At 71.9% G+C, this 110,965-nt stretch carries 102 protein-coding genes, 1 tRNA gene and 1 pseudogene (2 of these 104 cut by a window edge); 58 read left to right on the plus strand and 46 right to left on the minus strand.

The features are described from left to right. Window positions 1-695, minus strand: the 5' portion of a protein-coding gene (locus AB0J87_RS10305; protein ID WP_363963989.1) for a GAF and ANTAR domain-containing protein. It extends 7 nt beyond the left edge of the window; the window shows 695 of its 702 coding nt (coding positions 1-695); the start codon lies at window positions 693-695; its stop codon lies beyond the left edge, outside the window. Between the two features lie 79 nt (window positions 696-774). Between AB0J87_RS10305 and AB0J87_RS10310 the strand changes: the two genes are divergently transcribed. Together AB0J87_RS10310 and AB0J87_RS10315 are read left to right on the plus strand one after the other, a co-directional pair. Beyond that, window positions 775-2,601: a SpoIIE family protein phosphatase gene (locus AB0J87_RS10310; RefSeq protein ID WP_363965038.1), complete on the plus strand. Its 1,827-nt coding sequence runs from the start codon at window positions 775-777 to the stop codon at window positions 2,599-2,601. A 126-nt stretch (window positions 2,602-2,727) separates the two neighbouring features. Then, window positions 2,728-3,831 (plus strand): glycosyltransferase, encoded by a 1,104-nt coding sequence (locus tag AB0J87_RS10315; protein ID WP_363963991.1) that lies wholly within the window; start codon window positions 2,728-2,730, stop codon window positions 3,829-3,831. Between the two features lie 105 nt (window positions 3,832-3,936). Here the strand turns inward: AB0J87_RS10315 and AB0J87_RS10320 are convergent, their stop codons facing one another. Beyond that, window positions 3,937-4,989, minus strand: coding sequence for a helix-turn-helix domain-containing protein (locus AB0J87_RS10320; RefSeq protein WP_355192025.1), 1,053 nt, complete (start codon window positions 4,987-4,989; stop codon window positions 3,937-3,939). 75 nt (window positions 4,990-5,064) lie between these two features. Between AB0J87_RS10320 and AB0J87_RS10325 the strand changes: the two genes are divergently transcribed. The 4 genes from AB0J87_RS10325 to AB0J87_RS10340 all read left to right on the plus strand — a co-directional run bounded on the left by AB0J87_RS10325 (window position 5,065) and on the right by AB0J87_RS10340 (window position 9,311). Further along, window positions 5,065-5,982, plus strand: coding sequence for a proline dehydrogenase family protein (locus AB0J87_RS10325; RefSeq protein ID WP_350726527.1), 918 nt, complete (start codon window positions 5,065-5,067; stop codon window positions 5,980-5,982). Beyond that, a complete protein-coding gene (gene pruA / locus AB0J87_RS10330; protein ID WP_363963993.1) occupies window positions 5,982-7,607 on the plus strand; it encodes an L-glutamate gamma-semialdehyde dehydrogenase in 1,626 nt (541 codons plus the stop codon). The genes AB0J87_RS10325 and pruA overlap by 1 nt, the downstream gene beginning before the upstream one ends. 114 nt (window positions 7,608-7,721) lie before the next feature. Continuing rightward, the gene (locus AB0J87_RS10335) at window positions 7,722-8,684 is read left to right on the plus strand and encodes a GlxA family transcriptional regulator (protein ID WP_363963995.1); all 963 of its coding nucleotides are present in this window, start codon (window positions 7,722-7,724) and stop codon (window positions 8,682-8,684) included. 3 nt (window positions 8,685-8,687) lie between these two features. Then, on the plus strand, window positions 8,688-9,311 hold the full coding sequence (locus AB0J87_RS10340) for a DJ-1/PfpI family protein (protein ID WP_363963997.1): 624 nt from the start codon (window positions 8,688-8,690) through the stop codon (window positions 9,309-9,311). 4 nt (window positions 9,312-9,315) lie between these two features. On the opposite strand, the gene AB0J87_RS10345 is transcribed toward AB0J87_RS10340, so the two are convergent. Beyond that, window positions 9,316-9,549: a hypothetical protein gene (locus AB0J87_RS10345; RefSeq protein WP_363963999.1), complete on the minus strand. Its 234-nt coding sequence runs from the start codon at window positions 9,547-9,549 to the stop codon at window positions 9,316-9,318. Between the two features lie 23 nt (window positions 9,550-9,572). After that, window positions 9,573-10,220, minus strand: a complete 648-nt coding sequence (locus tag AB0J87_RS10350) for a helix-turn-helix domain-containing protein (protein ID WP_363964001.1) — start codon at window positions 10,218-10,220, stop codon at window positions 9,573-9,575. Window positions 10,221-10,311: 91 nt separating this feature from the next. On the opposite strand from AB0J87_RS10350, the gene AB0J87_RS10355 reads away from it, so the two are divergent. Together AB0J87_RS10355 and AB0J87_RS10360 are read left to right on the plus strand one after the other, a co-directional pair. Then, entirely contained in the window at window positions 10,312-11,532 is a 1,221-nt protein-coding gene (locus AB0J87_RS10355; RefSeq protein WP_363964003.1) for an MFS transporter, read from the plus strand. A gap of 56 nt (window positions 11,533-11,588) precedes the next feature. After that, window positions 11,589-12,395: a serine/threonine-protein kinase gene (locus AB0J87_RS10360; protein WP_350726540.1), complete on the plus strand. Its 807-nt coding sequence runs from the start codon at window positions 11,589-11,591 to the stop codon at window positions 12,393-12,395. On the opposite strand, the gene AB0J87_RS10365 is transcribed toward AB0J87_RS10360, so the two are convergent. Next, window positions 12,396-13,277: a hypothetical protein gene (locus tag AB0J87_RS10365; protein ID WP_363964005.1), complete on the minus strand. Its 882-nt coding sequence runs from the start codon at window positions 13,275-13,277 to the stop codon at window positions 12,396-12,398. A 518-nt stretch (window positions 13,278-13,795) separates the two neighbouring features. Here AB0J87_RS10365 and AB0J87_RS10370 point away from each other — a divergent pair. The 3 genes from AB0J87_RS10370 (at window position 13,796) to AB0J87_RS10380 (ending at window position 15,472) form a co-directional block, all read left to right on the plus strand. Further along, window positions 13,796-13,872, plus strand: a tRNA-Pro gene (locus AB0J87_RS10370). Between the two features lie 840 nt (window positions 13,873-14,712). Continuing rightward, a complete protein-coding gene (locus AB0J87_RS10375; protein ID WP_363964007.1) occupies window positions 14,713-14,925 on the plus strand; it encodes a hypothetical protein in 213 nt (70 codons plus the stop codon). 49 nt (window positions 14,926-14,974) lie between these two features. After that, window positions 14,975-15,472: a peptidase inhibitor family I36 protein gene (locus AB0J87_RS10380; RefSeq protein WP_363964009.1), complete on the plus strand. Its 498-nt coding sequence runs from the start codon at window positions 14,975-14,977 to the stop codon at window positions 15,470-15,472. 260 nt (window positions 15,473-15,732) lie between these two features. On the opposite strand, the gene AB0J87_RS10385 is transcribed toward AB0J87_RS10380, so the two are convergent. Together AB0J87_RS10385 and AB0J87_RS10390 are read right to left on the minus strand one after the other, a co-directional pair. Beyond that, window positions 15,733-16,422, minus strand: a complete 690-nt coding sequence (locus tag AB0J87_RS10385) for a response regulator transcription factor (protein WP_363964011.1) — start codon at window positions 16,420-16,422, stop codon at window positions 15,733-15,735. Then, window positions 16,419-17,618 carry a sensor histidine kinase gene (locus tag AB0J87_RS10390; protein WP_363964013.1) on the minus strand — a complete coding sequence of 400 codons (1,200 nt, stop codon included), beginning with the start codon at window positions 17,616-17,618 and terminating at the stop codon, window positions 16,419-16,421. Before AB0J87_RS10390 ends, AB0J87_RS10385 begins: the two co-directional genes overlap by 4 nt. Before the next feature lie 198 nt (window positions 17,619-17,816). On the opposite strand from AB0J87_RS10390, the gene AB0J87_RS10395 reads away from it, so the two are divergent. Then, entirely contained in the window at window positions 17,817-18,620 is an 804-nt protein-coding gene (locus AB0J87_RS10395) for a hypothetical protein (RefSeq protein ID WP_363964015.1), read from the plus strand. Window positions 18,621-18,816: 196 nt separating this feature from the next. Here AB0J87_RS10395 and AB0J87_RS10400 read toward each other — a convergent pair whose 3' ends face one another. After that, complete coding sequence (locus tag AB0J87_RS10400) at window positions 18,817-19,668, minus strand: DUF72 domain-containing protein (protein ID WP_363964017.1); 852 nt, start codon at window positions 19,666-19,668, stop codon at window positions 18,817-18,819. Window positions 19,669-19,738: 70 nt separating this feature from the next. Here AB0J87_RS10400 and AB0J87_RS10405 point away from each other — a divergent pair, with 70 nt between their 5' ends. The 4 genes from AB0J87_RS10405 to AB0J87_RS10420 all read left to right on the plus strand — a co-directional run bounded on the left by AB0J87_RS10405 (window position 19,739) and on the right by AB0J87_RS10420 (window position 23,711). After that, window positions 19,739-20,491, plus strand: coding sequence for an endonuclease/exonuclease/phosphatase family protein (locus AB0J87_RS10405; protein WP_363964019.1), 753 nt, complete (start codon window positions 19,739-19,741; stop codon window positions 20,489-20,491). A 73-nt stretch (window positions 20,492-20,564) separates the two neighbouring features. After that, entirely contained in the window at window positions 20,565-21,692 is a 1,128-nt protein-coding gene (locus tag AB0J87_RS10410; RefSeq protein WP_363965040.1) for a mandelate racemase/muconate lactonizing enzyme family protein, read from the plus strand. A gap of 5 nt (window positions 21,693-21,697) precedes the next feature. Further along, window positions 21,698-22,984 (plus strand): mandelate racemase/muconate lactonizing enzyme family protein, encoded by a 1,287-nt coding sequence (locus AB0J87_RS10415; RefSeq protein WP_363964021.1) that lies wholly within the window; start codon window positions 21,698-21,700, stop codon window positions 22,982-22,984. A 10-nt stretch (window positions 22,985-22,994) separates the two neighbouring features. Beyond that, on the plus strand, window positions 22,995-23,711 hold the full coding sequence (locus AB0J87_RS10420) for a FadR/GntR family transcriptional regulator (RefSeq protein ID WP_192792423.1): 717 nt from the start codon (window positions 22,995-22,997) through the stop codon (window positions 23,709-23,711). Window positions 23,712-23,888: 177 nt separating this feature from the next. Here the strand turns inward: AB0J87_RS10420 and AB0J87_RS10425 are convergent, their stop codons facing one another. Genes AB0J87_RS10425 through AB0J87_RS10445 form a run of 5 tightly spaced genes read right to left on the minus strand, consistent with a single transcriptional unit; the run spans window position 23,889 to window position 28,615 of the window. Further along, the gene (locus AB0J87_RS10425; protein ID WP_363964023.1) at window positions 23,889-25,160 is read right to left on the minus strand and encodes a glucarate dehydratase family protein; all 1,272 of its coding nucleotides are present in this window, start codon (window positions 25,158-25,160) and stop codon (window positions 23,889-23,891) included. Next, window positions 25,157-25,552: a universal stress protein gene (locus AB0J87_RS10430; RefSeq protein WP_350726569.1), complete on the minus strand. Its 396-nt coding sequence runs from the start codon at window positions 25,550-25,552 to the stop codon at window positions 25,157-25,159. Before AB0J87_RS10430 ends, AB0J87_RS10425 begins: the two co-directional genes overlap by 4 nt. Next, on the minus strand, window positions 25,549-27,069 hold the full coding sequence (locus AB0J87_RS10435; RefSeq protein WP_350726571.1) for a tripartite tricarboxylate transporter permease: 1,521 nt from the start codon (window positions 27,067-27,069) through the stop codon (window positions 25,549-25,551). The genes AB0J87_RS10430 and AB0J87_RS10435 overlap by 4 nt, the downstream gene beginning before the upstream one ends. 9 nt (window positions 27,070-27,078) lie before the next feature. Further along, on the minus strand, window positions 27,079-27,585 hold the full coding sequence (locus AB0J87_RS10440; protein WP_350726573.1) for a tripartite tricarboxylate transporter TctB family protein: 507 nt from the start codon (window positions 27,583-27,585) through the stop codon (window positions 27,079-27,081). 22 nt (window positions 27,586-27,607) lie between these two features. Next, complete coding sequence (locus AB0J87_RS10445) at window positions 27,608-28,615, minus strand: tripartite tricarboxylate transporter substrate binding protein (RefSeq protein WP_355192061.1); 1,008 nt, start codon at window positions 28,613-28,615, stop codon at window positions 27,608-27,610. Window positions 28,616-28,750: 135 nt separating this feature from the next. Here AB0J87_RS10445 and AB0J87_RS10450 point away from each other — a divergent pair, with 135 nt between their 5' ends. The 4 genes from AB0J87_RS10450 to AB0J87_RS10465 all read left to right on the plus strand — a co-directional run bounded on the left by AB0J87_RS10450 (window position 28,751) and on the right by AB0J87_RS10465 (window position 32,970). Then, a complete protein-coding gene (locus tag AB0J87_RS10450) occupies window positions 28,751-29,749 on the plus strand; it encodes a LysR family transcriptional regulator (protein WP_363964026.1) in 999 nt (332 codons plus the stop codon). A gap of 63 nt (window positions 29,750-29,812) precedes the next feature. Beyond that, window positions 29,813-30,727 carry a 5-dehydro-4-deoxyglucarate dehydratase gene (gene kdgD, locus AB0J87_RS10455; protein WP_355192065.1) on the plus strand — a complete coding sequence of 305 codons (915 nt, stop codon included), beginning with the start codon at window positions 29,813-29,815 and terminating at the stop codon, window positions 30,725-30,727. 6 nt (window positions 30,728-30,733) lie between these two features. Next, window positions 30,734-32,056 (plus strand): enolase C-terminal domain-like protein, encoded by a 1,323-nt coding sequence (locus tag AB0J87_RS10460; protein ID WP_363964028.1) that lies wholly within the window; start codon window positions 30,734-30,736, stop codon window positions 32,054-32,056. Between the two features lie 56 nt (window positions 32,057-32,112). Continuing rightward, window positions 32,113-32,970 (plus strand): NAD(+)/NADH kinase, encoded by an 858-nt coding sequence (locus AB0J87_RS10465; protein ID WP_363964030.1) that lies wholly within the window; start codon window positions 32,113-32,115, stop codon window positions 32,968-32,970. A gap of 13 nt (window positions 32,971-32,983) precedes the next feature. Here AB0J87_RS10465 and AB0J87_RS10470 read toward each other — a convergent pair whose 3' ends face one another. Beyond that, window positions 32,984-34,267 (minus strand): YibE/F family protein, encoded by a 1,284-nt coding sequence (locus AB0J87_RS10470; protein WP_363964032.1) that lies wholly within the window; start codon window positions 34,265-34,267, stop codon window positions 32,984-32,986. A gap of 47 nt (window positions 34,268-34,314) precedes the next feature. On the opposite strand from AB0J87_RS10470, the gene AB0J87_RS10475 reads away from it, so the two are divergent. Beyond that, window positions 34,315-35,022 (plus strand): DUF72 domain-containing protein, encoded by a 708-nt coding sequence (locus AB0J87_RS10475; protein WP_363964034.1) that lies wholly within the window; start codon window positions 34,315-34,317, stop codon window positions 35,020-35,022. Between the two features lie 134 nt (window positions 35,023-35,156). Continuing rightward, window positions 35,157-35,993, plus strand: a complete 837-nt coding sequence (locus AB0J87_RS10480; protein ID WP_363965042.1) for a magnesium transporter CorA family protein — start codon at window positions 35,157-35,159, stop codon at window positions 35,991-35,993. Here the strand turns inward: AB0J87_RS10480 and AB0J87_RS10485 are convergent. From AB0J87_RS10485 to AB0J87_RS10495, 3 genes are read right to left on the minus strand one after another with little or no spacing between them, the layout of a single operon-like run. Further along, entirely contained in the window at window positions 35,971-36,453 is a 483-nt protein-coding gene (locus AB0J87_RS10485; protein WP_363964036.1) for a DUF1850 domain-containing protein, read from the minus strand. The genes AB0J87_RS10480 and AB0J87_RS10485 overlap by 23 nt on opposite strands. 35 nt (window positions 36,454-36,488) lie before the next feature. Continuing rightward, window positions 36,489-37,436, minus strand: coding sequence for a TAXI family TRAP transporter solute-binding subunit (locus tag AB0J87_RS10490; RefSeq protein ID WP_363964038.1), 948 nt, complete (start codon window positions 37,434-37,436; stop codon window positions 36,489-36,491). Further along, window positions 37,433-39,439, minus strand: coding sequence for a TRAP transporter fused permease subunit (locus tag AB0J87_RS10495; RefSeq protein ID WP_363964040.1), 2,007 nt, complete (start codon window positions 39,437-39,439; stop codon window positions 37,433-37,435). The genes AB0J87_RS10490 and AB0J87_RS10495 overlap by 4 nt, the downstream gene beginning before the upstream one ends. A 246-nt stretch (window positions 39,440-39,685) precedes the next feature. Here AB0J87_RS10495 and AB0J87_RS10500 point away from each other — a divergent pair, with 246 nt between their 5' ends. Continuing rightward, a complete protein-coding gene (locus AB0J87_RS10500; protein ID WP_350726594.1) occupies window positions 39,686-40,657 on the plus strand; it encodes a LuxR C-terminal-related transcriptional regulator in 972 nt (323 codons plus the stop codon). Here AB0J87_RS10500 and AB0J87_RS10505 read toward each other — a convergent pair whose 3' ends face one another. Further along, complete coding sequence (locus AB0J87_RS10505; RefSeq protein ID WP_363964042.1) at window positions 40,658-41,101, minus strand: ATP-binding protein; 444 nt, start codon at window positions 41,099-41,101, stop codon at window positions 40,658-40,660. It lies immediately after the preceding gene. A 175-nt stretch (window positions 41,102-41,276) separates the two neighbouring features. Here AB0J87_RS10505 and AB0J87_RS10510 point away from each other — a divergent pair, with 175 nt between their 5' ends. The 3 genes from AB0J87_RS10510 to AB0J87_RS10520 all read left to right on the plus strand — a co-directional run bounded on the left by AB0J87_RS10510 (window position 41,277) and on the right by AB0J87_RS10520 (window position 43,371). Beyond that, window positions 41,277-41,744, plus strand: coding sequence for an adenylyltransferase/cytidyltransferase family protein (locus AB0J87_RS10510; RefSeq protein WP_350726598.1), 468 nt, complete (start codon window positions 41,277-41,279; stop codon window positions 41,742-41,744). 235 nt (window positions 41,745-41,979) lie between these two features. Continuing rightward, window positions 41,980-42,567 (plus strand): hypothetical protein, encoded by a 588-nt coding sequence (locus AB0J87_RS10515; protein ID WP_363964044.1) that lies wholly within the window; start codon window positions 41,980-41,982, stop codon window positions 42,565-42,567. A gap of 60 nt (window positions 42,568-42,627) precedes the next feature. Beyond that, complete coding sequence (locus AB0J87_RS10520) at window positions 42,628-43,371, plus strand: DUF427 domain-containing protein (protein ID WP_363964046.1); 744 nt, start codon at window positions 42,628-42,630, stop codon at window positions 43,369-43,371. 10 nt (window positions 43,372-43,381) lie between these two features. Here the strand turns inward: AB0J87_RS10520 and AB0J87_RS10525 are convergent, their stop codons facing one another. After that, window positions 43,382-43,984 (minus strand): TIGR03086 family metal-binding protein, encoded by a 603-nt coding sequence (locus AB0J87_RS10525; protein WP_355192084.1) that lies wholly within the window; start codon window positions 43,982-43,984, stop codon window positions 43,382-43,384. 56 nt (window positions 43,985-44,040) lie between these two features. Continuing rightward, window positions 44,041-44,694: a TetR/AcrR family transcriptional regulator C-terminal domain-containing protein gene (locus tag AB0J87_RS10530; protein ID WP_363964049.1), complete on the minus strand. Its 654-nt coding sequence runs from the start codon at window positions 44,692-44,694 to the stop codon at window positions 44,041-44,043. Between the two features lie 87 nt (window positions 44,695-44,781). On the opposite strand from AB0J87_RS10530, the gene AB0J87_RS10535 reads away from it, so the two are divergent. Next, window positions 44,782-46,392, plus strand: coding sequence for an FAD-dependent monooxygenase (locus AB0J87_RS10535; protein WP_363964051.1), 1,611 nt, complete (start codon window positions 44,782-44,784; stop codon window positions 46,390-46,392). On the opposite strand, the gene AB0J87_RS10540 is transcribed toward AB0J87_RS10535, so the two are convergent. Genes AB0J87_RS10540 through AB0J87_RS10550 form a run of 3 tightly spaced genes read right to left on the minus strand, consistent with a single transcriptional unit; the run spans window position 46,389 to window position 50,564 of the window. Beyond that, window positions 46,389-47,651 carry a M20/M25/M40 family metallo-hydrolase gene (locus AB0J87_RS10540; protein ID WP_363964053.1) on the minus strand — a complete coding sequence of 421 codons (1,263 nt, stop codon included), beginning with the start codon at window positions 47,649-47,651 and terminating at the stop codon, window positions 46,389-46,391. The two genes, AB0J87_RS10535 and AB0J87_RS10540, sit on opposite strands and share 4 nt — an antisense overlap. Continuing rightward, window positions 47,648-49,507, minus strand: coding sequence for a prolyl oligopeptidase family serine peptidase (locus tag AB0J87_RS10545; RefSeq protein ID WP_363964055.1), 1,860 nt, complete (start codon window positions 49,505-49,507; stop codon window positions 47,648-47,650). Before AB0J87_RS10545 ends, AB0J87_RS10540 begins: the two co-directional genes overlap by 4 nt. A 4-nt stretch (window positions 49,508-49,511) precedes the next feature. Further along, window positions 49,512-50,564 carry a C39 family peptidase gene (locus tag AB0J87_RS10550; protein WP_363964057.1) on the minus strand — a complete coding sequence of 351 codons (1,053 nt, stop codon included), beginning with the start codon at window positions 50,562-50,564 and terminating at the stop codon, window positions 49,512-49,514. Window positions 50,565-50,657: 93 nt separating this feature from the next. Between AB0J87_RS10550 and AB0J87_RS10555 the strand changes: the two genes are divergently transcribed. Together AB0J87_RS10555 and AB0J87_RS10560 are read left to right on the plus strand one after the other, a co-directional pair. Continuing rightward, on the plus strand, window positions 50,658-51,986 hold the full coding sequence (locus AB0J87_RS10555; protein WP_363964059.1) for an SWIM zinc finger family protein: 1,329 nt from the start codon (window positions 50,658-50,660) through the stop codon (window positions 51,984-51,986). Further along, window positions 51,983-54,715, plus strand: a complete 2,733-nt coding sequence (locus tag AB0J87_RS10560) for a DUF6493 family protein (RefSeq protein WP_363964061.1) — start codon at window positions 51,983-51,985, stop codon at window positions 54,713-54,715. The genes AB0J87_RS10555 and AB0J87_RS10560 overlap by 4 nt, the downstream gene beginning before the upstream one ends. Before the next feature lie 51 nt (window positions 54,716-54,766). Here the strand turns inward: AB0J87_RS10560 and AB0J87_RS10565 are convergent, their stop codons facing one another. After that, window positions 54,767-55,876 carry a DUF5925 domain-containing protein gene (locus AB0J87_RS10565; RefSeq protein WP_363964063.1) on the minus strand — a complete coding sequence of 370 codons (1,110 nt, stop codon included), beginning with the start codon at window positions 55,874-55,876 and terminating at the stop codon, window positions 54,767-54,769. A gap of 66 nt (window positions 55,877-55,942) precedes the next feature. Next, window positions 55,943-57,397, minus strand: a complete 1,455-nt coding sequence (locus AB0J87_RS10570) for a serine/threonine-protein kinase (protein WP_363964065.1) — start codon at window positions 57,395-57,397, stop codon at window positions 55,943-55,945. Between the two features lie 94 nt (window positions 57,398-57,491). On the opposite strand from AB0J87_RS10570, the gene AB0J87_RS10575 reads away from it, so the two are divergent. The 5 genes from AB0J87_RS10575 (at window position 57,492) to scpA (ending at window position 66,089) form a co-directional block, all read left to right on the plus strand. Then, a complete protein-coding gene (locus AB0J87_RS10575) occupies window positions 57,492-59,357 on the plus strand; it encodes a potassium transporter TrkA (protein ID WP_363964067.1) in 1,866 nt (621 codons plus the stop codon). 18 nt (window positions 59,358-59,375) lie between these two features. Further along, window positions 59,376-60,314: an S-methyl-5-thioribose-1-phosphate isomerase gene (mtnA, locus tag AB0J87_RS10580; RefSeq protein WP_363964069.1), complete on the plus strand. Its 939-nt coding sequence runs from the start codon at window positions 59,376-59,378 to the stop codon at window positions 60,312-60,314. Between the two features lie 81 nt (window positions 60,315-60,395). Beyond that, window positions 60,396-62,099 (plus strand): peptidoglycan-binding protein, encoded by a 1,704-nt coding sequence (locus tag AB0J87_RS10585; protein WP_363964071.1) that lies wholly within the window; start codon window positions 60,396-60,398, stop codon window positions 62,097-62,099. A gap of 115 nt (window positions 62,100-62,214) precedes the next feature. Next, window positions 62,215-63,945, plus strand: coding sequence for a methylmalonyl-CoA mutase subunit beta (locus AB0J87_RS10590; protein ID WP_363964073.1), 1,731 nt, complete (start codon window positions 62,215-62,217; stop codon window positions 63,943-63,945). Beyond that, a complete protein-coding gene (gene scpA / locus AB0J87_RS10595; RefSeq protein WP_363964075.1) occupies window positions 63,942-66,089 on the plus strand; it encodes a methylmalonyl-CoA mutase in 2,148 nt (715 codons plus the stop codon). Before AB0J87_RS10590 ends, scpA begins: the two co-directional genes overlap by 4 nt. Here scpA and AB0J87_RS10600 read toward each other — a convergent pair. Then, window positions 66,083-68,215, minus strand: a complete 2,133-nt coding sequence (locus AB0J87_RS10600; RefSeq protein ID WP_363964077.1) for a protein kinase — start codon at window positions 68,213-68,215, stop codon at window positions 66,083-66,085. The two genes, scpA and AB0J87_RS10600, sit on opposite strands and share 7 nt — an antisense overlap. Before the next feature lie 110 nt (window positions 68,216-68,325). On the opposite strand from AB0J87_RS10600, the gene meaB reads away from it, so the two are divergent. From meaB to AB0J87_RS10615, 3 genes are all read left to right on the plus strand, one after another. After that, complete coding sequence (meaB, locus tag AB0J87_RS10605) at window positions 68,326-69,285, plus strand: methylmalonyl Co-A mutase-associated GTPase MeaB (RefSeq protein WP_357727993.1); 960 nt, start codon at window positions 68,326-68,328, stop codon at window positions 69,283-69,285. Window positions 69,286-69,371: 86 nt separating this feature from the next. Continuing rightward, a complete protein-coding gene (locus AB0J87_RS10610; RefSeq protein WP_363964080.1) occupies window positions 69,372-71,126 on the plus strand; it encodes a long-chain fatty acid--CoA ligase in 1,755 nt (584 codons plus the stop codon). Further along, window positions 71,123-71,575, plus strand: coding sequence for a thioesterase family protein (locus AB0J87_RS10615; RefSeq protein ID WP_363964082.1), 453 nt, complete (start codon window positions 71,123-71,125; stop codon window positions 71,573-71,575). The genes AB0J87_RS10610 and AB0J87_RS10615 overlap by 4 nt, the downstream gene beginning before the upstream one ends. On the opposite strand, the gene AB0J87_RS10620 is transcribed toward AB0J87_RS10615, so the two are convergent. The 3 genes from AB0J87_RS10620 to AB0J87_RS10630 are packed head-to-tail and all read right to left on the minus strand — an operon-like array spanning window position 71,493 to window position 74,877. Beyond that, window positions 71,493-72,566, minus strand: coding sequence for an acyltransferase family protein (locus AB0J87_RS10620; protein ID WP_363964084.1), 1,074 nt, complete (start codon window positions 72,564-72,566; stop codon window positions 71,493-71,495). The two genes, AB0J87_RS10615 and AB0J87_RS10620, sit on opposite strands and share 83 nt — an antisense overlap. Beyond that, a complete protein-coding gene (locus AB0J87_RS10625; RefSeq protein ID WP_363964086.1) occupies window positions 72,563-73,183 on the minus strand; it encodes a TetR/AcrR family transcriptional regulator in 621 nt (206 codons plus the stop codon). Before AB0J87_RS10625 ends, AB0J87_RS10620 begins: the two co-directional genes overlap by 4 nt. Window positions 73,184-73,236: 53 nt before the next feature. Continuing rightward, a complete protein-coding gene (locus AB0J87_RS10630) occupies window positions 73,237-74,877 on the minus strand; it encodes a CehA/McbA family metallohydrolase (protein WP_363964088.1) in 1,641 nt (546 codons plus the stop codon). 217 nt (window positions 74,878-75,094) lie between these two features. Here AB0J87_RS10630 and AB0J87_RS10635 point away from each other — a divergent pair, with 217 nt between their 5' ends. Genes AB0J87_RS10635 through AB0J87_RS10645 form a run of 3 tightly spaced genes read left to right on the plus strand, consistent with a single transcriptional unit; the run spans window position 75,095 to window position 76,523 of the window. Then, a complete protein-coding gene (locus AB0J87_RS10635) occupies window positions 75,095-75,433 on the plus strand; it encodes a metalloregulator ArsR/SmtB family transcription factor (RefSeq protein ID WP_363964090.1) in 339 nt (112 codons plus the stop codon). After that, a complete protein-coding gene (locus AB0J87_RS10640; RefSeq protein ID WP_363964092.1) occupies window positions 75,430-75,900 on the plus strand; it encodes an SRPBCC domain-containing protein in 471 nt (156 codons plus the stop codon). The genes AB0J87_RS10635 and AB0J87_RS10640 overlap by 4 nt, the downstream gene beginning before the upstream one ends. After that, on the plus strand, window positions 75,897-76,523 hold the full coding sequence (locus AB0J87_RS10645; RefSeq protein WP_363964094.1) for a dihydrofolate reductase family protein: 627 nt from the start codon (window positions 75,897-75,899) through the stop codon (window positions 76,521-76,523). The genes AB0J87_RS10640 and AB0J87_RS10645 overlap by 4 nt, the downstream gene beginning before the upstream one ends. A 6-nt stretch (window positions 76,524-76,529) precedes the next feature. Here the strand turns inward: AB0J87_RS10645 and AB0J87_RS10650 are convergent, their stop codons facing one another. Next, entirely contained in the window at window positions 76,530-76,703 is a 174-nt protein-coding gene (locus AB0J87_RS10650; protein ID WP_357727966.1) for a hypothetical protein, read from the minus strand. 25 nt (window positions 76,704-76,728) lie between these two features. Here AB0J87_RS10650 and AB0J87_RS10655 point away from each other — a divergent pair, with 25 nt between their 5' ends. From AB0J87_RS10655 to AB0J87_RS10665, 3 genes are all read left to right on the plus strand, one after another. Continuing rightward, a complete protein-coding gene (locus AB0J87_RS10655; RefSeq protein ID WP_350726648.1) occupies window positions 76,729-77,250 on the plus strand; it encodes a CGNR zinc finger domain-containing protein in 522 nt (173 codons plus the stop codon). A gap of 229 nt (window positions 77,251-77,479) precedes the next feature. Next, window positions 77,480-79,144, plus strand: a complete 1,665-nt coding sequence (locus AB0J87_RS10660; protein WP_363964096.1) for an ABC-F family ATP-binding cassette domain-containing protein — start codon at window positions 77,480-77,482, stop codon at window positions 79,142-79,144. Between the two features lie 37 nt (window positions 79,145-79,181). Further along, window positions 79,182-80,165 (plus strand): hypothetical protein, encoded by a 984-nt coding sequence (locus AB0J87_RS10665; protein ID WP_363964097.1) that lies wholly within the window; start codon window positions 79,182-79,184, stop codon window positions 80,163-80,165. 86 nt (window positions 80,166-80,251) lie between these two features. Here AB0J87_RS10665 and AB0J87_RS10670 read toward each other — a convergent pair whose 3' ends face one another. Both AB0J87_RS10670 and AB0J87_RS10675 read right to left on the minus strand, forming a co-directional pair. Continuing rightward, the gene (locus tag AB0J87_RS10670; protein ID WP_350726654.1) at window positions 80,252-80,512 is read right to left on the minus strand and encodes a zf-TFIIB domain-containing protein; all 261 of its coding nucleotides are present in this window, start codon (window positions 80,510-80,512) and stop codon (window positions 80,252-80,254) included. A gap of 59 nt (window positions 80,513-80,571) precedes the next feature. Beyond that, complete coding sequence (locus AB0J87_RS10675; RefSeq protein ID WP_350726656.1) at window positions 80,572-81,426, minus strand: phosphotransferase; 855 nt, start codon at window positions 81,424-81,426, stop codon at window positions 80,572-80,574. An 18-nt stretch (window positions 81,427-81,444) separates the two neighbouring features. Between AB0J87_RS10675 and AB0J87_RS10680 the strand changes: the two genes are divergently transcribed. Then, window positions 81,445-82,329: a TIGR03619 family F420-dependent LLM class oxidoreductase gene (locus AB0J87_RS10680; RefSeq protein ID WP_363964100.1), complete on the plus strand. Its 885-nt coding sequence runs from the start codon at window positions 81,445-81,447 to the stop codon at window positions 82,327-82,329. Here the strand turns inward: AB0J87_RS10680 and AB0J87_RS10685 are convergent. Genes AB0J87_RS10685 through murQ form a run of 3 tightly spaced genes read right to left on the minus strand, consistent with a single transcriptional unit; the run spans window position 82,326 to window position 84,703 of the window. Next, the gene (locus tag AB0J87_RS10685) at window positions 82,326-82,709 is read right to left on the minus strand and encodes a VOC family protein (RefSeq protein WP_350726660.1); all 384 of its coding nucleotides are present in this window, start codon (window positions 82,707-82,709) and stop codon (window positions 82,326-82,328) included. The two genes, AB0J87_RS10680 and AB0J87_RS10685, sit on opposite strands and share 4 nt — an antisense overlap. 9 nt (window positions 82,710-82,718) lie before the next feature. After that, on the minus strand, window positions 82,719-83,792 hold the full coding sequence (locus AB0J87_RS10690; RefSeq protein WP_363964102.1) for a serine hydrolase domain-containing protein: 1,074 nt from the start codon (window positions 83,790-83,792) through the stop codon (window positions 82,719-82,721). 11 nt (window positions 83,793-83,803) lie between these two features. Then, on the minus strand, window positions 83,804-84,703 hold the full coding sequence (murQ, locus tag AB0J87_RS10695; RefSeq protein ID WP_350726664.1) for an N-acetylmuramic acid 6-phosphate etherase: 900 nt from the start codon (window positions 84,701-84,703) through the stop codon (window positions 83,804-83,806). Between the two features lie 49 nt (window positions 84,704-84,752). Here murQ and AB0J87_RS10700 point away from each other — a divergent pair, with 49 nt between their 5' ends. Continuing rightward, window positions 84,753-85,874, plus strand: coding sequence for a DUF1343 domain-containing protein (locus AB0J87_RS10700; RefSeq protein ID WP_350726665.1), 1,122 nt, complete (start codon window positions 84,753-84,755; stop codon window positions 85,872-85,874). A 2-nt stretch (window positions 85,875-85,876) separates the two neighbouring features. Here AB0J87_RS10700 and AB0J87_RS10705 read toward each other — a convergent pair whose 3' ends face one another. The 8 genes from AB0J87_RS10705 to AB0J87_RS10740 all read right to left on the minus strand — a co-directional run bounded on the left by AB0J87_RS10705 (window position 85,877) and on the right by AB0J87_RS10740 (window position 94,898). After that, entirely contained in the window at window positions 85,877-86,776 is a 900-nt protein-coding gene (locus AB0J87_RS10705) for a GNAT family N-acetyltransferase (protein WP_363964105.1), read from the minus strand. Next, on the minus strand, window positions 86,776-87,786 hold the full coding sequence (locus tag AB0J87_RS10710) for an ABC transporter ATP-binding protein (RefSeq protein WP_363964106.1): 1,011 nt from the start codon (window positions 87,784-87,786) through the stop codon (window positions 86,776-86,778). The genes AB0J87_RS10705 and AB0J87_RS10710 overlap by 1 nt, the downstream gene beginning before the upstream one ends. Next, complete coding sequence (locus AB0J87_RS10715; RefSeq protein WP_363964108.1) at window positions 87,783-88,838, minus strand: ABC transporter ATP-binding protein; 1,056 nt, start codon at window positions 88,836-88,838, stop codon at window positions 87,783-87,785. The genes AB0J87_RS10710 and AB0J87_RS10715 overlap by 4 nt, the downstream gene beginning before the upstream one ends. Before the next feature lie 2 nt (window positions 88,839-88,840). After that, the gene (locus AB0J87_RS10720) at window positions 88,841-89,740 is read right to left on the minus strand and encodes an ABC transporter permease (protein ID WP_363964110.1); all 900 of its coding nucleotides are present in this window, start codon (window positions 89,738-89,740) and stop codon (window positions 88,841-88,843) included. Continuing rightward, entirely contained in the window at window positions 89,737-90,747 is a 1,011-nt protein-coding gene (locus AB0J87_RS10725; protein ID WP_363964112.1) for an ABC transporter permease, read from the minus strand. The genes AB0J87_RS10720 and AB0J87_RS10725 overlap by 4 nt, the downstream gene beginning before the upstream one ends. A 10-nt stretch (window positions 90,748-90,757) precedes the next feature. Next, window positions 90,758-92,578 carry an ABC transporter substrate-binding protein gene (locus AB0J87_RS10730; RefSeq protein WP_363964114.1) on the minus strand — a complete coding sequence of 607 codons (1,821 nt, stop codon included), beginning with the start codon at window positions 92,576-92,578 and terminating at the stop codon, window positions 90,758-90,760. Between the two features lie 164 nt (window positions 92,579-92,742). Then, window positions 92,743-93,708 carry a zinc-dependent alcohol dehydrogenase family protein gene (locus AB0J87_RS10735; protein WP_355192146.1) on the minus strand — a complete coding sequence of 322 codons (966 nt, stop codon included), beginning with the start codon at window positions 93,706-93,708 and terminating at the stop codon, window positions 92,743-92,745. 2 nt (window positions 93,709-93,710) lie between these two features. Beyond that, window positions 93,711-94,898, minus strand: a complete 1,188-nt coding sequence (locus AB0J87_RS10740) for a M20 family metallopeptidase (protein WP_363964116.1) — start codon at window positions 94,896-94,898, stop codon at window positions 93,711-93,713. A gap of 100 nt (window positions 94,899-94,998) precedes the next feature. On the opposite strand from AB0J87_RS10740, the gene AB0J87_RS10745 reads away from it, so the two are divergent. The 3 genes from AB0J87_RS10745 (at window position 94,999) to AB0J87_RS10755 (ending at window position 96,974) form a co-directional block, all read left to right on the plus strand. Then, complete coding sequence (locus tag AB0J87_RS10745) at window positions 94,999-95,739, plus strand: HAD-IIA family hydrolase (RefSeq protein ID WP_221520889.1); 741 nt, start codon at window positions 94,999-95,001, stop codon at window positions 95,737-95,739. A 43-nt stretch (window positions 95,740-95,782) separates the two neighbouring features. Then, window positions 95,783-96,406, plus strand: coding sequence for a hypothetical protein (locus AB0J87_RS10750; protein WP_363964118.1), 624 nt, complete (start codon window positions 95,783-95,785; stop codon window positions 96,404-96,406). Between the two features lie 172 nt (window positions 96,407-96,578). Next, complete coding sequence (locus AB0J87_RS10755) at window positions 96,579-96,974, plus strand: hypothetical protein (protein WP_363964120.1); 396 nt, start codon at window positions 96,579-96,581, stop codon at window positions 96,972-96,974. Between the two features lie 47 nt (window positions 96,975-97,021). On the opposite strand, the gene AB0J87_RS10760 is transcribed toward AB0J87_RS10755, so the two are convergent. Together AB0J87_RS10760 and AB0J87_RS10765 are read right to left on the minus strand one after the other, a co-directional pair. Continuing rightward, window positions 97,022-98,329 (minus strand): sigma-70 family RNA polymerase sigma factor, encoded by a 1,308-nt coding sequence (locus AB0J87_RS10760; RefSeq protein WP_363964122.1) that lies wholly within the window; start codon window positions 98,327-98,329, stop codon window positions 97,022-97,024. Next, entirely contained in the window at window positions 98,326-98,655 is a 330-nt protein-coding gene (locus AB0J87_RS10765) for a YciI family protein (RefSeq protein WP_185073265.1), read from the minus strand. Before AB0J87_RS10765 ends, AB0J87_RS10760 begins: the two co-directional genes overlap by 4 nt. A 499-nt stretch (window positions 98,656-99,154) precedes the next feature. On the opposite strand from AB0J87_RS10765, the gene AB0J87_RS10770 reads away from it, so the two are divergent. From AB0J87_RS10770 to AB0J87_RS10805, 8 genes are read left to right on the plus strand one after another with little or no spacing between them, the layout of a single operon-like run. Then, complete coding sequence (locus AB0J87_RS10770) at window positions 99,155-100,390, plus strand: sugar transferase (protein WP_363964124.1); 1,236 nt, start codon at window positions 99,155-99,157, stop codon at window positions 100,388-100,390. Between the two features lie 2 nt (window positions 100,391-100,392). Next, entirely contained in the window at window positions 100,393-101,751 is a 1,359-nt protein-coding gene (locus AB0J87_RS10775) for an O-antigen ligase family protein (RefSeq protein ID WP_363964126.1), read from the plus strand. Next, window positions 101,748-103,274: a lipid II flippase MurJ gene (locus tag AB0J87_RS10780; RefSeq protein ID WP_363964128.1), complete on the plus strand. Its 1,527-nt coding sequence runs from the start codon at window positions 101,748-101,750 to the stop codon at window positions 103,272-103,274. Before AB0J87_RS10775 ends, AB0J87_RS10780 begins: the two co-directional genes overlap by 4 nt. Next, on the plus strand, window positions 103,271-103,963 hold the full coding sequence (locus AB0J87_RS10785; RefSeq protein WP_363964130.1) for a polysaccharide deacetylase family protein: 693 nt from the start codon (window positions 103,271-103,273) through the stop codon (window positions 103,961-103,963). The genes AB0J87_RS10780 and AB0J87_RS10785 overlap by 4 nt, the downstream gene beginning before the upstream one ends. Further along, window positions 103,960-105,054: a glycosyltransferase gene (locus AB0J87_RS10790; protein WP_363964132.1), complete on the plus strand. Its 1,095-nt coding sequence runs from the start codon at window positions 103,960-103,962 to the stop codon at window positions 105,052-105,054. The genes AB0J87_RS10785 and AB0J87_RS10790 overlap by 4 nt, the downstream gene beginning before the upstream one ends. 2 nt (window positions 105,055-105,056) lie before the next feature. Then, window positions 105,057-105,626, plus strand: a complete 570-nt coding sequence (locus tag AB0J87_RS10795; RefSeq protein ID WP_363964134.1) for a hypothetical protein — start codon at window positions 105,057-105,059, stop codon at window positions 105,624-105,626. Then, complete coding sequence (locus tag AB0J87_RS10800; protein ID WP_363964136.1) at window positions 105,623-106,753, plus strand: GNAT family N-acetyltransferase; 1,131 nt, start codon at window positions 105,623-105,625, stop codon at window positions 106,751-106,753. Before AB0J87_RS10795 ends, AB0J87_RS10800 begins: the two co-directional genes overlap by 4 nt. Then, on the plus strand, window positions 106,744-107,943 hold the full coding sequence (locus AB0J87_RS10805; RefSeq protein ID WP_363964138.1) for a glycosyltransferase: 1,200 nt from the start codon (window positions 106,744-106,746) through the stop codon (window positions 107,941-107,943). Before AB0J87_RS10800 ends, AB0J87_RS10805 begins: the two co-directional genes overlap by 10 nt. A 209-nt stretch (window positions 107,944-108,152) precedes the next feature. Here AB0J87_RS10805 and AB0J87_RS10810 read toward each other — a convergent pair. Continuing rightward, a pseudogene (locus tag AB0J87_RS10810) lies at window positions 108,153-108,875 on the minus strand (glycosyl hydrolase); the annotation flags it as partial. A gap of 173 nt (window positions 108,876-109,048) precedes the next feature. Here AB0J87_RS10810 and AB0J87_RS10815 point away from each other — a divergent pair. Continuing rightward, entirely contained in the window at window positions 109,049-110,113 is a 1,065-nt protein-coding gene (locus AB0J87_RS10815) for an ATP-grasp domain-containing protein (protein ID WP_363964140.1), read from the plus strand. Window positions 110,114-110,133: 20 nt separating this feature from the next. Next, window positions 110,134-110,965, plus strand: the 5' portion of a protein-coding gene (locus tag AB0J87_RS10820) for an NAD(P)-binding domain-containing protein (protein ID WP_363964142.1). Its footprint extends 362 nt past the window's final position; 832 of the gene's 1,194 nt are visible here — the first part of the coding sequence; its start codon is at window positions 110,134-110,136; its stop codon lies beyond the right edge, outside the window.

Genomic DNA, 110,965 nt, shown 5'->3' on the forward strand with positions numbered 1-110,965 from the left:
CTCGACTTGCGCTGGTGCTCGTCGACCAGGAGCCTGGCGAGGTCGGCCACCTTGACCTGGTGGTGCTGGGAGATCTTGCGAAGCTCCTCGAACGCGGCCTCGGCGGTGCATCCGCTGGTCTGCATGATGATGCCCTTGGCCTGGTCGATCACCGCCCGTCCGGCGAGGGCCTCCTGGAGCTGCGCGGCGTCGGTGCGCACCTCCTCGAACTCCCACATGTTGGCCATCGCCACCCCGACCTGCTCGGTCAGCATGTCGGCCAGCGAGTGGGCGCTCTGGGGGGAGAACGCCCCGGGGCGTACCGAATAGAGGCCGACCAGCAGCAGGGCGGGCGCCACGTCGATGGGGACGACCAGCACGGAGCGCACGCCCCAGCGGCTGGCCAGCGCGTCGTAGCGGGGCCAGCGGGGCTCGTTGAGCACGTCGGTCACGCCGGCGCGGCCGCCGCTCTGCCGGGCTTCGACGGACGGGCCCTCGCCGAGCGCGCGTTCGCCCTCGACGAGCATGATCAGCTCGCTGTGGGAGCCGGACACCAGCACCCGGTGGTCGCGCCAGTGCTCGGCCGAGGCTCCCGAGCAGCCCGGTACGCCGACGGCCAGCGCCGTGGTGAGGTCGCGCAGCACGCGTTCCGTGGAGGTGTCCTCGCCCAGCCGGCCCAGTGCGGCGAGGTCGCGGGCGAGACCGGGGGTGATCATCGCAGTTGATTTCATAGCAGGAAGCCCCTACCCGATATGGCCTCCCATATCCCTTGTGACGTAGCGTCAGAGGGTGACCATGCCGGACCTCGAACAAGCGCTGGACGCGCTGGCCGGACGCGTTTCCTCGCTTCGCGAGGCGCGGACCGCCTATCCCGCCGACCTCGCGCCCACGCTCGACGCAGCCCTCGCCGAGCTAGACACCGCAGCCGAGCTGCTGGCCGAGGCCCGCGAGGCGCTGCAGAAGGCGCCCAAGCGGGCGGGCGGCAAGAAGGACGGCGCGCAGCGGGAGCTGAAGCTGCTGCGGCAGGTGTTCCGGGCCTTTCCGGTGCCGGTCATCGTGCTGGACAGCGGTGGCGTGGTCAGGCGGATCAACCCCGAGACGTCGCAGATGCTCGGCAGCCCCGACGGCTACCTGGTGGGCCGGTCGTTCCCGCTGCTGGTGGACGTGTCGCGGCGGGCGGCGTTCCGGTCGCATCTGACGGCGGTGCTGCAGACGGGCCAGCCGTCGGCGTTCGCGACGCGGCTGGCGCATCAGGGGCGCACGCACACCGTCCAGCTGGCGCTGACCAGGATGACCATGCCGGGCGAGCCGCAGCAGATGGTGGCGGCGGTGGCGCTGCCGACCGAGGTGCAGCTGCCCGAGCCGGGCGCGGGGCGGCCCGAGCAGTCCGACGGGGCGCTGCTGCTGGCGGCGGCCAAGCGGCAGGACCTGCTGGTCAAGATGGCCAATCTGCTGCTCGAAGAGGAGACGCTGCTGCGCCCGGTCGCGCTGCCGAGGGCGACGCGGCTGCTGGCGGCCGAGTGGGCCGACTGGGTGATCGCGGACATGGTGCGCGGCGGGGTGCCGCGCCGCTCGGTCGTGGTGGCGCCGAAGAACCATCCGCTGGGCGATCTGGTCCGGCAGGTGGAATCCGCGGATCCGGCGGGCAGCCAGGTCGTGATGCAGGTGCTGGAGCGCGGCTCCGGCGTGGTGCAGGAGATGCTGGACGACGACGGCCTGCTCGGGTTCTGCGCGGACGGGCCACTGCTGACGGCGATGGGCGCGGGCTCGATGTTGTGCGTGCCGATCGGCTCCGGCGACGGCGTGCTCACGCTGGTGCGCGCGCACGACCGGCGCCCGTTCGCGCTGGCCGACCTGGCCGTCATGCAGGAGGTGGGGCTGCAGCTCGGGCTGGCGGTACGGGCCCAGACCAGCTTCCAGGACCGTTCGCGGGCGGCGGACGCGCTGTCGGCGAGCGTCGCGCCCCGCAAGCTGCCCGACGTGCCCGGCTACGAGGCGGCGGCCGTCTACCATCCCGGCGCGTCGGTGGGCGCCGAGTTCTACGACGTGTTCCCGGTGTCCTGCGGGTGGGGGTTCGCGCTGGGCGGCGCCGTCGGCAAGGGCGAGGAGGCCGCGTCGGTCAGCGCGATGGTACGCGGCGGCCTGCGGGTGCTGGGCACCTGGGAGTCCGACCCCGACCTGGTGATGCGCAAGGTCAACGAGGCCCTGGTCGCGCAGGGCGCCGGCATGTTCGTGATGGCCGTGGCGGGCTTCGTGAAGGGGCGCGAGATCAGGCTGTCGTCGGCCGGGCACCATCCCGCCGCGCTGCTGCAGGCCGACGGCGGCGTGCGCTTCGCCGCGGGCGGCGGCGTGCCGCTGGGCCTCGCGCCCGAGGCGGAGACCAGCGTGGAGCGGCTGACGGTGGCCGCGGGCGAGACGCTGGTGCTGTATTCGGAGGGGCTGATCTCCTCCAGGAACGACCTGGGGGAGCCGTACGGCGAGGAGCGGCTGGCCGACGTGCTCGGCCGGTGCGCGGGGCAGTCGCCGTCCACCGTGGTCAAGGCGCTGGAGGCCGACAGGCACGCGTTCTCGGGCGGCCAGGTGTGGGACGAGATCGTGATCCTCGCGCTGCGGGGTGTCTGACCTGCGAAGTCAGGATGTCTGATTTTTGGGGGTTTGCGATCGAGTCAAACCTGGGTATGGTCAGAAGCGTAGACATGTGCCTAAGACGCAGGCGCACCTTTCAGTCTTTCTTCGCTGAGGTGTGCCATGAATATCGCGATCGTAGCTTCCACCGAGAGCAACCGGCGTGACCGCATCCTTTCCGTCGCCCGCGAGCTCGGCCGCGAACACCACGTCACCGTCTACTCCCGTCGTGACAGCATTGAGGGCAAGCCCAAGACGCGGGTGGCCCCGGGGGTCACGTTGGAGCAGATCGACGTGGGCCCGGCCGAGGAGTTGTCGGCCGACGGCGTCGTGCCGTACCTGAACGACGTCGGCGAGCACCTGATGCGGCGGTGGAGCCAGGACCGGCCCGACGTGATCCACGCGCATTCGTGGACCGGTGGTCTGGTCGCGGTGGCGGGCGCCAACGGGCTGGGGGTGCCGGTCACGCAGACGTTCCACACGGTCGACGCCATGCACAAGGAGCTGGAGCTGGCTCTCGGCCGCCGGGCCAGCGCGGTCATCGCGGGCTCCGGGGACGAGGAGTCGGCGCTGATCCGGCTGGGCGTGCCGCGCAACCACATCGCCGTCGTCCCGTACGGCGTCGACACCGAGCGCTTCCAGCGCCGCGGCGCGGTGGCCACGAAGGGCGCGCGCAAGCGGCTCCTGCACGTCGGGCCGCTGACGGTGGATCGCGGCGCGGACACCATCGTGCGGGCGCTGCCGGGGCTCGGCGACGTCGAGCTGGTCATCGCGGGCGGGCCCGAGCCCGAGGACCTCGACACCGACCAGGACGCCCGCCGGCTGCGCGCGCTGGCCGAGCAGCTCGAGGTCGCCGACCAGGTGACGCTGCTGGGCCAGGTCAAGCGGTCCACCGTGCCGAAGCTCATGCGCAGCGCGGACGCCGTGGTGTCGGTGCCGCGCGAGGCCGTGACGGGCATCGTCGCGCTGGAGGCGATGGCCTGCGGCGTACCGGTGATCGCCTCGGCCGTCGGCGCCCACCTGGACTCCGTCATCGACGGCGTCACCGGGCTGCTCGTGCCTCCGGACCGGCCGGCGCGCACCGCGCGGCTGGCCCGTGAGCTGCTGTGGGACCCCACCCTGCGGACCGCGCTGGGCTACGCCGGCGCCGACCGGGCGCGCTCGCGCTACTCCTGGGAGCGGGTGAGCCAGGAACTGGTACGGGTGTACGAGGCGGCCTGCGCCTGAAGCACCGAAACCCCGGCAGGCGGCAGCAGCCGCCTGCCGGCACCATGACCCGGCACCATGACCCGGCACCATGACCCGGCACCATGACCCGGGACCTTGACATGGTCAGGATCCGCAGAGCCGGGCGGCCTTGAGTCCCAGGTGCACGGCCAGGCGGTCGTCGCCGTCCGAAAGATCCCGGTGGGTGAGGCGCTCGGCCTTGCCCAGCCGGTAGTAGAGCGTCTGGCGGTGGATGCCGAGCTCGGCGGCCGTCTTCTGGGCGTGGCCGCCGTGGTCGAGGTAGGCCTCCACGGTCTCGGCCAGCTCGCCGTCCAGGACCGCGGTCTCGGCCGCCAGCTCGCGCAGGTCCGCCTGGCCGAGCCTGGCCAGCAGGCGGTGCACGCCCAGGTCCTCCCAGCGGGCGACGGGCGCGTACCGGGGGAAGTGCTCGGCGACGCGCAGGGCGTGGCGGGCCTCGCGCCAGCTCAGCCAGGCGTCGGCCGGGTCCGCCCGGGGCGCGCCGATGCCGGCGGCGGTGCCGTACGCGCTCTGCAGGGTCTGCGCCACCTCGCCCGCGAGGTGGGCGGGGGCGAGCAGGGCGACGGGCGAGCCGGGGCGGGCCAGGACGCCGCGCGGCAGCGTCCAGAGGGCGGCGAGGCGCTCGGCCGACTCGCGTACGGCGATCGCCGCGACGGGGCCCGGCACCTCGATGGCCGCGCCCGCCCGCTCGGACGGGTCGGCCGAGAAGAGGGCGAGCAGTCCGCGGCCGAGGTCCTGCCGGCTCCTGGCCTCCTGGGCGAGGGCGGCGGCGGCCCTGGCCACCAGCGGCGCGACGGGTTCGAGCGCGGTGAGCGAGCCCGAGTCGAGCAGCCATAGATAGCCGTAGGTGACCTCGCCGTGGCGCAGCGGCCAGCACACCCTGGCCAGGACCCCGAGCTCGGCGTCGGCGGGGATCCGGATCGGGCCGGGGGCCTTGGCGATGCCGTAGCGCTCGAAGTAGTCGCGCACCTCTCCGGTGGCGCGCCGGCGCAGGATCGACTCCTGGCGGACCGTGTCGATGTCGCCGTGCTGCGCCCCGTACGCCAGCAGCCGGAACGAGCGGTCCTCCAGCGTCGCGGACGCCCCCAGCCGGGCGGCGATCTCGTCGACGATCTCTTGCAGGTCTGCCGTGTTGTGCATTTGTATGACAGCCTGCCACATCGGCCGTTACGCACGTCGATGGCCCCCGCTGAGCTGCGTTTTTAGACTTGAGGCATGCTGGGTCAAGTGCTCCTCGCCGCGTCCGGGAGCGGCGTCGTACGTCGTGCCGTGTCGGCCTTCCCGCTCACCAGGAAGGTGGTCGATCGGTTCGTCGCGGGCGAGAGCGTCCAGGAGGCCCGCGACGCCATCGAGCGCCTGCGCGACATGAAACTCGCCGTCACCGTCGACCACCTCGGCGAGGAGACGCGCGACGCGCGGGCCGCCGAGGCCACCGCGGACGCCTACCTCACGCTGCTCGACGCCGTCAGGCCGCTCGACCTCGGCGTCCGGGGCGAGGTGTCGGTGAAGCTGTCGGCCGTGGGGCAGCGGCTCGACGACGCGATGGCGCTGGAACACGCCCGCGAGATCTGCGCAGCGGCGGCGCGCAACGGCTCGACCGTCACGCTCGACATGGAGGATCACACCACCGTCGACTCGACGCTGACGATCCTGCGCAAGCTGCGCGAGGACTACCCGTCGACCGGTGTGGCGATCCAGGCGTACCTGTTCCGCAGCGAGGCCGACTGCCGCGACCTGTCCGCCGAGGGCTCCAGGGTGCGCCTGGTCAAGGGCGCCTACCGCGAGCCCGCCTCCGTCGCGCACCAGGGCCGCGGCGCCGTGGACAAGGCGTACGTGCGATGCCTGCGGATCCTCATGGCGGGGAAGGGGTATCCCATGGTGGCGACGCACGACGATCGCATGATCGCGATCACGGAGGTGCTCGCCGACCGGTTCGGGCGGACGATCGGCGACCACGAGTTCCAGATGCTCTACGGAATCCGGACCGACCTGCAGGAGTCCCTGGCCGGGGCCGGCCACACGGTCCGCGTCTACGTCCCCTACGGCGACGACTGGTACGGCTACTTCATGCGCCGCCTCGCGGAGCGCCCCGCCAACGTCGCCTTCTTCCTTCGCGCCCTTGGGGGTAAGTAATGGATGCCATCAGCAACGTCCCCGTTCCTGCCAACGAGCGCATCTACGGGTACGCGCCGGGCAGCGCCGAGCGGTCGGCGCTGGAGGACCGCATCAAGGAGCTGGCCGGGTCGTCGATCGACCTGACCATGACGATCGACGGCGAGCAGCGCCTCGGCGCGGGCGCTCCCATCGACGTGGTGCAACCGCACAACCACGCTGCCGTCCTGGGCCGTACCAACGACGCTACGGCCCGGGACGTGCAGGACGCCGTGGACGCGGCGCTGCGGGCGGCGCCGGCGTGGCGGGCCCTGTCGTTCGACGAGCGGGCGGCGATCTTCCTCAAGGCCGCCGACCTGCTGGCCGGGCCGTGGCGGGCCACGCTCAACGCGGCGACCGTGCTGGGCCAGTCGAAGTCGGTGCAGCAGGCGGAGATCGACTCGGCCTGCGAGCTGATCGACTTCCTGCGCTTCAACGTCGCCTACGCGCGCCAGCTCTACGCCGACCAGCCGATCTCGTCGCCCGGCGTGTGGAACCGGATGGAGTACCGCCCGCTCGAAGGCTTCGTGCTGGCGATCACGCCGTTCAACTTCACCGCCATCGCCGGAAATCTGCCGACTTCTGCGGCTTTGATGGGGAATGTCGTCGTCTGGAAGCCGTCGCCCACCCAGCAGTTCGCCGCGCACTTCACGATGCGACTGCTGGAGGCCGCCGGGCTGCCTCCCGGCGTGATCAACATGGTCACCGGCAACGGCCAGGCCGTCTCCGAGGTGGCGCTCGCGCACCCGGCCCTGGCCGGGATCCACTTCACCGGCTCCACGGCGACGTTCCAGCACCTGTGGAGCACCATCGGCCAGAACATCGCCTCCTACCACGGCTACCCGCGCCTCGTCGGCGAGACCGGCGGCAAGGACTTCGTGCTGGCCCACCCGTCCGCCGACCCGGCCGTGCTCTCGACGGCGCTGGTCAGGGGCGCCTTCGAGTACCAGGGACAAAAGTGCTCGGCGGCCTCGCGGGCTTATGTGCCGCGCTCGGTCTGGAACCGGATGCGCGACGACTTCGTGGCCACCGCCGAGTCGCTGACCGTGGGCGACGTGTCGGGCGACCTGTCGACGTTCATGGGCGGGGTCATCGACGCCCGGGCCTTCGCCAAGCACAAGGAGGCCATCGACCGGGCGCGGGCGGCCGCGAACATCGACGTCCTCACCGGCTCGTACGACGACAGCGTCGGCTACTTCGTCAAGCCGACCATCCTGGAGCCGGCCGACCCCACGGACGAGATCTTCGTCAAGGAGTACTTCGGGCCCATCCTGGGCGTGCACGTCTACGAGGACCGCGACTTCGACACGGTGCTCGACCAGATGGAGGGCATCGCCCCGTACGCGCTGACCGGCTCGATCATCGCCCAGGACCGCTACGCCATCGCGTCGGCGTCCGACCGGCTGCGCTTCGCGGCGGGCAACTTCTACGTCAACGACAAGCCGACGGGCGCGGTCGTGGGCCAGCAGCCGTTCGGCGGCGCCCGCGCCTCGGGCACCAACGACAAGGCGGGCTCGATCTTCAACCTGATCCGCTGGGTGAACGCCCGCACGATCAAGGAGACGTTCGTTCCACCCACCGACCATCGTTATCCGCACATGGGCTGATTTTTCAGCCCATCAAGCCCATGAGCCCCCCGGTCCTGCCCCGGGGGGCTCATGGCGTAATGTGCAATATTTGTGTCGTTGACGCCTTGACAGGCCCGCCACCAGCATGAAGACATGCAGCGACGGGTTCTCATGGTGGTCTTCCCCGGCTTCCAGCTGCTCGACCTGGCCGGGCCGTCCGACGTGTTCGCGACGGCGGCGCTGCTGGCGCCCCAGGACGGTTACCAGGTCGAGGTGGCGGCCGTGCGCGCCGGTCCCGTGCCCTCCGGCAACGGGATCGCCGTCACGGCCCGCGCCCTCGGCGAGGTCACCGGGCCCGTCGACACGCTGATGGTCGTGGGCGGGATGTCGGTCCCCGAGCAGCTGGGCGACCGGGAGCTCGTCGAGGCCGTCGCCCGGCTGGCCGCGGGCGCGCGGCGGGTCGCGTCCGTGTGCAACGGGGCGTTCCTGCTGGCCGAGGCCGGGCTGCTGGACCACCGGCGGGCCACCACGCACTGGCTCGCCGCCGGCGAGCTGGACGCCCGCTACGCGTGCGTCGAGGTGGACGCCGACCCCCTCTACATCGAGGACGGCAACGTCTGGACCTCGGCGGGCGTGCTGTCCGGCGTGGACCTCGCGCTCGCGCTGGTGGCCAGGGACCACGGCCACGCGCTCGCCCGCGACGTCGCCCGCGGCCTCGTGGTCTACCTGCACAGGCCGGGCGGGCAGAGCCAGTTCAGCACCCCGATGCGGGCTATGACGCCGCGCAGCGAGCCGCTCAGGGAGCTGCAGGCCTACATCGACGCGAACCCCGCCGCCGACCTGAGCGTCCCCGCGCTCGCCGACCGGGTGGGGATGAGCGAGCGCCACTTCTCCCGCGTCTTCACCGAGCAGACCGGCCTGTCGCCCGGCCGGTACGTCGAACGCAGCCGCGCCGAGGCCGCCAGGCGGCTCCTGGAGGTCACCGCCCACCCGCTGGACCGGGTGGCCAGGGAGTCGGGGCTCGGCACGCCGGAGACCCTCTACCGCGTCTTCCGCCGCCACTGGCGGATCTCACCCGGCGACCACCGTCGCAGGTTCCGATCGAAGGAGAAGTAAGCGATGCATGTGGCGATCCCGCTCTATCCCCGTTTCACCGCGCTCGACGCGGTCGGGCCGTACACGGTGCTGGCCTTCGCGCCCGGCTGGACGGTCACGTTCGTCGCGGCCGAGCCCGGGCCGGTCACCGACGACCAGGGCACGCTCACCCTCACCGCCACGGCCTCCTACGAGGACCTGCCCCACCCCGACGTGATCGTGGTCCCGGGCGGCCCGGGGACGTTCGACGTCATGTCCGACGAGGCGCTGCTGGGCTGGCTGCGGGAGGCCCACGAGCACAGCCAATGGACGACCTCGGTGTGCAGCGGCTCGTTCGTCCTGGCGGCCGCGGGGCTGCTGGAGGGGCTGACGGCGACCAGCCACTGGGCCCTGCTCGACATGCTGCCGCAGTACGGGGCCGAGCCGGTGAGCGAGCGCGTCGTCACCCAGGGCCGGATCGTGACCGCCGCGGGGGTGTCGGCGGGGATCGACATGGCGCTGACGCTGCTGGCCCAGGCCACCGACGAGACGACCGCGCAGTCGGTGCAACTCGTGATCGAGTACGACCCGCACCCGCCGTTCGACGCCGGGTCGCCCAGGACGGCGCCGGAGGGCCTGGCCGAGCTGGCGCTCAAGCTCATCGCCTGACCCGCTACGACTGCACGGCCAGCTTCACGGGCGCCACGCCGTGGGTCGCCCAGTGGACCGCGATCTTCCGCACCACGGCCCGGGAGAGGTACGTCTCCTCGCCGTCCTCGATCCACAGCCGTTCGCCGGCCTTGTCGAGGATCACGTGGCCGAGGACGAATCCCGTGCCCTCGGAGTACTGGTACCGGGCCTGGGCGGCGTCCTCGCCGACCTTCTCGATGAGAGCGTAGAGCGCCACGGCGGTCAGTGTACTGGTCCGCCTCAGGGCCGCCCTGGCTGTGGGCGGCCCTGAGGCGTGCCCTCCTCCGCCGGCCCCTGACCGGCTCCCACCGGCAGCACGTCGAAGTGGATGACCACGCGTCCCGTCGACGGATCGCGGGAGTCCGGCGACGCGATCTCCCTGCGGTCCGACAGCGCGCGATACCGCTCCAGCACCTCGAACACCTCGTCCCGCAGCGCCGCGCTCTCCTCCGGCGTGAGCCGCAGCGACCGCCGCCCGTAGCCGCTCGCGCGCACCCACTCCTCGGGCGCCCGCGCCTCCTCCTCGCGCCACCGGGCCAGCTCCGCGCCGCGCTGGCGCACCAGGTCGTCCAGCAGGAACTCCATCGCGCTGGCCGTCTCGGGGTCGGAGCCCGGCTCCCCGAAGGAGAACCCGCCGGGCGTGATGCGCCAGTACTTCTCCTTGCCGCGCCCCATCCCCGGCACGACCTCGATCATGCCGTGCCCGGCCAGCTCCCTCAGGTGGTAGCTCGTGGCGCCGGTGTTCTGCCCGAGCAGGGCGGCGAGCTTGGTGGCCGTGGAGGGGCCGTGCTCGTCCAGCAGCTCGTAGATCCGCAGCCGCAGCGGGTGGGCGAACGACTTCAGGGCGTTCGCGTCGAGCGTGCGGGCGGAGAAGCTCTTGCTCTGCATGCTATGCAAGCCTATCTTTGCAAAGAAAACTATGCACACTTTCCCTTACACACTATCGGAGTGAGCCGTGGGGCGTTCGTTCGGATTTCTCTTGTCCTCCACCGCGCTGTCGAACCTGGCCGACGGCGTGCTGAAGGTCGGGGCGCCGCTGCTGGCCGTGTCGATGACCCGTTCGCCCACGCTGGTGTCGCTGGCGGGGGCGGCCGCGACGGTGCCGTGGCTGCTCCTCGCGCTGCACGCCGGGGCCCTCGCCGACCGGCTCGACCGCCGCCGCATCATGGTCGTGGCCAACGTCGCCCGGGCCGCGATCCTCTCCCTCGCCGGGCTGGCGGCCCTGCTCGGCCTGCTCGACCTGTGGGTGCTGCTGGCGGCCGTCCTCCTGGCCGGGGTGGCCGAGGTCTTCGCCGACGTCTCGGCGCAGTCGATCCTGCCCATGACCGTGCCTCAAGGCCACCTGACCAGCGCGAACGGCCGCGTCTCCACCGCCCAGATGATCGGCAACGACTTCGTCGGGGCGCCGCTGGCGGGCCTGCTCGTCGTGACCCTCCCCGCCGTCGTCTTCGGCGCCCCGGCCCTCCTGTACGGCGCCGCGGGCCTGCTGTTGCTGGGTATGCGCGGCACGTACCGGATGGACGCCCGTCGCGCGCAGGGACGGCGGCCGCTGCGGCGGGACATCGGCGAGGCGCTGCGGTACCTGTGGTCCCACCGGGTGCTGCGGAGCCTGGCCATCACGGCCGGGCTGCTCAACCTCGCCAACGCCGCCTACTTCGCCGTCTTCGTGCTGTGGGCCGTCGGCGACGGGTCGCGGATCGGGCTGGAGCCGGGCGAATACGGCCTGATGACGACCGCGTTCGCCGTCGGGGCGCTCCCGGGGTCCCTGCTGTCGGGGTGGGTCGCGGGACGCTTCGGGGAGTTCCGCGCGCTCGTGGGATGCTGGCTGACGACCAGCCTCCTGCTCATCGTGCCGGTGGTCGTGCCCTCCCCGTGGACGCTCTACCCGACGGCCGTCCTGTGGGGCGTGGTGGGCGCGGCGGGCAACGTCCTGGTGATCTCGGCCCGGCAGCGGCTGATCCCGGCCGAATTGCTCGGAAGGGTCAATTCGGCATACCGCCTCGTCGGCATGGGTGGGATGCCGCTCGGGGCGGCACTGGGAGGCGTCGTGGCCGAGTTTGCGGGGCTTGGTGCCGTCCTCGTGGGCGCCACTGGAGTATGTTTGGGGGGCGTCGGACTGGTGTGGCGCGCGTTGTCTGATCGAATTTCTAGGCCGTTGACCAGCGCACCCGCACTTTCCGACATATCAGGATCACGTTAGGCACCCTACGGCCTGTGCTGAAGTGACATGATTATCCCCGAGCAAGAGGGGATGGTATGCGGGAGATCGGCGGACGGTACCTCCTGAACGAGGAGGCCGGTCGTGGGGGTATGGGTGTCGTCTGGCGTGCGTTCGATCAGCTCCTCCACCGTACGGTGGCGCTGAAGGAGCTGACCTTGGCCGGTGAGGCCGAGATGGTGCGCCGCCGGGTGCTGCGTGAGGCCAGGATGGCTGCCGGGCTGACGCACCCTAACATCGTTACGGTCCACGACCTGATCGAAGAGGGCGGCAAGCTCTGGATCGTGATGGAATACCTGGACGGGCTCTCGTTGCACCAGCTGCTCTCCCAGGTGGGCACCTTACCGGCCCAGTCGGTCGCCGCGATCGGGCAGCATCTGCTCGCCGCGCTACGGACCGCCCACCAGGCCGGAGTGCTGCATCGCGACGTGAAGCCCGCCAATGTGATGCTGACCGGCGACCGGGTGGTGCTGACCGACTTCGGCATAGCGACCGCCGAGGGCGACATCCGGATGACCAGGTCGCGGCGGTTGCGAGGCACTCCGGCGTTCATGGCGCCCGAGCGGCTGCACGGGGGGCCGGCCAGCAAGGAGGCCGACATGTGGTCCTTCGGCGCCACCCTCTACAGCGCCGTCGAGGGCCAGCCGCCCTACCCGGGCCAGGACGCGGCCACGGTGCTCGGCATGGCCCGCAGCGGCCCGTACCCACCGCCCCGGCGGGCCGGGGTGATGCGGCCGCTCATCGAGGGCCTGCTCCACCACGACCCGGTGCGCCGCTACACGCCGGACCAGACGGCGGGCCTGCTGGCCGGCATGCGCGCCAGCTCGTTCCAGGCCGCCATCTGATCAGATTCCCCTGCCGGGTTGCCTGCCCGGCAGGATCTCCATGCGGATGTCGTCGTTCTGCGGGAGGACGTACGTACGGCCCCCGCCGTCCCGCCAGTCCTTCTCGCTCACCGGCGGCACGAGATAGTAACGGTCGTCACGGACGAGCAGGAGCCGCATTCCCGTGTAGGAGTGCCGGTATTTCCCGGTCCTGTATTTCTGGTGCTCGACGCCTGTGGGGTTGATCGAGAGGTCGTCCTTCGACCAGATCACCACCTGGGTCCGCTCGGGCAGATCGCGCACGGCTTGCTCGGCCGTCCTCGTCCCCCGCCCGTTGGCGTACAGGGACGCGGCCCAGAGCAGTGAGAAGACGGCCATGGCCACGCTGAAGGCGAAGGCGATCCGGCTGGATTTCCGGGCCGGCGACGGCCAGGTCAGCAACAGCAGGCCGAGGGCCGACAGCGCGAGCAGCTGGTACGTACCCAGCTGCCACCATCGGTTGAGCACGGCGACGGCGCAGACGAGCCCGGCGAGCGCGAGCCCGCCTCCCACGACCCTGCGGTCCGCCACGACCGGCACCCGGCTCTTCAGCCGCGCCCCGGCCCCCCGCAGCCACTGCGGCACGAACCGGACCAGCAGGGCCCGGTGGGCGGCGACGGCGAGCGCCAGCGGGATCGCCACCATCCACGGCAGGAAACCGGTGTCGAAGAGGTTGACGCCGTAGATGGCGTACTCGTCGGCGCCGTACGCCAGGTCGGTGGCCCTCAGACTGAAATACTGAAGGTAACCCTCCAGGTAGGCCCATCCCATGTAGATGAGCACCGCCGCGCTGACGGTGATCAGCGCGGTGATCAGCCCGATCGCGTCGAGCGGACGCGACTCGCCCTGCCCGCTTTCCTGCACGGCTACCGAGCCTGCGAAGCGGCGGTGGTGGGCAGAGCCTCCGGCGACGGCTCCGGGGACGCCTCGGGAAGGGGCTGGGCCGTAGTCGTGGGCTGCGGGACCGTGATGGTGGGAGACGGGGTGCCGGGCGGCGCGATCGAGGGGCACGGCAACGGCGCTTCACCACTGCCGGTCGGGCATGGTCTGCGCCTGGACCGCGTCGGTTCGGGGGTGCGCACGCCTTTCTTCACTGACCGCGTCGGAGTCTTCGACTTCGACGCGACCGGCGTCCCCGACGCCGGCGCGTCCACCTGTCCGTCTCCGCACGCGCAGAGCGATCCCAGCAGGAACGCGGTGACGATGATCTCGGCCAGCGAGCTCCGCCAGGACATTCCGCCGGGCCCTCCTCGCGTGCGACGCCGTCACGGTGTTCATCACTGCGCGCGATGGAGGCGTTACGGCGTTACTGTCCATGATCCCGCACCTCGGATGTGCGCTAAGGTTGTGACGTTCCGCTCCGCAGGGGCGGCCGGCGCGACCGGGACGTAGCGCAGCTTGGTAGCGCACTTGACTGGGGGTCAAGGGGTCGCAGGTTCAAATCCTGTCGTCCCGACCAGATTCTCGCTGGTCGATGAGGGTGTCACTCGATAGGGTGGCACCCTTTCGCATGGGTGGGTGACCAACGGGGCGAAGAGGGTGTCCATCGCCGTAGCTCCTTGCAGGAGTACGGGGCGGATCTGCTTACGGTGGACGGCTTCGGTGACGGCCGTCCTGCTGTGGCCGACGAGCCGGGCGATGTGCCGGGGTGGGAGAGCAGCGAGACGGAGCTGTGGCGCGTCTCGTCTCGTCTCGTCTCGCGAGAAGTCCAGTGGCAGGCGGCATCCCCGCGTCCTTGATGATCTCCCGGGAAGGCGCGTCGGATGTTGTGGACGTCGAGCGGAGTGCCGACGAGCAAGGCGAAGACGAGCCCGTGACCCTGCCAATTCTCGCCCGCCGCCCTTCGCCGCGCCTCCTCCCGCCGGGCGAATTGAGTATGGGTTACTCAGGCGTGCAGATCGTTGCCGGCTTACCTTCACAGAGCAGGTAACGGAGGGAGTGGCCCGTGGCCACCAACGAGACGTACAGGGCAATCGCCGACGTCACGCGGGTGAAGATGCTCGCAGATACGAGGTCGAGTTCCTGGGCGGGCTGTCGGAGACGCAGAAGGCGGCGTTCGAGGGTGCGGCCGATCGCTGGGTGCAGATCATCCTGGGAGATCTGCCTGAGATGCGGATGCCCGGCCTCGCAGCGATCGACGACCTCAGGGTCATGGCGGGGGCATGCGCATCCACGGTCCCCAAGGGATACTCGGCGCCGCCGGGCCGCTGGTGATGCGCCCACGTCATCACCCACGAGATGGGGCACGCGCTGGGCTTCGGTGCCACCGGCTGGCGGCTGAATCTTCGACATCGAGCTGATGACGCCGAGCGTCGACGCCAACCGGCCGCTCAGCCGGCTGACCGTCGCTGCCCTGCAGGACCTCGGCTACCAGGTCGACCTCGAGGCCGCCGAGACGTTCCTGCTGCCCGAAACGCCGCCGAGCACGGCCAAGACGGTCTTCATCTGCGCGGTAGATCACCAGCCCACGCATCCGGGACAGGACCCCCGATGCACCGGCACCATCCGGTAACACGCCATGCCCTAACCGGGCCACAACCCCCCAAACCAGGAGAGTCTGCATGACAGGGAGAGAAAGTAGCAGCTCGCTGATACCCATAGTGGTCGCCGTTATCGGCCTGATCACGGCCCTCGTGACCTCACCGCTGTGGGGCGAACCGGTATGCCGGGCAGTCGGGGTCTGCCAGGACGGCGGTAGCCACTCCGCCTCGGCAGGCAACCCCAAGAGTAGCCACAACTCCTCCAAGCAATCATCCAAGCCGACCAACGGCGCGGCGGGGTGGAGCTGCCCCGGTGGACTGTTCTGCGGATGGGATGACGCTCAAGGTGAGGGCGCCATGATCGTTCAAAAGGACGCCACCTGCAGCATGTATGACATCGGGAGCGCCGGCTTGGGGGACCGGCTGACCTCGTATCAGAACCGGACCGGCAAGAGCGTCGCACTGTACAACTGGACGGGTACCGAATGGCAGCCACTCGTGAACGTGCCCGACGGTGCGAAGGGCGACATGCCACAGTCGGCGGACAACATGACTGACGCAGTGAAGATCTGCGCCTGACCGACCAGATCAGAGGGCGGTTCGCGAGTCGATGCCCGTGATGCCGTTGCGTGATCGGACGCGGCGGGGTTCGGGTGTGCTGGGGTGCCCGTCGTCGCAGCTCCTTGCAGGAGTACGGGGCGGATCTGCTCGCGGTGGACGGCGATGGGTCCCGCAGGAGGCGGGCATCCCTGCGGCCTTGACGATCTTCCGGAAGGCTCGGCGTACGTTGCGGGCCGGCCTGAACCCCGGCCCCGCCCAGCAATGACGACGACCAGGTCTCAGATGGTGATGAGCCCGCCTTCGTAGGCGGCGATGACGAGCTGGGCTCGGTCCCGGGCGTGCAGTTTGGCCAGGAGACGGCCGATGTGGGTTTTGACCGTGCCGACGGTGAGGTGGAGGTGCTCCGCGATCTCGGAGTTGGACATCCCCTTGCCGATGAGGGTGAGCACCTCGCGCTCGCGTTGGGTGATGTCGTTGAGGTCCCGCATGACCGGGGCGGAGTGCGGGCCTCGCAGGAAATCGGCGATGAGCCGGCGGGTCACGGTGGGCGCGAGCAGCGCTTCGCCGGAGGCGACGACCCGGATGGCGGCCAGGAGCTCGATCGCCGTCGCGCTCTTGACGAGGAATCCGCTGGCGCCGGCCCTGAGCGAGGCGTACACGTATTCGTCCAGGTCGAACGTGGTGAGGATCAGCACGCGGACGCCGGCGCTGTCCGGGTCGGCGCAGATGCGCCGGGTCGCCTCGATGCCGTCCATGTCGGGCATGCGCACGTCCATGAGGACGACGTCGGGTCGCCGCAGGCGGGCCAGGAGCACGGCTTCGGCGCCGGTGCCGGTCTCGCCCACGGTGGCCAGCCCCGGTGTGGTGTCGATGAGGAGTTTGAGGCTGTCGCGCACCAGGACCTGGTCCTCGGCCAGCAGGACCCGGACGGGCGGGGGCGGATCGTGCGCGGCGGCGTCGGTGGTCATGTGATGGTGCCGTTCGGGTCGTAGGGCAGGCGAGCGGTCACGTGAAAGCCTCCTTCGGGCCGGCGTCCCGCGCTGAACGTGCCTCCGTACATCTTGGCCCGTTCGCGCATGCCGATCAGGCCGTGTCCGCCGTGGCCCGCGCGCGGCGGCCGGCCGTGGCGGGGGCCGTCGTCGACGACCTCGATCATGGCTTCCCGTCCGTCGGTCTCCACGGTGACGGAGCAGCGGGTGGGCGCCGCGTGGGTGATGACGTTGGTCAGAGCCTGTTGCACGATGCGGTACACCGACATCGCGACCGCGGGAGGCAGCACGGCCTCTTCGCGGACGGTCAGATCCACCTCCACCCCGGCCGAGCGGGCATGGGCGGCCAGCTCGGGCAGGTCCGCCAGGCCGGGAACGGGCAGGTGGGTCTGGTGGGGATCGCCGTCGGAGCGCAGGAGGCCGAGCACCCGGTGGATCTCGGCGAGCGTGCTTCGGCTGGTCTGCTCGATGACGTCCAGCGCGGCGCGCACCTCGTGCGGGCGGGCGTCGGCGACATGGTTCGCGACGGTGGCCTTGACGGCGATCACGCTCATGCTGTGGCCGATGACGTCATGCAGCTCCCGGGCGATGCGCCTGCGTTCGTCGGCCACGGCCGCCTCGGCGAGGTGGCGGACGAGGCGAGCGGTCGTGTCCCGCTTCCAGCGGACGGCCGTCCCGATGGCCCATCCGGCCGTCAGCAGCACGCAGATCGCGCCGATCTCGACCGGCCAGTACGGCGGCAACTCGCTGGGCGCCGCCGCGGGTGGAAGGCCGGGGAGCACCTGCTCGTAGAAGATCAGGATGGCGGTCACCGAGCCGGCCACGCACACCGACAGGCCGCCCAACGACCACACGACCGAGGCGGTGGAGGCCACCAGGTACAGCACGAGCACGGTCGGCACGAACGACACCCAGATCGCGCCCGCCGCGACGGCACCGGCCACCGTCGCCAGCACTGCCGCGGCGCACGCGAGCCCCAGCATGGCCCGCGGCCGGCGCCGCCGGAACGCGACCGGAAAACTCATGACCGCCGCTACCGGCCAAGCCGACCAAGCGGGCCACCACGACGACGGGCCCGGCGGATCGACGATGGCATAGCCGACGGTCAGCGCCACGATGACCGCCACCACAGCGTCGGCAACGCCGTGCCCACCGAGCCGCCGAGCCCGAACCATGACCAGAAGTTATTGCCTTTCCCGATCAACCGGCATCTGCCCACGGTCGGACATCCGCATCGGTCTGGGGTCGTAGCACCGGCTCATGTATGCCGGCCAAGATGCCACCCGAGCCAGACGCGCCCGCACCCCACAGCCCATCACCATGCTGGTGCACCCGGCATACCGGGCCGAGAGCGACAAATCTGGGAGGAACCGATGAACGTCGATCTTCGGGAGCGAATCACACGATGGCGACAGGCCGCCGCGGACCGGCGCGCCGCCAACGCCGCGGCCAACCTGGACCGACAACCCCCGTTTCCCGGACGATGGGTGAGCGCCGTCTCGCTGATCGGCGGCCCCGCCCTCATCATGACCGGGACCGTCCTGCGCTCCCAGTTCTACTACTTCGTTCCTTACCAACTGGCCGCCTACGCCCAGCACCCCGCGCTCATCAGGGTCGCCTACACCTGCTTCGCCGCGGGGTTCGTCCTGCTGTGGCCGGCGGTCATGACGCTGGCGCAGAGGATCGCCGCCACCAGCCCGCTGTGGGGCCTGTGGGGCGGCTGCCTGGTGATCGTCGGCCTGTTCACCCGGACCTTCCAGTTCGGCACCGATCACCTGGCCTTCTACCTGACCGACAGCCTCGGCCTGCAAACGATGCTCAAGGGCATCGACGATTATTACCTGGCATGGCGGGACGCGATGTGGAATCCGTTCAGGGCCATATCCGGACCGGCCTTCTTCGGCTGGGTCGTGCTGGCCGTCGGCGCCTACCGCTCCGGCGCCCTGGGGCTGGGCCGCTCGGTCGCGCTCGGCCTGATGTCGGCGCTCGCGCTCGGGACGCTCAAAGGCACCGAACCGCAGTCCTTCATCGCCGTGGGCGGCCTCTGCGTCGCCTTCATCCCCCTGGGCATATCCCTGCTGCGCAGCGGTCCTCCGCCGACCAGACGCGCCATGTTCTGGATCGTCGTCCTCATCCTCGTGCACATCCTCATGACGGCCTACGGCCCAAGGGGATGAGGACCCCGACCCGGTGGCGAGCCCGGGAACCCGCCTCGCCGGCACATCCACCCGTACGCGGCTCCGCAGCCGGTCGGGGTGCCGCCGGGCCGATCTCCTGGAGGCGCAGCCGTTTCCCGCGGCCGATGTGGCAGCTGCGGGGGTCGATCCGTTCGACGTGCACGGTCATGGGTCTCGATCAAGCCCATGGTCGCGGTCAGAAAAGGGTCAGCGGGTCCGCGGGCTCGGGGTCGGGGAGCGGGGTCAGGGCGGGGAGGCGGGCGCGTACCGCCTCGTGGAAGTCGCGGGCCAGCTTCGGCGCGTCGGCGTTGTCCGGCGTGTGCACGAAGAACGTGGGGGAGCGGCCCTCGCGCAGCCAGTCCGTGACGACGTCCAGCCACGGCCGCCAGCCCTCGACGGTGCGGGCCTCGGCGTCCCGGCCCAGGTAGCGGACGATCGGGTGGCCGGTGAGGGCGCGCGTGCGGCGGGGCACGCGGGGCTTCTTGGTCCACGCGTCGCGCTCGGCGTCGCTGGTCGGCGGGCTCTGGAAGAGCGTCGTGGTGTCGAACGGGACCCACTCGGCGTCCGCGGCCGCCAGGACGCGCTCCAGGAGCCGTTCGGATCGCCGGTCCTCGAAGAAGGCGCGGTGGCGGACCTCGACGGCGTACCTGTGGGAGCGGGGGAGCCGGTGCAGGAAGGCCGCGAGGGTGCCGAGGTCGGTGGGGGAGAAGGAGCCGGGCAGCTGGATCCAGAGCGCGTGGGCTCGCGGGCCCAGCGGCTCGATCGCGTCCAGGAAGGCGTGGAGGTGCTCGTCGGCGCCGATCAGGCGGTGCTCGTGGGTGATGGGCTTGGGGAGCTTGACGACCATGCGGAAGTCGGGGGCGGTCTGGCCGGCCCACGACTCCACCGTGGCGCGCGTGGGGGTCGCGTAGAAGGTCGTGTTGCCTTCCACCGCGTCGCACCAGGTCGCGTACGAGCGCAGGCGCTCCCTGGGCGGGAGGTGGCCGGGGAGGAATCGACCTTGCCAGCGCGCATGAGTCCACATCGCGCATCCCACGTGAAGCCGCATGCTCTCGACGGTATCGGAGATCCGTTGAGACGCTGTCATGGTCATCGACGGGCGAAAGGAAGGGCAATCCATGCCTCGTGTCCGACTGCTTCTCGTGATCGTCCTCATCGCGGTGAGCGCCGTGGCCGCGCCCGCGGCGGCCGCGCAGGAGTTCCGCGTGCTGCAGCTCAACCTGTGCCACAGCGGCGTCAACACCTCCTGCTTCAACGGCGCCGCCACCCTCCAGGAGGCGAACGCCGTCATCGCCGCCAAGCAGCCCCACGTCGTCTCCCTCAACGAGATCTGCAGGAACGACCTGCCCCAGCTGGCCCCCGCCATGGGCAGCGGTTTCTCCACGTTCGCCCCGGCCCGCCGTCCCGATGGCACGCCCGTGCGCTGCACCAACGGGGACGAGTACGGCAACGGCCTGATCTTCCGCTCCCCGGTCACCGGGACCGTCTTCTCCGGCCAGTACGCCACCCAGGACAGCGGCAGCGAGAAGCGCGTCTACGTGTGCGCCGAGTTCGCGGACCTCGTCGGGTGCAGCACCCACCTGTCGACCACCGGGAGCGTCGCCATGGCCCAGTGCAAGGCGGCGATCGCCCTGCTGCGCGACCGGGCCGTCGCGGGCCGGCAGACGTTCCTGGCGGGTGACTTCAACCTCAAGTACGCCCCGCTGATCGGGCCCGATGTCCAGGACTGCAACGCCGCGCCCTTCTTCAGGAAGGGGGACGGCAGCGTGCAGCACGTCTTCGCGGCCAACCTGGGCTTCGTGCGGACGGAGGTGACCCGCATGACCTACACCGACCACCCCGCCCTGCTCGTCGTGCTGACGCGGCCCTGAGGCGATGTTGTCATACGAGTGATGGCTTCGTATGATGACTGACAACATCGCCGCCTACCCTCTTGGACCGCCCATGGCCGCCGACCGCATCCGCCACGTCTCGCTCTCCTCCGTCACCCTCCCGCTCGACGTCCCCATCAGCGACGCCAAGGTGCTCACCGGGCGGCAGAAGCCGATGACCGAGATCGCCTTCCTCTTCGCCGAGATCACGACCGAGGACGGTCACGAGGGCACCGGGTTCAGCTACTCCAAGAGGGCGGGCGGCCCCGCGCAGTACGCCCACGCCAAGGAGGTCGGGGCCAACCTGATCGGCCAGGACCCCTCCGACATCGGCAAGGTGTACGACACCCTGCTGTGGGCGGGCGCCTCGGTCGGCCGGTCCGGGGTGGCCACGCAGGCGCTGGCGGCGATCGACGTCGCGCTGTGGGACCTGAAGGCGAAGCGGGCGGGGCTGCCGCTGGCCAAGCTGCTGGGGTCCTATCGCGACTCGGTCCGGACGTACAACACCTCGGGCGGTTTCCTGCACGCGCCGGTCGAGGAGGTCAAGGCCCGCGCCACCCAGTCGCTCAAGGACGGCATCGGCGGGATCAAGATCAAGGTCGGGCAGCCCGACACCAAGGAGGACCTGCGGCGGCTGGCCGCGGTGCGCGAGCACATCGGCGACGACGTGCCGCTCATGGTGGACGCCAACCAGCAGTGGGACCGGCCGACGGCCCTGCGGTTCGGGCGGGCGGTGGAGGAGCTCGGGCTGGTCTGGATCGAGGAGCCGCTGGACGCCTACGACGCCGAGGGGCACGCGCAGCTGGCCGCCGCCCTCGACACGCCCATCGCCACCGGCGAGATGCTCTCCAGCGTCGCCGAGCACGTCCGCCTCATCGAGGCCCGCGCCGCCGACATCATCCAGCCGGACGCCCCGCGCGTCGGCGGCATCACGCCCTTCCTGCGCCTGGCCACCCTCGCCGACCACGCGGGGCTGCAGCTGGCGCCGCATTTCGCCATGGAGATCCACCTCCACCTGGCCGCCGCCTACCCGCGCGAGCCCTGGGTCGAGCACTTCGAATGGCTCAACCCGCTGTTCAACGAGCGGCTCGAGACCCGCGACGGCCGCATGATCGTTCCTGACCGGCCGGGGCTCGGGTTCACGCTCAGCGAGCAGTGCCGCAAGTGGACCGTGGACAGCGTCGAGTTCGGGAAGGCCTGAGACCGATGGGTGACCGCGTCGCGTCGGTGCGGTTCGGGCATTACGCCGTGCCGCTGGCGCATCCGGTGAGCGACGCCAAGGTCGCGACGGGGCGCCAGCGGCCCCTGTCCCAGATCGACGTGCTGACCTGCGAGATCACGACGGACGACGGGCTCGAGGGGCTCGGGTTCTCGTACACGACGCGGGCGGGCTGCCGCGCGCAGTTCGCCCACGCGAAGGAGGTCGGGGAGAACCTCCTCGGCCGGGATCCGTCCGACATCGGCAGGTTGTACGACGTGCTGCTGTGGGCGGGGGCGTCGGTCGGGCGTTCGGGGGTGGCCACGCAGGCGCTGGCGGCGGTCGACGTCGCGTTGTGGGACCTGAAGGCGAAGCGGGCGGGGTTGCCGCTGGCGAAGCTGCTGGGGTCCTATCGCGACTCGGTCCGGACGTACAACACCTCGGGCGGCTATCTGCAGGCTCCGGTCGAGGAGGTCAAGGAGCGGGCCCGGCAGTCGCTGAGCGACGGCATCGGCGGGATCAAGATCAAGGTGGGGCAGCCCGACACCCGGGAGGACCTGCGGCGGCTGGCCGCGGTGCGCGAGCACCTCGGTGACGACGTGCCGCTGATGGTGGACGCCAACCAGCAGTGGGATCGGGCCACGGCGCTGCGGTTCGGGCGGGCGGTGGAGGAGCTCGGGCTGGTCTGGATCGAGGAGCCGCTGGACGCCTACGACGCCGAGGGGCACGCGCAGCTGGCCGCCGCGCTCGGCACGCCCATCGCCACCGGTGAGATGCTCTCCAGCGTGCCCGACCTCGTGCGGCTCATCGACCTTCGGGCCGTCGGCTTCCTGCAGCCCGACGTGCCTCGGGTGGGCGGCATCACGCCCTACCTCAAGGTCGCCGCGCTGGCCGATCACGCGCAGCTGCAGGTCGCGCCGCACTTCGTGATGGAGATCCACGTCCACCTGGCCGCGGCCTACCCGCGCGAGTCCTGGGTGGAGCACATCGAGTGGCTGTCGCCGCTGTTCGAGGAGCGGCTGGAGATCGAGGGAGGACGCATGCGCGTCCCGGACCGCCCGGGCCTCGGCCTCAGCCTCGCCGACGGGGCGGCGGCCTGGCGGCTCGATCAGGTCGAGTTCGGCGTGGCCGGGGCTGGGCGGTCCGATCGGGGCGGGCTCGGTGCGGTTGCGGTCGGGCGGTCCGATCGGGGCGAGTTCGGCGTGGCCGGGGCTGGGCGGTCCGATCGGGGCGAGTTCGGTGCGGTTGCGGTCGGGCGGTCCGGCCGGGTCGAGTTCCGTGCGGACGCCGGGTAGGTTGTCAGCCGTGCCGCCAGATCAGAGGCTCGACCGCGACAGCGGGCGCGGGCTCGCGCATGAGCTCGTCGAACGGCTCAAGGAACGCATCCTCGCCGGCGAGATCGAGCCCGGCCAGAAGCTGCCGACCGAGTCCTCGCTCGTCGAGGAGTTCGGCGTGAGCCGTACGGTGGTCCGCGAGGCCATCTCGCGGCTCCAGGCGGCCGGGCTGGTCGAGACGTTCCAGGGGCGGGGCTCGTTCGTGCTGGCCTTGCCCGCCTCCACGGCCTTCTCGGTGGAGCCCTCGCAGATCCGCAGCCATCGCGACGTCCTCGACATGATCGACTTCCGGATCGGCGTCGAGTCGGAGTCGGCGGGGCTGGCCGCCGAGCGCCGCACCGACCTGCAGCTGAAGGCCATCGAGCGGGCCCTGGTCGACCTCGGGCGCTCGGGTGAGCAGCCCAGCAGCGCCGTCGAGGCCGACTTCCAGTTCCATCTCAAGATCGCGCTGGCCTCGGGCAACCGGTTCTACTCCGACCTGCTGGCGTCCTTCGGGCCCATGGTGATCATGCTGCCGCGCACCCGGCTGGAGCACGCGTACACCGTCTCCAACGCCACCCACCTCACCCGGGTGACGCTGGAGCACGAGAACATCTACCGCGCCATCGCCGACCGGGACGCCGCGGCGGCGCGGGCCGCGATGCGGCTGCACCTGTCCAACTCCCGCGCCCGCCTCCAGGCTCCGTAGCCGGTCAGGGGCGGGTGGGTTCTAGCGGTGGGCGACCACCGGTAGGCGTGCTGCGGCTGCGTGTGTCCCGTTCCGCGCGTCCGTCTTCGGGCTTCGTGGCGGGCGGTCGGCGGTGGGGCGGGATGCGGCTGTGCGTCCTGCCCCGCGTGCTCGTCTCCAGGCCCAGTGGTCGTCGGGTTACCAGCGGGCCGTGTTGGGGGTGAAGCCGGGCTCGACCGTGCGCATGTACGCCGTGTCCTCGCGCCCGCGCTGCCCGCACCGCACGTACTGCTCGTGCAGGGCGTCCAGCGCGTCCTCGTCCAGCTCCACGCCGAGCCCCGGCCCGGCCGGCACGGCCACGCTGCCGTCGCGGAACTCCAGCGCCCCCGGCCTGATGACCTCCTCGGTCTTCCACGGGTAGTGGGTGTCGCAGGCGTAGGTGAGGTTCGGGGTCGCGGCGGCCAGGTGGGTCATCGCGGCGAGGCTCACGCCGAGGTGGGAGTTGGAGTGCATCGACAGCCCCATCCCGAACGTCTCGCAGATGCCCCCCAGCAGGGCCGAGCGGCGCAGGCCGCCCCACAGGTGGTGGTCCGAGAGGACGACCTGCACGGCGTCCGCGGCGACGGCGGGCTTGAGGTGCTCGAAGGCGATGACGCACATGTTCGTGGCCAGGGGCAGGTCGGTGTGCTCGGCGACCCGCGCCATGCCGTCGATGCCGGGCGTCGGGTCCTCGAGGTACTCCAGGACCCCGGCCAGCCGGTGCGCCACCTTGATCGAGGTGTCCACGGTCCAGGCGCCGTTGGGGTCGATGCGCAGGGCGTGAGAGGGGAAGGCGGTGGCCAGTGCCTCGACGGTCTCGACCTCGTGGCCGGGCTCGAAGACGCCGCCCTTGAGCTTGATGGCGGTGAAGCCGTACTCGTCGACCATCCGCCGGGCCTGGGCGACCATCTGCTCGGGCGTGACGCCCTCGCCCCACGAGTCCTCGTCCTGGCCCGGGTGACCGGCCCACTTGTAGAACAGGTACGCGGAGAACGGCACCCGGTCGCGTACGGCGCCGCCGAGCAGGTCGCTGACCGGGCGGCCGAGCGTCCTGCCCTGCAGGTCGAGCAGCGCCACCTCGAAGGGCGCGGCCACGGTGTCCACGGCGCTGGAGACCTCCAGCATGCCGCCGAAGCTCGCGCCCGCGCCGCCGGTGGAGCGGCCGAGCGTCTCCTCGACGACGCGGCGCAGCCCGTGGGCGTCGAACACGTCCAGGCCGGGCAGCGCGGCGGCCACGGCGTCGAGCCGGTCGAGATGGGCCTGGTCGGCGTACGTCTCGCCCAGCCCCACCAGCCCCGAGTCGGTGTGCACCTGGACGATCGCGCGCAGCACGAACGGCTGGTGGACGCCGACGACGTTGAGGAGGGGCGGGTCGCGGAAGGCGACCGGCGTGACCGAGACGCGGCTGATCCGCCCGCCGTCACGAGTCATCGGGGCGCCTTCACCGTCAGCACCGGCACGCTGGCCTCCATGAGGATGCGCTGCGCCTCGCTGCCCAGGATGAACTTGCCCACCAGCGACCGGTGCCGCAGCCCGATGACGATGAGGGTGCCGCCCGTCTCCTTGACGAGCTCCTCGAACGTCTCCGGCAGGTCGTCGTCGTGGAGCGGCTGGCGTACCTCGGCGTCCACGCCGGCGGCCCGCGCCCGGGCGAGCAGCGCGGTCGAGGCGTCGTCGTCGATCTTGTGCTCGTCGACGGGGGCGCCGCGGCGCGGGGAGTTCACGATGATCACGCGCTCGGAGCGCAGCGCGCCCTCGCGCAGGCCCGCGTCGACCGCGGCCTCGCCCTCGGGGGTGGGCAGGTAACCGACGAGGATCGTCATGGCGTCTTCTCCTCAACTGGAACGCGGTCCGCGGCGGCGGTCTTGCGGCGTACGGCTTTGCGGATGAGCGGCAGGACGGCGACGAGCACCACCAGGGCGAGCACCGTGCCGGAGATCGGGCGGGTGAGGAACCCGGTCGGGTCGCCGCCGAAGATGAGCAGCGCCTGGCGCGACGAGTTCTCGATCATCGAGCCGAGGACGAACGCGAGCACCAGCGGTCCGGGCTCGAACCCGAACTTCTTCATCAGGTAGCCCAGCAGGCCGAAGGCGATGACCAGGAAGATGTCGTACACGTTGTTGTTCACGGTGTACGCGCCGAGCAGCGTGATGAGCACCGTGATCGGGGCCAGGATGGCGGGACGCACCCGCAGGATCTTCACGAAGACGCCGACCATCGGGATGCTCATGATGAGCAGCAGGATGTTGCCGATGTACATCGAGTTGATGACGCCCCAGAAGACGTCGGGGTGCTCGGTGACGAGCTGCGGCCCCGGCTGGATGCCCTGGATGAGCAGCGCCCCGAACATCAGCGCCATCGTCGCGTTCGCCGGGATGCCCAGCGTCAGCAGCGGGATGAACGACGACGTGGCGGCGGCGTTGTTGGCGGTCTCGGGGGCGGCCACGCCCTCGACGGCGCCCTTGCCGAAGCGCTCGGGCTGCTTGGCGCGGCGCTTCTCGAAGGCGTACGCCGCCAGCGAGGACAGCACCGCGCCGCCGCCGGGCAGGACGCCCAGCACGAACCCGATGACCGAGCCGCGCCCGATCGCGCCCTTGGCCTGGCCGAGGTCCTGGCGCGACGGCCACACGTTGCCGACCTTGGCCGGCGCGTGCACCTGGTTGTGCCGCTCCTCGAGGTTGTAGAGGATCTCGCTGAGGCCGAACAGACCCATCGCGATCGGGATGAAGTCGATGCCTTCGGCGAGGTTCAGGCTGTCGAAGGTGAACCGCTCGGCGCCGGTGAAGGTGTCGCGGCCGACGGTCGCGATGAGCAGGCCGACGCAGGCCGCGATGATCGCCTTGAGCTTGTTGCCGTTGCCGACCGAGGAGATCAGCAGCACGCCGAGCACGCCCAGCGCCGCGTACTCGGGCGGGCCGAAGTCGAGCGCGAAGCCGGCGACGACCGGGGCCAGGATCGTCAGGCCGATGATCGAGACGGTGCCGCCGACGAAGGAGCCGATGGCGGCGATGCCGAGCGCGGTGCCCGCCTTGCCCTGTCTGGCCAGGGCGAACCCGTCGAAGACGGTCACGACGGAGGACGCCTCGCCGGGGAGGCGGAGCAGGACCGAGGTGATGGTCCCGCCGTACTGGGCGCCGTAGAAGATGCCGGCCAGCATGATGATCGCGGAGACCGGCCCGATGCCGTACGTGATCGGCAGCAGGATGGCGATCGTCGCGCCGGGCCCGAGGCCGGGCAGCACGCCGATGAGCATGCCGATGATCACGCCGATGAGGCAGTAGAGCAGGTTGGCCGGCTCCATGACGACGCCGAAGCCGTTGAGGATGGGGGAGATGTCCATGGGGTCTTCTCAGATGAGGCGCGGGAGCGGGACCTGGAGCAGCACGACGAAGAGCAGGTAGAACGCCGCCACCGTCAGCACGCTGACCACGATGGAGGTGCGCCACGACTCTTTGCCCAGCCAGCGCAGCCAGACGAACACCAGCAGCAGGGAGGGGATCTCGAAGCCGATCAGCGGCAGCAGCCAGGCCAGCATGATGAGCGTCACCAGGCCGGCCGCGGTGAGCAGGCTCGCCTTGGAGAACCGCTCGGTGTCCTCGAGCTTGCGGCCGGTGACGACGAGCACCGCCGACAGCACGACGATGACGACGCTGATGGCGAACGGCCACAGGCCGGGGCCCGGCTGGGTCATGCGGCCGAGCCCGAGCGCGAGGGAGCCGATCGCCCCGGCGACGCCGACCGCCAGCGCCACCAGGGCCGCCGAGATCTGCGAGAGAGGGCCGGCGTGCGGTGGCCGGGTGTCGTCGGCGACCTCAGGGCCGGACTCGAGAGGGCCGGCCTCAAGAGGGTCAGACATGGACATGCTCGCTCCTAGGGGACTATCCGGCCAGGCTGATGCCGTACTTGCTCAGCTGCTCCTTGTACGTGGCGGTGTCCTTCTGCAGGGAAGAGAGCACCTCCTGCGGGGAGACCTCCATCGGGGTGAGCGAGTTGTCCTCGTTGAACTTCTTGTACTCCGGCGTGGCGAACGTCTTCTTCGCCGCGTCCAGCAGGCGGGTCTTGACGTCCTCGGGCGTGCCCTTGGGCGCGGTCAGGAAGCGGTACTGCGTCACCAGGACGTCGAAGCCCTGCTCCTTGGCCGTCTTCACGTCCGGCAGGAAGGGGATGCGCTGGTCGGAGAAGACCGCGAGCGGGACGAGCTTGCCGGCCTTGATGTTCTCGATGGCCTCGCCGATCTGCATGGTGGAGACGTCCACCTGGTTGCCCAGCAGGGCGGTCAGCGCGGGGGCGCCGCCGTCGAAGGGCACGGCCGTGGCCTCGATGCCGGCGGTCTTGAAGGTCAGCGCGGAGGCGAGCTGGGCGCCCGTGCCGACGCCGGTCGTGCCGTAGCGGATGGTCTTGCCGGCCTTCTTCATGTCCTCGATGGACTTGTAGCCGGACTGGGAGTTGGTCGCCATGACGTAGTCGTCACGCGAGACGCCGGTGATGACGTCGAACGAGTCGATCTTCGTGGCCTCGGCGGGGGAGACCGTGAGCGGCGTGATGGTGAACAGGGAAGCGTTCTGGACGGCGATCTTGTAGCCGTCGGCCTTCGCGGCCTGGAGCTCCTTGGCGTTGAGCGCGCCGTTCGCGCCGGGCTTGTTGAGCACCGGGGCGGAGACACCGAGGTCCTTGCCCATGCCCTGGGCCAGCGCCCGGGTGATGAGGTCGGTCGAGCCGCCCGCGGACGCGCCGACGCTGAACTCGATGTTGCCCGTCGGATATTTACCGTCACCGCCGCCGGAGGACGTGGTCTTGACGCCACCGCACGCCGTCAGCGCGAGCGCGGCGGCGCCGCCGATGACACCCGCGAGAAGGCGGCGGCGGGTCGTCCGTGATGTCGGCATGGACTTCTCCTTATGTGCGAGCGGCGTCTATGGAGGTTACGGGGTTGTTTCCGCTCTGTAGTCTCCGGAGACTAGGGACCTGCCTCGATGCCTGTCCAGGCTCAATTCGGTATCAGGTGATACTCTGCGGGCATCATGCTAACACTGGATCAGATCCGGGCATTCGTGGCGGTCGCCGAGGAGCTCCACTTCGGCCGGGCCGCCGATCGGCTACGCATGACGCAGCCGCCGCTCAGCCGCCACATCCAGAAGTTGGAGCGCGCGATCGGCGTGACCCTTCTGGAACGCGACAACCGGCGCGTCGTGCTCACCGACGCCGGGCGCGGCTTCCTGGAGGACGCGCGGCGCATGCTCTCCCTCGTCGACACCGCGGGCGACCGGGCCCGCCGCATCGCCAAGGGCGCCACGGGCACCGTACGGCTCGGCTTCACCGCCGTCTCGGCCATCAGCATGCTCGGCACGATCCTGCGCCGCCTCACGGAGCAGCTGCCGGAGATCGACGTCATCCTCCACGAGCGGGTGACCGCCGGGCAGGTGGACGGCATCCTGCGCGGCGAGCTCGACCTGGGCCTGGCCCGCCCGCCCTTCGACATCGCCACGCTCGACTCCCGCGTGGTCTTCCGCGAGCCGCTGTGCGCCGTGGTCCCCATCGGCCATCCGCTGGCCGGCCTGGGCCGGCCGCTCGCGCCCGACGACTTCGACGGCATGCCGGTCATCAGCTACAACCCCGTGCAGTCGCGTTACTTCCACGAGCTGACCGTCCGCTTCCTCACCAACGCCCACCCCAGGATCGAGCAGCAGGTGCACCAGATCCTCACCGCCGCCCTGCTCGTGGCCGCCGGCCGGGGCGTGGCGCTGGCGCCGGCCAGCGCCCGCTCGCTCGGCATCGACGGCATCGTCTTCTGCGACCTGGTACGGGGCGGCGGCGACCCGCTCGACGAGGGGGCCAAAGAAAGGGCAGGCGTCGCGGGCAAGCCGGTGGAGCTGCACGTCATCTGGGACCACGGCTCCACCAACCCCGCCCTGTGGCGCGTCCTGGAGCTGCTGCCCGACCCCGGGCGTGACGATGCTCGTTCGGTATCGCCAGATACAGAATCGGGCTTGGACAGGAATCCACCCTCCTTCCTAGCCTGACGGCATCAACCTTTACCGGCGGTGCGGGGGATCCCACGGGCCGCGTGTCAACAGAGGACGGTCATGCCGAATTTCTCGCCCCAGGAGCTCGCAGCCCAGCTCAAGAGCGGCCTGCTGTCGTTCCCTGTCACCCATTTCACGCAGGAGCTGGAGTTCGACGAGGCGGGTTACCGTGACCACCTGTCCTGGTTGAGCGCGTACCCCGTGGCCGGGCTGTTCGCCGCGGGCGGCACCGGCGAGGGCTTCTCGCTCACCCCCGCCGAGATCGACCGGGTGGTGCGGGCGGCGGTCAGCGAGGTGAACGGCAGGCTACCGGTCGTGGCCCCCGCCACCGGCGGCACCGCGAACGCCGTCGCGCAGGCCCAGGCCGCCGAGGCCGCCGGGGCCGACGGGCTGCTGCTCATGCCCCCCTATCTCACGGAGGCCGGGCAGGCGGGCCTGGTGGAGCACGTCTCCGCGGTGTGCCGCGCCACCGACCTCGGCGTGATCGTCTACAGCCGCGCCAACGCGATCCTGAACGACCGCTCCGTCGAGGCCCTGGCCGACCGCAACCCGAACCTCGTCGGGTTCAAGGACGGCGTCGGCAGCATCGAGCACCTCACCCGCATCTACGCCACCGTCGGCGACCGCCTGGCCTACATCGGCGGCCTGCCCACGGCCGAGACGTTCGCGCTGCCGCTGCTGCAGCTCGGCATGAGCACGTACTCCTCGGCGATCTTCAACTTCGTCCCGCAGTACGCGCTCGACTTCTACGCCGACGTCCGCGCCCAGAACCGGGACGCCGTCTACCGGCGGATCAAGGAGTTCGTGATCCCGTACCTGGACATCCGCGACCGGCAGAAGGGGTACGCCGTCTCGATCATCAAGGCGGGCCTGGCCGCCGTCGGGCGCCCGGCGGGCCCCGTCCGGCCGCCGCTGCAGAACCTCACCGACGGCGAGTCCGCCGAACTGGCCGCCCTCATCAACAAGATCAGCTAGGGCGCCATGTCTCCCACCATCCAGCGCGTCGAGGTCGTCCCGGTGGCCGGGTACGACAGCATGCTGCTCAACCTCAGCGGCGCCCACGGCCCCTTCTTCACCCGCAACGTCGTCATCACCACCGACTCCGACGGGCGCACCGGCCTCGGTGAGGTGCCCGGCGGCGAGGCGATCCGGAGGACCGTCGAGGAGGCGGGCGCGCTGCTGGCGGGCGAGCCCGTGGCCCGGTACCGCAGCCTGCTGCGGTCGGTGTCCGAGCGGTTCGCCGACCGCGACGCGAGCGGGCGCGGCGCCCAGACCTTCGACCTGCGCACCACCGTGCACGCCGTCACCGGCCTGGAGTCCACCCTGCTCGACCTGCACGGCCAGTACCTGGGCCTGCCGGTGGCCGACCTGCTCGGCGAGGGCCGTCAGCGGGACCGGGTGCCGATGCTGGGCTACCTCTTCTACGTCGGCGACCCGGGCAGGACCGACCTGCCCTACCGGGTGGACGACGCGGGCGAGGACCGCTGGTCGCGGCTGCGCCGCCAGGAGGCGCTCACACCCGACGCGGTGGTCGCGCTGGCCGAGGCCGCCCAGGAGCGTTACGGCTTCGCCGACTTCAAGCTCAAGGGCGGGGTGCTGACGGGCGAGGAGGAGATCGAGGCGGTCACGGCGCTGGCCCGCCGCTTCCCCGAGGCGCGCGTCACCCTCGACCCCAACGGCGGCTGGCTGCTCGCCGACGCCGTACGGCTGTGCCGCGGGCTGGGCGGCGTCCTGGCCTACGCCGAGGACCCGTGCGGGGCCGAGGGCCGCTTCTCCAGCCGGGAGACGATGGCCGAGTTCAGGCGGGCCACCGGGCTGCCCACCGCGACGAACATGATCGCCACCGACTGGCGGGAGATGGCCCACGCCGTACGCGCCGGCGCGGTGGACATCCCGCTGGCCGACCCGCACTTCTGGACCATGGCCGGGTCGGTCCGCGTCGCCCAGCTCTGCCACGACTTCGGGCTGACCTGGGGTTCTCACTCCAACAACCACTTCGACATCTCGCTGGCGATGTTCACCCATGTCGGGGCGGCGGCCCCGGGGGAGATCACGGCACTGGACACGCACTGGATCTGGCAGGACGGCCAGGCCCTGACGACCAGCCCGTTCCGGATCACGGACGGCGCGATCGAGGTGCCGACGACCCCCGGGCTCGGCGTCGAGCTCGACCGCGCGGCCCTGGCCGAGGCCCACGAGCTCTACCTGCGCCACGGCCTCGGCGCCCGCGACGACTCCGTGGCCATGCAGTATCTGCTGAAGGACTGGGTCTTCGACCCGAAGCGCCCCTGCCTCGTCCGCTGACGACTTCGGCAGGTCCCTGCCGACAGGCCCATGGCGGCTGGCCTAGTGTTGGCCTCATGGGCATGGTCGGTACGGTCGGGCTGGTGTTGCACCCACGGCGCGACTCGAAGAAGGCGATAGACACCATCCTGCGCTGGGCCGGTGACAAGGGCGCCACCGTGCTCGGGCTGCCCGAGGAAGTGGGGCGGATCGACTGCTCCGCCGTGGCCGTGGACGCCGAGGCCCTCGTCGAGCGGGCCGACCTGCTGGTCGGGCTGGGCGGCGACGGCACGATGCTGCGGACCATGCGGCTGCTGGCCGGTCGGCCCACCCCCATCCTGGGGGTCAACCTCGGCAAACTCGGCTTCCTGGCCGAGATCGACGTGGACGAGCTGGCGGACACGCTGTCGGCCATCGACGCCCACCGCTACACGATCGAGCCGCGCATGGCGATCAAGAGCCGGCTCGGCGGCGCGGACGTGACCGCGTTCAACGACATCGCGCTGGTCCGGATCCCCGGGGAAGGGCTGGCCGCGATCGCCGTCACCCCGGCGGGCAGCGACTTCGTGCGTTTCGCGGCCGACGCGGTGATCGTGGCGACCTCCACGGGCTCGACCGCCTACAGCTTCTCGGCCGGCGGTCCCATCGTGTCGCCCCGGGTGGAGGCGGTGCTGGTGGTGCCCGCCGCCGCCCACTCGTCGTTCAACCGGGCGCTGGTGCTGCCCGCCGACGAGGAGGTCACGCTGGAGGTGCTGCCCACCAGCGGGCGGCTGGCGGTGGAGGTCGACGGGGCCGTGGTGACCCACCTGTGCCCCGGCGACACCGTCACCGTGTCCGCGTGGCCGGGGGCGGCGAAGGTCGTGCGGCTGGGGACCACGTTCTACGAGCGGGCCCGGCGGAAGCTGCGGGTGGACGGCAGCGCCGAAGCCCTCTGACGGGCGGCCGCGATCAGGTGCGCGTCCGCCGGCGGTGCCGGGCCGGGCGCTCGCCCGGGTGCTGGGCGGGGTCGTGCTGGTGGGCGTGCGGCGTGAAGAAGCTCTCCTGCGCGTCCTGCCGGGCGGGAGGCTCCTGGGCGTCCTCCTCCGGGTGGTGGCGGGAGGCCGTCAGGGCCGCCAGCGCCGTGGTGATGGGCACGGCGGCGATGAGCCCCAGCGTGCCGACGATGCTGCGGACGATCTCCTGGGCGATGACCGGCGTCGTCAGCACGTCACCCAGCGGCTGCTGCCCGATGCTGAACAGCAGCAGCAACGGCAGCGACGCCCCCGCGTACGCCAGGATGATCGTGTTGATCACCGACGCGATGTGCGCCCGGCCGATGCGGCCGGCCGCCCGGTAGAGGCGGGCGAAGCCGTACGAGGGGTTGGCGTGGGCCAGCTCGGCCACCGTGACCGCCTGGGTGACCGTGACGTCGTCGAGCACCCCCAGCGCGCCGATGATGATGCTGGCCAGCAGCAGGCCCTGGGTGTCGATCTTCAGGCTCATGTCCAGCGCCAGCGCGCTGTCGTCGGTGATGCCGTTGAGCCGGGCGAACCCCAGCGCCCCGTACGACAGCAGGCCCGTCAGCGCCAGGCTGGCCAGCGTGCCCAGCACGGCCATCGACGTGGCCAGCGAGAAGCCGTGCGTGAGGTAGAGGACCAGCAGCATGATCGCCGAGGCCCCCACGATGGCCACCAGCAGGGGCGGCTCGCCCTCCAGGATGCCGGGGATGACGAACGTCAGCAGCAGCACGAACGTCACCGCCAGCCCCACCAGCGCCGTCACCCCGCGCCAGCGGCCGAAGGCGATGACCGCCAGCGCGAAGGCCGCCCCGAACAGCCACAGCGGCGTCGACCGGTCGTGGTCGGAGATCTGGTGCTCGCCGTCCGCGTCGCGCAGCAGGATCACGTCGTCGCCCGCGGCGAAGTGCTGGGCCCCGGGCCCGCTGGGCAGCCGGAGCGTGACGCTCTGGCCGCCCTCGACGCGGACGTCGGCGTTGCCGCAGGTGGCCGGGTCGGGCTGGGGTGCGCCTTCCGAGGCGGCGGGGCACTTCTTGAGCGTGACACCGGTGATCGTCCCGGTGACCCGCTGCACGCTGGACTGCTCACCGGATGGGGCGGTGCCGGTGCTCACCGTCCCGTCGGGCCAGAGCCAGAGCAGGCCGGCCAGGGTGATGATCGCCAGCGGCACGAGCACGGCCAGACCGGCCATCACCGTACGCCGGGAGCTGGGAAGATGCGCGTGATTGGCGCCCATGGCTGACGACAGTACTGCACCCCGGTCCCCTGGGTAGGCGTAAAAGCATGTCGTGGCTGGTAGGCACGTCGGGGTGGCAGTACAAGGACTGGCGCGGGGTGCTCTATCCGCAGGACGTCCCGCAGCGGCTCTGGCTGGAGGAGTACGCGGCCGAGTTCCCGACCGTCGAGAGCAACAACGCGTTCTACCGGCTGCCGAGCCCCGAGACGTTCGCGGCCTGGCGGGACCGCACGCCGGACGGGTTCGTGATGGCGGTCAAGGCCAGCAGGTTCCTGACCCACATCAAGCGGCTGGCCGACCCCGAGGAGCCGGTGGGGCGCCTGATGAGCCGCGCATCGGAGCTGAAGGACAAGCTCGGGCCGGTCCTGCTGCAGCTGCCGCCCACGCTGAAGGCCGACGCGGACCGGCTCGACCGGTGCCTGCGCTGCTTCCCGGCGGGCGTCCGGGTGGCCGTGGAGCCGCGGCACGAGTCGTGGTGGACGGAGGACATCCGGGAGCTGCTGAGCGCGCACGAGGCCGCGCTGTGCTGGGCCGACCGGCTGGGCAAGCCGCAGAGCCCGCTCTGGCGCACGGCGGACTGGGGTTACGTGCGCCTGCACGAGGGGCCGTCCGGCTGGTCGTACGGCGACACCGCGTTGAAGACGTGGGCGAGACGCCTGCATGAGGCGGGCTGGCGGGACGTCTACGTCTACTTCAACAACGATCCTGGGGGAGCGGCTGTGCGTAACGCGAGACGATTTGCCAGACTCGGCTAGTGCACACACGTCTGTACAGGAACGGCGTCCTCGAGAAGGAAGGTTTCCCGATCGAGGAGGTCTCCGACTATGTGGAGGATCCCGGCAACACGGTCTGGTTCGACCTGTGCGGCCCCTCGTCCGCCGACCTCGGCGTGATCGGTGAGGAGCTGGGACTGCACGAGCTGGCGGTCGAGGACGTGCTGTCCGACCATCAGCGGCCGAAGGTCGATATATACGACAACCACTTGTTCATCACCGTTTACGGGGTGCACTTCGACGAAGGGCAGCTCGACCCCGTCGAGGTGAACATCTTCGTCACCAGGAACGCCCTGGTCACCGTCCGCGAGAACGACCACTTCGACATCCGCGAGGTGGTCAAGCGCTGGGACGCCAACACCCGGCTGGCCGGCCACGGCGTGGCGTACCTGCTGCACGGGCTGCTCGACTACGTGGTCGACAGCCAGTTCGACCTGGTGCAGGACCTCGACACGCAGGCGGAGGCGCTGGAGGAGTCCCTGTTCGACGAGGACGGCCCCCATGACGGCAGGGCCCTGCAGCGCAGGATGTACGAGCTGCGCAAGAACACCGCCCGGCTGCGCAAGATCTCGATGCCGATGCGCGAGGTGGTCGGCACCCTCCTCCACCGCGACCAGGACTTCATCGCCAAGCCCGCCATGGCCCCCTACTACGAGGACGTCAACGACCACGTGCTGCGCGTGGCGGAATGGGTGGAGACCATCCGCGACATGCTCGCGAACGTCCGCGAGACCCGCCTTGCCCAGCAGGGCTTCCGCCTGAACGAGATCATGAAACGGCTCACCAGCTGGGCCGCGATCATCGCCGTGCCGACCGCGATCACCGGCTACTACGGGCAGAACGTGCCCTACCCGGGCTCGGGGCAGCCGTGGGGGTTCTGGACCTCCACGATGCTGGTGGCCGGCGTGTCCGCGATGCTGTACGTGGTGTTCAAGAAGAAGGACTGGCTGTGAGAGCCCTCGGGGCCCATCGCAGCGCGGCCAGGTCGTAGGGCGGGCGGCAGGGCCCGCTCCGCGCGTCCGGCCGCTCCTCCACGGCCAGCCGCACCCGCGCGGCGCCGTCGGCCGGAAACAGGGGCAGGCAGCGGCCGCCCGAGATGAGGGTACGGCGGCCGATCGACGTGGTGAGCAGGGACAGCTCCTCGTACGTGGCGGGCACGGCCAGGCGCAGCACCCACATGCCCTCCGGGGTCCGCACCCGCGTCCCGTCGAGCGCGTAGTACTCCAGCACGCTCTCGTTGGTCGAGACGACCGCCCGCATGGTGAACCGGCGGCCCTCCACGGTGAACACCTCCGCGGAGGGAGCCCGGTAGATCGAGTGCACGTACCCGATCGAGAAGGCGCCCGCGACGACGGGCAGGCCGTTCACGGTGAGGAGGCCGGCGCTCCCGCCGGAGCAGAGCGCCGCCACCACCGTGAGCGCCGTCGCGAGGGCCGCGAGCAGCCTCGTCAGGCCTTTTCCTTGTAGTAGCGGGCCGCGCCCGGGTGCAGCTCGACCGGCGCCACCTGCTGGCCCAGCATGACGTCGAGCTTCTTGGCCTCCGGATGCACGGCCGCCAGCTCGGCCTTCTTCTCGAACAGGGTCTTGGTGATGTCGTAGGCGAGCTGGTCGCTCATCTTGTCGGGCACCAGCAGCACGTTCGCAATGCCGACGGTCTTGATCGAGCCGGACAGCTTGTAGAGGGACAGGTCCACGTCGAGGCCGACGTACTGCTGGCCGTACGTCGACTGCATGGTCGTCAGCACGTCGCTCGTGTCGAGCACCTTCACGTCCGGCTTGCTCGTGGCCAGGTCGGTGATGCCGGCCGTGGGCAGGCCGCCGACCCAGAAGAACGCGTCGATCGTGCCGTCCTTGACGGCCTGCACCGACTCGTTGATCGACAGCTGCTGCTTGGTGATGTCGTTGTCCGGGTTGATCCCGGCCGCCTGAAGGACCCGCCTGGCCACGACCTGGGTGCCGGAGTTGGCCGGGCCGAGCGAGACGCGCATGCCCTTCAGGTCGGCCACCTTGGCGGCCCGGACGCCGGGCGCGACGACGAGCTGCGTGTAGTTGTCGTAGATGCGGGCGATGGCCTTGATGGGCTGCTTCGCGGTGAAGGTGTCCTTGCCGTTGACCGCGTCGGCCGCCGTGTCGGACTGGGAGAAGCCGATGTCGGCCTTGCCGGAGGCGAGCAGCTTGATGTTCTCGACGGAGGCCGAGGTGACCGACGCCGTGGCCTGGGTGTTGGGGATGTTGGCCGACAGCAGCTTGGCCAGGCCGCCGCCGTACACGTAATAGACGCCTGTCGTGCCGCCCGTGGCGATCGACAGCCGGTTGCCGGATCCGCCCGCGCCACCTCCGCCGCAGCCGGCCGCGGTCAGGACGGCGACGGCCACTATCGCAAAGATCCGCTTCACGCTGGGTCCCTTCTCCTGCTTCTGACGAGGTGCACGGCTACGGCCACGGCCAGGACGGCCAGACCGGCGACGATGGGAACGGGTTCGAGGAAGAGCAGCAGCACCGCGGCGATCGCCGCGAGCGCGCGCTCGGGCCATCCGCTCATGCCGCCGGTCGCCAGCGCGAGGGCCGCCACGGCGACGGCCGAGACGGCCGTCATCAGCAGCACGGTGCCGATCGGCCCCTGCCCGAGCAGCGCCTGCCCGTTGGGCGTCAGCACGAAGGCGAACGGCACCAGGAACGCCGGCAGCGTGTAGCGCCAGGTCATCATCATCGTCTTGTACGTGTTGCCGCCGGTGATCGCCGCCGCCGCGACCGCGGACAGCGCCGTGGGCGGGCTCACCTCCGACAGGACCGCGTAGTAGAAGACGAACATGTACGCCTCGGCCTGCGTCACCCCGAGCGTCGTGAGCGCCGGGCCGATGATCACCGCGGCGATGATGAAGCTCGCGGTCACCGGCACGGCCAGGCCCAGCAGCATGACCGCGATGCCGGACATGAGCGTGGTCAGCACGAGGTTGCCCGCGGCGAAGTCCACGATGATCGCGCTGAGGTTGAGGCCGAGGCCGGTCTGCGTGATGACGCCGACGATGATGCCCGCCGCCGCGCACACCGCGGTCACCGGCAGCACCTCCAGCGTGCCCTTGGCCAGCGCCTGCCCGACCCGCTTGGGGCCCATGCGGTGCCGCGGGTCGAGGAACGACAGCGCGAACGCGATGGCGGTGGCGATCACCACGGACTGGAACGCCGAGCGGTCCAGCGCCATCAGCACGATGATGAGGATGAGCGAGCTGAAGTGGTAGCCGAAGCGCAGCAGCAGCTTGCCCGCCTTGGGCGCGTCCACCTGCACGGCGTGGGTGCTGAAGCGGCGCGAGTCGATCTCGATGGCCAGGAAGATGCCCAGGTAGTACAGGAGCGTGGGGATCGTCGCGTACAGGAGCACCTCGAGGTAGCTGACCCTCAGATACTCCGCGATGATGAACGCCGCCGCGCCCAGCGTGGGCGGCGACAGGATGGCGCCGATGCCGCCGGCCGCGAGGATGCCGCCCGCCGGCTCCTTCGGATAGCCGGCCCGCCGCAGCACCGGCCAGGCGACGCTGCCCAGGCTGACCGTGGTGGCCACGCCGGAGCCCGACACGGTGCCGAGCAGGAAGCCGGCCGTGGTGACGGTACGGCCGGGGGCGGCGCGGGATTTGCGGAAGGCGGCGAAGCTCAGGTCGATGAAGAACTTGCTCGCGCCCGAATAGTCGAGCACGGCGCCGTAAATCGTGAAAAGGATGATGTAGCTGGCGGCCACTTGCATGGGGACGCCGAAGAAGCCCTCGGTGCCGGTGTAGAGCTGGGACACGATTTGGCCGAGGTCGAAGCCGCGATGCCCGATAGTCCAGTCAATCGGCAAATATGCGCCGTAATAGGCATAAATCAGGAAAACTACGCAGATGATGGTCAGGGACCAGCCGACGGTGCGCCGTACCGCCTCCAGGAGCAGCACCGTCAGCGCCAGGCCCGCCACGACGTCGAGGTCCGTCAGCGCGGCGCCGGAGCCCCGATCGCGGAACCCGTCGATGTCGAGCAGCGGATAGACCAGCACGGCCAGCGAGGCGGCGGCGAGCAGCCAGTCGGCCACGGACGGCCGCTCGGACCGCCGCGTCCCCTCCGGCTCGCCGCCCGCCGGTGTTTCGGGGGGCGGGCTCGCGGCGGTGCCGCGCCGGAACAGCCGTGGCAGGAACGACGACCAGCCCGACCGGTAGCAGAGGAAGACCAGCGGCAGCGCCACCGCCAGGAACGTCATCCGGTGTTCCAACGCCTCCACCGGCCGGAACACCACCACCAGCGAATAAACCGACAGCAGCCCGCCCACGATCCACACGCCGAGCCGCAGAGGCCCGCCGAGTTGCCGCGCCGGGCGTTCCTGTTCGTGCGCGGAAACAAGCTCGGCCTCACGGTCGCTCAGCTCGGTCAAGACACATCCTCCCCCGACACGGCGTTGCAGCGGACTTTACGAGCCGGTTATGCGCGGAGGGAAGGGGCCGTTATCTATTCGATCTCCAAGCTCCGGAACAAAGGTCGCGAATCCGCTCGCCGCCCTGCGGCGAGCCTGGGGGCGCCCCGATCCCGGCGGCGGTGGGCCCCTCACCGGGGCGTCCGGGTGCTCGTGAAAAAAAGTTTCAAGAAGACCTCAAGGTTTGGCAAATGATATAAAGGCTCGGTGGCCGAGATCACCCTTGACGTCCGCCAGCTCCAGGCGTTCGCCGAGGTCGGCTACCAGGTCGCGGCCAGCGGCGGCGCCCACGCGGCGATGGCGGCGCTGCGCCGGGTGGTCCCGGTGGACGCCTACGAGTTCGTCGCGTTCGATCCGGCCACGGGGCGGCACCACAGCGTCGTGTCCGACGGCCACCGCCGCATCGACCACGACGCGGCCGAGGAATACGCGGGGCTGGAGGCGTGCCGCAGGGCCATCGCCACCCGCGCGCCGGTGATCATGCCGGAGCCGGGCACCGCACGCTACTTCCGGCGTCACCTCGCCCCCTACGGCTGGCGGGCGGGGCTGACGGCGCCGCTGTTCCTGAGCGAGGGCCGCTACACGGGGCTGCTCCACCTGGCCACGAAGGACTCCTTCCCCCGGCTCACGGGCGCGCTGGTCGTCGCGATCAGCCCGATGCTCGCCCACGTCACCGACCTGACCAGGTGCGTCATCGACCCGGTCGGGCTGCCGCCGGACTTCCGGGCGGTGGCCTTCGACCGGGTGGGGACGCGGCGCCAGGTGCCGGGTCACGAGGCGTCGGCCGTGCTGCGGGAGGATCCGGCGATGGCCGCGTTCGCCCGGGCGTTCATCGACTCGCGGGAGCTGAGCAGGCACGGGCTCTGGCTCGACCGCAAGGGGCGCTGGCACGAGCTGCGGCTGCTCAGGGCGGGGGTCGGGTTCCAGGGGGCGCTCCAGGGCGCGGTGGTGGCCGAGCGGCCGTGCCCGCTGCCGTACGACCTGACGGGGCGCGAGGTGGACGTGCTGACCCGGGTGGCGGCCGGCGACTCCAACCCGCAGATCGCCGCCGCGCTGGTGCTCAGCGTCCGCACCGTGACGACCCACCTGGAGCACATCTTCGCCAAGCTCGGCTGCGACAGCCGTACCCGTCTGACCACCAAGGCCCTCGCCGAGGGCCTGTGCCGCCTGGACGTCTAGTCAGACGGCCATCCCGGCCGAGAGGTGGGACCACAGGAGCTCGAACCAGACCGTCGTCGTGCCGTCCTCGCGGGTGAAGCCCCAGCGGTGGCTGAGCGCCTCGATCAGCGGCAGGCCGCGCCCGCTGGTGGACTGCGCGCTCGTACGGCACACGCACGGCGGCCCGTCGGACCCGGCGTCCGACACGAGCACCCGCACCGCCGTCTCCGAGCTGCTCACAGTCACCGTGAACGAACCGCCCGCCCCGGACCTGGTGTGCAGGATCGCGTTCGTGGCCAGTTCGCTGGTGAGCAGTGCGGCGTCGTCGTACAGGGGATGGTCGCGGCCGAGCGCGGCCGTCACGAGCCCCCGGGCCCTGGCCACCTGCGACGGCACGCCCGGGAGCCGGGCCACGAGATCCCCGGAGTCGCCTCCGTCGACGCTGTGAAAGTCCGGCGGTGCCACGGCGACCTCCCCCAAATCCGGTGACGTTATGAGACGCGCTGACAGGGGGCCGGAGATTATCGCGAAAAGGTAGGAATGACCTTGCCCGAGGTCGGCTGCACGACCGCGGACGCCGACCGAGTACGCTGCGATCGACGAGTCGTCTAGGCCTATAGGGGAGAGCGTGGGAGGTCGCGTGAGCAGCCTGGAGGCCGTCTGGGTGCAACCGTACGACCGGGTGGGGGCGGCGGTCGTGACCGGCGTCTTCGACATTCTGCACGTCGGCCACGTGCGCTACCTGGGCGCGGTGGCCGACCGCGGCCTGCCGCTGGTCGTCGGCGTGGAGGACGATCCCCGGGTGCGGGCCTGGAAGGGGCCGAGCCGCCCGCTCAACCCGGCGGAGGAGCGGGCCGAGGTGCTGGCCGCGCTCCGCTTCGTGACCGGCGTCTTCATCGTGACGGGGCCGCCCGAGGCGCACGGGCCGGAGGACTACATCGACCTCCTGGCCCCGATGCGGCCGGGGGCGCTCGCGCACACGGCCGGCGACCCGCACGCGGGCGCCCGCGCGGCGGCGGCGGCGATCCTGGGGACCGAGTGCTGGGAGATGGCCTCCATCCCCGGCCGCTCCACCACCCGGATCGTGAACGCGGCCGGCAAGGGCTGACAACCGGCCCCTGCGCGCCCACCGGTCCCACCACCGCTCCCCACGCCACCAAGCGCACCGTCCTTCACGGGCCGCGTCCGGATGCGACCCGCGTGCCGGGACGGTGTCGCGCCTACGGTGGTGCCGCGCCTGAGGGGCGACGGATCCGTCACGCCACCGGCCCCTCGAAGGGGCCGCGGGTGGGGTGGAAGGGGTGGGTGGGGTGGTCGGGCATGATCGCGTACTCTTTCGTGACATGACAGCCGACCTCGTGGCGAAGCGCGTGACGAACCTGCTGGCACCCCAAGTGCTGGTGATCGCCATGCCGCCCGTCGTCGGCCTGCTGGCCCAGGGATGGAGCGGCGCGGCATGGGGTCTGGTGGCCTCGGCGATCTGCGGCGGCGTGCCGGCGGCGGTGATCGCGGCCGGCGTGCGCACAGGCCGCCTCGACTCCCACCACATCGTGGACCGCGCCCGCCGTACCGGCCCCCTGCTCGCTGCCGTGGCGGCCGTGCTGGTCGCGCTGGCGCTGCTGGTGGTGATGGGCGCCCCGACCCTGCTCGTCGCCACCGTGACCGCGATGCTGGTCGCGCTGGCCGTCACCGTGCCGGTGACGCTGCGCTGGAAGATCTCCTTCCACGCCGCCGTCTCGGCGGGCACGGTCGTCGTGTTCGCGCACGTCCTGCCCGCCTGGCCGGCCGCGATCGCCGGAGCCGCCGTGGTCGCGCTGGTGTGCTGGGCACGCGTACGCCTCACGCACCACACCTGGCCCCAGGTCATCGTCGGAGCGGTGGTCGGCACGGCCGCGACGTGGGCGACGCTGGCCGCGTTCGGACTGAGCTGAGCCCCGGCCGCCCGCACGCAGGACCGGAATAGCGGTGCCGCGTCCGGGGTTGGCGGTGACATGGATGTCACGAACCGCGGCCGGGTACGCGTCGAGCCCACGGCCAAGCGTGTGAGGACCTATCTCGGCGGCCGGGTGGTGGCCGACTCCACCTCCGCCCTCCTGGTGTGGGAGGTCCCGTACTACCCCACCTACTATTTCCCGGCGGCCGACGTGGACGAGTCCGCGCTCAAGGCCACCGGCGCGACCAAGCACTCCCCGAGCAGGGGAGACGGCCTGGTCCACACCGTCACCTCGGGCACGGCGGAGGCGGCCGACGCCGCGCTCGTCTATCCCGACTCGCCGCTGGAGCAGATCCGCGGCCACGTCCGCTTCGAGTGGGACGCCATGGACGCCTGGTTCGAGGAGGACGAGGAGGTCTACTTCCACCCGCGCGACCCGTACACGCGGGTGGACATCCTGGCGAGCTCGCGCCACGTGCGGGTCGAGGTGGACGGCGTGACCGTGGCCGACTCCCGCGGCCCGCGCATCCTCTTCGAGACGGGCCTGCCCGCCCGCTACTACCTGCCGAAGACGGACGTACGGCTCGACCTGCTGGAACACACCGACACCGCCACCCACTGCCCTTACAAGGGCACGGCGGAATACTGGACGGTCAACGGCCAGAAGGACCTGGCCTGGTCGTACCGCACGCCGCTGCCGGAGAGCGCGAAGGTCGCCGGGCTGATCGCGTTCTACAACGAGAAGCTCGACATCTACGTGGACGGCGAGCTCCAGGAGCGACCGAAGTCGAAGTTCTCCTGATCCGCCGCGGTCAGGAGGAGGGGGTCCAGCGCGGGTCGCGGCCGAGGTAGCGCAGGAGCGCCGCCACGTCGTCGTCGCCCGGCTCCGCGTCCAGCGCCGGGGCGTACGCGCCCCAGGCGCGCAGCGGCTCGACGATCTCCATGGCCACCTTCAGCAGGGGCCTGGCCAGCTCCGGCGTGAGCGGCGAGGCCTGTCCGGTCGCGACCGCGATGTCCCAGGCGTGCACGGCGGCGTCCAGCGCGCACGCCGTCGAGCCGGACCACGGCGACATCTTGTGCGGCGGCACCGGCGTCGGCACCTCGACGGCGCTGCGGTCGACGCCCGCCCATGCCCGGGCCGAGCGGACCAGCGCGTCCTCGGTGAAGGCCGTCGGGTCCGTCTCCGGCGCGCCCGACGGCTCGAACGGGTTGAACGTGGGGCCGGGTTCGCCGGTCAGCGCGGCGGCGAAGCCGATCTGGTCGCCGACCGCGTGCTGGAGGACCTGGGTGACGTTCCAGGCCGCGCAGGGCGTCGGCAGCTGCCAGGCCCCGGCCGGCACGGCGCCGACGACCCGGCGCAGCGCCTCGTGCGAGCCGTCGAGGATGTCCCAGCCGCTGACAGTGGTGTCGCTCATTGGTGAGCCCCCTTTCGTGGTGCTTTCAGCATAGCAGAACGGAATGCTTTGTTCCACTATTTGGGGGCCTCGGCCGCCAGGCCGTGGATCAGCATGTCCAGGGCCTGCTCGAAGTCCGCCAGGGGGTCCACGCCCTCCCGGGTGCTTCGGAGCAGCCTGCTGAAATGCGGCAGCCGTGCCGGATCCATCTCGCGTACGTACGCGCTGACCCCCTGCTCGCCCGCGTGCACGCCGGGATCGCCGGTGAACCCGCCCGTCGACAGCACCAGCGACCCGAACACCAGGCTGTTCACGGCGGTCAGCGCCCGCCACGCGCCCAGGTCGTCGAACCCCGCCTGGAACAGCGCCCCCACCAGCGCGTCCAGCGGCTCCAGCGCCCGTACGGAGGTCGGGTTGGACTGGTCGGTGACCAGCGCGAGCGGCACCGCCGGATGGCGGCTGAACACCCGGTACATGCTCAACGCCACCTCGCGTACCTGCTCCTGCCACGGCAGCGCCGGGTCCGGCCGCTCGACCTGCTCGAACACCCGCTCGGCCACGCCGTCGAGGATGTCGGCCTTGTTCGAGACGTGGTTGTAGAGGGACATCGCCTCGACGCCGAGCGCCTTGGCCAGCCGCCGCATGGTCAGGCCCTCCAGGCCCTCCTTGTCGGCCAGTTCCAGGGCCGCGTCCAGGACCCTCTCTCTGTTCAGCGGCTCCCGTCGTGCCATTCGGTGCTCCTTTCCCGGATTGACAAAGCTTACGGTGTATGTGTTCTACTTACTACGTAAGCTTACTGCGTAAGTAGAGGAGCGGAGATGACCGACGTGATCATCGTCGGCGGCGGGCCGGTCGGGCTGCTGCTGGCATGCGAGCTCAAGCTGGGTGGGGCCGACCCGCTGGTCCTGGAGGCGGCCACGGGCGAGGAGCGCCGGACGCGCAGCCTCGGCCTGCGCTCGCTCAACGCGCGCACCGTGCAGTCGCTGGCCCTGCGCGACCTGGTCGAGCCGGTGGCGGGGGAGCAGTGGGCGATGCTCGACGAGCTGGCCGCGCGCCGCGAACCCGCCGGGGCCGACCTGGTCGCCATGATGGTGGAGCTGCTCCAGGAGGGCCTGATCAGGGGGCACTTCGGCGGGCTGCCGCTGCTGAGCGAGGCCGGAGACGCCGAATACCTCATGCTCAAGCAGGACCGGCTGGAGGCCGTCCTGGCCGAGCGGGCCGCCGGCATGGGGGTGCGGATCTGGCAGGGGTGCGCGGTGAGCGACGTCGCGCAGGACGAGTCCGCCGCCGTCGCCACGCTCGCCGACGGGCGGACGGTACGGGCCGCGTACCTCGTGGGGTGCGACGGCGGGCGGAGCCTGGTGCGCAAGCGGTCGGGGTTCGCGTTCGAGGGGACGCCGGCGACCATGACGGGGCGGACCGCCGTGGCCGAACTCGCCTCCGCCGAGGCCGTGACGTCGTCCCTGCGCCACCCCGGCGGCCTGGTGAACCTGTCGCTGGTGCCGGGGGAGATCGCCACCATCGAGTTCGACGGCGGTCCCGGCGACCGGGACGCGCCGATGACGGCCGAGGAGCTGGAGGACAGCCTGCGGCGGGTGACGGGGCACGACGTGGTGGTCAAGCGGCTGGAGACCGGCATCCGCTACAGCGACAACACCCGGCACGCGGGGACGTACCGCCAGGGGCGGGTGCTGCTGGCGGGGGACGCGGCGCACGTGCACTCGCCGATCGGCGGCCAGGGGCTCAACCTGGGGCTGCAGGACGCGGTCAACCTCGGGTGGAAGCTGGCCCTGGTGGCCCGGGGGCTCGCGCCCGAGGCGCTGCTGGACACCTACACCGCCGAACGGCACCCGGTGGCGGCCAGGGTGCTGCGCAACACCCGGGCCCAGGTGGCGCTGATGCGGCCGGGGCCGCAGGTGGAGGCGTTGCGGGAGGTGCTGGCGGAGGTGATCGAGCTGCCGGACGCCAAGCGGCACTTCACGGGGATGGCCGACGGGACGGAGACGGACTACGCGCCCGGCTCGGCGCACCCCCTCGTCGGGCGGTTCGCACCGCGCCTGGAGGCGGTCCCCTTCGCACGCCTGGAGACGGTCCCGGAGCCGACTCCCGCGAAGGCCCGGACGGTTGCCGAGCTGCTGCGGGACGGGCGCGGCCTCGTGCTGGTCCTCTCAGACGCGACCGGCGAGGGCGCGGACGGAGAGAGCGGGGACGGAGAGGGGGCGCCCGGCGACGGCGGGCTCGACGCCGCCGTGGCGGGTCACCGCGACCGCGTGCGGGTGGCGCACGCTTCGACCATGCCCGGAGATGGGCCCGGCGACGGGGACGCCGAGGTGCTGCTGGTGCGGCCCGACGGCTATGTCGCGTGGGCGGGCGGGCGCGACGGGGTCGCCGACGCGCTCACCACGTGGTTCGGCCCGCCCAGGGGCTAGGCGAGGAGACGGGTGAGGACCCGGGTGCCGAATTCGAGCCCCTCCACCGGCACCCGCTCGTCCTTGCCGTGGAACATCCCGAAGTAGTCCAGGTCCGGCCGGAGCATGAGGGGCGCGAAGCCGTACCCCTTGATGCCGATCCGGGCGAAGGACTTGGCGTCCGTGCCGCCGGCCATCACGTACGGCACCGGCCGGGCGAGCGGGTCCTCGGCCACCAGCGCGCCCGCCAGCGTGTCGAAGAACGCCGACGGGTACGGCGCGTCGGGCGCGTCCTCCAGGTTGACGAACTCCCGGGTGATCTTCGGCCCGAGCAGCGCGTCGATCGTCTCCAGGAACTCCTCCTGCGACCCCGGCAGGTAACGCCCGTCCACGTGCGCCTCCGCCGTGGAGGGCACCACGTTCACCTTGTAGCCGGCGTCGAGCATCGTCGGGTTCGCCGAGTTGCGGATCTGGCTCTTGAACAGGCCGCCCAGCGGCCCGAGCCGGGCGGCCTCCTCGTCGAGGCGGTCGAGGTCGATCGGCCGGCCGATGATCTCCGACAGGCTCTGGATGAGGGCGGCCACCGGCGGCGTCAGGCGTACGGGCCACTGGTGGGAGGCCACCCGCGACAGGGCGTGCACCAGCGTGGCGACCGGGTTGTCCACCGGCGGGCGGGAGCCGTGCCCGGCCACGCCGTGCGCGGTGAGCTTCATCCAGGCGGTGCCGCGCTCGCCGACGGCGATCGGGTACACCCGGTGCTCGCCGGAGGCCACGCTGAAGCCGCCGGACTCGCTGATCGCCTCCGTGACGCCGTCGAACAGTTCCCGGTGCTCGGTGACGGCGTGCCGCGAGCCGTAGTCGCCGGTCGCCTCCTCGTCCGCCAGGAACGCCAGCACCAGGTCACGCTTCGGGCGCACGCCGCGAGCGGCCAGGTCGAGCACGGTCGCGAGGGTCATCGAGCACGACCCCTTCATGTCGACCGCGCCGCGCCCGTACACGCAGCCGTCCACGATCTCCCCCGAGAACGGGTCCATCTGCCACTCGGCCGGGTCGGCGGGCACCACGTCCAGGTGGCCGTGGATCAGCAACGCGTCGGGGGAGTCGCCGTCGATCCTGGCCACGACGGTGGTCCGCTTCGGAGCCGACTCGAACACCACCGGCTCGATCCCCGCGTCGGCCAGCAGCGTGGCGACGTATTCGGCCGCCGGCCGCTCACCGGAGCCCGGGTTGGTGGTGTCGAACCTGATCAGATCCGAGCAGATCTCGGCAACGCTCTTCACGCTCTCCCCTTCAGTGTCAAAGGCGGCACCTCGGGAGTCTCCATGCCGAAGATCAACCCGTAGAAGGCCAGCTCGGCCTCCAGCACCGAGACGATAGTCTCCTCCCTGCGCCAGCCGTGCTGCTCGCCGGGGTAGGTGAGCAAGGCCCACTCTTTGCCATGTTTGTCCAGTTCAGCGGTGAATCGCTCGGCCTGGCTCACGTCCACGATCGCGTCCTCCAGGCCGTGCAGCATGAGGCACGGGCCCGAGGCGCGGTAGGCGTTCAGGAGCGGCGAGCGCTCGGTGTAACGGTCGCGGGTCTCGGGCAGCGGGCCCACCAGTCCGTCCAGGTAGCGGGACTCGAAGTCGTGCGTCTCGGCCGCCCAGCTCTCCGGGTCGGTGATCGCGTAGTGCGCGACCCCGCCCGCGAACACGTCGCTGTGCACGAGCGCCGCCACCGTCGTCCAGCCTCCGGCGCTGCCGCCGCGGATGGCGATCTTCGCGGCGTCGGCCCGGCCCATCTCGACCAGGCCGCGCGCCACCCTGGCGCAGTCCTGCACGTCCACCACGCCCCACTCGTGGCGCAGCCGCTCGCGGTAGGCGCGGCCGTAGCCGGTCGATCCGCCGTAGTTGACCACGGCCACGCCGAGCCCTCTGCTGGTGAAGTACGCGATCTCCAGGTCGAGCACGACCGGGAGGTTGCCGGTCGGGCCGCCGTGCACGAAGATCACGTACGGGTTCGGGCCGCTCCGGCCGCCGGTCGGCGGGTAGAGGTGCGCGTGCACGCCCTCGATGGTCACGGCCTCGGGCGTGGGCAGCAGGTCGCGGTCCGGCAGCGGCTTGCGCGGCGACACGACCTCGTGGGTGCCGTCCGCGAGGTCGACGAGGGTGACCTCCAGCGGCGTGTACGGGGTCGCGCCCACGGCCGCCACCTTGCCGCCCGCGACCGACACGGTCGAGGACCAGTAGGTGGCCGTGCCGCCGATGTCCCTGATGTCGCCGGTCTTCGGGTTCAGCACGCCCAGGCGGCGCAGGTCCGGGGTGCCGTACACGACCGCGAGCTCGCCCGTGTCCGCGATGTCCAGGTACGTCATGCCCGGCTTCCACGCGGCGGCGCCGAACTCCTGCTCGACCGGGGTGAGGTTCGTGGCGGGGGAGCCGTCGAGGGGGACGAGGTGGACGTTCCACCAGCCGGTGGGGTCGGTCACGGCGTACAGGCTGCCGTCGTCGCGCCACTCGGCCTGGGCCACCGACTCCTCGGGGCCGCCGGCGACCACCCGGTACGCGCCCGCCGTGCCGTCCTCGCCCAGCGGGGCCACGCACAGCTCGGTGCCGTCCCAGGGCATGTTCGGGTGGTCCCAGCCGATCCAGGCGACGTGGCGGCCGTCGGGGGACAGGCGGGGGTTCATCAGGAAGTGCTGGGCTTTCACGATCACCGTGACCGGGCCGCCGTCCAGGGGCACCGCCACCAGATCCCGCACGCCGTCCGTCTCCCGGACCGCCCACACCTCGTCCAGGCCGGGCGGGAGGTAGAGGTCCGCGTAGCGGTACGGGCCCTCGGGGGTGATCGCCACCGGATCCGATCCCTCGAGGCGGTAGAGGCGCTGGTCGGCCCAGTTCGTGAAGACCAGGCCGCCGCCCGGGAGCGGGCGCCAGGAGCGCCCGCCGTACTCGATCACCCGGTTGCGCGCGTTCCAGCCCGGCGGCAGGGCGTCCACGCGGCTGCCGTCAGGGAGGCGGCGCACGACGCAGCGGCGCCCGCCCTCGGCCGGGCGTGGCTCGTCCCACCAGACCTCGACGCCGGAGGGCGTGGCCACCGCCTCCACCCACTGCGGGCCGCCGTCGGTACGGGCCACGTCGATCGGTCGAATGCTCATCAAGTCACCAATTGCCATTCGTACATGGAGGAAGTGGATGGTCAGGCGGGTGAAGGATGTACGCGATGCCCCCGCTGCCCGAGCTCCTGAGCCATACGTTCTCGAACGCTGCCCGCGGATAGACCCTTCGAACCGAGGCGTCATCGGGAGCCGCGGGATCGTTGACGACGATGTCGCCTTCGACGGTGAAACCGGTGACGACCAGGATGTGCCCGCTGGTGGAGTAGCAGGAGCCGGGCAGCTCGGCCGCCTTGAACGACTGCGACGTGATCACCGGGACGCCCGCCCGCACGAACGCCTCCAGTTCCACCGCCGACCGCAGCCGCGTCACGAACCCGGCCAGGCCGTAGCGTCCCGCGTACGCCACGTTGAACGGCCAGTTGCCGGTGCCCTGGTAGCTCTCGTCGTACGTGCCCATGGCCGCGTGATCCACGGACGGGGCCGGGTCGCCGCCCCCCACCCAGGCCAGCTCTGCCGGCCCGGGACCGCGGCCCCAATGGCCCAGCACCATGGCCACCGAGGTCGGGCCGCACCAGTTGACACCCCCGCCGTCCCACTGCGGGTGGTGCCCGGCGTGCGCGTGCTGGGAGTACGCGGGCACCGCCAGCTCCACCGCCCCCGCGGCGCCGAAGGGGCTCGGCTCGACCGGGCGGCGCGGCACGGCCGAGGCCATCACGCCCAGCCCGGTCACCCGCGCGTCCCCGCCGTGCGCCGCGACCCGCACCTGGTACGCCACGACCGGCCGCCGGGCCACGAAGGTGTCCACCGCCACGTCCCCGTCCTCGTCGCCCTGACCGGGCACCGAGGTGCGGGGGGTGCCGTGTTCCGACCAGCGGCCCATGACGTACCACTTGGTGAGATCGCCCCGCTCGGTCCTGGCCCGGAGCGTCACCTCGATCCACGAGCCCGGCGGGGTGCGCGCGGTCCACGAGGGGATGAGCTGGGTCGCCGCAAAGCCGATCCGCTGCTCCGCGCTCGCCCACGAGCCCGCCTGCGGCGAACCCGCGGGCACGGCGAAGCGGGTGAAGGCGACGCGGGCCAGGTCGACGGTGAGCATCAGCCATATTGTGGTTTCGCACCCCGTGTCACACATCGGATGGTTTACGTACCAGCCCCGTTTGTGTCGGTGGTGATCTCTATGGTTCGGGGCATGACTCAGGCGGTACAGGCATATTCGTACGCGGGCCCCTCCACGCTCACCGACGGCAGGCTCGGTCTCTCGACCTCCGGTGGCACGGCGTTATCGGGGCCGCAGACGCACCCGCGCTTCTTCAGCGGGCTGCTCACCCACGCGGCTCCGGCCGCGGCCGGGCTGCTCGCGGTGGCGGACGTGGCGCTCGCCCGCTACCACCAGCCCAGGCCGGGCTGGACCCGCGACCCGGTGGTGACGTGTGACGGCGGGCGGCTGAGGTTCGAGTCGTTCTCGGCGTGCGGCGGCGTCTATGCCCGGCTCGACGTGCTGGAGCTCGACGGCGACGTGCTCGACCGGGGCACCACCAACGTCGACGTCAACGGCCCGCTGCGCGAGTCCCTGGCCAGGGTGGGCGGCAGGGATCCGCTCCACCTGGGCGTCGGCCCCGACGAGCTGACGGTCACCACGCTCGACGGCGCGGTCGTGGAGAAGAAGGTGCCGCTGCCGTCGCGGTGGCTGCGCGGGTTCGCGGAGGTGCAGGTGATCGCGTCCGGCTGGGACCTGCGGGCCGAGCTGGCCGGGCCGCACGCCGTGCGCTTCCTGCGCTCCCTGCCGAAGGGCGCCCGCTCCACCGTCTGGGCCGTCCCCTCGGGCCGCGACCTGCGCGTGGCTTCCGGCCCCGCGCGCGGCGGGGTCTGCCTGTCGGGCACCGGGCGGGTGGCCACGCTGCTGCCGCTGCTCAGGTTCGCCAAGGCACTGAGGGTGTACGGGCCCGCCGACGGCTCGTCCACGGCCAGTGCCTGGGAGCTGGAGCTGCCCGGCATGCGTTACACGCTGGCCGTCTCGCCCGAGCCGTGGCGCGGGTTCTCCGGCGAGGGGGCGGTGCTGTCCGACCTGGCCACCGACGAGGCCGCGGACGACGCCGACGTGGTGGGCATGCTGCTCAACTTCGAGCCCACGGTCGAGCTGGGGCTGCTCGCCGACCGTTCCGGGCTTCCGATCGAACGCGTACGCGCCGCGCTCACCCAGCTCGGCACGGCCGGGCGCGTCGGCTACGACCTGCACGAGGCGGCCCACTTCCACCGCGAGCTGCCCTACGACAGGGACCAGGTGGCGGAGCTCAACCCCCGGCTGACGGCCGCCCGCGCGCTGGTGGACTCCGGCGCCGTACGGCTGCTCGGGGAGACGGCCGAGGTGACCACCGACGGCGGGGTGCGGCGGGTGCGGATCGCCGACGGCGAGTGCACGTGCCCGTGGTGGTTCGACCACCGGGGTTCGCGGGGGCCGTGCAAGCACGTGCTGGCGGCCAGGATCGCCGCCCGCGTCGCCGTAGAGGTCGCTCCGTGACCGCATGGGAGACGGTGGTGGCGGCCATCGACACCGGGGACCCGCAGTGGGTCGCCGAACGCGTACTCGCCCTGGGCGAGCGCGAACGCCGTGAGGTGGCCGCCCTGCTTCCCGCCCACGTCGCCGTGGCCGAGGAGCGGGCCCATGGCCGGGAGCTGGAGCGCGTCGCCAGGCGGGAGCGCGAGAGCGAGGCCGCCTGGCGCGAGCACGTGCGCCGGGCCGAGCGCGCCGGCCGCACCGTCCACGAGTACGAGCGCTGGGAGTGGAACACCCCCTGGAACCCGCCCTGGCCGCTCGAGCGCGAGGAGAACTGGGCCGACTCCCTGCGGGTCGCGGGCGCGGCCACCATCGGCGGCGCGGCGGCCGTCGTGGCCTGGCTCAACCGCCGCGAGTTCCAGGACCGCGGGGAGGCGAGCGGCGCCACCGCCGCGATCCTCGAACGCGTCCTGTCCGCCCGCCCGGCCGCGTGGCAGGAGGACTTCGCCACCCGCGCCGCGCTGCGGCTGCGCCCGGCGCCCCGCCGGCGCCGCCGCTCGGACGAGATGGACGCGCTCGCCCTGGCCATGCTGTGCCGCACCGGCGTGGTCCCGCCCGAGCACGACCCCCTCGTGGTGGCCTGGGTACGCCGGCCGCCCGTCCGCGAGGACCCGCTGCTCGACCACCTCCTTCCCCGGCTCTTCGAGGCGGAGGGCGTGGGCGCGGTGCTGCGGGGCGAGCGCGCGGAGCCGCTGACGCGCGGCACCTGGCTGGCCGCGCTCAAGAGGCTGGCCGGTCAGGGCCGCCGCGACCTGCTGCTCGACGGGTGCGTACGGCGGTTCCTGCGCGGTGGTGAGGCCGCCGACCTGCGCTTCTTCGTCCGCCTGCACGAGCTGCTCCAGCCGACCCCCGACGAGGTGAGCAAGCACGCCGCCGACTACCTGCGGCTGCTGCCCGCCGCGCCGGGGCCCGTCGCGGAGGTGGCGCTGCGCCACCTGCGCGGGCTCGACCACCTGGACCGCGCGGACGTGTCGGAGGCGGTGCGGGCGCTGCTGTTCAGGGCCGAGCGCAAGCTGGTGACGGCCGGGCTGACCTGGCTCGACGCCGTCGCCCGCGCCTGGCCGGGCGACCTCGACGAGCTGGCGCCCGCGCTGGGGTCGGCGTTCGCCTGCGAGTCCGCCGACGTGCAGGGGCGGGCGGTGCGGATCGCGGTCAAGCACGCCAAACGGTTCACGCCGGTGGGGGCGCAGGCCCTGCGTGACTCCTTCGGGCTGCTGCCGCACCAGCTCGGGGAGACCCTCGTGGCGGTGTTCGGCGGGGAGGCCGCCGAGGAGCCGCCGGAGCCCTTCACACCAGCCCCGCTGCCCGCGCCGCGCTTCGCCGAGGCGTTCCCCGGGCCGGTGACCGCGCCCGTGGAGCTGGGACCGTGCGGGGGCGGATGGGAGTCCGCCGAGCTGTGGCTGGCGGGCGTCGTGCGGCTGCTCCACGACGACCGGGACGGGCTCGTGGCGAGGCTGTCGGAGTGGCGGCTGGGCGCCCGCTCGCACGAACGGCCGTGGCTGGACGTCTGGCAATGGTGCGAGGAGATCGCCCGGCTGATCCTGACGGGCGGCTCCGCGGCTGACGGCCTGCCCCGGGGCGGCCCCCGTGGCGGCCCCCTGGGCGGCGCGGTGTCGGCGCCGCACCTGTTCCTGCTGCGGCGGTGGGCCGAGGTCCACTCGGCGCTCCAGGACGGCGTCCTTCCTCCGTACCTGCTGGCCGAGCCCACCGAGGGCACCGGGCACGTGGACGCCGCGGAGCTCGTGGCGCGGCTGGCGGGCTACGAGCGACGCGGTGCCGAGGCCCTGCCGGCGGACCTGCAGCAGGCGCTGCTGCGGCTGCCGCGCGAGGTGGCGCCCGAGGTGGTGGCGCGGGCGCGGCTGCTCACCTCGGAGGCGGGGCGGGCGGCGGCCCGGTGGATGGACGGCGGCCGCCCCGAGCCGGTCACGGAGGTCGGCTGGCTCGCCTCCGGGCGGCTGGACCCCGGCGGCGAATACCGCGACGACCGGGATCCGGCCGGCACCCGGACCCCCGATCTGGAGCCCAGGATCCGGGTGGCGCCGACAGGGCTGCCGCTGGTCGACGAGCTGTTCACCGAGCCCGGCCGGCGGCGGGCAGGGCAGGGCGGGCTGCTGCCGTGGTGGCCGTACGTGCTGCCGTCCCACCGGGAGGTGGTCGCGCAGCACTTCGTCCCGCACCTGATGTACGGGTGGCCGGTGGAGGGGGCGAGGCCGCCCGAGGCGTACGCCCTCGCGCTGGCCGACGGTCCGTGGGGCGAGGGGATGGCGCTCGTGGTGGCGTTCTTCCTGGCCGACCCGTCCTGGTCGAAGCTGCCCGTGGTGCGGGCGCGCCTGGTGGTGGACCTGGCGGCGCGCGGCGACGAGGACGCCGAAGGGATCGGCCGGCAGCTCGGACTGCTGCTGCGCAGGACGTGGTTCAAGCCCGGCCCGGTCCTCGAGACCCTGGAGAGCGCGGCCGAGCAGGGAGCGCAGTGGGAGGTGTGGCGGATCATGACCGGGTTCCTGCCGGTGTTCCTGCCGGGGCCGGAGGAACGGCCGCACACCCGGCACACGCAGGTGCTCGCGTTCGCGCTGCGCGCCGCCCGGTGGGCCGGAGCGCGGGGGCCGGTGCCCTGCGTGGCGGAGATCGCCGAGCGGCGGGCGTCGAACAACTTCGTCCGCGAGGCCCGCCGCCTGCACACCTACCTGACGTGACCGCCACGTGACCGCCACGCGACCGCCTCTGGCCGGCGCGCCGGTCACCGGTCAGAGGTAGAGGCCCGTGGACTCGTCGCCTGGCTGCGGGGTGAACTCGCGGCCCGCGCGCAGGGCGTACAGCTGGGCCAGCGTCGCGCCCGACGCGCTCACCCCGTTGGCGGAGCCCAGCCAGGTGACGGCCTCGTCCTTGGTCAGCGGCCCGACCTCGACCTGCGCCAGGCAGCGGCCGGGGCGGACGACGGCCGGGTGGAGACGGGCGAGGTCCTCGTTGGTGGTGATCGCCACCAGGACGTCCCGCCCCTGGCCGAGCAGGCCGTCGGTCAGGTTGAGCAGGCGCGAGAGCCCCTGGCCCGCCTGGGCCTTGGCGCCCGAGCTGATCAGCTCGTCGCAGTCCTCCAGGACGAGCAGCCGCCAGCGCTGCGTGTCCTCGTCGGAGTCGTAGCCGACGGCCACCTCCATCAGGTAGCCCGGCTCGTTGAACAGCCGCTCGGGGTCGAGCACGCAGTCCACCTGGCACCAGTCGTGCCACTGCTTGGCCAGCGTGCGCAGCAGCGTGGTCTTGCCGGTGCCCGGCTCGCCGTGCAGCAGGATCAGGCGGCCGTTGACGTCGGCGGGGGTGATCGACATCAGCCGGTCGAGAGCGGGGCGGACCTTGGCCGAGTAGTTCTTGTTGATCTCGTCCCAGGGCTGGGCGGTGATCGGCTTCTCCGAGCGGGTGCCGCCGTGCATGCCGCGCCACCAGAAGCCCATCTCGACGTGGTCCACCTCCGGCATGGCCTCTTCGGCGCCCTCGATGCTCTGCGCGAGCACGCTCTTGGCCAGATCCTCGTCCACGGCCGTGACGCTGACGGTGGCCGTGCGGTTGCGGTGACGCACGACGCGCAGGGTCCAGCCCTCGCCGGCGATGAGCCGCGACTCCGAGCCGTCCTCGACCCGCGCCGTGCGCAGCAGGCGGCCGTCGGCCGGGCTCAGCGGGGCGTCAGGGCGCACGCGCTCCAGATTGGCAAGGCGGGACCACGGTTGCGCACCCGTCGCGAACGGCGACAGCGCCAAGGCGTCGATGACGTCGATCGCGGAGTCGGCATCGTCGATCCAGATGTTCATGGGGAGCTCTGAAGACTCCCGGCTGGGGAACGGCACCTCCCTCATCACAGACATAACGTTAATGATCCAGCGTTCAGCCGTCACATGTCGAAGGGTTTTGCGGAAAATTCGTGGTATCGGTTAGCTCTTGTTCAGAGTGCCGGTCTGGGTGACGATGCCGGGGCCGGGCTCGTCCCGCCAGGTGTAGGAGAGGGCGTCGCCCTGCCTGGCGAGCCAGACGGTGCCCGGGATGCAGCCGCCCTCCATCGCTTCCAGCGAGAACGTCAGCCGCGACGCCTCCACTTGGGTCAGGATGATCATGCCGCGGCAGCTCGCGCCGGCGTCCTTCTCGCTCCACTGCGCGGTGGTCGCGCCCGGCTTCAGCACCACGGTGTTCTCGGCCCCGTCGGTGTCCATGGGGTTGGTGCTCTCCGTCCGGCCCGTCCACGTCCCCGCGTAGGCGGCGGGGATCTTGAGCTTCCCGCCGGAGGCGGTGGGCGTCGCGCTGCCCGCGGACGCCGTCGGGGTGGCCGGTGGGGTCGAGGGCGGGGTGGCCGGAGGGGTGGCCGAGGGGGAGCTGTCGTCCTGGTCCGCGAGCGGGGTCGGGGTGCTGTTCACGGAGAGGATCGTGACGACGGTCGCGGCGAGGGCGACCAGGCCCGCCAGCCCGCCGATGAGCACGCCCCGCGAGCGGGGGCGCCCCGTCCCCTGGGTGGTGATCGCGGCCTGGGGGCCAGGCCCCGTGCGAAGTCCCTCGGGTACGGCGGCGTCCCGCGGGAGAGGGGCCGCCGGAGGGCCCTGCGGGGCGTTGGGGTTGACCAGGGACATCATCAGGTGCTGGGCCGTGGGCCGCCGCGACGGCTCCTTGGCCAGGCAGGACGCGATCACCCCGCGCAGGCGCGGCGGCAGCGGCGACAGGTCCGGCTCCGCGTGGAGCACCCGGTGCAGCACGGCGGGCACGGTGTCCGCGCCGAACGGGCTCGTGCCCGTGGCCGCGAACAGCATCGACGAGGCCCACGCGAACACGTCGGAGGCGGGGGAGGCGGGCGAGCCGCTGATCTGCTCGGGGGCCAGGTAGGCGGGGGTGCCGATCAGGCCGGAGGTCATCGTGGCCGCCCCCTCGGCCCGGGCGATGCCGAAGTCCACCACCCTGGGCCCGTCGGGCCCGAGCAGCACGTTGGCCGGCTTGAAGTCGCGGTGCACGATCCCGGCCGCGTGGATGGCGGCCAGGGCGGTGGCCGTGCCGACCGCCAGGCGTTCGAGGTCGCCGCCGCGCAGCGGGCCGCGCTCGCGCACCCGGTCGGCCAGCGAGGGGCCGTCCACGAACTCGCTCACCACGAACGGCCGGGGCCCGTCGGCCGAGACGTCGAGGACCCGCGCGGTGCAGAAGGAGGCGATGCCCTCCAGCGCGTCCAGCTCGCGCGCCAGCCTGGCCCGCGTCTGCTGGTCGCCGGTGCTCAGCAGCTTGACCGCGACCGGTTCGCCGGCGGCGGTGTGGGCGAGATAGACCACGCCCTGCCCGCCCTCCCCGAGCCGGCCGGACAGGATGTACCCGCCCAGGGACGGCGGGTCGTCCGGTAGCAGGGGGCTCGCCATGGCCGATACGTTACCGGTCGCCATGCGCTTGTGAAGATCCACCGGTACCTTGGAGCGTTGGGCAAATCACACCTTAAGCGGAGGTATCGGGGAAGTGTCGAAGGCGACGTTCCGTGAAAGGGCGCGTTACTGGTTCGACAACACCATGTCCAGGGGAACCGCCTCGTTGATCGGCTGGCTGGCCGTGGTCTCGGTGGGGCTGATCGTGGTCGTGGCCGGGCTCACGCTCTGGCTGGCGCCGAACGAGCCCGACGGCGTGAACGGCCCCGGACATGTGCTCTGGATCGCGCTCATGCACGCGCTGAACCCGGGCAAGCTCGCCAGTGACAAGGGCTCGACCGCGTACATGGCCGTGATGTTCGCCGGGTCGATCGGCGGCCTGTTCATCGTCAGCATGCTCGTCGGTCTGCTGTCCAACGGGCTCAAGCAGAAGGTGGACCGCCTGCGCAGGGGACGCTCGCGGATCGTCGAGTCCGGCCACACGGTGGTGCTCGGCTGGTCGGACCAGGTGTTCACGATCGTGGCCGAGCTGGTCAAGGCGCACGCCAGCCAGAAGGGCTCGGTCATCGCCGTCCTCGCCGAACGCGACAAGCTGGCCATGGAGGACGACATCCGCGAGGCCGTCGGGGACCTCGGCAGGACCCGGCTGGTCTGCCGCACCGGGCGGCCCACGGAGCCGCGCGACCTCGCGATGATGAACCTGGCCACCGCCCGTTCCATCGTCGTGCTCTCGCCCGAGGGCGAGGACCCGGACGCGCACGTCATCAAGATCCTGCTCGCGCTGGCCAAGCGCCGCGGCGTCCACCCGCCGGTGGTCGCCGGGCTCACCTCCAGCCGCAACATCGCCGCCGCCCGCCTGGCCGGCGGCGAGGACGTGCACCTCGTCGACTCCGACGACACCGCCTCCCGGCTCATCGTGCAGTCCTCGCGCCAGTCGGGCATGTCCGTCGTCTGCATGGACCTGCTGAACTTCGACGGCGGCGAGATCTACCTGCGCACGCCCAAGAAGCTCATCGGGATCACGTACGGCGATGCGCTGCACGCGTACCAGACCGCCTCCGTCATCGGCCTGCGCCGGCCGACCGGCGTCGTGCTGAACCCGCCTATGGACACCGTCATCAAGGCCGACGACGAGGTCATCGTCATCGCCCACGACGACTCCCACATCCGCCTGGCCGCCGGCAAGCCGTCCATGGACGAGTCCGCCGTCGTCGAGGCGGAGGCGCCGCCCACCGAGCCCGAGCGCACGCTCCTGCTCAACTGGAACGGCCGGGCCGAGCAGATCGTCCGCTACCTCGACGGCTACGTGGCCCCCGGCTCGGTGCTGGAGATCGCCGCAGACCACCCCAAGGCCGGCACCGGCCTGGCGGGCCTGCGCCACCTCACCGTGAACGTCAAGGACTGCGACACCACCGACAGGTACGCGCTGGAGTCGCTCGGCGTCGGCCTCTTCCAGCACGTCATCGTGCTCTCCGACGACCGCTTCGCCGCCCACCACGCCGACACCCGCACGCTCATGACGCTGCTCCAGCTCCGCGACATGCAGAGCACGCTCGGCGAGCACTACTCGATCGTCAGCGAGATGCACGACGAGAACAACCGGGCCCTGGCCGAGGTCACCGAGGCCGACGACATCGTGATCAGCGACACCGTCATCGGCCTGCTGCTCGCGCAGCTCGCCGAGAACCGGCACCTGGCGGACGTGTTCGGCTACCTGTTCGACTCGCGCGGCTCGGAGATCTACCCCAGGCCCGCCGGCTCCTACGTCAAGACGGGGACGCGCGTGCACTTCTCCACGGTCGTGGAGTCGGCCAGGCGCAGGGGCGAGACCGCCATCGGCTACCGCAACGCCCTGGCGCGCAACGACCCGCCGCACTACGGCATCGTCCTCAATCCCGACAAGTCCGAGCCCATCGTCCTGAACAAAGGCGACTCGGTGATCGTCCTCGCCGAGCGGTAAAAACGTACAGTTTGCCGTGTGAGGACCATTGACTGGGTGGACGGCGCCGTCGAGCTCGTCGACCAGACACTGCTGCCCGACAAGTGCGTGACGCTGCGCATCCAGACCGTGGACGAACTGGTGGACGCCATCCGGCGGCTGGCCGTGCGCGGCGCGCCCGCGCTCGGCGTGGCGGGGGCGCTCGGCGTGGTGCTGGCCGACGGCGACCCGGCGCAGATCGCCAGGCTCCGCGCCGCCCGGCCCACCGCCGTCAACCTCGCGTGGGGCGTCGACCGGGCCGCCGCCCACCTGCGGGAAGGCCGCGCGTCCGTGCTCGCGGCCGCGCTGCGCGTGCGCGACGACGACATCGCCGCCTGCGTGGCCATGGGGGAGCGCGGGGCCGACCTGCTCGAAGGCGACCGGCTGCGGATCATGACCGTGTGCAACACCGGCGGGCTGGCCGCCGTCGAACGCGGCACCGCGCTCGGCGTCGTGCAGACGCTCCACGAGCGCGGGCGGCTGACCGAGGTGCTCGCGCTGGAGACCCGCCCGCTGCTGCAGGGCGCCCGGCTCACCACCTGGGAGCTGGCCAGGATGGGCGCGCCGCACCGGCTCATCGCCGACTCGGCGGGGCCGTACCTGCTGGCCAAGGGCGAGGTGGACGCGGTGCTCATCGGCGCCGACCGCATCGCCGCCAACGGCGACACCGCCAACAAGATCGGCTCGTACGCCCTCGCGCTCGGCGCGGAGCGCGCCGGGGTGCCGTTCGTGGTGGTCGCGCCCGAGTCCACCATCGACCAGAACACCCCCACCGGGGAGCACATCGAGATCGAGGACAGAGGGGCGGACGAGGTCGTGACGGTCAGAGGTGTACGCGTGGCGCCTGAGGGCACCCAGGCGTTGAACCCGGCCTTCGACGTGACGCCGCACGATCTCATCACCGCGATCGTGACGGACAAACGGGTGATCAGACCCTAGGTAAAATCACCCAACTTCAGGACCCGTCCGCATGCTCCGCGTTACGCTCGGTGGTCTCGACAGCGACTCTCGGAGCTCACCGTGGCCATCGACCTGGTGTTACGCAAAGACTGGAACGCCCGCTCGCCGCGCGGCGACTACACGCAGCTCGACTCCACCAAGGGAGTGAAGGTCCACTACACGGGCGGCAGGGTCGACCCCGGCATCGTCTCCGACCACAGCGGGTGCGTCTCGCTGGTGCGGTCGATCCAGGCGTTCCACATGGACGACAATGGCTGGATCGACATCGGCTACTGCGTCGACGAGGAGACCGAGCTCCTCACCCGGCAGGGCTGGAAGTCGTACCGGGACCTGCGCGCGGGCGACGTCGCGCTCACGCTCGACCACGACACGGGCATGTCCGAGTGGCAGCCCGTGCTGGAGGTGTGCGTGTTCCCCGCGATGGAGCGGGAGATGATCCGGATGGAGGGGCCCGCCCACTCCTCCCTGACCACCCCCCATCACCGCTGGCCCGTGGAGCGCCAGGCGGGGGAGGACACGCGGCGCCTCTGGGTGACCACCGAGACCATCGGTCACCGGGACCGCATCCCGGTCGCGGTGCCCTGCGCCGACCTGCCGGCCGAGGCGAAGTGGTCGGACGCCTTCGTGGAGCTGGTCGCGTGGTTCGCGGCCGAGGGCGCGTCGAGCGCGAGCGGGGTCGCGATCCACCGGTCGCGGCGGGACCCGGCCCATCTCATGCGCGTCCGCGCCGCGCTCCACGGGGCCTTCGGCCCTCCCGCCGCGGGCGCGTCCCGCTGGAGGGAGACGGTCAAGGGCGATCTCGTCGAGTTCCGGCTCCCGGCCGACGCCGGACGGCAGCTGGTCGAGGTGGCGCCCGGCAGGGTGCCGGGGTACGCATTCCTCCTGTCGCTGACCCGGGCCCAGCTCTCCCTGTTCCTGGAGACCTCCCTGACGGCGGGCGACGCCGGGCGCGACAGGCTCGCCCGCGAGGACCGGGCGGCGGCGGAGGCGTTCATGTTCGCCGCGCTGCTGTCGGGGTCGGGAGCGGCCATGAGCCGCCTGCCCGAGACGGGCATGTGGCTGACCACGATCCGGCGCCGGCACTCCGTCATGCCCCGGACGGCCCTGAGGATCCGGAGGGAGACCTACCGCGGCCGGATCTGGTGTCCCCGGACCGAGAACCAGAGCTGGCTGGCCCGCCGGGAGGGGACCGTCTACTTCACCGGCAACACCATGGTCGCCTGCCCGCACCGCAAGGTGTTCGAGGGACGGGGTCTGCACCACCTGCCCGCCGCCAACGGCCCGGGGCTCAACGCCGGCCACTACGCGGTGCTGGGGCTCGTCGGCAACGCGGGGCTCGTCCAGCCGCCCGACGGGGTGCTGCACGCGATCCTGGACGCCGTCCAGTACCTGCGCGACAAGGGCCGCGCGGGCAAGGAGATCAAGGGGCACCGCGACGGCTACTCGACCGACTGCCCCGGCGACCCGCTCTACGACTGGATCCGGCGGGGCGCGCCCCGGCCGGGCGGGACCCCGCCCACGGAGCCGGCCGCGCCGCCGTTTCCCGGGCGGCTGCTGAAGTATCCGCCGGTCATGCACGGCGAGGACGTGCGCACCTGGCAGGCGCAGATGAAGAAGCGCGGCTTCGACCTGGCCGTGGACGGGGCGTACGGCTCCGGGTCGCGCGAGGTGTGCCGCAGGTTCCAGCGGCGGCAGGGCCTCGAGGACGACGGCGTCGTGGGCCCCCTGACGTGGCGGCTGACGTGGGAGGCGCCCGCGTCCTGAATCTGGGCCCTGAATTTTGGGCCCTGAATCTGGGGTGGACCGGGGTCGGCGACACACCGAGCCTGGGGTGGACCCGGGGTTACCGCGCCTCCGGAGCTCCGCCTAGTATCCGACCATGGAACTGGCCACGGGGTTCGAGTCCATCTCGCGAGACGGCTGGCGGGCGCTGGCGGTCGAGGTCCTCCGCAAGTCGGGCATCGAGACGGAGGCGCCGGAGGAGGCGCTGTCCACCGCCACCTATGACGGGGTGACGGTCGCGCCGCTCTACGACCTGGACGACCTGCCCGGCGATCCCGGGCTGCCCGGCGAGGCGCCGTACGTGCGCGGGGCCCGCGGCACTCCCGGCTGGGAGGTGCGCCAGCGGCACGCCGTGGCCGACCCCGAGGCGGTGCTGGCCGACCTGGAGAACGGGGTCACCTCGCTGTGGCTCGTCGTCGGGGACGGCGCCATTCCGGTGGACGCGCTGGGCGCCGTGATCAAGGACGTCTACCTCGACCTGGCGCCGGTCGTGCTGGAGGCCGGGGACCGGGTACGCGAGGCCGCCGAGGTCCTGTTCGGGCGCGGGAGCGCCGTGCGGGGCAACCTGGGCGCCTCCGCCGTTGGAGGTCCCGGGCTGGAGCTGGCCAGGCGCTGCGTCGACGGGTTCCCGGGGCTCGGGGCCGTCACCGTCGACGCCACCCCCTACCACGACGCGGGCGGCAGCGACGCCGAGGAGCTGGGCTGCTCGATCGCCCAGGGAGTCGCCGAGCTGCGGGCGCTGACGGACGGCGGGCTCTCTGTCGAGCAAGCGCTAGGGCAGATCGAGTTCCGGTACGCCGCCACCGCCGACCAGTTCGCCACCATCGCCAAGCTGCGCGCGGCCCGCCGGCTGTGGGCCAGGGTCGCCGAGGTGTGTGACGCCGCCGGGCACGGCGGCCAGCGGCAGCACGCGGTGACCAGCTCGGCCATGATGACCGCCCGCGACCCCTGGGTGAACATGCTGCGCACCACCCTGGCCTGCTTCGCCGCCGGCGTCGGCGGCGCGGAGGCGGTCACGGTGCAGCCGTTCGACGCCTGCCTCGGGCTGCCGGACGCCTTCTCGCGGCGCATCGCCCGCAACACGCAGGCGCTGCTGCTGGAGGAGTCGGGCCTCGGGCGCGTCATCGACCCCGCCGGCGGCTCCTGGTACGTCGAGCGCCGCACCGCCGACCTCGCCGAACGCGCGTGGGCCTGGTTCCAGGAGATCGAGGCGGCCGGCGGGATCACCCGGGCCGCCGGGCTCGTGGCGGACCGGATCGCCGCCACCCGGGCCCGCCGCGCCGACGACGTCGCCCACCGCCGCCTGCCCATCACGGGCGTGAGCGAGTTCCCGAACGTGCACGAGAAGCCGGTACGGCCGCCCACGCCCGCGCAGGCCGCCTCCGAGACGGGCGGCCTGCCCCGGGTCCGCTACGCCGAGGAGTTCGAGGCCCTGCGCGACCTGGCCGACGCGCGACCCCAGCGGCCCACGGTGTTCCTCGCCACGATCGGGCCCGTGGCCGCCCACACCGCGCGGGCCGCGTTCGCCGCCAACCTGTTCCAGGCGGGCGGGCTGGACACCGAGACCGCCGGTCCCGGGGCCGATCCCGAGCAGATCGCCACCGCGTTCGCCGTGAGCGGCGCCTCCGTCGCCTGCCTGTGCTCGACCGACAAGCTCTACGCCCAGCACGCCGCCGCCGTCGCCACCGCACTGCGCAAGGCCGGTGCGAGGAAAGTCTGGCTGGCGGGGAAGGGGGAGTACGAAGGCGTGGACGGAAACCTCTACGCGGGCTGCGACGCGCTGGCCGTGCTCCGCGAGACCTTCGACGACCTGGAGGTGACCCGATGATCCCGGACTTCTCCGGCATCCCGCTCAACGCCCTGCCCAAGGACGGGCCGCAGGCGCAGAAGCACGCCGGTGAGGTGTGGGAGACGCCGGAGGGCATCGGGGTCAAGCCGCTCTACACGGCCCACGACCTCGAGGGCATCGACTTCCTGCGCACCTACCCGGGCGTGGCCCCCTACCTGCGCGGCCCGTACCCCACCATGTACGTCAACCAGCCCTGGACCATCCGCCAGTACGCGGGCTTCTCCACGGCCGAGGACTCCAACGCCTTCTACCGGCGCAACCTCGCCGCCGGGCAGAAGGGCCTGTCGGTGGCCTTCGACCTGGCCACGCACCGGGGCTACGACTCCGACCACCCGCGCGTGGCCGGCGACGTGGGCATGGCCGGGGTGGCGATCGACTCCATCTACGACATGCGGCAGCTGTTCGACGGCATCCCGCTCGACCGCATGTCCGTGTCGATGACCATGAACGGCGCCGTGCTGCCCGTCCTCGCGCTCTACATCGTGGCGGCCGAGGAGCAGGGCGTCGCGCCGGAGCAGCTCGCGGGGACCATCCAGAACGACATCCTCAAAGAGTTCATGGTCCGCAACACCTACATTTATCCCCCGGCGCCGTCGATGCGGATCATTTCGGATATTTTCGCTTATACGAGCGAGAAGATGCCGAAATTCAACTCCATCAGCATTTCCGGTTACCACATCCAGGAGGCCGGGGCGACGTGCGACCTGGAGCTGGCCTACACGCTGGCCGACGGCGTCGAATACCTGCGGGCCGGGGTCGGCGCCGGGATGGACGTCGACCGGTTCGCGCCGCGCCTGTCGTTCTTCTGGTGCATCGGCATGAACTTCTTCATGGAGGTCGCCAAGCTCAGGGCCGCCCGGCTGCTGTGGGCCAACCTGGTTTCTGGATTTAACGCGAAAAATCCGAAATCGCTGAGCCTCCGTACGCACTCCCAGACCTCCGGCTGGTCGCTGACCGCGCAGGATGTCTTCAACAACGTGGCCCGCACCTGCGTCGAGGCCATGGCCGCCACCCAGGGCCACACGCAGTCCCTGCACACCAACGCCCTCGACGAGGCGCTCGCGCTGCCCACCGACTTCTCCGCCCGCATCGCCCGCAACACCCAGCTGCTCATCCAGCAGGAGTCGGGCACCACCAAGGTGATCGACCCGTGGGGCGGCTCCTACTACGTCGAGCGCCTCACCCACGACCTCGCCGAACGCGCCTGGGCCCACATCCAGGAGGTCGAGGCCGCCGGCGGCATGGCCAGGGCCATCGAGGCGGGCCTGCCCAAGCTCCGCATCGAGGAGGCGGCCGCCCGTACGCAGGCCCGCATCGACTCGGGCCGCCAGCCCGTGATCGGCGTCAACAAGTACCGCGCCGAGAGCGACGAGGCCGTCGAGGTGCTCAAGGTCGACAACAGCGCCGTGCGCGCCCAGCAGCTCGACAAGCTGGCCCGGCTCAGGGCCGAACGCGACCCCGGCGCCGTGCAGCGCGCGCTCGACGCGCTTACCAAGGCCGCCGACAACCCCGCGCCTGGCCTGGAGCACAACCTGCTCAAGCTGGCCGTGGACGCCGCCCGGGCCAAGGCGACCGTGGGCGAGATCTCCGACGCCCTGGAGCGGGTGTTCGGCCGGCACGCCGAGCAGGTACGTACCATCTCTGGGGTGTATCGCGACGAGTCAGGCCCCTCCGACAACATCGAGCGCGTCCGCCGGGCGTGCGCCGACTTCGAGCGGGCCGAGGGCCGCCGCCCGCGCATCCTGGTGGCCAAGATGGGCCAGGACGGGCACGACCGCGGCCAGAAGGTGATCGCCACCGCGTTCGCCGACCTCGGCTTCGACGTGGACGTCGGCCCGCTGTTCCAGACGCCGGAGGAGGTCGCCAGGCAGGCGGTCGAGGCCGACGTGCACATCGTGGGCGTGTCGTCGCTGGCCGCCGGCCACCTGACGCTGGTGCCCGCGCTACGCCGGGCGCTGGCCGACCTCGACGCCGGCGACGTCATGATCGTGGTCGGCGGCGTCATCCCGCCCGGCGACCACGACGAGCTGCGGGCCGCGGGCGCCGCCGCGATCTTCCCGCCCGGCACGGTGATCGCCGACGCCGCCCTCGACCTGCTCGACCAGCTGAGGAACCGTCAGTAAGTTCCCCGGTCGCACATCGTGACGGAGATCGTCCGCTGGGTGGCGACCGGGGACGTGATCCGGAGCGTGACGCGATGGACGCCGCCCGTGCTCTTGAGGCTCTGCGGCGAGGTCAGGAAGCGCTGGCCGTTCTCGGTGACGAGCGCCGACGAGCGGCCCACGGCGACGTTGTCGATGTACCAGGTGTAGCGGAAGGTCAGCGGCAGGCCCGTGCGCTGCACCATCGCCTGGAGCGTGACCTCGCCGCCGGTCCAGCAGTCGCCGTTCTTCGCGCCGCCAGGGCGGACGTAGACGAGCCTGAGCCGACCGGCGGCGGGCGTGGCACTCGCCGTCGGGGTGCCGGTCGGGTCCCCGGTCGAGTCCGTCGTCGATCCCGCCGTCGGGACGTTGCTCGGGGTGCCGACGGTCTGCGGGCTGGGCCTGGGGGTACGCGAGCGCCTCGGGCGCGTGGTTGGCGTGGTTGCTGCCCCAGCGGTGGGTTCGGTCGTGGGCGCGGTGGTCACGTCGGAGACGTTCTTGGCCTTGGGGGTGGGCGTGGTGGGGGTGAGCCACATGATGGCGCCGGCCAGCGCCAGCACGGACACGCCGGCGACGCCCGCGACGAGCACGATCTTCACCCGCCGCCGCCCGGACCGCCGCGGCGGCTCGGGCGCCTGGGGCGGGGCCTGGGGCTGGGGCGTGCCCGGCACGAGGAGGTCGACCAGCGCCGAGTGCTGGGCCACCGACGGCTCGGCCACGACCTGCGCGGCGCCCGGCCCTTCGGCGGGCGGGAAGCCCGGCGGCGGCTCGGCGGGCGCGTGGTGCTGGAAGGCGGGGGGAACCGGGGCCTCGACCGGAGCCGCCATCGGGAACGTCCCCGGTCCCTGGCCGTGCGGCGCGGTCGCACCCTGGTGGTGCGCGGCCGCGCCTTGGTCGAAGTGCGCGGGCGAGCCCTGGCCGAAGTGCGGGCCTTGATCGACGTGGGCGGGCGCGGCCTGGCCGAAGGGCTGGCCCTGGTCCAGATGTGCGGGTGCGTTCTGGCCGAAGTGCGGGCCCTGGCCGTGGTGCGCGGGCGGAGCGGGCTGCCCCACCACGGGCTGGCCCGCCACGGGCTGGCCCGCCACGGGCTGTCCCGACACGGGCTGGCCCGCCACGGGCCGGCCCAGGGACTGGGGGTCGGTGCCGTGGCTCTGGCGCGAGGTCCGGCGCGGCAGCGGGGCCGCGGGCTGCTCCGCGGCCGGCTCCTGGGTGCGGGCCCGGCGCGGCGGCGTGTCCTGGTCGAGGGTGGCGTCGGGCGTGTCCTGCCAGGCCGCCAGCGGGGGATCGGGCCTGTGGGGCTGGGTCTGGTACGGGGCCGTCTGCTGGCGGGACGGCGCGGTCAGCCGCAGCAGCACGTCACGCATCGCGGGGCGGGAGCCGGGATCCTTGGCCAGGCAGGCCAGCAGGATCTCGCGTACCGGCCCGCGCAGCTCGCCCATGCGCGGCTCGTCCTTCAGGATGCGGTTGATCACCGCGGGCAGCGAGTCGTCCCCGAACGGCGGCACCCCCGTGGCCGCGGAGACCATCACCGATCCCCACGCGAACACGTCCGACGCCGCCCCGCCCGCCTGCCCGGCGAGCTGCTCGGGCGCCATGTACGCGGGCGTGCCGACGAAGGTGCCGGTCGCCTTCACGCCGGTGCCGAGCGCCCCGGCGATGCCGAAGTCCACCACCCGCGGCCCGTCGGGCCCGATCAGGACGTTCGCCGGCTTGAAGTCCCCGTGCACGACGCCGGCCTGGTGGATGGCGTCCAGCGCGGTCGCGGTCGCCACGGCGAGCCGCTGCAGCTCCGCCCCGCCGAGCCGGCCGACCTGCTGGAGGGAGGGTCCGTCCACGTACTCGGACACGATGTACGGCCTGCCGCTGGTCGAGGCGTCGAGCACCTGCGCGAGGCAGAACGGCTCGACCTTGCGCGCGGCGGCGATCTCCGTGGCGAGGCGGCCGTCGACGGAGAGCCCCTCACGCAGCACCTTGACGGCGACCGGGGTTCCGTTGCGGGCCTGGCCGAGGTAGACGACACCATGGCCGCCCGCGCCGAGCCGACCGACCAGCCGGTAGGGTCCCACCGTTGCCGGGTCGCCCTCGCGGAGGGGTTCGACGTTGGGCATGAGGGGAGTGACTCCTGTGACGGCTGAGATCAGAACTCCAGCACCCTACTGGCAAAAGTCAAGAATTGTCAGAGATTAGCTGATCAACTGGGAAGAAAGGGGTAAGCCGGGTGCACTCGCTGGAGGACTACGCCCGAGGCGTACGGGCCGGGTCCCGTACGTGGATCGCCCGCGCGATCACGCTGGTCGAGTCGACCAGGCCCGACCACAACGTCCTGGCGCAGCGCCTGCTCGTCGAGCTCACCCCGCTGTCCGGCCACGCGCGCCGGATCGGGATCTCCGGCGTGCCCGGCGTGGGGAAGTCCACGTTCATCGACGCGCTCGGCACGATGCTGACCGCGCAGGGCCACAAGGTGGCCGTCCTGGCCGTCGACCCCTCCTCCACCAGGACGGGCGGCAGCATCCTCGGCGACAAGACCCGCATGGCCCGCCTGTCGGTCGACCCCGCCGCGTTCATCCGCCCCTCGCCCACCTCCGGCACCCTGGGCGGCGTCACCAAGGCGACCAGGGAGGCCATGGTCGTCGTGGAGGCCGCCGGCTTCGACGTCGTGCTGGTCGAGACCGTCGGCGTGGGCCAGTCGGAGACCGCGGTGGCCGACATGGTGGACACGTTCCTGCTGCTCACGCTGGCCCGCACCGGCGACCAGCTCCAGGGCATCAAGAAGGGCGTGCTGGAGCTCGCGGACGTCATCGCGGTCAACAAGGCCGACGGCGAGCACGAGCTGCCCGCCAGGAAGGCCGCGCGGGAGCTGGCGGGCGCGCTGCGCATGCTCCGCTCCGACTCCACGCCGCCGCCGGTGCTCACGTGCAGCGGGCTCACCGGCGACGGGCTGGACAAGCTCTGGCGGCACGTGCTGACCCACCAGGAGTCGATCGACCTGGCCGCCAAGCGCCGCGGGCAGCAGGTCGGGTGGACGTGGACGCTGGTGCGCGACCGGCTGCTGTCCGAGCTGCGCCACGACCCCGAGGTGGCGGCGATCACCGAGGAGATCGAGCGGGAGGTCCTGGCGGGGGAGCTGACGCCCGCGCTCGCGGCCGACCGGCTCCTGTCCGCCTTCAAACGCCCCTGAGACGGAAAGCACGCGGCGCTCTGGTCTATCCCAAATGGTGGGATTGCTTTTAGAGTCGGCGTCAACACCGTCCAGGAGGTTCAGGCATGTCCAGCATTCCGTCCCTGCTGCGCGATCGGATCGCGGCGACCCCCGACGCGGAGGCGTACCGATTCCCCTCGGACGACGGCTGGGCCTCGCTGTCGTGGCGCGAGGTGGGCGACCGCGTGCGCGGGCTGGCCCTGGGCCTGGCCGGGCTGGGCTCCGGGCCCGGCAAGCGGGTGTCGATCCTCTGCTCGACCCGGGTCGAGTGGATCCTGGCCGACCTCGCGGTACTGGCGACCGGAGCGGCCACGACCACGATCTACCCGTCCAACACGGGGGCCGAGTCGGCGTTCGTCATCACCGACTCCGGCAGCACGATCGTCATCGCCGAGAACGACGACCAGGTGGCCAAGCTCAGGTCCGTCCAGAAGGAGCTGCCCGACGTCACCCACGTCGTGGTCGTCGACGGCTCGCCCAGCGACGACGGCTGGGTGGTCACGCTCGCCTCCCTCAGCGGTGAGGGCGACTACGACGCCATGGTGGACGCCATCGCCCGGGGCGACCTGGCCACCCTCATCTACACCTCGGGCACCACCGGCCGCCCCAAGGGCGTGGAGCTGACCCACGACAACTGGCTCTACGTCTCCGAGGCCGTCCGCGGGCTCGGCATACTCTCCGAGTCCGACCTGCACTTCCTGTGGCTGCCGCTGTCGCACTCGTTCGGCAAGCTGCTGGAGGTCGTCATGATCGACATCGGCGTGCCGACCGCGATCGACGGCCGCCTCGACAAGATCGCCGAGAACCTCGGCGTGGTCAAGCCGACGTTCATGGCCGCCGCGCCGCGCATCTTCGAGAAGATCCACAACACGGTCGTGGCCACCGTGCGCCGCGAGGGCGGGATCAAGCTGCGCATCTTCGACTGGGCGAAGCGGACCGGCATCCGGGTCGTCAGGGCCCGCCAGCGCGGGGCGGACATCCCGGTCACCACCCGGATCGAGCACGCCCTGGCCGACCGCCTGGTCTTCGCCAAGCTCCGCGACCGGTTCGGCGGCCGGATCCGCTTCTTCATCTCCGGCGCCGCGCCGCTCTCGCAGGACATCGCCGAGTTCTTCGACGCGGCGGGCCTGACGATCATGGAGGGGTACGGGCTGACCGAGTCGTCGGCGGGCAGCTTCCTCAACCGGCCGGAGTCGGTGAAGTTCGGCACGGTCGGGCCGCCGCTGCCCGGCACCGAGGTCCGCATCGCCGACGACGGCGAGGTCCTCATCGGCGGGCGCGGCATCATGCGCGGCTACCACGGGCTGCCGGAGGAGACGGCCGGGGCGCTGGAGGAGGGCTGGCTGCACACCGGTGACATCGGCGAACTCGACGAGGCCGGACGGCTGCGCATCACCGACCGCAAGAAGGAGCTGATCAAGACCTCGGGCGGCAAGTACGTCGCGCCCACGTACCTGGAGGGCCGGATCAAGGCGGCCTGCCCGTACGCGTCGCACGTCTTCGTGCACGGCGACCGGCGCAACTACGTCACGGCGCTGGTCACGCTCGACATGGACGTCGTCAAGCCGTGGGCCCAGGCCGAGGGGCTGCCGTCCGACCCCGAGGAGCTGCGCGAGCACCCGCGCGTGCGCGAGGAGGTCGGGCGGGCCATCGACCAGGTCAACGCCGACCAGGCCAGCTACGCCACGGTCAAGAAGTTCGCGATCCTGGCGGAGGACTTCACCGTGGAGACGGGCGAGCTGACGGCCAGCCTCAAGATCAAGCGCAAGGCCGTCGAGGAGCGCCACGGCAAGACCCTCGACTCCTTCTACGACGGGTGAGCGATCCCGTCGTGATCTCCCACCTGCCGGTGCGACCGAGGCACTGCGACGCGCAGGCCATGATGCACGCCTCCCGCTATTACGAGTACATCGAGGACGCGTTCCTCGACTGGATCGGGGCCCGCGGCGGCTACGACCGGCTCCGGCGGGAGGGCGCCGACCTGGTGGTCAAGGCGAGCGGGTGCGAGCACCACGCGCCCGCCCGCCTCGGCGACGTGCTGGCCGTGGAGAGCGCGCCGGCCAGGGTCGGCACCACGTCGATCACGATGACGTTCACGATGCGGCGCGGGGACGTGGTGGTGGCCGTCGGGACGGTCACGTACGTGTGCGTCCGCGACGGCCACCCCGCCCCCCTGCCTGAGATGCTCAGAGGACCCGCTTCGCCCCCGGCAGCGACCGCACCAGGTACGCCAGCGACCAGCACAGCGGCAGCGCCACCACCAGCATGATCGCGAACTTGACGACCGCGACCGCCTCCAGCGGGCGCAGCGCGTAGCCGATGGCGACCAGCACGAGCGGGTGGATGATGTAGACGGTGAAGGCGTGGTCGGACAGGAACCTCCCGCGCGGCCCCTGTTCGGCGAAGCGCTCCCTGAAGAGCACTGACAGCCCGATGATCATGCTGACCGCGAAGGCCGACTCCCAGGTGGCCGTCAGCGCCGACGAGAGCTGCCCGCCGGTCATCCGCGAGAGCGGCAGCAGCACGGTGCTCGACACACCCGCCACGACGAACCCGAGGTGCCCCGCCCGCGCGGGCAGCGTCTCGAACCAGCCGCGCCTGAAGGCCGCGCACCCGAGGGCGAACATGGCGACGTACTGCGGGAGGAAGTCCGGCGTCGGCAGCCCGAGCACCGGCACGTACGTGCCGGTCGGCACCGGGAGGCGCCACAGGAACGTGGCGAGGGACAGGCCCAGGACGAACAGCACGACCGACCGGAGCCGCAGCGGCTCGGGGCGCGGATCGGCCGCCGGCCGCCGGCTCCGCCACCACGCGTACACCAGCGCGAAGACGATCAGCACCTCGGCGAACCACATGGGCCCCGGGTCCCACGAACCCAGGTAGTACTGCCAGTAGGGCAGGTCCGGGCGCTGCGCGAGCCCGCCGAAGTTCACCAGCGGCCGCAGCAGGACGAGGAAGACGAGCAACGGGACGCCCAGCCGCACCAGCCGGTCCCGGACGAAGGCGCGCGAGCCCTTGCGGTCGTACGAGCCGGGGGTGAAGAAGCCGGAGATGAGGAAGAAGAACCCCATGAAGAACGCCTGGTTGAACACCACCAGGATGTCGAGCGCGACCCCCGACGGGTCCTTGGCGGGCTCGGTGTAGAACCAGAGGGGGATGTTCCCGTACGTGACCGCGGCGTGGTGGGCCACCACCAGCGCGGTCAGCACGATCCGCAGGTTGTCGATCGAGTGGAGCCGGGTCCTCGGCTCGGTCTTCATATCCTGCATGCCCTTTCGAAGAGGTCGGCGAGTTCGCGCGCGTGCGCGTCGAGGTCGTGGTCGGGATAGGCGGCCCAGTAGCCGAACATGCTGTCCATGGCGGCCGACACCGAGACGGACATGACGCGGAGGTCGAAGTCCCTGAACTCGCCGGTGCGCTGCCCGAGTTGGAAGATCATCTCGATTGCCCGGTAGATCTCCTCGCTGGTGTGCACGCCGTAGCGGGGTTTGCCGTCGGCGCCGCGCAGGTTGTTGAAGATCTCGCCGAGCGCCAGGATCTTCGAGCGGTGCTTGCGCATGTGCGCGGCGTTGGCGACGAAGTACGTCCGCAGCAGGGCGCCGGCCCCCTCCACGCCCTCCATCGCCGCCAGCACGTGATCGGCGGCCTCCGTGTAGGCGCGGGTGACCACCTCCTCCATCAGCTCGTCCTTGCCGGCGAAGTGGTAGGAGATGACGCCCTTGCTGATGCCCGCGTGCTTGGCGATGCGCGCAAGGGACGCCTGGGCGAACCCGACGTCGGCGATCACCTCCACGGCCGACGCCACGATCTGCGCGCGCCTGGCCTCCTCGATGAACGAACGGCGCTTCTGGCCGTCCGGTTCAATTTCTGACCGCATGGCCAAAATTTAACACACACGGCCAGAAACCGCGACGCTCGTCGCCTCGCGCCTCAGCCCAGCCGGGACCGGTAGACCGCCCTGGCCTGCTCCAGCAGGGACACGTGGTCGCCGAACTGGTAGGCGCCGACCAGGCGGCCGTGCTGCCTGACGAGCTCCTCCAGCAGGTCGAGCCACTCCAGGCACCACACGACGTCCTCGCGCCGGGCGACCCGCCGCCCGTCCACCTCCACGTAGACGGGGCTGGTCAGGGCGTACCCGGTGGAGGTCAGGGTGCGGGGGTGCCGGCCGCACAGGACCTCGGCCACCACGTACGTGGACGCGTCCACCGTGAGGTCGGTCGTCGCGGTCAGCGGCTCGTCGGGGGCCCGCCCGGGTTCGTCCGTTCGCCGCGTGGCCCCGGCCCGCACGCCCTCCGCCGTGCGGATGCGCACGGCCGCGACCTCGGGGCCGACGGCGGTGGCCGTGACACGGACGCGCTGCCCCGCGCGGGCCTGGATCACGTGGCCCGGGCCGTGGCCGGCCACCGACAGCTCCAGCCAGGGGCCGGTGGTGGCGAACGTCCGGCCCGCGCGTACGGCCGCCGCGAACGACCTGGCGGTCAGCGCGCCCTCGACCTGGGCATAGACGCGGGCCCAGCCGGGCGGATTCGACTGGTTGTCGGAACGGGTGAAGGAGATCATCGAGTCCGTGCCCGCGGTCACCGCGAGCCGGTTGCCCGCGCCGATCAGCCGCCGGTACACCGCCGCCGTGGACGGGATCGAGGCGTGCGTGAGCACGTCGAGGCTGTCCACGAGCCCGAGCGCGACGTCGGCGACCAGCTCCCTGGCGGAGCAGTCGCGCCACATGTGCGACACGATGTCCTGGGGCGGGTCGCCGTCGGCGATCGGCGTGCGGAAGGGATGGCTGTAGCCGACGAGCGCGCCGAGCCCGCGCAGCTCCCGCAGCCCGTCGGCGTTGGGCGGCCAGTCGGCGTCCCCCGCGAACCCGGTGTGGAAGCGGCCGGGCGCGGCGCGCGGCGCGAACGCGTAGACGTGGCCGAGCAGGTCGTTGCGGTATTCGACGCCCATCCTGGCCACGTGCGTGGCGTCGGACCACGGCAGGTCCACGTCCGTCCAGTGCTCCAGCGCCTCGCGGTCATAGCCGCGCCTGCCGGAGATGTTGCCTGCCAGGAGGTTGAGCACGTGCAGGTCCTCGCCGTGCTGTGCGGCGGCGGTGTCTGCGGGCGCTCCCACCAGGTCTCCCGCCCAGTTGAGGTGCACGTGCATGTCGCCGCCGTACCAGCCGCGCGCGGCCGCGTCGTAGATGCGCCGCGGGGCGAGCTCGACCAGGCGCTCCTCGCCCGGCCGCGGTTCGATCTCCAGCCTGGCCTCGCCGTACTCCATGCCTCTGGCGACCGTGATCGTCAGGGGCACGCAGGGGACCTCCAGGACGATGTCGTCGCCGTGGAAGTAGGGGCGGCCGTGGTAGTCGTACCGGCTGGGGGTGTCGCGCGGGAACCAGCCGCTGCCGTCCTCGCTCGTCACGCTCCACCGGCACGGCATCCCCGCCACCAGCCGCAGCCTGGCGGCCTGGGCGGGGCGCAGGAGGGTGTCCAGCTCGATGCGCACGCCGTCCACCATGACCGAGCTGCCGTGATCCACCTCCAGCAGCGCGCCCGCCACGCTTTCGGGCAGCACTGGCTCTGCACGCATACGCGCCCCTCCCTGTCGCTCGCGCGTCATCGTGACATGGGCCACGAAAGGCGAGCCCTTGAGAGAAGTGCCAGGGATCGGAAACCTTGTCCTGGGGAGAAGATCTGTACTTCCGAGTATTCGCCCAGGCGTACTGAACCGTCCTGATCGGCAATCGTTGTGAATCTCGATACTTAGCCCTTGCGCTAACTATTGCGGGGTGGCCATACTTAGCCGCATGGCACAGTATTCGGCGGAGCTCGACGGGGTGTTCGTCGCGCTCGCCGACCCGACCCGGCGCGCCGTCGTCCGGCGTCTCGGCCGCGGGCCCGTGAGCGTCGGCGACCTCGCCCGCGACTTCCCGATGACCCTCCCCTCGTTCATGAAGCACGTGCGGACGCTCGAATCGAACGGGCTCATCCGCACGCTCAAGTCCGGCCGGGTGCGCACCTGCGTGCTCAACCGCGAGCGGCTCGCCCTGGTCGACGATTGGCTCGCCGAGCAGCGCCGGATCTGGGAGGAACGCACCGACCGCCTCGAACAGCTCGTCGCCTTCCTGGAGGAGAACCCGCAGTGAATCCCGATCTCGACCTTGCCCTGGAGCGGATCATCCGCGCCCCGCGCGCGACCGTGTGGAGGGCCTGGACGGACCCGTCCCGGCTCGAGCGGTGGTGGGTCCCGGCTCCGTACCGCTGCCGGGTGGACCGCCTGGACCTGCGGCCCGGCGGGGCGTTCGTGACGCGGCTGAGCGACGGCGGGGCCGAGTTCGGCCCGCACATGGACGCGTGCTTCCTCGCCGTGGACGAGCTCGAGCGGATCGTGTTCACCAACGCGATCGACAGCGCGTGGCGTCCCGCGAGCCCCGCCCCGGTCGCGATCACCGCCACGATCACGCTCAACGATCACCCGGACGGCACGGACTACCGGATCGTCGTCCGGCACGGCGACCCGGAGGCCCGCGCCCATCACGAGAAGCTCGGCTTCGCCGACGGCTGGGGGACGGTCACCGCCCAGCTGTCCGCTCTCAGCGAGGGCGGGCCATGAAGATCGCTCTCACCGAGTTCCTCACCCTCGACGGGGTCAGCCAGGGACCCGGCTCGCCGGAGGAGGACACCGGCGGCGGATTCACCCGTGGTGGCTGGCTCGTTCCCCACATGGACGGGACGTTCGTCCAGCGCGCCTCCGACTGGCTCGACCTCGCCGACGGCCTGCTGCTCGGACGGCGCACCTACGAGGCGTTCGCACGCGACTGGCCGGAGATCACCGACCCGGCCGACCCGTTCACCGGGCGGATGAACACCCTGCCGAAGTACGTCGTGACGAACACCCTCACCGAAGGGACCTGGGACCCCACGACCATCCTCAACGGCGACCCGGTCCACACGGTCGCCGAACTCAAGGCACGGCCGGGCCGCGAGCTCCAGATCCACGGCAGCGCCCGCCTCGGCGACTCGCTGCTGGCGGCGGGCCTGATCGACACGCTCCGCCTCGTGATCGCCCCCGCCGTCGTCCGGACCGGCCGGCGGCTGCTGACCGGCGTGGGCGCCCCGTCCGGCCTCCGCCTGCTCCACCACGAGGCCACGCCGAACGGCCTGCTGCTCCTGGAGTACGAGGTGACCGGCCAGGCGCGCCAAGGCGCCTACGAGGGCGTCGCCGCCTTCGCCTGAGCGGCGCTACCGGGAGGCGGCGCGAGGACGGTCGCGGGGCGGGACGGTGGCGACCGTGCCCGAGGTGCGCACCTCCCACACGCCGCAGGCACACCGCAGGTAGGAGACCGTGCCCTCGGAGGTGCGGTGGGAGGAGACGACGGCCAGGGCCAGAGGGTCGTGCAGGTGTCCGGAGTGCATGCTTCCAATCTGCTGTAATGGCCTTATGCATTTCAACGCTTACGGTGGCAACGGGGCGGCCCTCGCGGCGGAGCTGGTGAACGCGACCGACTTCAGCCCCGAGGCGGTCGAGGCGATGCTGACCGAGCACCGCCTGGTTCGCACCGTCGTCACGGCCGAGCAGGCCGAGGAGCTGCGGGTGTGGGCGGGGCGGCTGTCGCCGGTGTTCGGGGAGCGGGACCAGGACACGCAGATCAAGCTGATCAACGATCTGCTCGACGTCACCGCGTCCAAGCCGTACGTCAGCGCGCACGACGGGCGCGAGCCGCACCTGCACTTCTTCGACCCCAGCGCGGACGTCGTGTCCAGGGCGAAGGACACCACGGCCGGCGGGCTGGCCATGGCCATGTCGTTCGCGGGCAGGCACCGGCTGGGGCGGTGCGACCGCGACGGGTGCGAGATCGTCTTCGTCGACACCTCCCGCAACGGGCGGCGCCGGTTCTGCTCTCCCGCCTGCGCCAACCGGGTCAACGTCGCGGCGCATCGGGCGCGTGGCCTTGCGGGGTGATCGAGGCGTCGCATACTCTTTGGACGTCTTATCGCCGAGCCCTGGGGGCAGCTGACGTGAGGATCTGAGGTCGCGGGCACCGCGCCGTTCCGCCCTGTCGTGGGCATGCGCGCACACCTGGACCTCGTGGCGATCCTCGTCGTCCCGAATCCTCTGCTTGTGTTGCGCGCGTTTGCGGTGATTTCCCGCCAAGTCACGAAATTTCGATCTTTGTGACGGGAGCCGCCTTATGTCTTTTTCCATTGTTGTAGATCACGTGTCCTTCGGCTGGCCGGACGGCACCAAGGTGCTCGACGGGCTCGACGCCGCGTTCCCCGCGGGGCGCACCGGGCTCATCGGGACCAACGGGTCGGGCAAGTCCACCCTGCTGAAGGTCATCGCGGGGGAGCTGGCCCCCCGGCCCGGATCCGTGTCCGTCTCCGGCGAGATCGGATACCTGCCGCAGAACGTCCCGCTGGGCGCCGGCCGTACCGTGTCGGACCTGCTGGAGATCAGCGCGACGCGGGCGGCGCTGCACGCCATCGAGAGCGGGGACGTGGCCGAGGAGCACTTCGCGGCCGTAGGCGACGACTGGGACGTCGAGGAACGCGCCCGCGCGGAGCTCGACCGGCTCGGGCTGGACCACGTCGGGCTGGACCGCACGGTCGGCACGCTGTCCGGCGGCGAGACCATCATGGTCGCGCTCGCCGCCCAGCTGCTGAAACGGCCCGAGGTGCTGCTGCTCGACGAGCCCACCAACAACCTCGACCTCGACGCGCGAGAGCGGCTCTACGCCGCGGTCGCCGCCTGGTCGGGCGTGCTGGTGGTGGTCAGCCACGACCGCGCGCTGCTGGAGCTGGTGGACCAGATCGCCGAGCTGCGCGACGGCGCCGTGCGCATGTACGGAGGCAACCTGAGCGCCTACGAGGAGCAGGTCGCCGCCGAGCAGGAGGCCGCCCAGCGGATGGTACGGACCGCGGAAGGCGAGATCCGCCGCCAGCAGCGGGAGCTCATCGACGCCCGCACCCGGATCGACCGCAGCCAGCGGGCCGGCCGGAAGGCGTTCGAGAACAAGAAGGCGCCGAAGATCGTCGCCAACGCGCTCAAACGGAAGGCCCAGGTGACGGCGGGCAAGCAGCGCAACCTGGCCATCGAGAAGCTGGAGGAGGCGCGGGGGCGGCTGACGGAGGCCGAGCAGGCGGTGCGGGACGACGCGGAGATCCGCATCCAGCTGCCGGGCACCGAGGTCCCGGCGGGCCGCACGGTCCTGACCCTTCCCCTCGCCCCGCCCCCGGGCCACGGCACTCCCGAAGCCGGCGCCTCCGAGCGGCGTCGCGTGCCGGAGGACCACGAGGTCGGCGAGGACGAAGTGGCGGGCGATGTGCGCGGCGCGCTGCTGGAGACGCTGGTGGTGCGCGGTCCCGAGCGGATCGCGTTGCTGGGCCCCAACGGCTCCGGCAAGACCACGCTGCTCAAGCGGATCGTCGAGCACGGCGCCCACGTCCCGGTGCGCTACCTGCCGCAGCGCCTCGACCTCCTGGACGACGCGCTGAGCGTGGTGGACAACGTGCGGGCCGTGGCCCCGTCCGCCTCCGTGAACGACGTCCGGGCACGCCTGGCGCGCTTCCTGTTCAGGGGCGAGCGGGCCAACCAGGCCGCCGGCACGCTGTCGGGTGGCGAGCGCTTCCGGGCGACGCTGGCCGCGCTCCTGTCGGCCGAGCCGCCGCCCCAGCTGCTCCTGCTCGACGAGCCGACGAACAACCTGGACATGGCCAGCGTCCGCGAGCTCTCCCAGGCGCTGAACGCGTACCAGGGGGCGCTCGTCGTGGCCAGCCACGACGTGCCGTTCCTGGAGACGATCGGGATCACCCGGTGGCTGCGACAAGATCGCAATGCCGGACTGTCCGAATCCTGATTGACGGGCAGGGATCAATCGGACGATAGTGTGACAGGTGGCTGGACCCCGGTTGATCTCCTGCGTTCTCGCCCTGGCAACCCTCACGCTCAGCGCGTGCTCCTCGGCGTTACCGTCCCCGACCGGAGGCGAGCCGAAGGTCAGCGGGGTGGCCGGCGGCAACGGCGGCGGCGTGCCCGCCGGCGGCGGCACGGCGGCGCAAACCCCGAGCCCGGCCGCGCTCACGGCCGAGGCCTACAAGAGCGAGCTCCAGAGCAGGCACAAGTCGATGGCGGACGCCATCAGCGCCCTGGCCGGCGCGCGCGGGGTCAAGGCCCTGGACCAGCGCGTCGGCCGCGCTGAGCAGGCGCTGAGCGGGGCGGCGGACGCGCTGGCCGCCATCACCCCACCCGACGCCGTACGGCCCCAGCACGACGCGTACGTGGCCAGCCTGCGCGACTTCGCCGGCGAGCTCGGCTCCACGGCGGGAAAGGTCGGCGCGCGGAACCTGTGCACGTCCTCGGCCGTCCTCATCGACCTCGACGCCAAGCTGGCCGCGCTCGACAAGGCGGGTGCGGCCCTGCAGAGCGCCGGCGACTACCCGGCCGACGTCGTGAGCGTGAAGGCCGGCAAGAAGCAGACCAGGCGGCTGAAGAACGGCTCGTTCATCAAGAGGGCCACCTTCAACGGCCGCAGCTCGCTGGAGATCGACAACGGCGGCACCCGCGACTCCGTGGTGACCATCATGAAGGGCGGGAGCAAGTCCTTCAGCGTGTACGTGCGCAAGAACGCCAAGTTCAAGGTCAAGGGCGTGCGCGACGGCAGCTACAAGGTCTACTTCACGCACGGCGTGGACTGGGACGGCAAGAGCAAGTCGTTCACGCGTAACTGCAGCTTCGAGAGGTTCCAGAAGTCGGTGAAGTTCAAGACGACGTTCACCGCCACGCAGATCCGCTGGCACGACTGGCGGATCACGCTGCACGCGATCGCGGGCGGCAACGCCCGCACCTCCCCCGTGGACCCCGACGACTTCCCGGGCTGACCCGCGGATCCGGACCGCGGAACGCGCGAAGGCCGCACACCCCCACCGGTGCGCGGCCCTCGTCGCGATCAGGTCGAGAGTCGCGATCAGGTCGAGAACAGCATGCCCACCCAGCTGCGCTGCCGGTGGTGGTGGCCGCCGTAGTGGCCGCCGCCGTGCGGGGCGCCCCAGGCCGGGCCGGGGGCGGGGGGCGGCGGGGGAGAGGTGTGGTACTGAGTCTCCATCCGGGTCAGCGTCTCGAGCTCGCCGTAGTCGAGGAAGATCCCGCGGCAGTTGTCGCACTGCTCGATGTGAACGCCGTTGCGCTCATAGGTCCGCATGTTCCCGCGGCACTTGGGGCACTGCATCTACGTCGCTCTCCTTGGCTTCGAGGTCTCAGGGTTGAAACCTACCGCGCGCAACCCCGTCACGCTCGGACGATTCTGTTGCACGACTCAACCAACGAATGCTCGACCTCGTCCAGTTCCCGGCCCTCGCGCTCGGCGTTGACCACGGCCACCGCGGCCAGCTGAACGGTCAGCGCCCTGGCCGGCACGTCGAGTCGCCGCCAAGGGTCGTCGCCCCGGCCGAGCGCGGGCCCGCCGGAGGCCAGGTAGGCCCCCAGGAACCGCTCCCAGACGGCCGGGTCGAGCAGCCCGGCGGCGTACCAGGCGGCCGGCCTGGCCAGGTCCCACGCCGGGTCGCCGACGCCCAGGTCGTCGACGTCGATGAGCAGCCAGTCGTCGCGGTGGACGAGCTGGCCCAGATGCCAGTCGCCGTGCGTGAGCAGGCCGGGCAGCGGGTCGGGCTCGGGCAGCTCCTCGAAGGTCCGCCTGATGAGCTGCTCCACCGGGCCGTCGCCGGTCATCCGGCCCACCGCCCTGGCGGCCCGCGCGGGCCCGCCGGCGGCGGGAAGGCCGGGCAGCAGGGTGAGGGGGACGGCGTGCAGCCTGGCCAGCAGCCTGGCGCCCTCCTCCCAGGGCGCGGAGTCCGGGTCCTCCTGCGCGACCGGCCGGCCGGCGGGCCAGACCGTCACCGCGCGGCCCGCTACCGCCAGCACCTGGGGGTCGAGCGGGGCCAGCATCACCCCGGTCACCGCGGCCGACGCCGCGCCCCGCAACCGGATCCGCAACGACTCCACGTCGTCACGCTGCGAGTGGGCCTTGACCACGACCTCGCCTCTGCGTAACACCACGACGTCCGTACGCGTCGGATGCAGCACGGGCTCGCCCGTCCCCCCGTACGCCCCGGCGATCCCCGCCAGATCCTCCTCCAGACTCACTGCTACAGACTAGGGGTCATGAGGATCGGTTTCGCAGTGCCCCAGTCAGGCCCATGGGCGACCCCGGCGAACATGCGCCGCGTCGCCAGGCGGGCGGAGGAGCTCGGCTACGACGAGTTGTGGACGTTCCAGCGGCTGCTGTACCCGGTCGGGCACCCGATGGGGCCGACGTACCGCAGCGTGCACGACCCGCTGATCACGCTGGCCCACCTCGCGGGCGTGACGGAGCGGATCCGGCTCGGCGTGGCCGTCGTCAACGCGTACGTGCAGCCGGTCGTGCTGGCCAAGCAGCTGGCCACCCTCCAGACCGTGTCCGGCGGGCGGCTCACGGCGGGGCTCGGGCTGGGCTGGCTGCCGGAGGAGTTCGAGGCGGCGGGCGTCGGCATGGAGCGGCGGGGGCGCAGGGGCGAGGAGTTCGTCGAGGTGCTGCGCGAGGCCTGGGCCGACGACGTGGTCGAGCACCGCGGCGAGTTCTACCGGGTGCCGCCGTCCCACATCGACCCCAAGCCCGTGCCGGGGCCGCCGCCGATCCTGCTGGGCGGCACCGCCGAGGTCGCGCTGCGCCGCGCCGCCCGGCTGGCCGACGGGTGGGTGAGCTCCAGCAGGGAGGACCTGTCCGCGATCGCCGCGCGGGTGGGGCTCATCAAGGAGACGCTGGCGGAGTCGGGGCGCGACGCGGCCGCGTTCCGGTTCGTCTGCCGCGGCGTCACGCAGGTCCGGGCGGCCGGCGACCGGCCCTTGACGGGCACGTACGACAAGATCAGGAGCGACGTGGACGCGCTGGCCGCCAGCGGCGTGACGGACGTCTTCCACGACCTCAACTTCGACCGCGAGTTCGTCACGCTCGACGCCGAGGAGGCGATGCGCCGGGCCGAGGAGGCGCTGGAGGCGCTGGCTCCCTAGCCCCAGCCGCCGTACGGGACCGTGATGATCTCCAGGTTGTGGCCGTTGGGGTCGGACCAGTAGAGGCCGCGGCCGCCGTCGTGGGTGTTGATCCGCTCCGGCTGCGTGTGGTGCGGATCGGCCCAGTACGTCAGGCCGCGGCTCTTGATCCGGTCCCAGATCTGGTCGAACTCCTCCTCGCCGACCAGGAACGCGTAATGCTGCGGCACCACGGCCTCACCCGCCTGGACGACGTCGAGCGAGACGTCGTTGCCGAGCGAGACGACGCGGAACGGTCCGTACACGGGCGCGGGCTCCAGGCCGAGGACGTCCACGAGGAACGCGGCGGTCTCGTCCCTGTCCTTCGCCTGCACGATGGTGTGGTTCAGCTGGACGGACATACCTGCAGGCTACGTCAGGGGCTGGAGCTCGCGCAGTCGCAGCGCCTCCCCGGCCACCGCGTGGCGCAGCTCGCGGATGCCGTCCCGCCCGCGTACGGGGTGGACGGCGTTCGTCAGCAGCACCACGGTCAGCCCGCGGGCGGGATCGACCACCAGCGAGGTTCCGGTGAAGCCGGAATGCCCGAAGGCGCCGGTCAGGGGCCCCACGATGGCCGGGTCGCCGATCCGCACGCCCAGCCCGTGCCGGAAGGCGGCCCCTTCGGCGCCCTGGTCGCGCAGCATCTCGGCCACGCTCCCCGGGCGCAGGACGGCCCCGCCCTGCCGGATTGCGGCCAGCCGCAGCGCCTCGCCGAAGGCCAGCAGGTCCCCGGCCGTGGCGAACAGCCCCGCGTGCCCCGCCACGCCGCCCAGCGCGTACGCCGTCTCGTCGTGGACCTCCCCGCGCACGCAGCCCGGCCCGGTCCGCTCCGGCTTCCACTCGGTCGCGGCGACCCGAGACGGTGAGGCGGGCCGGTAGCCGGTGTCGGGCAGGCCGAGCACGTCCGTGACCCGGGCGCGGACCAGCGCGTCGAGCGGCGCGCCGCCCGCCAGCTCGGCGACCCGGCCGGCGATGACCAGGCCGACGTCGCTGTAGAGGTACGGGCCGCCGACCGGATGGGCGATCGGCGTGCGCAGCATGGCCTCCATGCGTTCGGAGGCGTCCGCGCCCGGCAGCTCCAGGTCGATGCGGCGGGTCGGGGGCAGGCCCGCCGTGTGCGTGAGCAGGCGGCGCGGCGTGACCCTCGGGTCGTGCCCCGGTATCCAGGCGGCCACCGGCTCGTCCAGGCCGATCGCGCCCTCCTCGGCCAGCGAGAGCAGCACGGCCGTGGTGAAGAGCTTGCTGATCGAGGCCAGGTCGAAGATCGAGTCGCGGCCGGCGGGCGGGCGCTCCGCGGCCAGGGTCCCCTCGGCGTCGGCGTAGCGTACGAGCTCGCCGGTGGCGGCCGCGGCGGCCACGGAGCCGTCCACGGCGATCAGCGCGACCGCGGCGGCGCACACGCGCGGCACCGCGCCCGCCAGGACCGCCCCCAGCCGGTCGGTCATCCCCGTTCCCCTCAGCCGCTCAGCGCGTCGCTGAGGCGCTCCCCGTGTGACTCCAGCAGCGCTCGTGCCCCCTCCGCGTCGAGCCCGTGCTGGATCATCAGCACGGCGATCTTCGCCTGCCCGCCGGCCGCGTCCAGCGCGGTCTCGGCCGTCTCCAGGTCGGCGCCGGTGATGTCGCTGACCATGCGCAGCGCGCGCCCGGCCAGCTTGTTGTTCATCGCCGACATCTCGATCATCTTGTTGCCGTAGGTACGGCCGAGCTTGACCATCGAGATCGTGGAGATCATGTTGAGCACGAGCTTCTGGGCCGTGCCCGCCTTGAGCCGGGTCGAGCCGGTCACCACCTCGGGTCCCACGACCACCTCGATCGCGTGCTCGGCGGCGGCCGACAGCGGCGCGCCGTCGTTGCACGACAGGCCGACGGTGAGCGCGCCCCGGGAGGCCGCCTCCGCCAGCGCGCCCAGGACGAAAGGAGCCCGGCCGCTGGCGGACACGCCCACCACCGAGTCGAGCGGTCCCACCTCCAGGTCCTTCAACGCGGCGGCGCCGGCCTCGGCGTCGTCCTCCGCCCCCTCGACCGATCGGGTGAGCGCCTCGGGCCCGCCGGCGATGATGCCCTGCACCAGCGACGGATCGGTGCCGAACGTGGGCGGGCACTCGCTGGCGTCGAGCACCGCCAGCCGCCCGGACGTGCCGGCCCCGACGTAAAGCAGCCTGCCGCCCTCTGCCATCCTGGCGGAGATCGCGTCGACGGCGGCCGAGATCGCCGGGATGACCACCGCGACGGCGGCGGGCACGGCGGCGTCGGCCTGGTTCATGAGCCGGGCGATCTGCTCGGTCGGCAGCCGGTCGATCTGGCTGTAGCGGGGATCGCTCTGCTCGGTGGACAGCTCGGGTAGCGGATCAATCATGACGCTAATTTCCACCCTCTCCTTCACACTTGTAAATATCTTTCAGACAATGGCTTTCATGCCATACGTACGCATCGGAGCCGAACGGCTGGCCGTGGATACCGCCCTCGCGGGCGGAACCCGCCTCGGCCTGATCACGAACCCCACCGGAGTCCTGCCCGATCTCACCCCCACCGCGGACGCGCTGCTGGCCGCAGGACTGAACCTGACGGCCCTGTTCGGCCCCGAGCACGGCATGCGCGGCACCGCCCAGGCGGCCGGCAGCGAGGCCGACACGGTGGACGAGAGGACCGGGCTGCCGGTCTTCGACACGCACAAGCTCGAGGGCGAGGCGCTCGACCGGACGATCGCGGGGTCGGGCGTGGACACGCTCGTGTTCGACATCGCCGACGTGGGCACGCGCTTCTACACCTACGTCTGGACGATGTACGACCTGATGGCGTCGGCCGCCCGGCTCGGGCTGAGGTTCGTGGTCCTGGACCGGCCCAACCCGCTCGGCGGGACCGTCCAGGAGGGGCCGGCGCTCGACCCGGCGTTCGCGAGCTTCGTGGGCCGCTTCCCGCTGCCGGTCCGGCACGGCAGGACGGCGGGGGAGCTGGCCACGCTGTTCGGGTTCGACGTGGAGCTGCGCGTGATCGAGATGGAGGGCTGGCGGCGCGACATGACGTTCGCCGAGACGGGGCTGCCGTGGGTGATGCCCTCGGTCAACATGCCGACCCCGGACACCGCGCTGGTCTACCCCGGCACGGGCCTCTTCGAGGGCACGAACTTCTCCGAGGGGCGCGGCACGACCAGGCCGTTCGAGCTGATCGGCGCCCCCTACGCCGACGAGCGGTTCGCCCCGGCGCTGGCCGCGCTGGACCTGCCGGGCGTGCGGTTCAGGGAGACGTGGTTCATGCCCACGTTCCACAAGCACGCGGGCGTCGCCGTGCGCGGCGTCCAGCTCCACGTGCACGACCGCGAGGCGTTCAGGCCCGTCCTGACGGGCCTGTCCATGCTGTACGCAGCCCGTACCCTCTACCCGGACGACCTGCGCTGGTGGGGCCCCGACCTGTTCATGGACCACCTGTGGGGCTCCGACACCCTGACCCGCTGCCTGGACGCCGGCGAGGACCCCCGGGGCCTGTGCCCGCCGCCGGGAAAGCCGGAAGGACGACTCATCTACGACTGACATCACACCAGATCGCGCCGGTAGAGCCAGAAGACGCGTTCCGCTCGCGCGCCCACGGCGTGCGAGTAGAACCGCAACGGCCCCACCCACCCGATCTGGGCGCTGGACTGTCCAGCGGCCCGCTGGTCGGCCAGGCACCTGCGCAGCAGCACCCGTCCGACGCCGAGCCCGCGGGCGTCCGGGGAGGTCCCCATGGGCCCGAACCAGCCCGGCCGGGCGCCCCAGGCGGCGAAGCCCAGGACGTGACCGTCGCGCTCGGCGTAGTGCAGGCCGGCCGCGTGGGCGGCCTCCCAGGCCCAGCGCTCGTTCCACTGCTCACGGACGAACGCGGCGACGTGCGCGCGGGCCGGGTGGTCCGCGGTGTCGCCGGCCGCGTGCACGCGCACGCCGGAGCGCTCCAGCCGCTCCAGGTCGTCCGCCACGGACAGGTCGGCGCTCAGGTCGGCCGTCATGTTCCAGGCGACGTCGTAGCGGTGGTAGCCGAGGCTCTCGGCCAGGCAGGCGGCCGCGGTGTAGCGGACGTCGATGCCCGGCCAGACGTAGCACGGCGGGTTGCCGGCGAAGCGCGACTGCCGCGCGCCCTGGCCCTTCAGCCATTCCTCGGCGGCCCGCACCAGCGCCCGCCCGCGCCCCTGTCCCTGCGCGGAGGGGTGCACGGCCAGCAGGTCGATGTGCCCCACCGCCGGATCCGTGCCCGACACGGACGCCATCACCACGCCGCCGTCGGTGGCCAGCGCGCTCCAGCGCCGCTCCGCGGGCGGGCGCGACAGGTAGCCGACCAGGCCGGCGGCCTCGGCGGCGTCCAGCGTCAGGGCGGCGGCGGCGACCTCGGCCGCCTCGGCGACCCCGGCCCCGTCAATGGATCCGGCGGCGGACGTGAAGGTCCGCACGGCGTGGGACATCACACCTCGCTCATCGGGCGGGCGATCACGCTGCGGCGCTCGGGGTAGAAGCACGCGTGCTCCTGCGGCACGCCTTCCGTCAGCTGCAGCAGCGGCCGCTCGCTCGTGCACCGCTCGCCCCTGAACGGGCAGCGGCGGGCGAACAGGCAGCCCTCGTCCGACTGGCTCTCGTCCAGCGACTCCAGCGGCGTCACCGGCTGCTCGCCGGGCAGCTCCAGGCCGTGCAGCACCGGGATCGCCGACAGCAGAGACTGCGTGTACGGGTGCACGGGGTCGGCGATGACCGTGTCCACCGCGCCGCGCTCGACGACCTGGCCGCGGTAGATGACGTACAGCTCGCCGTCGTCGCCGATGTAGCGGGCCGTGGCCACGTCGTGCGTGATGAACAGCACGCTCACGCCGAGCCGCTCGCGCAGGTCCTTCAGCAGCGCCAGGATGCCCAGCCGCAGCGACACGTCGATCATGGAGACGGCCTCGTCGGCGACGAGCATCTCCGGGTCGACGGTCAGCGCGCGGGCGATGACCACGCGCTGCCGCATGCCGCCGGACAGCTGATGCGGGTAGCGCGACAGCACCGTGCCCGGGTCGAGGCCCACCAGCGACAGCACCTCTGCCGCCCGCTCCTCGACCCACGACCGCGACCGCCCGGTCTGCCCGGCCCGCAGGGACAGCGGGGCGAACAGGGTCTGGTGGACGGTCCTGGTCGGGTTCAGGGCCGAGTACGGGTCCTGGTGGATCATCTGGATCTTGCGGAAGTGCGGCTGGCGCTGCTTCTGCTTGAGCGGCGACATGGAGACGCCGTCGATCAGGATCTCGCCCTCGTCGTACGTCTCCAGCCCGGCGATGATCCGGCCCAGCGTGGTCTTGCCGCACCCGGACTCGCCGATGAACGAGGCCGCGCCGCCCTTCGGGATCGCGAAGTCCACGCCGCGCAGCGCGCGCACCTCGCGGGCGCCGAGCATCTTGCCCCGCTGCTTGAACGTCTTGACGACGCCGGTCCCAGTGATCATGCGTGCTCCTTCACGTTCGCGGTCACGGCGTGGCAGGCCACGACCCGCGACCCGTCGGCGACCGCCAGCGGATCGACGGTGTCGCAGACGTCCATGCGCAGCGCGCAGCGCTCCCTGAACACGCACCCCTCCTTCGGCACGGTCGCCAGCGTCGGCGGCCGGCCGGGCAGCGCCCTGGCCTCGTCGATGTCGCCGACGAGCCGGGGGATGGCCTGGATCAGGCCCCTGGTGTACGGGTGCCGCGGCGCGCCGAGCACCTCCCTGGTGGGGCCCTGCTCGACCAGCCGCCCGCCGTACATGACGGCCAGCCGGTCGGCGACCTCGGCCACCACGCCGATGTCGTGCGTGATGACGAGGGTGGTGAGGCCGCGCTCCGCGTGCACCTCGCGGACGATCTTCAGGATGTTCGCCTGCGTGATCATGTCGAGGGCGGTCGTCGGCTCGTCCAGCACCACCAGGTGGGCGTTGAGGACCAGCGCCAGCATGATGCCGACCCGCTGGCGCATGCCGCCGGACAGCTCGTGCTGGTGCGAGTCGAGCACCCGGGCCCCGTCGAGGCCCATCCGCGACAGCAGCTCCTTGGCCTCGCGCACCAGGCCGCGCAGGTCCTCGACGCCGTGCGAGCGGCCCAGGTCGAGCAGTTGCTTGCCGACCGTCTTGAGCGGGTTCAGGGAGTTCTGGGCGGCCTGGAAGACGTACCCGATGTGCTTGCCCCTGGCCTTGCGCAGGTGCTCGCCCTTCAGGCCGACCACGTCGCCGAGCCCGTCGATCTCGACGCTGCCCGCCGAGATCCTGCCCGGGGGCTGGACGGCGTTGAGCAGCGACAGGGCCATCGTCGACTTGCCCGAACCGGACTCGCCGACGATGCCGGTGATCGAGCCCGGCTCCAGGGTCAGGTTGACGTCCCTGACGGCGGGCAGCTCGCCCGCGGGGGTCTTGTAGACGACCGTGAGGCCGTCGATGCGCACTCCCGGCGCTGTCTGAGTCAGGCGGCCTCCGGCCACCTGACTCGGAGCGCTGTATCCGATGGTGCCCTCGCTTCGCTCGGTCACGCCTACTCCTCTCGCAGCCGGGGGTTGAAGATCTCGTCCATGGCGTCCACCACGAGCACGATGGCCAGCGTCAGCAACAGGATCGCCAGCAGCGGCCCGATGAGGAAGCCCAGCGCGCTCGGCACCTGGAGCGCGCCGGAACGGAACACGGCCGTGTTGAGCATCTGCCCCCAGTTGTTCGACTCGTACGGCAGCACGCCCAGGAAGAACAGGCCGACCTGCGCGTAGACGCCGCCGGTGACCGCGATGAGCATGTTCATCGCGATGTACGGCGCCATGCTCGGCAGCAGCTCCTTGCCCACGATGTGCCTGGTGGGCAGGCCGAGCCCGCGCGCCGCCTCGATGAAGCCCCGCTCGCGCAGCGACAGCGTCTGCGAGCGCACCGCCCGCGCCACGCCGCCCCAGCCGAGCAGTCCCAGCACCAGGCCCATCTGGATCGCGCTGCTGAACTTCCACACCGTGGACAGCACCAGCAGCAGCGGCAGGCCGGGGATGGTCAGCTTCATGTCGGTGAGCCGCATGAGCACGTTGTCCCAGCGGCCCCGCTTGAAGCCGGAGAACAGCCCGATGCCGGTGCCCACGACCACGGTGATGACCGCGGTCACCAGGGCGGCCAGCAGCACGTACCGCGACCCGGTGACCACCAGGGCGACCACGTCACGGCCCTGGTCGTCGGTGCCGAGCCAGTGCTCCCAGCTCGGCGGCTTGGTGATCTGGGTCGGGTCGAGGGGCAGCTGGGCGGGGTAGAACATCGGCCCGAACACGCCCATGAAGACGAACCCGAGCACGAGCACCACGCCCACCATGCGGCTGGGCTTGCGCTTCATCACCCGCCAGACGCCCGCCCAGAAGTTGCGGCGCATGGCGGCGCTGGTCGAAGAGCTCTCGAGCAGGACGCTCATGACGACACCTCCTCCCCGCTGCGGACCCGCGGGTCGATCGCGGAGTAGAACAGGTCGGCGACGATGTTCGCCACGATGATGGACACCGTGATCAGCAGGAACGCCCCGCCCATCAGCGCGTAGTCACGCATGGTGATGCTGTCGAGGAGCAGCAGGCCCAGTCCCGGGTAGTTGAAGATCCGCTCGATGAACACCGCGCCGCCGAGCAGCAGGCCGAGCGACAGCGCGAGGATCGTGAACAGCGGCAGGATCGCGTTGCGCGCGATGTACCTGAAGATGATCGACCGCTTCATCCCGCGCAGCTCCGCCGCCAGGATGAAGTCGTCGCCGAGCACCGTCACCACGCTCGACTTCATCGCCAGGATCCATCCGCCGTAGGACGCCAGCGCGTACGTCAGCACCGGCAGCACCGCGTGCTGGGCCAGCGAGCCGATGTAGTCGGCGTTGAACCCGGGCTCGAACAGGATGTCCACGGGTCCGTCGCCCGGCAGGATCGGGATCAGCGTCGCGAAGACGGCGCTGAGCAGCAGCCCCAGCACGTACTGCGGGACGCCGTGCAGCAGCGACCCCGAGACGGCCAGGACGTCGCCGAGCTTGCCGGAGCGCTTGATGGCCGCGTAGACGCCCATCACGATGCCGACCAGGAAGCTGAGCAGCGTTCCCACCAGCACCGGTAGAACGGTCCACTTGGCCGCCTCGCCCAGCACCTGGGTGACCGGCGCGCCCGCGTGGGTGATCGACTGGCCCAGGTCGAAGCGGAGCAGGCCCGACATGTACTGGACGTACTGCTCCCACAGCGAGCCCCTGGGCTGGAACCCGTAGAGCACGCGCGTCGCCTGCTCGGCTGCCTGCTGATCCATGCCCTGCTGGATCAGCTTCTGGACGTTCGCGGCCACCGGGTCGCCGGGAATGCTCCTGACGATGAAGAAGCTGATCGTGGCTACGACGAGGATCATGACGACCCCGCGGGCCAGGTGGCCCGCGAGTCGCCGTGCGATTACTACCATAGGCTCTTCTCTACTGCTTCGCCTTGATGAGACCCAGCTGGATCCAGACGCCGGCGTTCAGGCGGAGCAGGTCACTGTCCTGCTCCGGCCAGCCGGTGAAGCGGCTGGTGTTGGTGAACTGCGTGTTCACGTAGTCCCAGAGCTGGATCGCCGGCAGGTCCTGGTTGGCCGTCTTGGCGAGCTGCGCCATGATCGGCTTGGCCTCCTCGGGGGCGGCCGCGTTCAGCTTGGCCGTGAGCTCACCCGGGTTGACCTTGCCCACGCCCTCGACGTCGATCTCCTCCGCGCTGCCCATCCAGTTGCCGCCCTTGCCGGGCGCGCTGTGCGCGACCTTGCCGGCGACGTTGGTCCAGCCGTTGGAGGCGCCGTAGAGGCGCTGGAAGATGTCGTACGGCGCGGGGCCGAGCGCCATCAGCCAGAAGCCGACGTCGTACTTGCCGGCCGCGAGCTCCTCCAGGTAGACGGGGTAGTCGGCGACGGTCACGACCTCGGCGTCAACACCGCCCGCGATGAGCTGGCTCTTGATGTTCTCCTCGGCGGAGATCCAGTCGGAGAACGTCGCGGGCGCGCGCATGCTGACCTTCCACGGCGAGCCGTCGGCCAGCGTCCACTTGCCGCCCGTCTTCTTCAGACCGGCCGCCTTGAACTCCTCCTCCGCCTTGGCCACGTCGTGCTTGTACGGGTTCAGGCTCGCCAGCTCGGAGCCGATCCACTCCTGGGCCGGCTTCTGGTGGATGCCGGAGGTGGTCACGGCGGGCGTGCCGCCCTCGGGCGAGGCCACCTTGGTCACCTGGTCACGGTCGATCAGGTAGGCCAGGCCGCGCCGCACGTGCACGTTGTCGTACGGCTTCTTCGACTGGTTGAAGCCCATGCCGACGGCCACCGGCGAGAAGCCCCTGATGACGTTGGAGCCGGGGGCGTTCTTGATCCGGGTCATGACGTCGGAAGGCATGGCGGTGAAGCCGGCCTGGTCGAGCTTGCCCGCGCTCAGGTAGTTCCAGATCTGCTCGTTGCCGTTGTAGTTGAGGAGCTTCACCTGGGCCGGCGCGACGTTCGCGGCGTTGAAGAAGTTCTTGTTCTTGACCAGCAGCGCCTCGCCGGGGTTGACCCGCTCCAGCGTGAAGGGGCCGGCCGAGACGTCCTTCGGCGGCGCGAACGCGAGCACCTTCTGGCCGATGGCGAGGATCTCCTCGCGGGCCTTGTCGGCGTCGGCGCCGGTTTCCCTGGCGGCCTTCAGCTTGTCCCAGAAGTCGGCCGGCAGCAGGCTGCTCCAGACGTGCGCGGGCACGACCCAGTTGTCCATGATGCCGCGAGCGAACTTCATGCTCGGGTTCTTCATGTCCTGGGAGACCTTGACGGTCTTCTGGTCGACCACCTGGACGTCGGACGCCACGCCCGCCGCGCCCGGCGTGACCGCGAACGCGGTGCTGCCGGTGGTGGAGGCCAGGCCGAGCGAGAGCTTGACGTCGTCGGCCGTCACCGGCTTGCCGTCGGACCACTTGGCGTTCGGCTGGATGTGGAGGGTGATCGAGGAGTTGTCGGGAGCGATCTCCCAACTGGCGGCGATACCTGGGTAGAACTGGTTCGGGTCGGTCAGGTGGTTCTTGATCCAGCCCAGCTTCATCGCGTTGTAACCCAGGAAAGAGTTGCCCTTGGGCGCCCATGGGTTGGCCGGGCCGCTCGCGTCGAGGCCGGGCTTGAGCACGTCGATCGTGGTGAAGAGCCCGCCCCCGCCGCCCGAGCCGCCGGAACTGTTGGTGGAACCACCGCTGCACGCCGCTGTCGCGGTGGCAAGGCCCAGCAACGCTACTACCGCTGCCAGTCGTTTCATTTGCCGCTCCGGGGAGATGTCGGACCTGTCGAAGATCTCTGCAGGGATTGACCGGACACTACGATCGTGCCTGATCCGCGTCAATAATCTCCAGAGGTTGTGAGGCTAATGTAACTTTCCTTCATCAGTGTGCGGAGTGGAGCTAAGCGCCGTCAAGTAAAACGTCATTCCATTACCAAGACGGCAGCCCCTCTGACCTGGTCGTTTGCCAGATCGGTGAGCGCCTGGGCGGCCTGCCCGAACGGGTAGAGGCTCGTCGTCACGCGTGGCGGGTGCGCCAGCGCCAGCTCCAGATAGGCACGCCCATCTGCCCTGGTGTTGGCCGTGACGCTGCGGAGTGTGCGCTCCTGGAAGAGGTGCCTGTCGTAGTTCAGGACGGGCACGTCCGTCAGGTGGATGCCGGCGATGGCCAGCGTGCCGCCACGGTCGAGCGCTTCGAGCGCCGCTGGAACCAGGGTACCTACCGGCGCAAATAGGATGGCCGCGTCCAGCGGCTCCGGCGGTTCGTCCCCGGCGGAGGCGGCTCCCAGCTCCAGCGCGAGCGCCCTGGAGGCCGCGGATCTCGTCACCGCGTGCACGACCGCGCCCTGGGCGATGGCGGCCTGCGCGGTCAGGTGGGCCGAGGCGCCGAACCCGTAGATCCCCAGCCGCCCGCCCGGCGGCAGGTCGCAGCGCAGCAGCGCCCGGTAGCCGATGATCCCGGCGCACAGCAGTGGCGCCAGCCGCTCGGCGGGCACGTCGGCGGGCAGCGGATAGACGTAGTCGCGGGGTGCGGTGAGGTATTCGGCGTAACCGCCGTCGGCGTCCCACCCCGTGTAGGCCGAGGAGGGGCAGAGGTTCTCCGTGCCCCTCAGGCAATATTTGCACGCGCCGCAGGTCGAGCGCAGCCAGGCCACGCCCACCCGCTCGCCCGTGCCCTCGACGCGCCCGACGACCTGGTGACCGGGCGTGGTACGCGGCCGGCGCGGCAGGAGGTCGCCCTCCGCCAGGTGCAGGTCGGTACGGCACACGCCGCACGCCTCGACCCGTACCAGCACCTCGCCCGGGCCCGGCTCGGGCACGTCCCGCTCGACCGGCTCCAGCGGCCGCGTCGCCATCGGCCCCGGCTCGGCCACGACCCACGCCCGCATGGTCACGACAGCCTGGCGTGCGCGAGCGTGGCGTAGAGCGCGGCGCCGTCGGCCAGGACGGAGTCGTCGAAGACCGCCTCGGGGGAGTGGTTGTAGGGCGCCGTGGCCGGGTCGCGGTCCGCCGGGCAGGCCCCCAGGAACACGAACGCGCCCGGCACCTCCTCCAGCACGTACGAGAAGTCCTCGGAGCCCATGATGGGCTGCGGCGACACGAAATACCGCCCCGGGCCGAACAACTCGTCGGCGGTCTTGCCCACGAACGCCGCCTCACTGTCGTCGTTCACCGTCACCGGGTAGCCCATCCCGAACGACGCCTCGACCTCCAGCCCGTGCGCCGCCGCGATGCCCTGCACGACCTCCACCAGCCTGCGCTTGACCTTCGTCCGGTTGTCCTTGCTGAACGTGCGCACCGTGGCCTCGAACCTGGCCTCGTCGGGGATCACGTTGTCCGCCGACCCGCCGTGGAAGCTGCCCACCGTCACCACGACCGGGTCGAACACGTCGAACCCCTTGGTCACCATGGTCTGCAGCGCCGTCACCATCTCGCAGCCCGCCGCGATCGGGTCCAGCGACCGGTGCGGGCTGGAGCCGTGCCCGCCGCGCCCCTTGACCGTCACGAGGAACGTGTCCGCCGCCGCCATGATCGGCCCCGGCCGCGACGCGAACAGCCCCGGCGGCAACATCGCCGACACCACGTGCATCCCGTACGCCGCCACGGGCCGCGCGCCCGCCGCGTCCAGCACACCCTCGGCGATCATGTGCTTGGCGCCCTCGTAACCCTCCTCGCCCGGCTGGAACATGAAGATGACGTCACCGGCCAGCTCCTCCCGCCGCGCGCTCAGCAGCCGCGCCGCCCCCGCCAGCATCGCGGTGTGCAGGTCGTGGCCGCACGCGTGCATCTGGCCGGGGAGCTGGGAGACGTACGGCAGGTCGTTCTTCTCGGCCACGGGAAGCGCGTCCATGTCCCCGCGCAGCAGCACGGCCGGGCCCGGCCTGCCGCCCCTCAGCACGGCGGTGACGGAGCTGAGCGCGGTGCCCGTCTTCACCTCCAGCGGCAGCCCGTCCAACGCGGCCAGGACCTTCTCCTGCGTGCGCGGCAGGTGCAGGCCGAGCTCCGGGGTGGTGTGCAACGAGTGCCTGAGCTGGATGAGTTCGTCCCGCATGTCACGGGCGGATTCAGTGAAGGACATGAAGAACATTGTTCATCCACCGGGCGGGAAGTCGATAAGGCGCGCTCGGTACGATGTGCGTGTGACTCAGCGTAAACGGATCGACTCCTGGTTGTCCGACATGGACGGCGTTCTCGTCCACGAGGGTCGTCCGATCCCCGGTGCGGACGAATTCATCAAGCGGCTCAGAGAGTCGGACAAGAAGTTCAGGGTGCTGACGAACAACTCGATCTACACCCAGCGCGACCTGTCGGCGCGCCTGGCCGGGGCGGGCCTCGAGGTGCCCCCCGAGTCCATCTGGACCTCCGCGCTGGCCACCGCCCAGTTCCTCGACGACCAGCGCGCGGGCGGCTCGGCGTACGTCATCGGCGAGGCGGGCCTGACGACGGCGCTGCACGAGGTCGGCTACGTGCTCACCGACCTCGACCCCGACTACGTCGTGCTCGGCGAGACCCGCACCTACAGCTTCACCCAGATCACCCGGGCCATCCGCCTCATCGAGGGCGGCGCCCGCTTCATCGCCACCAACCCCGACCCCATCGGCCCCTCCACCGAGGGCTCCCTGCCGGCCTGCGGCGCCGTGGCCGCCCTCATCACCAAGGCCACCGGCGTGGCCCCCTACTTCGTCGGCAAACCCAACCCGCGCATGATGCGCAGCGCCCTCAACGAGATCGAGGGCCACAGCGAGACGACCGCCATGATCGGCGACCGCATGGACACCGACATCGTGTCGGGCATGGAGGCGGGCCTGTTCACGATCCTGGTCCTCACGGGCGTTACCCAGCGCGACGAGATCGACCGCTTCCCCTACCGTCCCTCGCTGGTGGTCGACTCGGTCGCCGACCTCATCGACCTCATCTGAACCTGACCCGTTCTGACAGGTACGGGTGGCACCCTTGGACGCCATGACCCGCGTTTACCTGGAGATCGGCCCGAAGAAGGCGTTCGCCTGCTCGCTCGACTGGCCCGGCTGGTGCCGGGTCGCCAAGGGCGAGGAGGCGGCCCTCGACCTGCTCATGGAGTACGTCCCCCGGTACGGCGCGGTGGCCGCCCGGGCCGGGCTGGACTTCTCGCCGGGTGACCCGGTGGTCGTGGCGCGCGTCCCGGGCAGCGACATCACGGACTTCGGCGCCCCGTACTCCGTGCCCGACCTGGACCAGGAGCCCGTGCCGGCGTCCGAGGCGGCCCGCGGCGTGGCCCTCCTCCGGGCGGCCTGGGCCCTGTTCGACGAGACCGCCGCCACCTCGCCCGAGGACCTGCGCAAGGGCCCGCGCGGAGGCGGCCGCGACCTGTCGGGGGTCGTCAGGCACGTGGAGGAGGCCGAGCGCGCCTTCGCCAGGAAGGTGGACGTGCGGCACAAGCCGTACAAGGAGCCCGGGGACCGGGACGCGATGCGGGCGGAGCTGGCCGACGTGCTGTCCCGAGCCTGGGAGCCGCCCCAGACGACCGGCTGGCCGCCCCGCTACGCGCTGCGCCGCATCGCCTGGCACGTCATCGACCACCTCTGGGAGATCGAGGACCGCCGCTGACACCCTTGCCGGGCGGCAGGGCAAAGAATCGACCCCGATTTCTTCGAGGTCTGGCCAAAATCACTCACCGGCTGCAACCATATGGTGACCAAACGCGGTCGTCATCGGGGCGGTCGCACCATCAGCGAGCGCAAAGGTAAAACCCGTGGACGTACAGGCGGAGATTCGCGACTTGAAGCTCCGTGTCGATGGGCTCGAGGCGTGCGACCGGCTCGGCGAGGCCAGGCCGGGGAGCGGCGGGGAGCGGGACCTGCTCCGTGAGATCAACGACCGCGCCAAGCGCCTGGAGACGCAGCTCGCGGCCATGAAGGCCGAGACGTCGATGGCCCGCACCGAGACGATCGAGCAGTTCGCGGCCGTCGACGTCGAGATCGCGGCCATCCGGCGGGAGATCAACGCCTACCGCGCCACGCCCGCCGGGGGCGACGAGGACTACGTCCCGACGCTGATCGCCGACCAGTTCGCGAGCGTCCGGGCCGAGATCGCGCAGGAGTTCGACGCCATGCGGTCCGAGCTGCTCGATCTGGGCATCAAGCTCGATCGCCTGCTCAAGAACGACTACATGTGACGGCCGGCCGGGCGGGAGCGACGTCTCGGGTGCGGGTCCCCGCTTTGCTAACCGGGCGCGGGGTTCGTGAGGTCGTCGGCGCGTTCCAGGAGGGCGCGCCGTTCGGCTCCCGGGCCGAGGAGGGCGGCCGCCTGGCGGAACAGCGCGGCGGCGTGGTCGTGGTGGCCGAGGCGGGCCGTGAGGTCGGCCTGCGCGGCGACGGCGAGCGGGTAGTCCTTCAGCGCGCCGGTGGCGAGCACCTGGTCGATCAGCGCCAGCCCGGTCGCCGGGCCGTGCGCGTAGCCGTGGGCCACGGCGCGGTTGAGGGCGATCACCGGTGAGGGGTGGATCTCCACGAGCTCGTCGTACCAGCGGGCGACGGCCCGCCAGTCCGTCGCGCCGGAGTCCGGCGCGGTCGCGTGACAGGCGGCGATGCGCGCCTGCAGGACGTAGGGGCCGTCGGCCGGCGCCGCCGCCAGCGTCTCCAGCCCTTCGCGGATCGCCGCGCGGTCCCAGCGGGCGCGGTCCTGCTTGTCGAGCGTGAGCAGGTTGCCCTGCCCGTCGCGGCGGGCCTCGCGCCGGGAGTGCTGGAACAGGAACAGCGCCAGCAGGCCGGCGACCTCGGGCTGGTCCGGGAGCAGCCGGTGGAGCAGGCGGGCCAGCCGGACCGCCTCGTCGGCGAAGCCCGGCTCTCCGTCGGGGTCGTAGCCGCGGGTGAAGAGCACGTACAGGACCGCCAGCACGCCGGGCAGGCGCTCGGCCAGCGCCGGGCCGCTCGGGACGAGGTACGGGATGCGCGCGTCCGCGATCTTCGTCTTGGCCCGGGTCAGCCGCCGCGTCATGGTCGCGTGGGGGACGAGGAACGCCCGCGCGATGTCGGCGGTCGGCACCCCGCAGACGGTTCGCAGCGTGAGCGCCACCCGTGACTCCAGGGCCAGCGCGGGGTGGCAGCAGGTGAAGATCAGCCGCAGGCGGTCGTCCACGACCTCCTCCTCCGGGTCGTCCGTGGCCGGGGCGGTGAGCGTGAGCTCCGCCAGCTCGTGCAGCTTGCGGCGCTCGACGGACGCGCGGCGCAGCACGTCGGTGGCGCGGTTGCGGGCGACGGTCATGAGCCAGCCGCCGGGGTTGTCCGGCACGCCGTCGCGCGGCCACCTCTCCAGGGCCTGCGCGAGCGCCTCCTGGGCGCTGTCCTCGGCGAGCGTCCAGTCGCCGGTGACGCGGATCAGGGTGGCGACGATCCTGGTGTAGGAGTCCGCACCGACCGCCGCAACGGCCTCCGCGACGGTCCGCGCGCCGATTCCTTCGTCGGGCTCCGCGCCGGTCCCCGCGGCGGGCTGTGCCGCCGCGGGGGGCCGTGCCGGGCGTCCCCTCGTCACTGACCGGCGAACGGCCGCAGCTCCAGCCGCCCGTACCGGGCCATCGGGTGCGCCCGGGCCACCTCGATCGCCTCGTCGAGATGGGCGCACTCGAGGATGTCGTAGCCCACGATCACCTCCCGGGTCTCGGCGAACGGCCCGTCGGAGACCAGCAGCTCGCCGTTGCGGACGCGGACCGTCGTGGCGGCCGACACCGGCCCCAGCTCGTTGCCGTCCAGCCGCCGGCCGCGGCCGTCGTTGTCGGCCACCCACTTCTCGATGTCCTCGCTGCCGGTCGAGTCCGTGTCCGGTTCCGCGTCGGTGCAGACGAACATCATGTACTTCATCGATCGCTCCTTGCGTGTCGTGCTGTCACCAGCATGACGAACGGGCTCCCCGGATCCGGACACCCCCCGGAACATCCCTCTCAATTCGGACCCTCTGCCCAAAGCTGACCTTAAACCCGGTAACCACCTCCATATCGCCAACGCTGGACCAATGAAAACTTGCGCGACAACAAGGACTCCAAGCCCGTGACGTTCTCGATTTCCGCGAGGCGCGCGGCTACGCTCAAGGCTTCGTTGGGCGATTGTTCGCGTATTCCGTAGGAAAAACCTTGCTACGGAAATATGGGGTGGCAAATTGCCTGAAGGGGGACTATTAGCTTTTTGGGGGGATTAGATCGACAGTTTCACTGTCGATCCAGTCAAACTAGTTTATTCCGGAGAAGTAGTGGCTGTTAGTGTTGGGGGCCACCGCTGGGTCAGGCGGTGGGGAGGGCGGCAGAGGTCAGGGCTCTGGAGGGCTGTCCAGCCACTTGGCCTGATCTGCATCGATCTGATCTGCATGGCGTTCGCCGCGGCCAACGCCGGCCAGGCCGTGCCGCGCATCGCGCTGGCGGGAATCCTGGTCGTCGTGGTCGGAGGCCTGGGCCACGTGTACGCGCCGCGCGTCCTGCCCTCCAGCCTGGACCGGGGCTTCTGGCTCGCCGGGGCTGGACTCGTGGGCGCGCTCATCGCGTTCCGGGAGACGGCATCGCTCATCGTGGTCGCCCTGGTCGCGTTGCTCTTCACCTTCCTCGCCGTGTGCGGCAGAAGCGTCCTGTATTTCCTGGTCCGCCGGGCACGCCGGCGCGGCAGGGCCGCGCCCACCCTGGTGGTCGGCGCGGGGCCGCACGGTCACGGGCTGGCGCGCAACCTGCTCGCCTACCCCGAGCACGGCCTGCTCCCGCTGGGCTTCCTGGACGAGACGCCCGGCGAGGACCCGTGCGTCCCGGTGCTCGGCGGGCCCGGCGACGTCGTCCGCGTCGTCCAGGCCCACGGGGTCCGCGCGGTGGTCATCGCCGGGCAGGGTCAGCAGTCGATCGCGAGAACGGCGAGGTCGCTCGGCTGCGACGTCTACCTCGCGCCCGACCTGGGCGAGCTCATCATCGACTTCGTGACGCTGCGCGAGCACGTACGCAGCTTCCCGCTCGTGCGGATGCGCCCGGAGGCGCAGCGCGGCCTCGCCTGGCCGCTGAAGCGGGCCCTGGACATCGCGGTCGCGCTGACCGGACTCATCGTCAGCGCGCCGATCCTCGCGCTCTGCGCGGCGCTGATCCGGCTGGAGACCGGCCCCGGGGTGCTGTTCCGGCAGCGGCGCGTGGGCTACCGGGACGAGCCGCTCGAACTGATCAAGCTCCGGACGCTGAAGCCGACCGACGCGCTCGAATCCGAGACCCTGTGGAGCATCGCCCACGACAGCCGGATCGGGCCGGTGGGCCGGCTGCTGCGCAAGGCCTCCTTCGACGAGCTTCCCCAGCTCTGGAACGTTCTCAGAGGGGACATGAGCATCGTCGGCCCGCGGCCCGAACGCCCGCACTTCGTCAAGGAGTTCTCCAGGACGATCCCGGGCTACGGCCTGCGCCACCGGATGCCGGTCGGCATCACCGGCTGGGCCCAGATCCACGGGCTGCGCGGCGACACCTCGATCGAGGACCGCGTCCGGTTCGACAACCACTACATCGACGGGTGGACCCTCCGGGCGGATCTCAAGATCATGCTGCAGACGGTCTGGTCCCTGCTGCGGCCGGGCGGGGGCTAGGCATGCGCGCTCTCTTCCGGCGGCCCAGCCTGGCGGCCGCCGCCACCGTGCTCCTGACCTGCCTGCCGGCGGGCCGCCAGGACCTGTCCTCCGGCGTCCAGGTCACGGCCGCCGACGTGGCCTCGCTGGTGCTGGTCGCCATCGCGGTGACCGTCGCGCTCGCTAACCGGCTGACACGCCCGCTGTCCGCCCGCGACCCGGCGCCTGCCGGTGCCGCGCTGCCCGCTCGTGCCGTGGCCGCCGCCTCCGCCGTGGTGCCCGCCCGTGCCTTGGTGCTCGCTCCGGTCGCGGGCGCGGCCGGGATCGCGATGCTGGCCGCGCCCGACGTCCTGACGAGCATGCCGGGCTACGTCCGGTATCTCCAGGTGTTCGTGCTGGTCCCGCTGGCCGTCCTGGTGGCGGTCCGGGACCGTACCGACACCCTGATCGTGGGCGGGGCGCTCGTCGGGACGGCCGCCCTGCAGGGCCTGATCGGCTGCGTCCAGGCGGTCACCGGCACCGGCGCGTCGTACGCGGGGGAGCGGGTACGGGCCGTCGGCACCTTCGGCGCGCTCGACATCATGGGCATGGCGAGCGTGGTCAGCTACGGCGTGCTCGTCCTGCTGGCGGCCGGCCTGGCCTGGCGCGGCGGGCGCCGGGCCGCCGCGCTCGGCGGCGCCGCCCTGCTCTGCGTGCCGCTCGCCCTGTCGCTCAGCCGCGGCGCCTGGCTCGCCCTGCTGGGCGCGTCGCTGGTCGTGCTCTTCGTGCACAGCCGGGCGTTGCTGGCCAGGGTGATCCTGCTCGGAGCCGCGGCGGCGACCGTGCTGGTCCTCGGCCCGGGCGCGGGCTCGGACCCGGACATGCTGGGGCGGCGGCTGGCCTCCATCACCTCCGTCGTCTCCCACCCCGACCAGTCGGTGAGCGACCGCTACAGCCTGTGGCTCACCGCCACGAGGATCTGGCTGGACCACCCGCTGACAGGGGCCGGGCCGCGCAGGTTCGCGGAGCTGCGCGACGCCTACGCGCCGATCGAGCTGTCGTCCGGCAGCGACACCGACGACCCGGTGAACGGCTTCCAGCGCATGCCGCTGCTCTCCCCGCACAACATGTACCTGCTGACGCTCAGCGAGCAGGGCCTGCTCGGGCTGGCCGCGCTGGGCGCGTGCCTCGGATCCATGGCCTGGTGGGCCGTGCGGGCGGCCGTGCCGGCCGCGGCCGGGCTGCTGGCCTGGCAGGGCATCGACTTCCTCTACGGCGACGTCGGCGGACCTTCGACCGTGGTCATGTCCGTCGTCCTGGGGCTGGTCCTGTCGCTCGTCGCCCGGCCTCCGGCGACGGGATGGGCCGGCGAGGCCCCGGTCGCGCTGGGCGTGGCCCGATGACCACGTCCACCTCACCGGCCACCTCACCCATGGCGCGGGCCGTCGGCGTCACCATCCTGCTGACGGCGCTGGGCTCGCTGCTCGGCTTCGTCCGCGATCTGCTGCTGGGCCGGTTCTTCGGCGCCGACGCCGGCACCGACGCGTTCCTCGTCGCCTGGACGATCCCGGAGACCGCCGCGCCCCTGCTGATCGAGGGGGCGATGGCGTTCGTGCTGGTCCCGCTGTTCAGCCGGGCGATGGAGGCGGGCGAGGACCTGAGGGGCCTGGCGTCGTCGACGCTGCCGTACCTGTGCCTCGGGCTGCTGGCGCTGACCGCGCTGACCGTCGCGGGGGCGCCGTGGCTGGTCGAGGTGCTCGCCCCGGGCATCCGGCGGGCCGACCTCGCCGTGGACTGCATGCGGGTGGCGTCGGTGACGATCCTGACGTTCGGGCTGGCCGGGTACCTGAGCGCGGCGTTGCGGGCGCACCAGTCGTTCGCGCCGCCGGCGGCCATCTACGTGGCCTACAACCTGGGGATCGTCACCTGCGTGTGGGCCCTGCGCGACCAGGGCGCGTACGCGGCCGCGATCGGGGTGGCCGCGGGCGGGGCGGGGATGGTGCTGGCCCAGGTCCCGGCATTCGTGCGGCGCTTCGGGGTGCCCCTGTGGCCCACGCGCGGCGTGGCGCTGCCGATGATCGCCTTCCTGCCGGTCGCGGTCTTCACGCTCGTCCGCCAGAGCCAGGTCTTCGTCGAGAGGTTCGTCGGCTCGAAGCTGGCCGAAGGATCGATCTCGCACCTCAACTACGCGCAGAAGATCGCCCAGGTGCCGATGGTCCTGTCGCTGATCGTGGCGACCGTGAGCTTCCCGCAGCTCGCTCGCGCGCTCGCCGCGGGCGAGACCGCGCGGGCGCGGCGCAGGCTCGCCGACGACCTGGTCAGCGCCGCGGCGATCGTGCTGGCCGCCACCGCGGCGCTGCTCGTCTGCGCCACGGACGTCGTGGCCCTCCTGCTGCAGTACGGCGCGTTCACCGAGGCCGACACCGCCGCCACCGCGCGGATCATGCGGGTGTACGCGCTGGGGCTGCTCGGCCAGGCCGTGGTCGGGGTCGTCTGCCGCGTCTACTTCTGCGGCGCCCGCGCGTCCTGGTACCCGGCCCTCGCGATGGGCGCGGGGCTGGCCGCGACGGTCGTGCTGGCCCGCCCGGAGTGGGGCGTGACGGGGATCGCCGCGGCGAACGCGGCCGGGATCTCGCTGACCGCCGCGCTGCTGCTCGCGGGACTGCGGCGGCAGGCCCTCGCGCTGCCCGCCCACACGGCGCTGGTCCCGCTCAGCGGCCTGCTGCTGGCCACCGCGGCCGCCGTCGGAGCGGGGTGGGGCGCGCGGACGCTGCTGGCGGGCCTGCCGCCGCCGATCGCCCTGGCTTCGACCGGCGCCGCGATCGCCGTCACCTTCTCCGCTGTCGCGGCCCTCTCGGGGGCCACGGCCACGCTCACCGACACCACCAAGATCACCCACTTGATCAGGATGCGAGGTCGCTCATGACCGCGATGCCGCTGGTGCTCATGTACCACTCCGTGGACAAATACGACAGCGACCCGCTTCACGTCACGGTCTCGCCCGACCGCTTCGCCCGGCAGATGCGCTGGCTCGCCCGGCGCGGCCTGAGCGGGGTCTCGATGCTCGAGCTCACGCGCGCCCGGAGCACGCGCGGCCTGGTCGGGCTCACCTTCGACGACGGGTACGGCGACTTCCTCAGCGAGGTCGTGCCCGTCCTGCGCAAGTACGGCTTCACGGCCACGGTCTTCGTGGTCACCGGCCTGATCGGCGAGCACAACGCCTGGGACGCCGGCTCCCCGCGCAAGCGGCTCATGGACACCGAGGGCCTGCGCTGGGCCGCGCGGCAGGGCATGGAGATCGGCTCGCACTCGGCCGGGCACTACTCGCTGTCCGGGCTGCGCGACGACGAGCTCCACCACGAGGTGGCCGGCAGCAAGGCGGCGCTGGAGGACCTGCTGGGCCGCCAGGTGAGCGGGTTCTGCTACCCGTACGGGCACGTCAACGCCCGCGAGCTGGCCGCCGTCCGCGAGACGGGCTACTCCTACGCCTGCGCCATCTGGAAGTCCGAGCTCACCGGCCCGTACGCGCTGCCGCGCACGTACGTGGGCGAGCGGGACGGCGCGCTGCGGCTGCACGCCAAGCGGGCGCGGCACCGGGTCCGGTGGGGCTGGTGAAGGTCCTGCACGTCATCACCGGTCTGGCCGCGGGCGGCGCGGAGCAGCAGCTGCGGGCCCTGCTGCCGTACCTGCGGGCCCGGTGCGAGGTCGCGGTGCTCACCGGGCACGGGGTGGTCGCGGAGGCCATCGAGGGCTCCGGCGTGCCCGTCCACCACGTCGGCATGCGCGGCAACAGGGACCTGCGCGCCGTCGGGCGGCTGGCCCGGCTCATGCGCGGGCGCCGCTACGACGTGGTGCACACCCATCTGTACCGCGCCTGCGTGTACGGCCGGCTGGCGGCGCGGCTGGCGAACGTGCCGGCGATCGTGGCGACCGAGCATTCGATCGGGCACGAGCACGTGGAGGGACGCCGCCTGACCCGCTCGATCAGGGCGCTGTACCTGGCCAGCGAGCTGCTCGGGCACCTGACCGTGGCCGTCTCGCCGACGGTGGCCGACCGGCTGTCGAGGTGGGGCGTCCCCCGCTCGCGCATCGCGGTGGTCCCGAACGGCGTCGACGGCGAGGCCTTCGGCTTCGACGCAGCCCTGCGCCGGCGCACCCGGGAGCGGCTCGGCCTGCCCGAGAACGCGTTCGTGATCGGCGGCGTCGGCCGCCTTGAGCCGAGCAAGCGCTTCGACACGCTGATCAGGGCGCTGCCGCCGCTCGAACACGCCGTCCTGCTCCTGGTCGGCTCCGGCTCCTGCGAGCCGCGGCTGCGGGAGCTGGCCCGCGAGGCCGGGGCCGAGGACAGGGTGATCTTCGCGGGGGAGTCGCCCGACGTGGGGGCCCTGATGATGGCGATGGACGTGCTGGCCGCGCCCTCCGTCGAGGAGACGTTCGGGGTGGCCGTCGTCGAGGCGCTCGCGGCCGGCCTGCCCGTCCTGTACGACGCCTGCCCGGCCGTCGAGGACCTGCCGCCCGGCTCGGCCCCGGGAGCACGGCGTGTCGAGCCGCACCGGCTCGCCGCGGAGCTGTCCGGCCTCGCCGCCCACCCGCCCCGCAGGCTGTCCCCGCCCGATGCCGTCCGGCTCTACGACGTCCGCCGCCAGGCGGACCAGCTGGAGCGGCTCTACCTGCGCCTGCTGGGCGCCGAACCCACCGAGGAGTGACGATGACATGGACCTGGGTCCGCATCACGGGCCTGCTCGTGCGATGGTGGCTTCCGCTGTCCCTGGCGCTCGGGGCGCTGGGCGGGGTGGCCTACGCGCTGGCCCGCGACACCGTCTACGCCGCCGAGGCCTACGTCGCGGTGGCCGGCGGTGACCCGGCGCAGGCGGCCGGGTTCGCCGCCGCCTACGCACGGATATCCAGCCATCCCGGCTTCCTCGTCGGCGCCGCGGACGAGCCGGACAGCCTGCGGGCCGCGGCCTCGCCCGACGCCCCGCTGGTGCGGCTCACCTCCGTGGCGACCGGCGCGCGGGAGGCCGCCGACCGCGTCAACCAGGCGGCCGCCGCGCTGATCGCCTACGCCAACGCCCATGCCGCCGACACCCGCGTACGGCTGGTGCCTTTCGCCTCGGCGGTGCCTCCGCTGCGCCCCTCGTCCCCGCTGCCGCTGATCAGCGTGGCCATCGGCGCCTGCGGGGCGGCCCTGGCGGCCGGCCTCGTCCGGCTGGCCGCGCCGCAGGCCCGCCCTCAGGCGCGGCCGGAGCCGGCGGCGCTGACCGGAGCGCCGGCGTGAGGGCCGCCCGGCAGGGGACCTCGCGCGCGGGGCTCACGCTGCGGGTCGTCAGGGAGGGCGCGGAGCTGGCCGCGCTGTCGGCGGAATGGGCGGATCTGTACGCGCGCAGCTCGGCCGCCACGCCGTTCCAGTCGTACGGCTGGCTCAGCTCCTGGTGGCGGGTCTACGGGACCCCGGGGCGGCTGCGGGTGTTCCTGGCACACCGGGACGGACGCCTGGTCGCGGCCGCGCCGCTCAGGCTGGAGCACCGGCTCGGCTGCCGGGTGCTGACACCCGTCGGCGGAGGGCAGTCCGACTTCACGGACATCGTGGTGGACGACTCCGAGGGCGACGCGGGCCTGCGCGAGCTGCGCGCCGGGCTGCTCGCCCAGCCGGGCTGGGACGTCATCGACCTGCCCGAGGCGCGGCCCGGCTCGGCGATCCGCCGCCTGGCGGAGATCTGGGACGGCAGGGCCTGGACGCTGCCCGCCTCCACCTGCCTCCAGCTGCCCGGACAGCCCATCGAGCAGGTCCTCGCCGGGCTCCAGAGCCGCCGGGCCCAGCATGTGCGGGCCGCGCTGCGCAAGCTCGACGCGCTGAACGTGTCGGTGACGACGGTCGAGGCGGACCGGGTCAGAGCATCGACGGCCGAGCTGCTGCGGTTGCACACCATGCAGTGGAAGAGCCGGGGGATCAACGCCCAGCACACGCAGCCGCGCTTCCTGGACCACCTGGCCGGGGCCGCGCAGGCGCTGGTGGCGGAGAACCACGGGGCGCTGTGGGAGTACCGGGTGGACGGGCGGCTGCTGGCCTGCGACTTCGCGGTGATCGGCAAGGACTTCGTGGGCGGCTACCTGTACGGGGTCCACCCGGATCTGCGGGCCCGGGTGGACCTGGTCACGATGCTGCTGCGTACCAACCTGGAGCTGACGCACCGGCTGGGCAAGCCCGTGCTCAGCATGCTGCGCGGCGCCGAGCCGCACAAGGCCAGGTGGGAGGCCGAAGCGGTGGTCAACCGGCGGGTGATGCTCGGGCGCGGCTCCCGCGCGGCCGCCTACGCCGCGCTGGCGGGCGTGAGCAAGACGGGCAAGGAACTGCTGAAGAGGCGCTGCCCGCGCCTGGCGGCGAAGGTCTCGGCATGGCGGTGAGACCGGGGGTCCTGCACGTCACGCAGCCGGTGGACGGCGGCGTGGGGGCGTACGTGGCCATGGCCGCCGCCGACCAGGCACGGCGGGGCTGGCGCGTCGCGGTCGCCTGCCCCCCGCCCGATGTGATGGCCGGCCCGCTGGCCGGCGAGCTGGACCGGCTGGGCGTGCCCCGGCTGGACTGGACGGCCGGCCGCGCGCCCGGGCTCGGCGACGTCGTCCAGGCGGCGCGGCTGCGGCGGATCGTGCGCGAGTTCGGCCCCGACGCGGTGCACCTGCACTCGTCCAAGGCCGGGCTGGCGGGCCGGGCCGCGCTCAGGGGCCGGGTGCCCACGCTCTTCCAGCCGCACGGCTGGTCCTGGCTGGCCGCCCGGGGCGCCGTCGCCGCCGCGGCGCTGACCTGGGAACGGCTGGCCGCGCGCTGGGCCGACCGGGTGATCTGCGTGGGCGAGGGCGAAGCCGCGCTGGCCAGACGGTACGGCGTGCCCGGCGACCTCGTCGTGGTGCGCAACGGCGTGGACCTGCGCCGCTTCAGGCCCGCGGGGCCGCAGGAGCGGGCCGAGGCGCGCGCCCGCCACGGCATCGCCGAGGACACGCCGCTGGCGGTCTGCGTGGGCAGGGTCACCCGCCAGAAGGGCCAGGACCTGCTGCTGTCGGCCTGGCAGCGCGTCGCCGCCCGCGACGGGCGGGCCCGGCTGGCCATCGTCGGCGACGGCCCGATGCTGCGCGCGCTGCGGTCGCGGGCCGTGCCCGGCGTTCACTTCGCCGGCGGCGCGGCCGACGTCCGGCCCTGGTACGCCGCCGCCGACGTGGTGGTGCTGCCCTCGCGCTGGGAGGGCCTGCCGCTCACCGCGCTGGAGGCGCTGGCCACGGGCAGGCCCGTGGTCGCCTGCGCGGTGCCCGGGCTCACCGAGGTGGTGACCGGGGGAGTCGGCGCGCTCGTTCAGCCGGAGGACAGCGCGGGGCTGGCCGAGGCGCTGCTGGTCAGGCTCGGGCAGCCCGAGCTGGCCGGTGCCGAGGGGGTGGCCGCCGCCACGCTGGCGGCCGGGTTCGGCGTGGACTCCGCGCTGGACGGGCTCGCCACGCACACGCTGGCCGTGCTGGGCGGGGAGGCGCGCTCCAGCAGCAGCCTGCGGAAGGCCTCCGACGAGCCGGGGTTCGACGAACACTGCCAGACGCCGTGCGGACAGTAATCGGAGATCGAGTGATAGACCACGTTGTGAGTACCGATCCAGTCGAGCATCCCCTCGACGTAGGCGGGACGGTCGCCGTTGCGGAACAGCCCCCACTCGGGGAACGAGATGGGCTTGCCGTGCTGCGCGGCGAAGTCGGCGTGCGCCCGCAGGCCGTACGGCTGGTCGATGTATTCGGCGAACTCGTGCCCGGGCCCCTGGTCGTAGCTGTCCATGCCGATGATGTCGACCACGTCGTCACCCGGGTAGCACTGCGTCCAGGGCACCGCGTCGAGCCCGCGGCTGGGGGCGAAGTCGAAGCGGAAGCGCTGGCCGGGCGTCTCGCGCATGGTCGTCACGATGCGCCGCCAGTACTGCTTCCACGTCTCCGGGTCGGGTCCGCACCTGCTGGAGTAGGTGGTGCCGTTCATCTCCCAGCCGAGCACGATGATCGTGTCACCGGCGCCGGAGGAGACCAGCTTCCCGGCGAGCTTCCTGAAGCGGCCGTCATGGGCGCCGTGCGCCCCCTTGGCCAGCCGTCGCGCCACGGCGTGGTCGGACATCATCGACTCGTTCGGAGTGACCATCGGCACGTTCAGCGCCAGGACGCGGCCCGGCTGGGCGGCCCGCCAGCGCGTCCACGTGTCGAGGATCTCGGAGTCGCCTCCCTCGAGGGACTTCCAGCGTTCGCCGGGGAGATAGGTGCGCCCGACCGTCACCCTGAGCCCCAGCCACGCCTCGAAGCCCGTCAGGAGCTCGGGACCGCGCGCGTCGGAGGCGAGGAAGACGCCCAGCGCCGCGGGGTCGCTCGCCGGCGCGGGCGCCGGCGCGCCCAGACCGACCGATGCCACCACCGCACCCGTGATTATCGCGAGCGAAAAGCGCAGATATCTCGTTCCTGCCACGATCGCACATCCCCGATTCTCGCCTCTCCTTCCTTCTCCATACCCCATGTTTCGGCAATCCGGATATCCGACTCGCGATTTGCCTGATTTATAGCTTTTCGCGAAGGAGAAGGAAGATGCTCGATTGCACTGTCCCGGCGCTTGTGCTGCGATTGGACCCCAATAACTTTCATCATGGGACCCTCGGCGCCATTCGCTCCCTCGGCAGGGCCGGAGTGGAGGTGCACGGGCTCCTCGGGGAGACGGACTCGCCGACCTCCCGCTCCAAGTACCTGGCGCGCGCGCATGCGTGGCCGCGCGGCGGGGACCCCGGGGACATCGTGGGGACGCTCACGCAGGTCGCCCAGAGCATCGGCCGCCCGGCCGTCCTGCTGGCCCTGGACGACGCGAGCGCCATCGCCGTCGCGGAGCACGCGGCCGAGCTGCGCCCGCACTACCTCTTTCCCGACCAGGTGCCCGGACTGCCGCGCGCCCTCGCCGACAAGAGCCTGCTGGCGCAGCTGTGTTCCGCGTTCGGGGTCGTCCAGCCGGAGACCCGGCTGATCACCGGCGAACGCGACGCCGCGGCCGCCGTCACCGACTTCGGGCTGCCGCTGGTCGCCAAGTGGGCGCAGCCGTGGCTCCTGCCCGCCGGCGTCGGGCTGCGCAACACCAGCCTGGTGCGGCGGATCAGCCAGGTGCCCCGGCTGCTCCAGCACGTGGAGGGCTGCGACCTGCTGTTCCAGCGCTTCGTGCCCGGCGGGCCGCACGCGGACTGGTTCTTCCACGGCTACTTCGACGAGAACTCCCGCTGCCTGTACGGCGGCGCGGGACGCAAGGAGCGCGCCCATCCCAAGGGCGCCGGGCTCACCACCTACGGGCGGTGGCTGCCCAACCCCGTCGTGGAGGGCACCGCCCGCGAACTGGCGGAGAGGCTGGGCTACCGCGGCGTGCTGGACATCGACTTCCGCCACGACGCCGGCAGGGACGCCTACCACCTGCTGGACTTCAACCCCCGGCTCGGCGCCCAGTTCCGGCTGTTCAGCGACAGCAGCGGCCTGGACCTGGTACGGGCCGCCCACCTGCACCTGTCCGGCCGGCGCGCGCCCCGGGGACGGGCCGGTCACGGCCGGACCTACGTGGTGGAGAACTACGACCTCATCACCGCCGGCCCGAAGAGCCTGCGCGCCCTGTGCTCGGCGGACGAGTTTGCCTGGCTGTCCGCCGACGACCCCCGGCCCTTCGTGGCCATGGCCAGGCAGGCGATGAAACGCGGATTCACCCGGCTGGCCCGGCAGCGGGCCTAGCACGGCGAATGGAGGAGAATGTGCCTACCTCGGTCATCGACGTGGCGATCGTGGGCGCCGGACCGTACGGGCTGTCGGTGGCGGCGCACGCGCTGCACGCCGGGCTCGACGCGCGGGTGTTCGGCGAGCCGATGCGGGCGTGGGAACGCCACATGCCCAGAGGCATGCTGCTGAAGTCCGAGCCGGACGCGTCCCATCTCGGCGACCCGGATCGCAGACACGGCCTCGACGCCTTCCACCGGTACTCCTACGGGGAGCCGGTGCCGGTGGAGAGGTTCGTCGCCTACGGCAGGTGGTTCCGTCAGCAGGCGGTCGGCCGGGCGCTGGAGGAGACGGAGGTGACGGCCGTCGGCGTCGAGGGCGGGCTGTTCGCGCTCTCCCTGTCGTCGGGCGCGTCCGTGCTGGCCAGGACCGTCGTGCTGGCCCTGGGATTCCTGCCGTTCGCCCACCGGCCCCGTGCCCTGGCGGCGTTGCCGCCCGAGGTGGCCACGCACAGCTCCGACCACCACGATCTGAGCGGGTTCGCGGGACGGGACGTGACCGTGCTGGGAGCCGGCCAGTCGGCGCTGGAGACCGCGACGCTGCTGGCCGAGGCGGGGGCGGCCGTCCGGCTCGTCGCCCGCACCGGCGCCCTGGCCTGGAACGACGTGCCCGTCGAACGGCGCCGGGTCATGTCGCGCGTGCTGGCGCCCCGCTCCGCGCTCGGGAGCGGCTGGCCCTCCGTGGCCTGGTCGCGGATGCCGTACGCGGTCAGGCACCTGCCGCGGGCGGCCCGCGCCCACATCGTGCGCAACACCCTCGGGCCGGCCGGGTCCTGGTGGCTGAAGGAGCGCTTCGACGGCGCCGTGCAGG

It is taken from the genome of Nonomuraea sp. NPDC049625 (assembly GCF_040675285.1).
Classification (GTDB): Bacteria; Actinomycetota; Actinomycetes; order Streptosporangiales; family Streptosporangiaceae; genus Nonomuraea; species Nonomuraea angiospora_A.

What these genes read in the sequence shown, in the direction of transcription:
- AB0J87_RS10320 (WP_355192025.1), bottom strand. Translation starts at nt 4,989, where the DNA reads ATGCACAACACGGCAGACCTGCAAGAGATCGTCGACGAGATCGCCGCC.
- AB0J87_RS10630 (WP_363964088.1), bottom strand. Translation starts at nt 74,877, where the DNA reads ATGCGTGCAGAGCCAGTGCTGCCCGAAAGCGTGGCGGGCGCGCTGCTG.
- AB0J87_RS10425 (WP_363964023.1), bottom strand. Translation starts at nt 25,160, where the DNA reads ATGACTCGTGACGGCGGGCGGATCAGCCGCGTCTCGGTCACGCCGGTC.
- AB0J87_RS10745 (WP_221520889.1), top strand. Translation starts at nt 94,999, where the DNA reads ATGGACGGCGTTCTCGTCCACGAGGGTCGTCCGATCCCCGGTGCGGAC.
- AB0J87_RS10440 (WP_350726573.1), bottom strand. Translation starts at nt 27,585, where the DNA reads ATGTCTGACCCTCTTGAGGCCGGCCCTCTCGAGTCCGGCCCTGAGGTC.
- AB0J87_RS10360 (WP_350726540.1), top strand. Translation starts at nt 11,589, where the DNA reads ATGCGGGAGATCGGCGGACGGTACCTCCTGAACGAGGAGGCCGGTCGT.
- AB0J87_RS10685 (WP_350726660.1), bottom strand. Translation starts at nt 82,709, where the DNA reads ATGTCCGTCCAGCTGAACCACACCATCGTGCAGGCGAAGGACAGGGAC.
- AB0J87_RS10705 (WP_363964105.1), bottom strand. Translation starts at nt 86,776, where the DNA reads ATGTCCCACGCCGTGCGGACCTTCACGTCCGCCGCCGGATCCATTGAC.
- AB0J87_RS10385 (WP_363964011.1), bottom strand. Translation starts at nt 16,422, where the DNA reads ATGACCACCGACGCCGCCGCGCACGATCCGCCCCCGCCCGTCCGGGTC.
- AB0J87_RS10690 (WP_363964102.1), bottom strand. Translation starts at nt 83,792, where the DNA reads ATGACCGACCGGCTGGGGGCGGTCCTGGCGGGCGCGGTGCCGCGCGTG.
- AB0J87_RS10400 (WP_363964017.1), bottom strand. Translation starts at nt 19,668, where the DNA reads ATGCGGCTTCACGTGGGATGCGCGATGTGGACTCATGCGCGCTGGCAA.
- AB0J87_RS10445 (WP_355192061.1), bottom strand. Translation starts at nt 28,615, where the DNA reads ATGCCGACATCACGGACGACCCGCCGCCGCCTTCTCGCGGGTGTCATC.
- AB0J87_RS10725 (WP_363964112.1), bottom strand. Translation starts at nt 90,747, where the DNA reads ATGGTAGTAATCGCACGGCGACTCGCGGGCCACCTGGCCCGCGGGGTC.
- AB0J87_RS10780 (WP_363964128.1), top strand. Translation starts at nt 101,748, where the DNA reads ATGACCACGTCCACCTCACCGGCCACCTCACCCATGGCGCGGGCCGTC.
- AB0J87_RS10315 (WP_363963991.1), top strand. Translation starts at nt 2,728, where the DNA reads ATGAATATCGCGATCGTAGCTTCCACCGAGAGCAACCGGCGTGACCGC.
- kdgD (WP_355192065.1), top strand. Translation starts at nt 29,813, where the DNA reads ATGCCGAATTTCTCGCCCCAGGAGCTCGCAGCCCAGCTCAAGAGCGGC.
- AB0J87_RS10655 (WP_350726648.1), top strand. Translation starts at nt 76,729, where the DNA reads ATGCATTTCAACGCTTACGGTGGCAACGGGGCGGCCCTCGCGGCGGAG.
- AB0J87_RS10335 (WP_363963995.1), top strand. Translation starts at nt 7,722, where the DNA reads ATGCAGCGACGGGTTCTCATGGTGGTCTTCCCCGGCTTCCAGCTGCTC.
- AB0J87_RS10700 (WP_350726665.1), top strand. Translation starts at nt 84,753, where the DNA reads ATGGCTTTCATGCCATACGTACGCATCGGAGCCGAACGGCTGGCCGTG.
- AB0J87_RS10805 (WP_363964138.1), top strand. Translation starts at nt 106,744, where the DNA reads ATGGCGGTGAGACCGGGGGTCCTGCACGTCACGCAGCCGGTGGACGGC.
- AB0J87_RS10430 (WP_350726569.1), bottom strand. Translation starts at nt 25,552, where the DNA reads ATGACGATCCTCGTCGGTTACCTGCCCACCCCCGAGGGCGAGGCCGCG.
- AB0J87_RS10340 (WP_363963997.1), top strand. Translation starts at nt 8,688, where the DNA reads ATGCATGTGGCGATCCCGCTCTATCCCCGTTTCACCGCGCTCGACGCG.
- AB0J87_RS10535 (WP_363964051.1), top strand. Translation starts at nt 44,782, where the DNA reads ATGACCGACGTGATCATCGTCGGCGGCGGGCCGGTCGGGCTGCTGCTG.
- AB0J87_RS10390 (WP_363964013.1), bottom strand. Translation starts at nt 17,618, where the DNA reads ATGGTTCGGGCTCGGCGGCTCGGTGGGCACGGCGTTGCCGACGCTGTG.
- AB0J87_RS10550 (WP_363964057.1), bottom strand. Translation starts at nt 50,564, where the DNA reads ATGCTCACCGTCGACCTGGCCCGCGTCGCCTTCACCCGCTTCGCCGTG.
- AB0J87_RS10395 (WP_363964015.1), top strand. Translation starts at nt 17,817, where the DNA reads ATGAACGTCGATCTTCGGGAGCGAATCACACGATGGCGACAGGCCGCC.
- AB0J87_RS10465 (WP_363964030.1), top strand. Translation starts at nt 32,113, where the DNA reads ATGGGCATGGTCGGTACGGTCGGGCTGGTGTTGCACCCACGGCGCGAC.
- AB0J87_RS10530 (WP_363964049.1), bottom strand. Translation starts at nt 44,694, where the DNA reads ATGGCACGACGGGAGCCGCTGAACAGAGAGAGGGTCCTGGACGCGGCC.
- AB0J87_RS10405 (WP_363964019.1), top strand. Translation starts at nt 19,739, where the DNA reads ATGCCTCGTGTCCGACTGCTTCTCGTGATCGTCCTCATCGCGGTGAGC.
- AB0J87_RS10525 (WP_355192084.1), bottom strand. Translation starts at nt 43,984, where the DNA reads ATGAGCGACACCACTGTCAGCGGCTGGGACATCCTCGACGGCTCGCAC.
- AB0J87_RS10310 (WP_363965038.1), top strand. Translation starts at nt 775, where the DNA reads ATGCCGGACCTCGAACAAGCGCTGGACGCGCTGGCCGGACGCGTTTCC.
- AB0J87_RS10350 (WP_363964001.1), bottom strand. Translation starts at nt 10,220, where the DNA reads ATGCAGAGCAAGAGCTTCTCCGCCCGCACGCTCGACGCGAACGCCCTG.
- AB0J87_RS10670 (WP_350726654.1), bottom strand. Translation starts at nt 80,512, where the DNA reads ATGCAGTGCCCCAAGTGCCGCGGGAACATGCGGACCTATGAGCGCAAC.
- AB0J87_RS10375 (WP_363964007.1), top strand. Translation starts at nt 14,713, where the DNA reads ATGACGCCGAGCGTCGACGCCAACCGGCCGCTCAGCCGGCTGACCGTC.
- AB0J87_RS10570 (WP_363964065.1), bottom strand. Translation starts at nt 57,397, where the DNA reads ATGGCGAGCCCCCTGCTACCGGACGACCCGCCGTCCCTGGGCGGGTAC.
- AB0J87_RS10460 (WP_363964028.1), top strand. Translation starts at nt 30,734, where the DNA reads ATGTCTCCCACCATCCAGCGCGTCGAGGTCGTCCCGGTGGCCGGGTAC.
- AB0J87_RS10635 (WP_363964090.1), top strand. Translation starts at nt 75,095, where the DNA reads ATGGCACAGTATTCGGCGGAGCTCGACGGGGTGTTCGTCGCGCTCGCC.
- AB0J87_RS10765 (WP_185073265.1), bottom strand. Translation starts at nt 98,655, where the DNA reads ATGAAGTACATGATGTTCGTCTGCACCGACGCGGAACCGGACACGGAC.
- pruA (WP_363963993.1), top strand. Translation starts at nt 5,982, where the DNA reads ATGGATGCCATCAGCAACGTCCCCGTTCCTGCCAACGAGCGCATCTAC.
- AB0J87_RS10435 (WP_350726571.1), bottom strand. Translation starts at nt 27,069, where the DNA reads ATGGACATCTCCCCCATCCTCAACGGCTTCGGCGTCGTCATGGAGCCG.
- AB0J87_RS10775 (WP_363964126.1), top strand. Translation starts at nt 100,393, where the DNA reads ATGCGCGCTCTCTTCCGGCGGCCCAGCCTGGCGGCCGCCGCCACCGTG.
- AB0J87_RS10450 (WP_363964026.1), top strand. Translation starts at nt 28,751, where the DNA reads ATGCTAACACTGGATCAGATCCGGGCATTCGTGGCGGTCGCCGAGGAG.
- AB0J87_RS10650 (WP_357727966.1), bottom strand. Translation starts at nt 76,703, where the DNA reads ATGCACTCCGGACACCTGCACGACCCTCTGGCCCTGGCCGTCGTCTCC.
- AB0J87_RS10620 (WP_363964084.1), bottom strand. Translation starts at nt 72,566, where the DNA reads ATGAAGACCGAGCCGAGGACCCGGCTCCACTCGATCGACAACCTGCGG.
- AB0J87_RS10710 (WP_363964106.1), bottom strand. Translation starts at nt 87,786, where the DNA reads ATGATCACTGGGACCGGCGTCGTCAAGACGTTCAAGCAGCGGGGCAAG.
- AB0J87_RS10720 (WP_363964110.1), bottom strand. Translation starts at nt 89,740, where the DNA reads ATGAGCGTCCTGCTCGAGAGCTCTTCGACCAGCGCCGCCATGCGCCGC.
- AB0J87_RS10325 (WP_350726527.1), top strand. Translation starts at nt 5,065, where the DNA reads ATGCTGGGTCAAGTGCTCCTCGCCGCGTCCGGGAGCGGCGTCGTACGT.
- AB0J87_RS10645 (WP_363964094.1), top strand. Translation starts at nt 75,897, where the DNA reads ATGAAGATCGCTCTCACCGAGTTCCTCACCCTCGACGGGGTCAGCCAG.
- AB0J87_RS10735 (WP_355192146.1), bottom strand. Translation starts at nt 93,708, where the DNA reads ATGCGGGCGTGGGTCGTGGCCGAGCCGGGGCCGATGGCGACGCGGCCG.
- AB0J87_RS10520 (WP_363964046.1), top strand. Translation starts at nt 42,628, where the DNA reads ATGGATGTCACGAACCGCGGCCGGGTACGCGTCGAGCCCACGGCCAAG.
- scpA (WP_363964075.1), top strand. Translation starts at nt 63,942, where the DNA reads ATGATCCCGGACTTCTCCGGCATCCCGCTCAACGCCCTGCCCAAGGAC.
- AB0J87_RS10590 (WP_363964073.1), top strand. Translation starts at nt 62,215, where the DNA reads ATGGAACTGGCCACGGGGTTCGAGTCCATCTCGCGAGACGGCTGGCGG.
- murQ (WP_350726664.1), bottom strand. Translation starts at nt 84,703, where the DNA reads ATGATTGATCCGCTACCCGAGCTGTCCACCGAGCAGAGCGATCCCCGC.
- AB0J87_RS10770 (WP_363964124.1), top strand. Translation starts at nt 99,155, where the DNA reads ATGGCGTTCGCCGCGGCCAACGCCGGCCAGGCCGTGCCGCGCATCGCG.
- AB0J87_RS10610 (WP_363964080.1), top strand. Translation starts at nt 69,372, where the DNA reads ATGTCCAGCATTCCGTCCCTGCTGCGCGATCGGATCGCGGCGACCCCC.
- AB0J87_RS10795 (WP_363964134.1), top strand. Translation starts at nt 105,057, where the DNA reads ATGACATGGACCTGGGTCCGCATCACGGGCCTGCTCGTGCGATGGTGG.
- AB0J87_RS10555 (WP_363964059.1), top strand. Translation starts at nt 50,658, where the DNA reads ATGACTCAGGCGGTACAGGCATATTCGTACGCGGGCCCCTCCACGCTC.
- AB0J87_RS10730 (WP_363964114.1), bottom strand. Translation starts at nt 92,578, where the DNA reads ATGAAACGACTGGCAGCGGTAGTAGCGTTGCTGGGCCTTGCCACCGCG.
- AB0J87_RS10475 (WP_363964034.1), top strand. Translation starts at nt 34,315, where the DNA reads ATGTCGTGGCTGGTAGGCACGTCGGGGTGGCAGTACAAGGACTGGCGC.
- AB0J87_RS10740 (WP_363964116.1), bottom strand. Translation starts at nt 94,898, where the DNA reads ATGTCCTTCACTGAATCCGCCCGTGACATGCGGGACGAACTCATCCAG.
- AB0J87_RS10625 (WP_363964086.1), bottom strand. Translation starts at nt 73,183, where the DNA reads ATGCGGTCAGAAATTGAACCGGACGGCCAGAAGCGCCGTTCGTTCATC.
- AB0J87_RS10410 (WP_363965040.1), top strand. Translation starts at nt 20,565, where the DNA reads ATGGCCGCCGACCGCATCCGCCACGTCTCGCTCTCCTCCGTCACCCTC.
- AB0J87_RS10515 (WP_363964044.1), top strand. Translation starts at nt 41,980, where the DNA reads ATGACAGCCGACCTCGTGGCGAAGCGCGTGACGAACCTGCTGGCACCC.
- AB0J87_RS10680 (WP_363964100.1), top strand. Translation starts at nt 81,445, where the DNA reads ATGAGGATCGGTTTCGCAGTGCCCCAGTCAGGCCCATGGGCGACCCCG.
- AB0J87_RS10380 (WP_363964009.1), top strand. Translation starts at nt 14,975, where the DNA reads ATGACAGGGAGAGAAAGTAGCAGCTCGCTGATACCCATAGTGGTCGCC.
- AB0J87_RS10565 (WP_363964063.1), bottom strand. Translation starts at nt 55,876, where the DNA reads ATGTCTGTGATGAGGGAGGTGCCGTTCCCCAGCCGGGAGTCTTCAGAG.
- AB0J87_RS10600 (WP_363964077.1), bottom strand. Translation starts at nt 68,215, where the DNA reads ATGCCCAACGTCGAACCCCTCCGCGAGGGCGACCCGGCAACGGTGGGA.
- AB0J87_RS10545 (WP_363964055.1), bottom strand. Translation starts at nt 49,507, where the DNA reads ATGAGCATTCGACCGATCGACGTGGCCCGTACCGACGGCGGCCCGCAG.
- AB0J87_RS10660 (WP_363964096.1), top strand. Translation starts at nt 77,480, where the DNA reads ATGTCTTTTTCCATTGTTGTAGATCACGTGTCCTTCGGCTGGCCGGAC.
- AB0J87_RS10470 (WP_363964032.1), bottom strand. Translation starts at nt 34,267, where the DNA reads ATGGGCGCCAATCACGCGCATCTTCCCAGCTCCCGGCGTACGGTGATG.
- AB0J87_RS10785 (WP_363964130.1), top strand. Translation starts at nt 103,271, where the DNA reads ATGACCGCGATGCCGCTGGTGCTCATGTACCACTCCGTGGACAAATAC.
- AB0J87_RS10415 (WP_363964021.1), top strand. Translation starts at nt 21,698, where the DNA reads ATGGGTGACCGCGTCGCGTCGGTGCGGTTCGGGCATTACGCCGTGCCG.
- AB0J87_RS10750 (WP_363964118.1), top strand. Translation starts at nt 95,783, where the DNA reads ATGACCCGCGTTTACCTGGAGATCGGCCCGAAGAAGGCGTTCGCCTGC.